General features: G+C 41.5%; 91 protein-coding genes and 4 pseudogenes (1 of these 95 running past the window's edge). 53 read left to right on the forward strand and 42 right to left on the reverse strand.

Annotated features, from left to right (window positions below; genetic code table 11):
- Positions 1-366: 366 nt before the first annotated feature.
- Positions 367-1,323 carry an extracellular solute-binding protein gene (locus tag V7L12_RS07580; RefSeq protein ID WP_335083527.1) on the reverse strand — a complete coding sequence of 319 codons (957 nt, stop codon included), beginning with the start codon at positions 1,321-1,323 and terminating at the stop codon, positions 367-369.
- A gap of 431 nt (positions 1,324-1,754) precedes the next feature.
- Positions 1,755-2,414, reverse strand: a complete 660-nt coding sequence (locus V7L12_RS07585) for an AMP-binding protein (RefSeq protein ID WP_335083529.1) — start codon at positions 2,412-2,414, stop codon at positions 1,755-1,757.
- A gap of 46 nt (positions 2,415-2,460) precedes the next feature.
- Here V7L12_RS07585 and V7L12_RS07590 point away from each other — a divergent pair, with 46 nt between their 5' ends.
- Genes V7L12_RS07590 through V7L12_RS07600 form a run of 3 tightly spaced genes read left to right on the forward strand, consistent with a single transcriptional unit; the run spans position 2,461 to position 4,095 of the window.
- Entirely contained in the window at positions 2,461-3,558 is a 1,098-nt protein-coding gene (locus V7L12_RS07590; RefSeq protein WP_335083531.1) for a Gfo/Idh/MocA family protein, read from the forward strand.
- Positions 3,559-3,565: 7 nt separating this feature from the next.
- On the forward strand, positions 3,566-3,811 hold the full coding sequence (locus tag V7L12_RS07595; RefSeq protein WP_335083533.1) for an HNH endonuclease: 246 nt from the start codon (positions 3,566-3,568) through the stop codon (positions 3,809-3,811).
- A gap of 38 nt (positions 3,812-3,849) precedes the next feature.
- A complete protein-coding gene (locus tag V7L12_RS07600; RefSeq protein ID WP_335083535.1) occupies positions 3,850-4,095 on the forward strand; it encodes a hypothetical protein in 246 nt (81 codons plus the stop codon).
- A 449-nt stretch (positions 4,096-4,544) separates the two neighbouring features.
- Here V7L12_RS07600 and V7L12_RS07605 read toward each other — a convergent pair whose 3' ends face one another.
- On the reverse strand, positions 4,545-7,286 hold the full coding sequence (locus tag V7L12_RS07605) for a DUF3536 domain-containing protein (RefSeq protein ID WP_335083537.1): 2,742 nt from the start codon (positions 7,284-7,286) through the stop codon (positions 4,545-4,547).
- A 574-nt stretch (positions 7,287-7,860) separates the two neighbouring features.
- Between V7L12_RS07605 and cax the strand changes: the two genes are divergently transcribed.
- Complete coding sequence (gene cax, locus V7L12_RS07610; protein ID WP_335083539.1) at positions 7,861-8,958, forward strand: calcium/proton exchanger; 1,098 nt, start codon at positions 7,861-7,863, stop codon at positions 8,956-8,958.
- Positions 8,959-9,006: 48 nt separating this feature from the next.
- Here the strand turns inward: cax and V7L12_RS07615 are convergent, their stop codons facing one another.
- Positions 9,007-9,132, reverse strand: coding sequence for a hypothetical protein (locus tag V7L12_RS07615; RefSeq protein ID WP_335083541.1), 126 nt, complete (start codon positions 9,130-9,132; stop codon positions 9,007-9,009).
- A 445-nt stretch (positions 9,133-9,577) separates the two neighbouring features.
- A complete protein-coding gene (locus V7L12_RS07620) occupies positions 9,578-9,703 on the reverse strand; it encodes a hypothetical protein (protein WP_335083543.1) in 126 nt (41 codons plus the stop codon).
- Between the two features lie 99 nt (positions 9,704-9,802).
- Here V7L12_RS07620 and V7L12_RS07625 point away from each other — a divergent pair, with 99 nt between their 5' ends.
- Positions 9,803-10,141 carry a hypothetical protein gene (locus V7L12_RS07625; RefSeq protein WP_335083545.1) on the forward strand — a complete coding sequence of 113 codons (339 nt, stop codon included), beginning with the start codon at positions 9,803-9,805 and terminating at the stop codon, positions 10,139-10,141.
- A gap of 456 nt (positions 10,142-10,597) precedes the next feature.
- On the opposite strand, the gene V7L12_RS07630 is transcribed toward V7L12_RS07625, so the two are convergent.
- Complete coding sequence (locus V7L12_RS07630; protein ID WP_335083547.1) at positions 10,598-11,563, reverse strand: acyltransferase family protein; 966 nt, start codon at positions 11,561-11,563, stop codon at positions 10,598-10,600.
- Positions 11,564-12,067: 504 nt separating this feature from the next.
- Here V7L12_RS07630 and V7L12_RS07635 point away from each other — a divergent pair.
- Together V7L12_RS07635 and V7L12_RS07640 are read left to right on the forward strand one after the other, a co-directional pair.
- Positions 12,068-15,112, forward strand: coding sequence for a DUF4347 domain-containing protein (locus V7L12_RS07635; protein WP_335083549.1), 3,045 nt, complete (start codon positions 12,068-12,070; stop codon positions 15,110-15,112).
- 387 nt (positions 15,113-15,499) lie between these two features.
- On the forward strand, positions 15,500-16,642 hold the full coding sequence (locus V7L12_RS07640; protein ID WP_335083551.1) for a serine/threonine-protein kinase: 1,143 nt from the start codon (positions 15,500-15,502) through the stop codon (positions 16,640-16,642).
- 300 nt (positions 16,643-16,942) lie between these two features.
- Here the strand turns inward: V7L12_RS07640 and gndA are convergent.
- Positions 16,943-18,364: pseudogene (gene gndA / locus V7L12_RS07645) on the reverse strand (NADP-dependent phosphogluconate dehydrogenase); the annotation flags it as partial.
- Positions 18,365-18,579: 215 nt separating this feature from the next.
- Between gndA and V7L12_RS07650 the strand changes: the two are divergent.
- A complete protein-coding gene (locus V7L12_RS07650) occupies positions 18,580-19,317 on the forward strand; it encodes a Ycf66 family protein (RefSeq protein WP_335083553.1) in 738 nt (245 codons plus the stop codon).
- A 52-nt stretch (positions 19,318-19,369) separates the two neighbouring features.
- Here V7L12_RS07650 and V7L12_RS07655 read toward each other — a convergent pair whose 3' ends face one another.
- Together V7L12_RS07655 and V7L12_RS07660 are read right to left on the reverse strand one after the other, a co-directional pair.
- On the reverse strand, positions 19,370-19,681 hold the full coding sequence (locus V7L12_RS07655) for a hypothetical protein (protein WP_442947874.1): 312 nt from the start codon (positions 19,679-19,681) through the stop codon (positions 19,370-19,372).
- A 101-nt stretch (positions 19,682-19,782) separates the two neighbouring features.
- Positions 19,783-20,001, reverse strand: coding sequence for a hypothetical protein (locus V7L12_RS07660; RefSeq protein WP_335083555.1), 219 nt, complete (start codon positions 19,999-20,001; stop codon positions 19,783-19,785).
- A gap of 79 nt (positions 20,002-20,080) precedes the next feature.
- Between V7L12_RS07660 and V7L12_RS07665 the strand changes: the two genes are divergently transcribed.
- Entirely contained in the window at positions 20,081-20,338 is a 258-nt protein-coding gene (locus V7L12_RS07665; protein ID WP_335083884.1) for a type II toxin-antitoxin system ParD family antitoxin, read from the forward strand.
- Positions 20,339-20,374: 36 nt separating this feature from the next.
- Here V7L12_RS07665 and V7L12_RS07670 read toward each other — a convergent pair whose 3' ends face one another.
- From V7L12_RS07670 to V7L12_RS07680, 3 genes are all read right to left on the reverse strand, one after another.
- Entirely contained in the window at positions 20,375-20,968 is a 594-nt protein-coding gene (locus V7L12_RS07670) for a TPR end-of-group domain-containing protein (protein WP_335083557.1), read from the reverse strand.
- A 305-nt stretch (positions 20,969-21,273) separates the two neighbouring features.
- A complete protein-coding gene (locus V7L12_RS07675) occupies positions 21,274-22,299 on the reverse strand; it encodes a GGDEF domain-containing protein (protein WP_335083559.1) in 1,026 nt (341 codons plus the stop codon).
- A gap of 883 nt (positions 22,300-23,182) precedes the next feature.
- Complete coding sequence (locus V7L12_RS07680) at positions 23,183-23,422, reverse strand: heavy-metal-associated domain-containing protein (RefSeq protein ID WP_335083886.1); 240 nt, start codon at positions 23,420-23,422, stop codon at positions 23,183-23,185.
- Between the two features lie 347 nt (positions 23,423-23,769).
- On the opposite strand from V7L12_RS07680, the gene alaS reads away from it, so the two are divergent.
- The 7 genes from alaS to V7L12_RS07715 all read left to right on the forward strand — a co-directional run bounded on the left by alaS (position 23,770) and on the right by V7L12_RS07715 (position 32,156).
- Positions 23,770-26,412 (forward strand): alanine--tRNA ligase, encoded by a 2,643-nt coding sequence (gene alaS, locus V7L12_RS07685; protein WP_335083562.1) that lies wholly within the window; start codon positions 23,770-23,772, stop codon positions 26,410-26,412.
- Between the two features lie 292 nt (positions 26,413-26,704).
- A complete protein-coding gene (trpB, locus tag V7L12_RS07690; RefSeq protein ID WP_335083564.1) occupies positions 26,705-27,940 on the forward strand; it encodes a tryptophan synthase subunit beta in 1,236 nt (411 codons plus the stop codon).
- A gap of 31 nt (positions 27,941-27,971) precedes the next feature.
- A complete protein-coding gene (locus V7L12_RS07695) occupies positions 27,972-29,129 on the forward strand; it encodes a class I SAM-dependent methyltransferase (protein ID WP_335083566.1) in 1,158 nt (385 codons plus the stop codon).
- Positions 29,130-29,228: 99 nt separating this feature from the next.
- Positions 29,229-29,516 carry a hypothetical protein gene (locus V7L12_RS07700; protein ID WP_335083568.1) on the forward strand — a complete coding sequence of 96 codons (288 nt, stop codon included), beginning with the start codon at positions 29,229-29,231 and terminating at the stop codon, positions 29,514-29,516.
- Between the two features lie 429 nt (positions 29,517-29,945).
- Positions 29,946-30,476: a CAP domain-containing protein gene (locus V7L12_RS07705; RefSeq protein WP_335083570.1), complete on the forward strand. Its 531-nt coding sequence runs from the start codon at positions 29,946-29,948 to the stop codon at positions 30,474-30,476.
- 411 nt (positions 30,477-30,887) lie between these two features.
- On the forward strand, positions 30,888-31,436 hold the full coding sequence (locus V7L12_RS07710; RefSeq protein WP_335083573.1) for a CAP domain-containing protein: 549 nt from the start codon (positions 30,888-30,890) through the stop codon (positions 31,434-31,436).
- A 90-nt stretch (positions 31,437-31,526) separates the two neighbouring features.
- Complete coding sequence (locus tag V7L12_RS07715) at positions 31,527-32,156, forward strand: ribonuclease D (protein ID WP_335083575.1); 630 nt, start codon at positions 31,527-31,529, stop codon at positions 32,154-32,156.
- Positions 32,157-32,789: 633 nt separating this feature from the next.
- Here the strand turns inward: V7L12_RS07715 and V7L12_RS07720 are convergent.
- A pseudogene (locus V7L12_RS07720) lies at positions 32,790-33,236 on the reverse strand (rhodanese-like domain-containing protein); the annotation flags it as partial.
- Positions 33,237-34,445: 1,209 nt separating this feature from the next.
- Between V7L12_RS07720 and V7L12_RS07725 the strand changes: the two are divergent.
- Positions 34,446-35,165: a response regulator transcription factor gene (locus V7L12_RS07725; protein ID WP_334818851.1), complete on the forward strand. Its 720-nt coding sequence runs from the start codon at positions 34,446-34,448 to the stop codon at positions 35,163-35,165.
- A gap of 113 nt (positions 35,166-35,278) precedes the next feature.
- Here the strand turns inward: V7L12_RS07725 and pdxA are convergent, their stop codons facing one another.
- Positions 35,279-36,373: a 4-hydroxythreonine-4-phosphate dehydrogenase PdxA gene (gene pdxA / locus V7L12_RS07730; protein ID WP_335083577.1), complete on the reverse strand. Its 1,095-nt coding sequence runs from the start codon at positions 36,371-36,373 to the stop codon at positions 35,279-35,281.
- 204 nt (positions 36,374-36,577) lie between these two features.
- Here pdxA and petM point away from each other — a divergent pair, with 204 nt between their 5' ends.
- The 6 genes from petM (at position 36,578) to V7L12_RS07760 (ending at position 41,361) form a co-directional block, all read left to right on the forward strand.
- On the forward strand, positions 36,578-36,682 hold the full coding sequence (gene petM, locus V7L12_RS07735; protein ID WP_118167852.1) for a cytochrome b6-f complex subunit PetM: 105 nt from the start codon (positions 36,578-36,580) through the stop codon (positions 36,680-36,682).
- Between the two features lie 225 nt (positions 36,683-36,907).
- Entirely contained in the window at positions 36,908-37,906 is a 999-nt protein-coding gene (locus tag V7L12_RS07740) for an SDR family oxidoreductase (RefSeq protein WP_335083579.1), read from the forward strand.
- A gap of 130 nt (positions 37,907-38,036) precedes the next feature.
- Positions 38,037-38,954 carry an NAD(+) kinase gene (locus tag V7L12_RS07745; RefSeq protein WP_335083581.1) on the forward strand — a complete coding sequence of 306 codons (918 nt, stop codon included), beginning with the start codon at positions 38,037-38,039 and terminating at the stop codon, positions 38,952-38,954.
- Positions 38,955-39,277: 323 nt separating this feature from the next.
- Positions 39,278-39,964, forward strand: coding sequence for a response regulator transcription factor NblR (gene nblR, locus V7L12_RS07750; protein ID WP_334818820.1), 687 nt, complete (start codon positions 39,278-39,280; stop codon positions 39,962-39,964).
- A 152-nt stretch (positions 39,965-40,116) separates the two neighbouring features.
- Positions 40,117-40,623: a DUF192 domain-containing protein gene (locus V7L12_RS07755; RefSeq protein ID WP_335083583.1), complete on the forward strand. Its 507-nt coding sequence runs from the start codon at positions 40,117-40,119 to the stop codon at positions 40,621-40,623.
- 510 nt (positions 40,624-41,133) lie between these two features.
- Complete coding sequence (locus V7L12_RS07760; RefSeq protein ID WP_292719964.1) at positions 41,134-41,361, forward strand: DUF2949 domain-containing protein; 228 nt, start codon at positions 41,134-41,136, stop codon at positions 41,359-41,361.
- A gap of 365 nt (positions 41,362-41,726) precedes the next feature.
- Here the strand turns inward: V7L12_RS07760 and V7L12_RS07765 are convergent, their stop codons facing one another.
- The 4 genes from V7L12_RS07765 to leuS form a co-directional block, all read right to left on the reverse strand.
- On the reverse strand, positions 41,727-42,881 hold the full coding sequence (locus V7L12_RS07765) for a pyridoxal-phosphate-dependent aminotransferase family protein (RefSeq protein ID WP_335083585.1): 1,155 nt from the start codon (positions 42,879-42,881) through the stop codon (positions 41,727-41,729).
- A 1,300-nt stretch (positions 42,882-44,181) separates the two neighbouring features.
- Positions 44,182-44,433, reverse strand: coding sequence for a DUF5615 family PIN-like protein (locus V7L12_RS07770; protein WP_335083587.1), 252 nt, complete (start codon positions 44,431-44,433; stop codon positions 44,182-44,184).
- A 3-nt stretch (positions 44,434-44,436) separates the two neighbouring features.
- The gene (locus tag V7L12_RS07775) at positions 44,437-44,763 is read right to left on the reverse strand and encodes a DUF433 domain-containing protein (RefSeq protein WP_335083589.1); all 327 of its coding nucleotides are present in this window, start codon (positions 44,761-44,763) and stop codon (positions 44,437-44,439) included.
- Positions 44,764-44,937: 174 nt separating this feature from the next.
- Positions 44,938-47,559, reverse strand: coding sequence for a leucine--tRNA ligase (leuS, locus tag V7L12_RS07780; RefSeq protein WP_335083591.1), 2,622 nt, complete (start codon positions 47,557-47,559; stop codon positions 44,938-44,940).
- A 192-nt stretch (positions 47,560-47,751) separates the two neighbouring features.
- Between leuS and V7L12_RS07785 the strand changes: the two genes are divergently transcribed.
- A complete protein-coding gene (locus V7L12_RS07785; protein WP_335083593.1) occupies positions 47,752-48,207 on the forward strand; it encodes a gamma-glutamylcyclotransferase family protein in 456 nt (151 codons plus the stop codon).
- A 16-nt stretch (positions 48,208-48,223) separates the two neighbouring features.
- Here the strand turns inward: V7L12_RS07785 and V7L12_RS07790 are convergent, their stop codons facing one another.
- Positions 48,224-48,838 carry an anti-sigma factor family protein gene (locus V7L12_RS07790; RefSeq protein ID WP_335083595.1) on the reverse strand — a complete coding sequence of 205 codons (615 nt, stop codon included), beginning with the start codon at positions 48,836-48,838 and terminating at the stop codon, positions 48,224-48,226.
- 157 nt (positions 48,839-48,995) lie between these two features.
- On the reverse strand, positions 48,996-49,652 hold the full coding sequence (locus V7L12_RS07795) for a sigma-70 family RNA polymerase sigma factor (RefSeq protein ID WP_094352725.1): 657 nt from the start codon (positions 49,650-49,652) through the stop codon (positions 48,996-48,998).
- Positions 49,653-50,449: 797 nt separating this feature from the next.
- Here V7L12_RS07795 and V7L12_RS07800 point away from each other — a divergent pair.
- The gene (locus V7L12_RS07800; RefSeq protein WP_442947875.1) at positions 50,450-51,403 is read left to right on the forward strand and encodes a L,D-transpeptidase; all 954 of its coding nucleotides are present in this window, start codon (positions 50,450-50,452) and stop codon (positions 51,401-51,403) included.
- Positions 51,404-51,472: 69 nt separating this feature from the next.
- Here V7L12_RS07800 and V7L12_RS07805 read toward each other — a convergent pair whose 3' ends face one another.
- The 8 genes from V7L12_RS07805 to V7L12_RS07840 all read right to left on the reverse strand — a co-directional run bounded on the left by V7L12_RS07805 (position 51,473) and on the right by V7L12_RS07840 (position 60,787).
- Entirely contained in the window at positions 51,473-52,012 is a 540-nt protein-coding gene (locus V7L12_RS07805; RefSeq protein ID WP_190909652.1) for a late competence development ComFB family protein, read from the reverse strand.
- A 121-nt stretch (positions 52,013-52,133) separates the two neighbouring features.
- Complete coding sequence (locus V7L12_RS07810; RefSeq protein WP_335083600.1) at positions 52,134-53,069, reverse strand: M23 family metallopeptidase; 936 nt, start codon at positions 53,067-53,069, stop codon at positions 52,134-52,136.
- Positions 53,070-53,590: 521 nt separating this feature from the next.
- The gene (locus tag V7L12_RS07815) at positions 53,591-54,289 is read right to left on the reverse strand and encodes a DevA family ABC transporter ATP-binding protein (RefSeq protein WP_335083602.1); all 699 of its coding nucleotides are present in this window, start codon (positions 54,287-54,289) and stop codon (positions 53,591-53,593) included.
- Between the two features lie 88 nt (positions 54,290-54,377).
- Positions 54,378-55,550 carry an ABC transporter permease DevC gene (gene devC / locus V7L12_RS07820; protein ID WP_335083604.1) on the reverse strand — a complete coding sequence of 391 codons (1,173 nt, stop codon included), beginning with the start codon at positions 55,548-55,550 and terminating at the stop codon, positions 54,378-54,380.
- A 97-nt stretch (positions 55,551-55,647) separates the two neighbouring features.
- The gene (locus V7L12_RS07825; RefSeq protein ID WP_442947878.1) at positions 55,648-56,844 is read right to left on the reverse strand and encodes an ABC exporter membrane fusion protein; all 1,197 of its coding nucleotides are present in this window, start codon (positions 56,842-56,844) and stop codon (positions 55,648-55,650) included.
- Positions 56,845-57,535: 691 nt separating this feature from the next.
- A complete protein-coding gene (locus tag V7L12_RS07830; RefSeq protein ID WP_335083608.1) occupies positions 57,536-58,234 on the reverse strand; it encodes a DevA family ABC transporter ATP-binding protein in 699 nt (232 codons plus the stop codon).
- A gap of 67 nt (positions 58,235-58,301) precedes the next feature.
- Positions 58,302-59,477: an ABC transporter permease DevC gene (gene devC, locus V7L12_RS07835; RefSeq protein WP_335083610.1), complete on the reverse strand. Its 1,176-nt coding sequence runs from the start codon at positions 59,475-59,477 to the stop codon at positions 58,302-58,304.
- Entirely contained in the window at positions 59,474-60,787 is a 1,314-nt protein-coding gene (locus V7L12_RS07840) for an HlyD family efflux transporter periplasmic adaptor subunit (protein WP_335083611.1), read from the reverse strand. The genes devC (V7L12_RS07835) and V7L12_RS07840 overlap by 4 nt, the downstream gene beginning before the upstream one ends.
- Positions 60,788-61,206: 419 nt before the next feature.
- On the opposite strand from V7L12_RS07840, the gene V7L12_RS07845 reads away from it, so the two are divergent.
- Complete coding sequence (locus tag V7L12_RS07845; protein WP_335083612.1) at positions 61,207-61,821, forward strand: TetR/AcrR family transcriptional regulator; 615 nt, start codon at positions 61,207-61,209, stop codon at positions 61,819-61,821.
- Positions 61,822-61,980 carry a hypothetical protein gene (locus tag V7L12_RS07850; protein ID WP_334818784.1) on the forward strand — a complete coding sequence of 53 codons (159 nt, stop codon included), beginning with the start codon at positions 61,822-61,824 and terminating at the stop codon, positions 61,978-61,980.
- On the opposite strand, the gene infC is transcribed toward V7L12_RS07850, so the two are convergent.
- Entirely contained in the window at positions 61,981-62,472 is a 492-nt protein-coding gene (infC, locus tag V7L12_RS07855) for a translation initiation factor IF-3 (RefSeq protein ID WP_334927146.1), read from the reverse strand.
- A gap of 238 nt (positions 62,473-62,710) precedes the next feature.
- Between infC and V7L12_RS07860 the strand changes: the two genes are divergently transcribed.
- From V7L12_RS07860 to V7L12_RS07890, 7 genes are all read left to right on the forward strand, one after another.
- Positions 62,711-64,051 (forward strand): DEAD/DEAH box helicase, encoded by a 1,341-nt coding sequence (locus V7L12_RS07860; RefSeq protein WP_335083614.1) that lies wholly within the window; start codon positions 62,711-62,713, stop codon positions 64,049-64,051.
- 421 nt (positions 64,052-64,472) lie between these two features.
- Positions 64,473-66,125 (forward strand): adenylate/guanylate cyclase domain-containing protein, encoded by a 1,653-nt coding sequence (locus tag V7L12_RS07865; protein WP_335083616.1) that lies wholly within the window; start codon positions 64,473-64,475, stop codon positions 66,123-66,125.
- Positions 66,126-66,151: 26 nt separating this feature from the next.
- The gene (locus tag V7L12_RS07870; RefSeq protein WP_335083619.1) at positions 66,152-66,814 is read left to right on the forward strand and encodes a glycosyltransferase family 2 protein; all 663 of its coding nucleotides are present in this window, start codon (positions 66,152-66,154) and stop codon (positions 66,812-66,814) included.
- Between the two features lie 29 nt (positions 66,815-66,843).
- A complete protein-coding gene (locus V7L12_RS07875) occupies positions 66,844-67,476 on the forward strand; it encodes a hypothetical protein (RefSeq protein WP_335083621.1) in 633 nt (210 codons plus the stop codon).
- 44 nt (positions 67,477-67,520) lie between these two features.
- Positions 67,521-68,261 carry a hypothetical protein gene (locus tag V7L12_RS07880; protein WP_335083623.1) on the forward strand — a complete coding sequence of 247 codons (741 nt, stop codon included), beginning with the start codon at positions 67,521-67,523 and terminating at the stop codon, positions 68,259-68,261.
- Positions 68,262-68,545: 284 nt separating this feature from the next.
- The gene (locus V7L12_RS07885; RefSeq protein WP_335083625.1) at positions 68,546-69,913 is read left to right on the forward strand and encodes an NAD-dependent succinate-semialdehyde dehydrogenase; all 1,368 of its coding nucleotides are present in this window, start codon (positions 68,546-68,548) and stop codon (positions 69,911-69,913) included.
- A 117-nt stretch (positions 69,914-70,030) separates the two neighbouring features.
- Positions 70,031-71,674, forward strand: a complete 1,644-nt coding sequence (locus V7L12_RS07890; RefSeq protein WP_292859977.1) for an acetolactate synthase large subunit — start codon at positions 70,031-70,033, stop codon at positions 71,672-71,674.
- A gap of 139 nt (positions 71,675-71,813) precedes the next feature.
- Here the strand turns inward: V7L12_RS07890 and V7L12_RS07895 are convergent, their stop codons facing one another.
- Both V7L12_RS07895 and V7L12_RS07900 read right to left on the reverse strand, forming a co-directional pair.
- Positions 71,814-72,077 carry a hypothetical protein gene (locus V7L12_RS07895; protein ID WP_442947876.1) on the reverse strand — a complete coding sequence of 88 codons (264 nt, stop codon included), beginning with the start codon at positions 72,075-72,077 and terminating at the stop codon, positions 71,814-71,816.
- A gap of 79 nt (positions 72,078-72,156) precedes the next feature.
- Positions 72,157-72,393, reverse strand: coding sequence for a hypothetical protein (locus V7L12_RS07900; protein WP_335083628.1), 237 nt, complete (start codon positions 72,391-72,393; stop codon positions 72,157-72,159).
- Between the two features lie 215 nt (positions 72,394-72,608).
- On the opposite strand from V7L12_RS07900, the gene V7L12_RS07905 reads away from it, so the two are divergent.
- The 3 genes from V7L12_RS07905 (at position 72,609) to V7L12_RS07915 (ending at position 76,747) form a co-directional block, all read left to right on the forward strand.
- Positions 72,609-73,721: an ATP-binding protein gene (locus V7L12_RS07905; protein WP_335083630.1), complete on the forward strand. Its 1,113-nt coding sequence runs from the start codon at positions 72,609-72,611 to the stop codon at positions 73,719-73,721.
- A 2-nt stretch (positions 73,722-73,723) separates the two neighbouring features.
- On the forward strand, positions 73,724-73,915 hold the full coding sequence (locus V7L12_RS07910; RefSeq protein WP_335083632.1) for a hypothetical protein: 192 nt from the start codon (positions 73,724-73,726) through the stop codon (positions 73,913-73,915).
- 84 nt (positions 73,916-73,999) lie between these two features.
- The gene (locus V7L12_RS07915; RefSeq protein ID WP_335083634.1) at positions 74,000-76,747 is read left to right on the forward strand and encodes an AAA family ATPase; all 2,748 of its coding nucleotides are present in this window, start codon (positions 74,000-74,002) and stop codon (positions 76,745-76,747) included.
- 32 nt (positions 76,748-76,779) lie between these two features.
- On the opposite strand, the gene V7L12_RS07920 is transcribed toward V7L12_RS07915, so the two are convergent.
- On the reverse strand, positions 76,780-77,094 hold the full coding sequence (locus tag V7L12_RS07920; RefSeq protein WP_322691125.1) for a hypothetical protein: 315 nt from the start codon (positions 77,092-77,094) through the stop codon (positions 76,780-76,782).
- Positions 77,095-77,596: 502 nt separating this feature from the next.
- On the opposite strand from V7L12_RS07920, the gene V7L12_RS07925 reads away from it, so the two are divergent.
- Positions 77,597-78,679, forward strand: a complete 1,083-nt coding sequence (locus tag V7L12_RS07925; RefSeq protein WP_335083637.1) for a class I fructose-bisphosphate aldolase — start codon at positions 77,597-77,599, stop codon at positions 78,677-78,679.
- Positions 78,680-78,807: 128 nt separating this feature from the next.
- On the opposite strand, the gene V7L12_RS07930 is transcribed toward V7L12_RS07925, so the two are convergent.
- Entirely contained in the window at positions 78,808-79,476 is a 669-nt protein-coding gene (locus tag V7L12_RS07930; protein WP_335083639.1) for a ribonuclease T2 family protein, read from the reverse strand.
- Positions 79,477-79,820: 344 nt separating this feature from the next.
- Between V7L12_RS07930 and V7L12_RS07935 the strand changes: the two genes are divergently transcribed.
- Complete coding sequence (locus V7L12_RS07935; protein ID WP_335083641.1) at positions 79,821-80,987, forward strand: pyridoxal phosphate-dependent aminotransferase; 1,167 nt, start codon at positions 79,821-79,823, stop codon at positions 80,985-80,987.
- 350 nt (positions 80,988-81,337) lie between these two features.
- Here V7L12_RS07935 and V7L12_RS07940 read toward each other — a convergent pair whose 3' ends face one another.
- The gene (locus V7L12_RS07940; RefSeq protein WP_335083643.1) at positions 81,338-81,904 is read right to left on the reverse strand and encodes a Uma2 family endonuclease; all 567 of its coding nucleotides are present in this window, start codon (positions 81,902-81,904) and stop codon (positions 81,338-81,340) included.
- Between the two features lie 81 nt (positions 81,905-81,985).
- Positions 81,986-83,155, reverse strand: a complete 1,170-nt coding sequence (locus V7L12_RS07945; RefSeq protein WP_335083645.1) for a tetratricopeptide repeat protein — start codon at positions 83,153-83,155, stop codon at positions 81,986-81,988.
- 428 nt (positions 83,156-83,583) lie between these two features.
- Between V7L12_RS07945 and V7L12_RS07950 the strand changes: the two genes are divergently transcribed.
- From V7L12_RS07950 to V7L12_RS07995, 10 genes are all read left to right on the forward strand, one after another.
- Positions 83,584-84,864, forward strand: coding sequence for a proton extrusion protein PcxA (locus V7L12_RS07950; protein ID WP_335083647.1), 1,281 nt, complete (start codon positions 83,584-83,586; stop codon positions 84,862-84,864).
- Between the two features lie 151 nt (positions 84,865-85,015).
- Positions 85,016-85,492, forward strand: coding sequence for a hypothetical protein (locus V7L12_RS07955; protein ID WP_335083649.1), 477 nt, complete (start codon positions 85,016-85,018; stop codon positions 85,490-85,492).
- Between the two features lie 266 nt (positions 85,493-85,758).
- Positions 85,759-86,628, forward strand: coding sequence for a polyphosphate kinase 2 family protein (locus tag V7L12_RS07960; protein ID WP_335083651.1), 870 nt, complete (start codon positions 85,759-85,761; stop codon positions 86,626-86,628).
- Between the two features lie 444 nt (positions 86,629-87,072).
- Positions 87,073-87,444, forward strand: coding sequence for a response regulator (locus tag V7L12_RS07965; RefSeq protein WP_335083653.1), 372 nt, complete (start codon positions 87,073-87,075; stop codon positions 87,442-87,444).
- Positions 87,445-87,531: 87 nt separating this feature from the next.
- On the forward strand, positions 87,532-88,128 hold the full coding sequence (locus V7L12_RS07970; protein WP_335083655.1) for a tRNA-(ms[2]io[6]A)-hydroxylase: 597 nt from the start codon (positions 87,532-87,534) through the stop codon (positions 88,126-88,128).
- Between the two features lie 18 nt (positions 88,129-88,146).
- Complete coding sequence (locus tag V7L12_RS07975; protein ID WP_334818742.1) at positions 88,147-88,551, forward strand: VOC family protein; 405 nt, start codon at positions 88,147-88,149, stop codon at positions 88,549-88,551.
- Positions 88,552-88,586: 35 nt separating this feature from the next.
- Positions 88,587-89,792, forward strand: coding sequence for a precorrin-6y C5,15-methyltransferase (decarboxylating) subunit CbiE (gene cbiE, locus V7L12_RS07980; protein WP_335083657.1), 1,206 nt, complete (start codon positions 88,587-88,589; stop codon positions 89,790-89,792).
- A gap of 355 nt (positions 89,793-90,147) precedes the next feature.
- Positions 90,148-95,763 carry an ATP-binding sensor histidine kinase gene (locus V7L12_RS07985; protein ID WP_335083659.1) on the forward strand — a complete coding sequence of 1,872 codons (5,616 nt, stop codon included), beginning with the start codon at positions 90,148-90,150 and terminating at the stop codon, positions 95,761-95,763.
- 207 nt (positions 95,764-95,970) lie between these two features.
- Complete coding sequence (rpaB, locus tag V7L12_RS07990) at positions 95,971-96,720, forward strand: response regulator transcription factor RpaB (protein WP_335083661.1); 750 nt, start codon at positions 95,971-95,973, stop codon at positions 96,718-96,720.
- Positions 96,713-97,393 (forward strand): SDR family oxidoreductase, encoded by a 681-nt coding sequence (locus V7L12_RS07995; RefSeq protein ID WP_334818734.1) that lies wholly within the window; start codon positions 96,713-96,715, stop codon positions 97,391-97,393. Before rpaB ends, V7L12_RS07995 begins: the two co-directional genes overlap by 8 nt.
- A 7-nt stretch (positions 97,394-97,400) precedes the next feature.
- Here the strand turns inward: V7L12_RS07995 and V7L12_RS08000 are convergent, their stop codons facing one another.
- From V7L12_RS08000 to V7L12_RS08025, 6 genes and pseudogenes are all read right to left on the reverse strand, one after another.
- The gene (locus V7L12_RS08000; RefSeq protein ID WP_335083663.1) at positions 97,401-97,811 is read right to left on the reverse strand and encodes a hypothetical protein; all 411 of its coding nucleotides are present in this window, start codon (positions 97,809-97,811) and stop codon (positions 97,401-97,403) included.
- Positions 97,812-98,173: 362 nt separating this feature from the next.
- Positions 98,174-99,727 carry a flavin-containing monooxygenase gene (locus tag V7L12_RS08005; protein ID WP_335083665.1) on the reverse strand — a complete coding sequence of 518 codons (1,554 nt, stop codon included), beginning with the start codon at positions 99,725-99,727 and terminating at the stop codon, positions 98,174-98,176.
- A 16-nt stretch (positions 99,728-99,743) separates the two neighbouring features.
- Entirely contained in the window at positions 99,744-101,384 is a 1,641-nt protein-coding gene (locus V7L12_RS08010) for a tryptophan halogenase family protein (protein ID WP_335083667.1), read from the reverse strand.
- Positions 101,385-101,439: 55 nt separating this feature from the next.
- Positions 101,440-102,153, reverse strand: a complete 714-nt coding sequence (locus V7L12_RS08015; protein ID WP_335083670.1) for a hypothetical protein — start codon at positions 102,151-102,153, stop codon at positions 101,440-101,442.
- 530 nt (positions 102,154-102,683) lie between these two features.
- Positions 102,684-102,857 (reverse strand): annotated as a pseudogene (locus tag V7L12_RS08020) (hypothetical protein); the annotation flags it as partial.
- Between the two features lie 361 nt (positions 102,858-103,218).
- Positions 103,219-109,035: an alpha-2-macroglobulin family protein gene (locus V7L12_RS08025; protein WP_335083674.1), complete on the reverse strand. Its 5,817-nt coding sequence runs from the start codon at positions 109,033-109,035 to the stop codon at positions 103,219-103,221.
- 329 nt (positions 109,036-109,364) lie between these two features.
- Between V7L12_RS08025 and pbpC the strand changes: the two genes are divergently transcribed.
- Positions 109,365-111,680: a penicillin-binding protein 1C gene (gene pbpC, locus V7L12_RS08030; RefSeq protein WP_335083676.1), complete on the forward strand. Its 2,316-nt coding sequence runs from the start codon at positions 109,365-109,367 to the stop codon at positions 111,678-111,680.
- 197 nt (positions 111,681-111,877) lie between these two features.
- Here pbpC and V7L12_RS08035 read toward each other — a convergent pair whose 3' ends face one another.
- Entirely contained in the window at positions 111,878-112,816 is a 939-nt protein-coding gene (locus V7L12_RS08035) for an NmrA family NAD(P)-binding protein (RefSeq protein ID WP_335083678.1), read from the reverse strand.
- Between the two features lie 292 nt (positions 112,817-113,108).
- On the opposite strand from V7L12_RS08035, the gene V7L12_RS08040 reads away from it, so the two are divergent.
- The 3 genes and pseudogenes from V7L12_RS08040 to V7L12_RS08050 form a co-directional block, all read left to right on the forward strand.
- Positions 113,109-113,879 (forward strand): red chlorophyll catabolite reductase, encoded by a 771-nt coding sequence (locus V7L12_RS08040; RefSeq protein ID WP_335083680.1) that lies wholly within the window; start codon positions 113,109-113,111, stop codon positions 113,877-113,879.
- Between the two features lie 120 nt (positions 113,880-113,999).
- Positions 114,000-114,172, forward strand: a pseudogene (locus V7L12_RS08045) (nitrilase-related carbon-nitrogen hydrolase); the annotation flags it as partial.
- A gap of 74 nt (positions 114,173-114,246) precedes the next feature.
- Positions 114,247-115,343: the 5' portion of an aldehyde dehydrogenase family protein gene (locus V7L12_RS08050; protein WP_335083681.1), read on the forward strand. The gene runs 322 nt beyond the window's last position; the window shows 1,097 of its 1,419 coding nt (coding positions 1-1,097); its start codon is at positions 114,247-114,249; its stop codon lies off the right edge, out of view.

The raw sequence follows: 115,343 nt of genomic DNA on the forward strand, positions 1-115,343 counted from the left end.
ATTGACTTTTTTGCACAAGCACTGCTGGCTAATTCTAATAATTATCTGTCTCGGCCATCACTGCTTCCTAAATATTAGACCTGAATCCTTACCAAATGATTTAGAAATGCTGTATTTTTAAACCTACTTTTCGCTTATACAGTATTCTTCGATTTTCTAACTGTGGCGTTCATCGCTCAATACAATTCAGTCAAAAAAAATTGTAGGTTAGGTTAAGCAAAGCGCAACCCAACAAAGCCGCGGAAATTTTAGGTCTACGTTCCTCAAACGCCACTTTTTAAAGAGCGGGAACGCTAAAAGCGAACAAGTCGGGAAACCGCAAGGGCGCAGGGCTGCCCCAATCTACACAGTTTAAGGTTTTTGGTACTAACCCAAGCGTATTGGTTCATCGCTCACTTGAACTTTTTGCTGTTTGGCAGCAGTCAACTTTCTCTGCAAGGCAAAAGCTACACTCACAGCAAGTAAAATTCCACCAACCCCCTGAGGTTCGGGAACTGACTTCGGACTATTAAATCCATACTTTGCTAGTATTTTTTGTCCAGTTGGTGAAAGGATATAATCAGCTAGTTTTGAACCTCCAGGATTCGCATCCTTAAGTACTGTCAAACCATAGTCAGCTTGGGTTTTTAAGCTATCTGGCAATTCTACTATCTGTAAACTTGGTGAAATTTGTTGGGCAGATAAAGCACTGGTGTAATAGACTAAATAGATGTCTGCTTTGTTGATATCTTGCAGATAGTAGACTATGCTGCCCCCCGGACTATTCCTCTCTGGCGGCAATGTTCCTGATAATATTACGGCTTTACCATTCAGTTGGGCAAAGCTGCCTGGATGAATTTGTTCAGCTTTGCGAAGTACTTCGACCCCGTAATCTCCCAAGGGATCGCTTACAGGTTTGGAAATACCCAATTTAACGTCGGGATCGAGAAACTTATCAAGCAGATTCTCTGTGGTGAGTGACACTTCAGGTGTGGCGATCGCATAGATAGGATTTCTGGCAAACGTTTTGACTTCCCCACTTAAGTTATTTTGATTTAGTGCAAGGGCATTACCTAAATCCGCACTGGCAAAGACATCTGCCTTTTCCCCTGTTAACAATCTATCTTTCAATGAACCAGAGGAAGCAAATTCTGTTTTGACAGAAATCCCATATTCCTGGGTAAAAGCACTAGCAACTTCCGAAAGCCCACCCCTCAAGCTACCAGCAGCATATAAAGTCACCTCAGTCGGTGCAGCCAGTGTGGCTGCTAAAGTCTGTTTTGTAAAGGTAAGATTGACAACTAATGCAGTCAGCGAAGCGGCAAGCAAATACTTTTTGATCATTTTTTAATCGCCCATAAGTAAGGAAAAAATTACTTTCTCGTTTTTGGTAAGCTAAAACACATATTTATTGCATAGTCACTCGTGAGGTATGTTGACTGCTGACAGTTGACAGTCAAGAGTCAACACTCAACAGCCAACACGACCATATATGATTTAAAAAATGTGGAACAGCTTAACTAATGCTTAAACAGTCCTCGATCTGAGCGTTTAAACTTTATGAATTATTCAACAGTTTTTATGACGTATGTTTTTATACAAGGTGGTGTTTTCGATTGAAGTTATAATACCAACATTGTTGGATAAAATCAATTCAACTACGTAATTAAACGCTGACTTTATCAAAACTTTAAATAAAAAGTTTTTTATCTTGATGAGATTACGCACATGACAACACTTCAGGAGTAACTACGACAGTGGTGCTTTTGCGATGCCTACGGCGAGCGCACTCTGCTCTGAAAGCGTCTCGAAAAGCCTGCGGTAGACATCGCAGACCAGCTAATGTCCAAGCATACCACCTGTGCTTGATGCTGGGGCAACTTCTGCACCAGTTGGTGCTGAGTCAATAGCACAGATAACTGGGTGTCTTGCAAGATAAACTCTAGGCGTTCTTGGGGATAGGTTGGATCTAAAGGTACGTAAGCCCCCCCAGCCTTGAGGATACTTAGTAGTGCAACTATCATTTCCAGAGAGCGCTCTAAGTATATGCCTACCAGCACCTCTGGTTCAACACCTAAAGCCTGTAAGTGATGTGCTAGCTGATTTGCTCTAGCGTTCAATTCCTTGTAGGTCAAGTATTGGTTATCAAAAACTACCGCGATCGCATCAGGCGATCGCTCTACTTGCGCCTCAAACAACTGATGAATACACTTATCTTGAGGATAGCTGATCTTTGTGTCGTTCCAGTCGAACAGTAGTTGATGCTGTTTTGCCTTGGTCAAAATTGGTAAATCTGTTAATCTTTGGTTGGGATTGGCGACAATACCTTCTAGTAAGGTTTGGAAATGCCCCACCATTCGGCTAATCGTAGCGGCGTCAAATAGGTCTGTCTTGTACTCAAAGGATGCCTTCAAACCCTCTGGTGTATCCGCCACAGCCAAAACAAAGAATAAGTTGCATAAATATGGGGATAAGAATTATATGATTGGAGTTGCGATCGCAGGCACTGGATTTGGTCAAAAAGTCCACATACCTGGATTCCAAGCACATCCTCGCACTGAGGTAGTTGCTGTTTATCACCGAGATATAAATAAAGCCAAAGCTATAGCAGAATCCCATAATATTTGTCACGCTTACGACTCACTTGCAGATATTGTGGCATTACCAGAAGTGCAAGCCGTCAGCATTTCAACACCGCCCTTTTTGCACTATGAAATGGCAAAAACAGTATTGCAAGCTGGAAAACATTTATTACTAGAAAAACCGACAACTTTAAATGTATTTGAAGCGAAAGAACTTTATCAGTTAGCTAAAGTAAAAAGCGTGATTGCAACTGTAGACTTTGAATTTCGCTTTGTACCAGCATGGCAATTGTTTGCAGAATTATTGTCAGAAAACAATGTGGGTGAGTTACGCCTAATTAAAATTGATTGGTTAGGTTCTTCTCGTGCTGATGTTTCACGCCCTTGGAATTGGTATTCTGATAAAGAGAAAGGAGGCGGTGCATTGGGATCTTTGGGTTCTCACGCCTTCGATTATATTCACTGGTTATTCGGACCAGTGCGTAGATTAAACGCCTATCTGAATACTGCTATTCCTACACGAATTGACCCGATTAGCGGGGAATCTAAGGCAGTGAATACAGATGACAACTGTATATTAACCCTGGAATTAGCCAATGGTACACCTTGCCAACTTTCTATCAGTGCGGTTGTTCATGCACCGAGAACCCATTGGGTAGAAGTGTATGGCGATCGCGGTACATTAATTGTGGGCAGTGAAAATCAAAAAGATTATATACATGGTTTTCGTGTTTGGGGTTCCCAGTCAGGTAAACCTCTAACAGAAATAGAAATACCGAATCGATTAATTTTTCCCAAAAATTATGCTGATGGCCGCATTTCGGCATTTATTCGTGTAGTAGACCAATGGGTGCAAGGAATTGATCGCAATCAGGAAATTACACCATCGCTACGCGAAGGAATTTATTCTCAGTTGTTGATGGATTTATCTCATGAATCGCATCAAAAAGCAAGTTGGGTAGACGTACCCAGTTTGGAAGAATTTCTTAGTAACTAGAAAACAAATGAGCAAAACTCCCCGCATTCGTATCCCACCGGAAGTAAAAAAATATGTTTTTCAACGCGACCAATATCAATGCCGATGCTGCGGTAAAACTAATGTAGAAACTAATCTCAGTATCGATCATATCATTCCCCTGGCTCGTGGTGGTCAAAATGATATCAGCAATCTCCAAACTCTCTGTTTTACCTGTAATCAGCAGAAAACAGATAATATCGATCCACGTTTCCGGCGATATTTTCAGCTTTAGGTTACGATGGTATAAGCTATTAGTTTCTCCTCATTTCTATGCCTGAAAATCACAATAGCAATTCCCGAAGATTTCCCAACATTAAAACTACGATTTTCTACCTCTTTACTGTCATAGCTATTTTAGTAGTAGCCTTTCCCTGGTTATATGAGATTAAAACTAAAGCTGGGATCGATATATCACCTGGACGCCATGCAGGAACATTTTTTGAAAAACATACCCGTGGACTCTTCAAGTGTGAGTGGCTTTATCCCTACCATTGCGATCGCTCTCATCTTAAGTAAAGGAAATTATAGCGGTTCTCGTTTACGTGAGGTACACCCGTAGGGGCACGGCAGTGCCCATTGGTGTCAACTTAACGTGAAACCCTCTTGGTGAGAACGTTTTGCCCTCACCCCCAGCCCCTCTCCTATCCGTGAGAGGGGAGCCAGAGATTCAATTCCCCTTCTCCCTTGGGAGAAGGGGTTAGGGGATGAGGGCATGATGTGTAAAACACCTACCCAATATAGCGGTAGGGGTGCAAGGCCTTGCGCCCCTACAACAGATGTGGTTCAAATACATGAAAACTGCTGTAAGTTGACACGTATGGGCACTGCCGTGCCCCTACACTCGTGATGTAATGTTGTACTGCATCTGAATGGGGACCGCTATCAAAAGAAAAGAGGATAATTATCCCCTTTTCTCTGTGTGAAATTTTTACCCCAACTAATCCACCACTGTACAGTCCCTACATCTATCCCAACTGATTTGAGATCGAACTGACATCAACGGCTAATTTTTTACCCAACTTGAGCAACTGAAGACACTGATTATCTCCTTCATTACCAAGGCTAGTAATACACACTGGCGCTATCTGACTTTGCAGACAACTAAAGTATAGTTCCTGCGATCGCTGTAGGGAAATATCAATATTTAGTTGATCCCCGACATCAATCAATCGTTCCAATAGTTGGATATCTGCATTAAAACTACCATTGGCATCGTGCAACAGTTGCCAGAGCGATCGCGCAATTAACTGTTCTAACATCTGCTTACCGTCAGGAATATTCAGCCGACAACGCAGATGTTTTGCTTCAGTAGCGATCGCTTCTAATTCTAAGATGTGATTCCAACTCTTTTGGGGATCGGCAATCTCTTGCTCAAGCGATCGTAATATCATCAGACAGCGATGCCCTAAGGCAATATCTGCTGCTACCTGCAATTCTTGCGGTACTGCGATTTCATCTCGATGAAACGCCATCAGCACACCATAATTATCGCGGTAGGCTTGGGTATACAACTGCCCTAAACGTGCCAGTGTTTCCTGACTCAGCAGCCCCATAATCCGATGACGTTCTTCAGCAAATAGATTTTGCAAGCTGAAAGCTTCTTTTCCAAATAGCTGTGTCATCGCCGAAATAGTATGAGCCGCACTAGCTTGTTTTAGTGCCCCAAACAGCTTTTCTTTTAATTGGCTGTAGTCACGCCGCCCAGTAAATTGTTGAATGCCACAATGGAAATCCCAGCCTCCCAAATGCAAAACTGCAAATACCAAATGCTCACTTTCCCAAGTAATCTCTGATACCAGCTTTAAATTTCCCACAGCCAGAGTTAACGATCCCATGCGTTGCAGTTGGTAATCTAGCTCATTGGCAGCGTAGCAATAAACCCGCTTATGGTAACGCTGAGACTGTTTGTCAGCAGCATCTTTTCTCGGTAGGGAATTGTGCGTCTCTGCTGGTTTCTGATTGGTAAATAGGGAAGTAATGGCGTAATGGGCTGCAACTTGCTTAAAGCCAAGTTGGGCAGTTAACACGAGTTGCCGATAAATTTCGGCACCGTGTTTGAACTGATCCACATTACTGGGGGCTAAACCAAGATGTTTGACGAAGCCTTTTTCCAACTGCACACCGGCCACTTCCCCTGCCAATTCCAAAGCACGGGCGGCGTAGCGCAGAATTTGTGTCCCCTCTGGACGAGAAATTTCTTCAAAAAACCAACCGCAACTAGTGAACATCAACAAAGCGTGACGCTGCATTTCTAACAGGCGGAGTGCGTCTACTTGTTCGGCTGCGGTTAGTTTGTGGGTTTGATGACGGGCGAGGAAACGGTTGACATTGGTAGCAGAGCGATCGCGCATAACTTGGATATATTCATCCCGCGCTAGCCAGGGATCGCGAAATAACTGTCTACCATGTTCCTCATAAACCTTAGTTAGCTGATCCCGCAGCCAATTTAGGGCATCCCGCAAAGGACGACGCCATTTCTGATGCCAAACTGAGCCTTCCCCACCGCAACCACAGTCATCCTCCCATCTGCCGACACCGTGGGCGCAACTCCAGGCTGTGACTGACTTTAATTCCACTTCCCAACCAGGAGAATTTAAGCTCAGGTAATGGGCGAAGTTCGTCACCATCCAACCCTGTTGAGGAAACTCTTTAGTAAAGGCGTAGGCTAAAGTTTTCTCTGTTCCCTTTTTGTGGTGTCCAAAGGTTTCCCCATCCGTCGCCACCGAAATCAACTGTGCTGGACGATGATCCCCACGCACTGCTGAACCGATACGTCCGGCAAAGCGACTGGAATTATAAACGACATCACTAAAACCCATATCCCGCGATATCGGCCCATCGTAGAAGAAGATATCAATGTAGGGTAATTCTTTTGTACTACCATCTTTGGGGCTTGTAGCGATCGCCTCCGGCGGGGCGTAGCCCATCGCACTTAGAGGTGAAGATGAAGTGTCTAGTGTCGGCTGCAAATAGCAACGATAGGGACGGGTGGAATCAATCTGACTACCACCGACTTCAATCCATTCAGGATTGGGATGAGCTTCAGTGGGGAGGGGACGGCAACGCAGCGCTTGAGACGGTGCCAGGACAATGAAGCGAATACCCTCAGCAACAAGAGCTTCTAGGGTGGCGTAGTCTACAGCAGTTTCTGCTAGCCACATCCCTTCGGGATCACGTCCAAAGCGGGAGCGGAAGTCTTCTTTACCCCAGCGAATTTGGGTATATTTGTCGCGCTCGTTCGCCAGAGGCATGATGATGTGATTGTATACTTGCGCGATCGCATTGCCGTGACCATGCAAGCGTTGGCTACTCTTGGCATCCGCCTCTAAAATTCGCTGATAAACTTCCACATCGTAGCGTTCTAGCCACGACATCAGCGTTGGGCCAATATTAAAACTGAAATACTCGTAATTATTGACGATCCCCACCACTTCGCCTTGGTCATTTAAGACTCTGGCAAAGGCATTTGGACGATAGCATTCCCAATGAATCCGCTCATTCCAATCATGGAAAGGTGCAGCGCTCGGTTGGCGTTCAATTGCGTCCAGATAAGGGTTTTCCCTTGGTGGCTGGTAAAAATGACCATGCACCGTCACATAAACACCATTAGCCTTTCTTAGGGGATCGGTTTCTTTGGTGTTATTGGGATCTGAATGTAATATTAACGTTGAGCCAGAGCTAGCTGGCATTTGGGCAGCAGAAGTCATGTATATTTATCCAAAACAAAAAACTTGCAGTTGCACCATAATTGTGCGTAAACCTTTCTCCAATAGTTTGAACACAAAATCCGGTATAAACAACAACTATGGAATCCAACTAAATTTTTGACAAAGCTGTTTTATTGTAGTGGCAAATCTGCGTTATCGCACAGCGCAAAGTCCGTTGGGCGGCTCTGCCGACTTAAAGGAACTTTGCAAGACAGCCCTTTACCTGAAGGCTCAAAGTAATTAGCCATTGAACAAGGCCTCAGATTAGGGGTTTTCTCTTCTTGGGCGCCAATCAAAATTTAATTGTCTTTTAATATATTAAACCCCATTTTTGGTGTAATATTTTGGCTCAAATTCATACTTTTGCAACAAAAGATTACAGTAACTGATTATATCGCAATCTAATTTTACATACACAGTAGTGAACTGAAAACAGTAAAATTTCTGAATTGCTGTACAAGCGGTTGAGAGTATCATGTCGGAGTGCTGAGTGAAAGTGATTGTTGATTCAACACTCCAAATTTAAAATTTAGGATTGCTCGCTGTGAATGATACCCTCTACCCAAAACAACAAATGTCAACCAAAAACATTATTCTTTTTGCTTTACTACTGTTTATCCCAGTTTCTCTAGCAGCTCACTTTCTGGAATGGGGAGAATTGATAGTTTTCATTACAGCTGGATTAGCAATTCTGCCCTTAGCAGCTTGGATGGGTACAGCCACAGAAGAAATTGCTGTCGTAGTCGGGCCATCATTGGGGGGCTTGTTAAACGCCACTTTTGGCAATGCTACAGAACTAATCATCGCCCTAGTGGCGCTGAACGCTGGGTTAATAGATGTAGTCAAAGCTAGTATTACGGGATCGATTATTAGCAACTTACTACTGGTGATGGGTTTTTCCATGCTTTTGGGAGGACTGCGCTACAAAGAACAGACATTTGAGCCAATTGTGGCGCGGGTGAATGCTGCTTCGATGAATTTGGCGGTGATTGCCATTTTGATGCCAACGGCAATGAACTATACCTCTGAAGGAATTAATGAACAAACACTGCAAAATCTTTCTATTGCTGTTGCTGTAGTATTAATCTTGGTTTATGCCCTAACACTGCTATTTTCGATGAAAACTCACTCCTATCTTTATGATGTGGGTGTAGCGGAGGCAGAAGCAGAAGTTGAGGAAATATCTCATGGTAAACCAAATATGGCTTTATGGGTTGGCGTGCTGCTAGTATGTACCTTGCTAGTGGCAATTGAATCAGAAATGTTGGTCGATTCTCTGGAAGTGGCTACATCTCAGCTAGGTTTGACGGCGCTGTTTACAGGGGTAATTTTGGTTCCCATCGTCGGTAACGCGGCTGAACACGCCACAGCAGTCACCGTGGCGATGAAAGATAAGATGGATCTTTCCCTGTCGGTAGCTGTGGGATCGAGTATGCAGATTGCTCTATTTGTTGCACCCGTGTTAGTGATAGCAGGGCGGGTATTGGGCCAACCAATGGATTTGGATTTCAAACCCTTTGAATTAGTCGCTGTAGTTGTGTCAGTGTTAATTGCCAACAGTATTAGTTCCGATGGTAAATCCAATTGGCTGGAAGGTACTTTGTTATTAGCTGCTTATACAGTGTTGGGATTCGCCTTCTACTTTCATCCAGTTATGGAAGGTATGGGGTAACTAGCAGTGCATAGGCATAGCCCATTGTAGACATCACACTTGATGATTTTAGATTTTAGGATTGCTGAGAATTGCAGATTTAAAACAAGCGATCGCTTTTTCTAAATTGTTCTCAGCTACTTGGATAATACCTAAATTATTATCTGTATATGCATATTTATGGTGAATTGTCAATGCCTGTTTTTAAGCCAGAACAGCTTAGTTAGTTTGTCCTTGATTGACCGTAATTACCCCCAACTGATACCAAGCGGGATATTCGGCGATCGCTTTTGTAAATTGTAGTTGTTTTTCTAAAGCCAATGCTTACTGGTAAAGCTTTTCTCCAAGGGGGATGAGGGGGATTTTGCTCTTTTATTCCCGCTTGTCATACTAGATCGATAATCAGTATTTTTATTGTTGCTGACTAGTTGTATTTTGCATATTTTCCATACAGGTGAGTTCTTTAAATTACTGAAAACGTATGGCAATAAGCATTAACAACCTCAGCAATTCATCATATACCAAGCAGGGTCCTCCCATTGTCTTGGACAACGATATAAGCTTTTCAGGGGGTACAAACTACCAGGGCGGCTATATCGAGTTCAGTCTGAACACCTTGACCTTATTCGACAATCTGACGCTAATCACCGATGCAAGCCCTTCTACCGTCAACAGTCAAATTTCCATCTTTGGTGATACAGTTTAAATCGGCAATGGGACTCAAGCAGTAGTAGTCGGCAGCGTAGACGCGACGTTCAACGGTCAAAACGGCCAAAAGCTGCGGATCAACTTATCCAACGATTTCCAGAACGGCAATTTTGATATCGGCTCGCCTGGGAGTACCACCATACCAAGCTGGACTAGCGTGAACCAGCAGATAAAATTCGGTATCGATACCATCGCTAGCTTGCCAACGCCCATCGACACGACTATTCCGGCAAATGCGACTAACGGCGATAAAAATACTGCCGCAAACCCTGGCAGTATGACAACAGTCCTCGATTCCACTCAGAACGATGGATCTGGCAATTCCGTCAACTTGACGAGTTCAGGAGTACAAGCATTAGTTGTATATCAAGACTTGAAACAAGAGATAGTAGAAGTCAAAATTCACCGAAAACCTCGGAGAGATTTGGAGCCAGCCAAAGATTTTCAATTGAGACTATTCGGATTTTTACCATCAAATTCGATTAAGAAATTCTGAAATTTTTACGTGCAGCGTGTTGGGACTAGCTTAGTAATTCAATCAGGGGAGTGCATTAAATCACAGACTAATGAGCAATCATCAACTTCAGATATATCAACCAACACAGCATCAGATACTACTGAGCTTACTGAGAGCTAATTTAATAGAGAAAGTGTAGTTATTTGTTGTTCATTACTGATTTAATCAACGTTCCAGAGTGCATTGCTGCCAAGAATTTATTATGCCTAAACGTAAATCCTAGAAGACGAATACTTCACCATCACAAGAAGAAGCTGCGCCAACTCAGCCAGCTATTTTGCGTGTTGTCAAGCAAGAAGATACTGCCACTGACTCTAATAATCCTGTACAATCCCAATCAGCATCAACTGATGAGAGTGAACCTGATTAGTAATAAAAAATCGTCTTTTACTAGATAGGTCTAATCAAAATAAGTTTTCCGTCTATCAACATCCTTTAATTGTGTTGTTTTCTAATTTTTTTACGTAAAGCAATTACTGGCTTCTCTAAACAAAAAAAACCTATTCCTGAAAGAAATATAGAAGTTAATAGCATTACCAATATCCACTTAAAATTCCAGTGTATCTCTAATTGCTCAAACTCAAAAATAACTAAATAATGAGATAAAAATAATCCGTAAGATAGATTACCAAAAAAATCATCTAAATATGTCCTTTTAATTTTTATTAACAGATGTATAGACATAATTCCTAATACTAATCCTGTTAAAACTTCTCTATTAAAGGGTAATATCAAACGGGAATCTAAAAAAGTTGCTGCTAATAATAAGCAAGAAAAAATTAATGTAAACTTGACTGGCTGATTTGTCTTAATATTATTATTTTTATATAAAAAGCTACCGCAAATAAAGATAAATATTGTTCCAAATATTAATCTATAACCAAAATAATCTGTGTGAATAATTCCCAAATAAGCCATCAAAAAAATTATATAGGATAACCAAAAAAAAATCTTTTCTAACTTATATATTAATATAAATGGAATCAATATATAAAAACATCCTTCAAGACCTAGCGACCATGCTGGAGGAATAATCATAAATTTCTCTCCTACCCAAGGAATCATATAAAATCCCATAGGTATTATCAAAAGATTTTGTAATAATCCAATTTGTGAAGGTTGACTGAGATAATGTGAGTTTAATCCAAAATTATAATAAATAATTAAAACTGTTATTATGTTAAATAAATACTGCGGATAGATTCTAAAAATCCTATCAAGATAGAACCAAGCAATTTTTTTAGGATCAAAATAATTTTTATATATCAAGGCTGTCATTACATATCCACTTATAATCAAGAATGATATTACAGCTATCACTCCGGGGTTTAAGCCGTTTATAAGCACTCCTGCATGACTTATGGCAACAAAGATTGATAACAAGAAACGATAGATTCCCATTGTTATTCCTTTTATTTGAGAAAATATGACGGTAAAGCTCGTTTCCGTTCTTTATTACTGTGTGTATCTGCGTAGATGCGAAGCGGCTTGCCGAAGGCATCGCTTCTTCAATTGCCTCTTTTGGGATAGCTGTTTCTAAGGCTTTGAGTACCGTACCTGATTCAACTACAGGTGAGATCAGTGAGAATTCTTGAAGTTGCATTCAAGCTCAGTCTACTTGAGTAATAACCCTCAGTTTATCTGGTTTTTGCTTTAACCGAACCTTATTGCTGTATTAAGTCTGGCTACGCCTACGCATAATCTTAATACACATCATTATTCTTACTCCATATATTCAGTACATTGATTAAATTTATACCTATATTCAATGCATGTTTAAGTATAATTATTTTAAGTGTAATCACTGCTACATGGAGGTAATATTCTTTTAATTTTACACGGTTATCATCTGTGTATGATGTAGTTATGATGTTGTCTTCTGTTTTCTTCCTGGAGATAAACACAATGTCTTTTGAGCTTCCCCAGTTGGGTACGTCTTCTACTGATGTGCTGTCTAAAAACAGCCTTGCGCCTGTCTTGGACGAAGGCAGTTTGACAACTTCTTTAACAGGACTGGGACGATCCAACCAATCTCTCTTGTTTGTCGATAAATCGGTGACAGACTATCAGCAGTTGCTGGCAGGTGTAACTCCGGGCACAGAGATCCATGTACTTGAACCGGGGCAGGATGGTGTTACCCAGATTACTAACACCCTGCTAGGGCGGCAAAACATCGCCAGTTTGCATATCGTTTCCCACGGGGAAGCGGGGGGAGTGGATTTTGGTAGCAGCGCCCTTAACTCGATCGATCTACCTCAGTACGCAGCCCAGTTAAAGACCTGGAGCAAAGCACTGACCAACGATGCAGATATTTTGTTCTATGGCTGTAACGTTGCTCAAGGCCAACTCGGTCAGACTTTTGTCCAAAACATCAGTCAGGTTACGGGAGCCGATGTTGCCGCCTCCGATAATTTGACAGGTAACAGTTCTCTAGGTGGTGACTGGAATTTGGAAGTTGCGACAGGAGCAATTGAAACTTCCCCAATTTTCAGTACTGATGTTCTAAACAGCTATAAAGGAACGTTGGCGGATGTCCCTACTCTCACTGTCGGCGCTACATCTCTTAACTACACCGAAAACGCCGCTGCTGGCTTGGTTGCCCCTAACTTGACCGTAACTGGCTCAGACGGTATCGACGGAGCCAGAGTCTCTATTGGCACTAACTTTGATATCAACGATCAACTTGGCTTTGCAGGGCAAAGCGGGACCAGCAGTACGATTAACGGCTTGACCTGGAGTTACAACACCACTACGGGCATTCTATCCCTCGTGGGTGCTGGATCTGCTGCGACTTATCAGGCGGTACTGCGGCAAGTAACCTACAGCAATACCAGTGAGAATCCCACAACGGGCGATCGCGCCATCCAGTTTGCCTTGGGCACAAACCTAGCAAACCCCGATAATGGTCATTTCTACGAATTCGTTAATGCAGGTAGTCCCATTTCCTGGACAGCCGCTCGCGATGCAGCAGCGGCTCGTAACTACTTTGGACTCCAAGGCTATTTAGTGACTGTCACATCTGCGGCTGAAAGCAGCTTTGTCTCCAGCAAGCTTCAAGGGGAGGGCTGGTTGGGAGCCAGCGACGCGGCGGTAGAAGGCGAATGGCGCTGGGTCACGGGTCCTGAAGTTGGTCAGCAATTTTGGCAGGGACTCGGCCAGAATGGCTCTCCAGTGGGTGGAGGATATAACAACTGGAATTCTCTAGAGCCAAACAATTCAAACGATGAAGATTATGGTCAATTTTTGCTGGACGGGAAGTGGAATGACCTACGGAACAACGCTGGTTCTATTTCCGGTTATGTTGTTGAATATGGTGGGCTTGCAGGCGATCCAACTCTGCAACTGACTGGCAATGCCACTGTCACCGTTACCGCAGTTAACGATGCTCCAACGATCGCTGCTCCCGCTAGCGTCACTGTCGTAGAAGACAGCACCACTGCCATCACAGACATCACCTTTGCTGATGTCGATGCCGGTTCTGACAGCGTCACCGCCACCTTTAGCGCGGCGGCAGGTACCCTGGCTGCCGTTGGGAGCGGCGGAGTCACCGTAGGCGGCACATCCAGTAACCTCACCCTGAACGGTACGATCGCCAACCTCAACGCTTTCATTGCAGCCAGCAAACTCACCTACCAAACGGTATTGAACTCCAACACCGCCGTTAATCTGGGAGTTAGTATCAACGATAACGGCAACACACCTGCGCCCAGCCTCACTACCACGAAGAACATCGCGATCAACATTACTCCTGTCAACGATGCCCCTAGCTTGACTGGCAATGCAACACTGGCAGCTGTGACACAAAACGCCACCAACCCCAGCGGTAGTACCATCACCAGCTTATTTGGCAATTTGTTTACTGACCCTGATACAAGTGCCAGTCTGAGTGGGTTGGCGATCGTTGGTAATACTGCCAACACCACTACAGAAGGAAAATGGCAATACTCAATTGACGGCACTACGTGGGCAAACGTCGGTACTGTTGCCGATGATGGCACCGCTCTGGCGCTCTCTGCTAGCACACTGGTGCGTTTTGTCCCAGCAATTGGCTATAAGGGCACTCCCTCTGGCTTAATAGTACGCGCCCTTGATAACTCCTATAGTGGTGGGTTTACGAATAGCACCACACTTGTTACGGTCAACACGACGACCAATGGTAGCACAACGGCGATCGCTGCTACAACCGTTGCCCTCAATACCAGTGTGACCCAGAGCTTGCCCAATATACTGTGGCGCAACAAGGCAAGCGGAGAGAATACCATCTGGGGGCTGAATGGCTTCTCCGTGCAAAGCAACAACTTGATTACCCAAGTGGCTGATCAAAACTGGCAGATTGCAGGTACAGCCGACTTCAACGGCGACGGCAAATCTGATATCCTCTGGCGCAACAAGGCAAGCGGAGAGAATACCATCTGGGGGCTGAATGGCTTCTCCGTGCAAAGCAACAACTTGATTACCCAAGTGGCTGATCAAAACTGGCAGATTGCAGGTACAGCCGACTTCAACGGCGACGGCAAATCTGATATCCTCTGGCGCAACAAGGCAAGCGGAGAGAATACCATCTGGGGGCTGAATGGCTTCTCCGTGCAAAGCAACAACTTGATTACCCAAGTGGCTGAGCAAGACTGGCAGATTGCAGGTACAGCCGACTTCAACGGCGACGGCAAATCTGATATCCTCTGGCGCAACAAGGCAAGCGGACAAAACACCATTTGGGAAATGAATGGCTTCTCTGTGCAAAGCAACAACTTGATTACCCAAGTGGCTGAGCAAGACTGGCAGATTGCAGGTACAGCCGACTTCAACGGCGACAGCAAATCTGATATCCTCTGGCGCAACAAGGCAACCGGACAGAATACCATCTGGGGGATGAATGGCTTTTCTGTGCAAAGCAACAACTTGATTACCCAGGTAGCTGATCAAAACTGGCAGATTGCAGGTAGGGCTTGACTTCAACGGCGACAGCGAACCTGATATTGTGCTTTTACCCCTAGAACACCGATTCAGTAATCAGAATTAAGTAGGGCTTGCTGAATAAAAGTGTAATCTAGTCCAGATAAGGGGTTGAAGCTTTTTTCTCCCAAAAAAGTGCAAGGCTATAATCTTTAGAGTCTCAAAACCCTTGCACTTTCCATTTGATTTTTGTTTTCGGAGAGTGACAAAAGTGGGATAGTGTACTATGATTCATATTTTTAGATTCTTTTAGTTAATCGTTCCTTCACCCGCTTTTACCCCTTCTGCGTGACACAAATCCAAAATTTAAAATCCAAAATCTATTGATTACACCCTTTTGCCTGGGACAGGGGAAAATATAGAGATATAAGAGCGATCGCCTGTATGAGCTACTGCCTTAATCCTCATTGTCCCAAGCCTGAAAATCCTGATGATGTAAAGTTTTGCCGGACTTGCGGTACTAAGTTACTCCTCAAAGAACGTTACCGTGCTATCAAACCAATCGGACAAGGTGGTTTTGGCAAAACCTTCTTAGCTGTGGATGAGGATAAACCCTCAAAACCACGCTGCGTAATTAAGCAATTTTATCCCCAATCCCAAGGCACTAACACGCTTGCCAAAGCCGTAGAGTTATTTAACCAAGAAGCAGTGCAGTTAGATGAATTGGGCAAACATCCCCAAATTCCCGAACTCCTGGCATATTTTACCCAAGAAAATCGACAGTATCTTGTACAAGAATTTATCGACGGGCAAAACTTAGCCCAGGAGTTAGCACATAGAGGTGCTTTTAGTGAAACACAAATCTGGCAACTATTAAACGATTTATTGTCAGTTTTGCAATTTTGTCACGCCAAACACGTAATTCACCGCGATATTAAGCCAGAAAATATTATTCGTGAGAGCGATGCCGAACGCAAACTAGTATTAGTAGATTTTGGTGCTGCTAAATCTGCCACTGGCGCTGCCTTAAATAAAACTGGTACTAGCATTGGTAGTCCAGAATATGTTGCCCCTGAACAAATGAGAGGTAGGGCTATTTTCGCCAGCGATATTTACAGTTTGGGTGCGACTTGTATTAATTTATTAACAGTGCGATCGCCCTTCGATTCTTATGATACCAACAACGATACTTGGGTATGGCAGCAATACTTGCAAACTACTGTCAGTAATGAGTTGAGCCGTATTCTCAACAAGATGCTAGAAAGTATTCCAATTCGGCGTTATCAAACTGTAGACGAAGTTCTCAAAGACTTAAATAAATACTTGCCAGTAGCATCAAAGCCAGCGATTGCACCAAAACCTATCCCTCAATCACCAGCAAATTCTTCACCCGCTTTTGTATCGAAATCTCCTAGTCAACTTGAGAAAGAATTAGAAGAAATGAAAACCCAATTTATGGGTAACAGCAAACCTCAACCAAATAAAATACAGCCACAAAACCCAACACCTCAGCCTTCTAATAAAAGCAAAATAGATGAAGAATTAGAAGAATTAAAAGCCAAATATCTTGGTAATAACAACTCTTAATATTAAGGTAGTGAGAAGGACATAAGCTGTTATATATTTAAGAAAGCACATTTAGACAGCAGAGGGGCAGAGGAACAATAAAGAAAGATTGATACCTTTTCTCTAAAAGGAAAAATATGCAAGTTAAATGTGTATTAGTTTAACAATTAACAGTGATAACTGAACAAAAAAAGTGGCTCTTACAGAGCCACTTTAAAATTTACAATTTAAAACTCTCTAAACACTTGGAGATGTTGTAGGTGTTGTAGGTGTAGTTGGTTCTGTAGCTTGCAGCTCTCTTGGTGTGGAAGTTTGCACTGATGCTTCAGAAATCGGCGTCCATTCGGTGTGGAAGGCTCCGGGCTTATCAAGTCGCTCGTAGGTGTGCGCTCCGAAGTAGTCGCGTTGAGCTTGAGTGAGGTTTTGGGGCAAGCGATCGCGTCGATAGCTGTCAAAATAATCTAATGACGCACTGAATGCTGGCACTGGAATTCCCAGTTTTGCTGCTGTTGCCAACACTTCGCGCCAAGCTGTTTGTCTGTCCAGAATCGTCTGCTTGAATTCTGGGGCTAATAGCAGGTTAGGTGGCGCTGGATTTTCGTTAAATGCCTTCTTAATCTTGTTCAAAAATCCAGCACGAATAATACAGCCACCCTTCCAAATCCGCGCCATTTCACCTAAATTCAAGTTAAAATTATAGGTTTTTGAAGCTGTAGCTAGCAGTGCCATGCCCTGAGCATAAGAACAGATTTTCGAGCAATACAGGGCATCTCGCACCATATTGATAAAGGCTTTGGTATCTCCCTCATACTTGCCAGAAGGGCCTGTGAGTATCTTGGATGCTGCTACCCGCTCTTTTTTGAAGGAAGACATGATCCGGGCGTTCACAGCTGCAATGATTGTCGGTACAGCAACTCCCAAATCCATTGCAGTTTGCACTGTCCAGCGTCCAGTTCCCTTTTGCCCTGCGGCATCAACAATCAAATCGACTAAGGGTAGATTTGTTTCTGGGTCAATGTAGGGGAAAATCTTTGCTGTAATTTCAATCAAAAACGAATTGAGTTCGTCGGTAGTGTTCCACTCGGTAAAAACTTCGTGTAGCTGATTATGGTCTAGTCCAGCAACATTTTTCAGCAAGTCGTAGGCTTCTGCAATCAGCTGCATATCGCCGTACTCAATGCCGTTGTGTACCATTTTGACGTAGTGACCGGCGCCACCAGGACCGCAATAGGTTACGCAAGGACCATCATCTACTTGGGCAGCAATTTTATTAAAAATTGGCGAGAGATACTCGTAGGAGCTTTCTGTACCTCCTGGCATGAGTGAGGGGCCATTTAGCGCACCTTCTTCACCACCGCTGACACCCATCCCGATAAACCGAAGTCCAGCCGGTTCTAATTCTTGAGTGCGTCGTTCTGTATCTTCAAACCAAGAGTTGCCACCGTCGATAATGATATCGCCTTCATTTAGCAAAGGTCGGAGTTGAGAAATCACCGCATCTACTGGCTTACCAGCTTGCACCATCACTAGAATTTTGCGGGGACGTTCCAATAAGGCAACGAATTCTTCTAGAGTAAAGGCGGCTTTGACGTTCCGTCCTGGCGCACGCTGCGCCATAAACGCATCCGTTTTTTCTCGGGAGCGGTTATAAACTGCAATTGGGAAGCCATTGCGCTCTACGTTTAGAGCGATGTTCTCACCCATAACGGCTAATCCAATCACACCAAAGCTTTGTAGTGTCATAAAAAATTTCTGGCTAACTCTTGCAGATCCTTTTACTTTAAGGGTAGTCCGATATTTTCCCTTCTCCCCTAAAGAAGACCTTAAGACTTGAATAAAGGGCAAAAATCCACAACTAACATGGATAATTAATTTTAAATTGTATCTAAATCAACAATTAACTTGCAAAATTTGCAAAATTGAAATAGTCAAAGGACGCAGTAAGGAGTAACCAAATAATGCTGGCATTTGTCCTAGCTTTGGTAGTGGGTCTTGGTAGTTTAGCCATTTATATAGCAGCTTTCTTTTTTCCAGAAATCCACCACAAGAATGACTTTATTTGGAGTGGCGTAGGATTATTCTACGGTTTAGTTTTATGGGTGTTTGCACCACGCATTACTGGGGGTTTGTTGCTAGGCCATGTGGCTAGTGTGGCTCTTTTAGTTTGGTTTGGCTGGCAAACTCTATCATTACGTCGCCAACTGACCCCCCAGCCACAACAAACCCAAGTACCCAGTCCTGAGACGGTGAAAACTGGCATTCAGGAACAGGTAAATAAGTTATCCCTTCAGGAACGGCTGGGCCAGTTGCAAAAAGGTCTTGGTAGCACGTTCAGTGGCGTGAAAGACAAGGTACAACAAACTGGGAGTAAAAAAACACCCACAACCCCCAAACCTGAAAATATTACCTCTGTAATAGCAGAGAAACCTACTGTTGAGATTATCGACAAAACTACTGCCATACCAGAAAAACCAGCAGAGGCGACAGTTACTACTGACACCAAAGCCAAAACCGAGAGTGTACCGGAAGCGATTCCACCACATCCCCCATCTCCTGAGTTGGTGGAAGCAGCGCAACCAGATTTTGAAATTGAGGATAAGCAACCGATTACCGTAGAAGAAATTGCGCCGGATGCGGTACTCGCTCCTCCAGCGGAAACGCCACCGGAACAAATACCGCCGAATCAAGGTAGTTAAATTCTGTGAAACCCAACGTTACCTAATATAATGTTGGGTTTCACTATTTCCATCAGGCTATTTTAGGGCTAATTTCAAACGCTAATTCAGAACGATAGAAGCACACATCAAACGCTAAAAAGAAATTCATGTGTCCTAAAATCAATGGGGCATTTCTATCTCTTGTCCAAGCAAAAGCTAGCTCTACTGTCGGAAATTGCTCAATATTTGCCATCAACACCAATGCTCTCGCCTCAAACCTAGCCAAATTACCACCCAATGGAACAGAGAGTCTTTGACGTTCCCAAACTGCTCCCAGCCTTAAACCAATTTCGTAGGGCAATACGTTGACACTAGAACCAGTATCTAGCAAGCCTGATACCACTTACAGAACGATTCTGATAAGTGAGAATTAGCGGTAGATAAGGCAGCGTACTTAATGCACCGAGTTCTGGGTTTACCTCAGTAAATGCAAATCTAACTTTATCAACCATGTGTTGCCGCTTTTTCTTCTGCTAATGCCTTTGCTAAAACAGCAGCAGCTTCAAAAGAATCATATAAGCCAAGACTTGCTACTTTGTCCTGAGCATCCAATGGGACTAAACTTGATTCCTTCAACAATTCAGCTGCCAGGAAATGCATTAGTAAGAGTTTATCAGTGTGGGATAATTCTTTAAGCAGCGGTATGAGTTCGGTAAGAAGCATAAGTTAAGACTTTAATGAATTTAGATAAATTTTAGAGCATAGTTTGAGCAAGGCTCTTAATTAACTAGGGATAAAAATGATGAACATCCAACTTCAAGCAGAATACGAGCAATTTATACAAACCCGAATTGCTACAGGTAGATATGAAAATGCTGAAGATGTAATTGCTAAAGCATTGAAACTGCTGGAAGAATGGGAGAAGGGTTATCAGGAATGGGAAGAAGAAACACAGAAAAAAATAGCTGTTGGACTTGCTTCTATTGAACGTGGAGACGTAGTAGATGGTGAAGTGGTGATGGCGCGACTGTCAGATAAATTAGATATGGATAACTTTTAATTGGAAGTCCATCACCTGTGAATATAATCTACTCATTTAACCTTGTAGTAATGCCTGAAATCTTGCATGGTCTCGAATACTATCAAAATCAGGGTTAAATTTTGCTTCCCTACGACATCGACGAGGACTGAGATTAATTGCTTGTTCTAGGTTTTCAATGGCTAAATCAACATCACTTTGTAAGGCGAAATAGCAAGCTTTGCCGTAATGACCGCTCTCATCATTAGTTTGTAGTTCTACAGCTTTTTCTTGGTTAGCTTGTTGCTCAAAATATGTGGCTAGCAATTTATGGGTTTCACGAAATCGCGTTCTGTCCTCATTACAAAATGAAAAACGAAAAACATTACGAGCTACATCATCCAGCCGATAGTGATCTTGAACAAACTCAACAAAATCGCACTTTGTTAGCCAATCAAAACAGTCGATAGTTGCATGAACACCACTTTCAAAATCTATTCCTTGCTTTTGCATCTTTAGTTGTTTGATCAGGGTAGTTTTACCAACTCCCCCGAACCCATAAACCTGAAACAGAAGTGGGTTAGACTCTGGAAATTCCAGTGCTTTTGTAAATTTAGCGAGAAAATCCTGCGCTTGCTTACGAGAAATGTAGTAAGGTATTGGAGTTGTCATTTGGTAATGGAAATACTTGGGCAAATGTATAGATTTTAGCGACTCCTATTTTAATTCAACACCTCAAATAGCCTATTTCAAGGAATTATATAAAAATTAGATTGAACCATTGTAATTTTTAATACTAAATCTGAGCCTTTGAGAGCAACTGGCGATCGCACTACTCATTAGCCATAAAAAATTGCGACCGAAACATAGCCTAGTAAAGCAATCTCAGTCTTGACAAGATTACTTTTACTTGCGGCAGTAGCACAATGAGGTTTTAAAAGAGTTTTAGTTTAAATTGACACGTATACCTCCCACTTTCACGAAGAAACAGCTTTTAAATGTGAGCCATGATGAGATAAATAGTTCGAGTTAATCACCCGATTACGCCCAGAAGTTTTAGCCTGTAATAGACATTGATCGGCACGATACAGCAGACTCTCTCCTTTCTCATCATCTTCAGCTTGCAGAGAGGCTGTACCCAGGCTAATGGTGATATTAATTGTCAGTTTATTGTTGAGTGCAAATGGTTTGTCACTGACTACGCGATTGAGACGACGGGCTACTAATAGTGCTTCGTCATCGGTAGTGTTAGCTAGAAGAATTACAAATTCTTCGCCACCATAGCGGAATGCTGTATCTTGACAGCGCAGATTGTGGCGCAAACGCTGACATAATACTTGCAAAATGCGATCGCCTACTAAATGCCCGTGAGTATCGTTAACTTTCTTAAAATGATCTACATCCAGAATAATCAAACTCAGGGAAGTTTTTTGAGTCCTGGCTCTTTGAATTTGTCTGGGCAAGTCCCATTCTAAAGCACGACGATTATTTAATTCTGTCAACGAATCTGCTAAGGCGATCGCAGATAACATATCATTTGTCCGAATCAAATCTCGGTATTTTTGTGCTTTCCGTAAACCAACTGTCAATTGAGCAAGTATTAGTCCATGATTGGCAGTCAACTCTGCCAAGCTATAGTCTGTTTTTTCTTCAATAAGATGCCAAATATATGCATCGGCTCCTTGCTTTAGGGCCGCAGCACTCATCTCCAATTCCCTGTGCCAACCCTTATTTCTATCAGTCAGCTGCTGGGAACGATCCTCGAAGAGAATACAGTATATCCACGATAGTTTTGTCTGATCTTTCAACCAACCGCAGAGTTCCATACTGTTATCCAGGCTAGCCTGCACCAGGATTATATCGGGGGGTGTTGTTTTAATCCGCGACACTGCTTGATCCAAATTGTCTATAACTTCTACACTAAAAGCAGTCGCATAACGGATCTGATCTGGAAGTGTGGCGATAAAATTATTTTTTCCAAAGATCAGAATAGAAATATTCATTGCTTTATTTTTTATCCTATTTAAATTTTAAATAAATTCACTTGGGTAACTACTGCTCTTGTTCTCTAATACTAAATATGATTTTCTAGGCTTAATTATATTTTTTTACATCTTGTTTTTTGAGCATCGATTAGATAGTAAACTTCCAAATTTAATCTCATCTTAAGACTTTATATTTACTACTACAGTTTCGGAAATATTCCTTGCTAACAACTAATGTCTTCTTTACAGTTTATTTTTAAAACAGTAAAAATACTGAATATTATTTAAATGTATAAAAACTATTGCTGTGGTTTCTTAAGTACTATTTACCTGATGGAATTACCGAAATAAATAGTTTGTAATAACCATTGCATTAGGCAGCTAATTTTATTCGCAGATAGAAAAATAAAGAAAGTATAATTTTTTCTCATTGAATTATTAAATCAAAATTTTTGTTATATAATTAAAAATGTCATTTTCTATAAAGTTTTTAAACCTTTCTCTTTATAAACTAGTCTTTTATTAAATATTAAAAAAGCATTTAGATTGTATACAAAATATACAGTACAACTATATACTGCGATGTACAGTAGCTTTTTGGGGCTTCCCTACTCTCTAAAGAAAGACATAAATTGTTGGTTAAAAATTTATAATTTATGTGAAATTCAACAAAATAATAATGCGTTAGCATGAAAAATAAAATATTTCTGCCTACACTTTATCTGGATTTGTCTATTTACTTAATTCACGTCTTTTTTATTTGCTGTAGCATCATAAATTTGGAAAACAAAGCTAAATAAAAAAATATGTCAAAACCTGCCCCTAATTTGGGGAAATTATTTCTATTCCGCCCTTCTACAGGCGGAAAATATAAAAAATTTTGTTAGCGTCGCCTGAGATATTAAAGTCTAAACTTCTTCTGTGAAAAGCTGGAATCCGATCGATAACCTTCTACAGCGTAACCAGCAGTAACAATTACCTGTTTGATTGACTCCTCAGAAGCTTCGGACTCCACCGTGACAGTTTTAGCGTTAATATTAACATCCACTTTGGTCTCAGGTTCCATAACGTGGATAAACTCAGTAATTATTTCTGCACATCCCTTACAAGCAATATTTGATACTTTCAGCTTTAGTGCTATTTGTTACCTCGGTATGGAAATTTTAAAGTATTTCTTAATGATTAATTTTAAGGATCGAAATACGATGTCTACAGACGGTCACTGACTTGCACTGAGCGCAGTCGAAGTAGCTTTGTCGCTGGCGCAGCCTAAGAAGAGAAGTGCGGGCTACGCCTACACGCATCTTGCCAGAGTCGGATTATGTTGTAAAAGCGTCCTATAAATGCATTTTGCTCACCCACTGGCAGAATTCGCTGGCAGGAATATGAAACAAAATGCAAGAATATATAAAGCTATTTATGAAAAAACACCTACCTAGTGCCGCTACGCCTAAGTCGAAAGTCTAAAGTCTAAAGTTAAAAACACCTATGTCTTCAAATTCCCAATACCTAAGCGGTAACGAAATTCGCAACATATTTCTTGACTTCTTTGCTCAACGGGAACACCAAATTCTCCCAAGTGCCTCCCTCGTGCCAGAAGACCCAACTGTACTGCTGACGATCGCGGGGATGCTACCATTTAAGCCAATATTCTTGGGGCAGCGCACACCAGAATTTAAACGGGCTACGACTTCGCAAAAGTGTATCCGCACCAACGACATTGAGAATGTCGGACGCACCAAACGGCATCACACCTTTTTTGAGATGCTGGGCAATTTCAGCTTTGGTGATTATTTTAAAGAACAAGCGATCGCTTGGGGTTGGGAAATCTCCACACAAGTCTTTGACTTCTCCCCCCAAAATCTCGTCGTCAGCGTTTTTGAAGATGATGATGAAGCCTTTGGGATTTGGCGCGATCAAATTGGTGTGCCGGTAGCGAGAATTAAGCGCTTGGGCGAAGATGATAACTTTTGGGTATCTGGCCCGACTGGCCCTTGTGGCCCTTGTTCCGAAATTTATTACGACTTCCATCCAGAACGCGGTGACGAAAATATAGATTTAGAAGACGATTCCCGGTTCATCGAGTTTTACAACCTCGTCTTCATGCAATATAACCGGGATGCATCTGGCAATTTAACGCCGCTGCAAAACAAGAACATCGACACCGGCATGGGTTTGGAGAGAATGGCGCAAATCCTCCAAAAAGTACCCAATAACTACGAAACTGACCTAATTTTCCCAATTATCCAAACAGCCGCGCAAATTGCTGGGATTGACTACCACAGCAGCGATGAAAAAACCAAAGTCTCTCTGAAAGTCATTGGTGATCATGTTCGTTCTGTTGTCCACATGATTGCCGATGAAATTCGTGCTTCCAATGTCGGACGGGGTTATGTGCTGCGGCGGTTAATTCGGCGGGTGGTGCGTCATGGGCGACTAATTGGGATTTCTGGCGAATTTACTACCCAACTTGCCGAAACTGCGATCGCTCTTTCGGAATCAGCTTACCCCAATGTACGCCAACGGGAAGCCGCAATTAAAGCTGAGTTGCAACGGGAAGAATCCAATTTCCTCAGAACTCTGGATAGAGGCGAAAAACTCCTAGAAGAAATTATCCAAGAGGTGAAACAGCGAGGGGAAACTCAAATTAGCGGTGAAAGTGCATTTACCCTCTATGACACCTACGGATTTCCCCTGGAACTTACTCAAGAAGTTGCCGAGGAAAATAATCTGACAGTTGATGAAGCGGGATTCAATATCGAAATGCAAAAACAGGTGGAACGTGCTAAAGCAGCACATGAAACCATCGATTTAACTGTGCAAGGTTCCCTCGACAAATTAGCAGAACACATCCACGCCACCGAATTTATCGGATATACCCAACCTGCCGCAACTGCGAAAGTCGAAGCGATTTTGGTAGAAGGTGTTTCCCAAGAAGAAGCAGAAGCGGGGACAGAAGTGCAAATTGTCCTTGACAAAACGCCATTTTATGCTGAATCCGGTGGACAAATCGGCGATCGCGGTTATATCTCTGGTGATGGTATCGTTGTTCGGGTAGAAGACATGAAGAAAGAATCTGATTTCTTTGTTCACTTCGGAGGCATCGAACGCGGTACATTGCGTGTAGGCGATCGCGTCACCGCCCAAATCGATCCGGCTTGTCGCCGTCGCGCCCAAGCTAACCATACCGCAACGCACCTATTGCAAGCGGCGTTGAAGAAAATTGTAGATGAGGGCATATCTCAAGCAGGTTCTCTGGTTTCTTTTGATAGGTTGCGCTTCGACTTCAACTGTCCTCGCGCGTTGACAGCAGAGGAAGTCCAACAAATTGAGGAACAGGTGAACACTTGGATTGCTGAGGCTCATGCAGCAAAGGTGGAAGTATTACCTTTAACAGAGGCGAAAGCTAGGGGTGCTGTTGCCATGTTCGGGGAAAAATACGGCGAGGAAGTGCGGGTAATTGACTTTCCTAGCGTTTCAATGGAACTATGCGGTGGGACTCACGTAAGTAATACTGCTGAAATTGGTGTGTTCAAGATTATCTCAGAAGCTGGCGTAGCTTCTGGGGTACGGCGGATTGAAGCTGTTTCGGGGCCAGCAATATTAGATTATCTCAACCTGCGGGATAAAGTAGTTAAAGATTTGAGCGATCGCTTTAAAGTGAAACCTGAAGAATTACCAGACAGAATCACAAGTCTGCAAAGCGAACTGAGAAATAGCCAGAAAGAATTAGAAACCTTAAAGGTACAGCTAGCGATCGCTAAATCTGACAGCTTGCTACAAACAGCCCAAACCGTAGGCGATCAGAAAATTATTGTCGCCCAATTAGAAGATGTCGATCCAGAATCATTGAAAACCGCAGCCGAACGCTTGTTGCAAAAAATTGGTAACGGTGCAGTGGTACTGGGTTCTGTTCCCGAAGAGGGAAAAGTGAGTATAGTTGCAGCTTTTAGTCCAGAAGTGAACAAAAAAGGTTTGCAAGCTGGTAAATTTGTGGGTGCGATCGCGAAAATTTGCGGCGGTGGCGGCGGTGGAAGACCGAACTTAGCTCAAGCCGGCGGACGCGATGCAAGTAAATTACCAGATGCGTTGGGACAAGCGGAAAATGAATTAAAGTCCGCTTTGGGTTAATCTCTTCCTGACTTTTCGCGTCATGTGGAAAAGAAGAGGGCGAAACCTAATCCCATTCCCGACGCGGGAAGAAAAAAACTACAGTGTACTCACAAGTTTCTTGACCTGCAATGCCATTGTTTCGGCTGACAATGCCATTACTCTCGTTCCCATGTTCTGCATGAGAATAAGAAAAGCCTCACCAAGCTAAGTTTTTACGACTAGTATTCTCCCATTCCCAATTCCCCATTCCCCAGATATGCTTCAGACTTTTCTATAATAATTAAGTCATTCACGTCATCAAAAACAGCCTGTGACTACCACTCCCCTATCTCCAAGTTCAACTGCTCAGGTTCCAGATACGCTAGGCCGCTTCGGACGCTTTGGCGGTAAGTATGTACCTGAAACGCTCATGCCTGCCCTTGCTGAATTAGAAACAGCTTATCAACAGTACCGCAATGACCCTGGTTTTCAAGCAGAACTACAGCAGTTGTTACGAGACTATGTAGGACGTGCGACACCATTGTATTTTGCTGAACGCCTGACCGCTCATTATGCCCGACCCGATCGCACCGGGCCACAAATTTATTTAAAACGTGAAGATTTAAATCATACTGGCGCTCACAAAATCAATAATGCCCTTGGTCAGGTATTGTTGGCAAAACGCATGGGTAAGCAGCGGATTATTGCCGAAACGGGTGCTGGACAACATGGAGTTGCTACAGCCACAGTTTGCGCTCGTTTTGGGCTGGAATGCGTAATTTACATGGGTGTTCAGGACATGGAACGCCAAGCTTTGAATGTTTTTAGAATGCGGCTGATGGGGGCAGAAGTGCGGCCGGTAGAGGCGGGAACCGGAACTTTGAAGGATGCTACTTCCGAAGCAATCCGAGATTGGGTGACAAATGTGGAAACGACTCACTACATCCTGGGTTCGGTAGCAGGGCCTCATCCTTACCCAATGATGGTACGTGATTTCCATGCAGTAATCGGCGAAGAAACCCGCGCCCAAGCAATAGAAAAGTGGGGTGGATTACCTGATATTCTCTTGGCTTGTGTAGGTGGTGGTTCCAATGCAATGGGACTATTCTATGAGTTTATCAATGAGTCTTCTATACGCTTCATTGGGATTGAGGCAGCCGGGGAAGGTGTCAATACCGAAAAACACGCAGCTACGTTGACAAAAGGACGAATTGGTGTATTGCACGGAGCCATGAGCTACCTACTGCAAGATGAAGATGGACAAATCATTGAGGCACACTCAATTAGTGCGGGGTTAGATTATCCCGGCGTGGGGCCAGAACATAGCTATTTAAAGGATACTGGTCGCGCTGAATATTATAGTGTGACGGATGCAGAGGCTTTGGCGGCATTTCAGCGATTATCGAAATTAGAGGGGATTATCCCGGCATTGGAAACAGCCCATGCGATCGCTTATCTCGAAACCCTCTGTCCTCAACTAACCGATAGTCCTCGGATTGTAATTAACTGCTCTGGACGTGGTGATAAAGATGTACAAACGGCAGCCAAATTATTATATCCAGCGTAAATCTACATAAAATATTTGGGATAAAACAATAATGGATCGACAATTCCAACACCCAATGTTACCGCAACCCACTCACGACGAGTTGGCACGCCAAAGCTTTGTGCAAAGTATGAAAATGCACATTTTCAAGAATATCCTTCCTGGTAATAAGGAAGTTTATGAAAAACTAGCCAAGCCGAAGTTTGAACAAGAACATCAGCGTCCTCCCCAGAATCGTTATGAAATTCGGGAAGTAATGCAGCACGAACCCTACTATCGCTGGACTAGTGCCCTGAAGCGCATCAACCAAGAAATGTTATGGGATGCTGTAAATGCCAACGTTGACAGACAACTGCCAGAGCTGATAGAGCGTGCCAAAGATAAGGGCGGTGAACTGGGTACTCTAACCCTCGATCCAAATTTTCAAATACCTACTTATCAAAAGGCTGTAGACATTCACTGTATGCCCGGAGGATATCACAGTGAATTTACTGCTGATGATGTCGCAGCCGGTGCAACCTACGATCGCGGCGCTTACGTTTATGGACTAGGTTGGTTGGGGCCGCTCAACGATGATCTGGGGCTATCTATAGTCCAAAACTACCTTTTAGCAGAGTTTCCCAACTTTCGACCGAAAAAAATCCTTGATATGGGATGTTCTATTGGCAATAGCACATTACCTTATGTCGATGGTTTCCCAGATGCAGAAGTCCATGCCATAGATATAGGTGCATCTATACTGCGTTATGCTCATGCAAGAGCCGAAGCCTTGGAAAAACGGGTACACTTCTCTCAGCAAAATGCCGAACACACTAACTTCCCCGATGAATCATTTGACTTAGTGGTTTCTCATATTTTGTTGCATGAAATTCCCCCGTCATCTGTGCGTAAAGTTATGCAAGAGTCTTATCGTCTACTGGCTCCCGGTGGGATGATGATTCATCTAGAAGCACCCTTATATCATCACATGGATGTTTATAGACAGTTTATTTCTGATTGGGAAACTGCTAACAACAACGAACCTTTCTGGAGTGCTGTACGCGATTTAGATTTGGTGCCGCTAGTTACTGAGGCTGGTTTTGCAGCAGATAAGACATTTGAGAAATTTGTCCCCAATGGGGCATGGAAAGCAAAAGAAACTAATGGTATGTTCCAAAATCAGAACTCAGCCACCCAAGGCACTTGGTTTGCGGTTACTGCAACAAAGTAAGCTGAGGAAGTGATAGCAATTCGTAATTGAGAAAGTCAGATTTTATCTGGCTTTCCTCGTTTTGTATGTCTAGTCTTATTTTTGGAGAATTGGTAGTAGATGACAAAAATAGCCAAGGGTAAACGACCTGTTTACTTAGAAAATCCCCAAACTGATAAATTGTTAGCGATCGTTATGGCTTTGACTGGTAAGGTGTCCGTGCTGCATGAGCGGCTAGACACCATTGAACGGTTGCTAGAGGTGAAAGGTATTTTATCGGCTACTGAGATTGAAGCTTACGAGCCGGATGCCAAAGTAACCAAGGAACGGGAACAGTGGCGTGCAGAATATATTGCACGGGTGTTGCGCGTGGTACAGGAAGAGTTAGAAACTCTCAAACCAAGCTAGTTGAAATCACGTAGACATTTCACTGAATAAATCTAGCCTATTTATTTTCCACATTCCGTATCTTTAACTATCACAATCGGTTTTTACTGATTTACTGTATATATACTAAGTTATTGAATATACCTAAAAACAGTAAAGTAACTGAATTTTAAAGGTGAATAAGCATAATATAAAACTAAAATTTATAAAAAATTTAGTAATTACACTACTATATGACAGCTAAGTGCGGAATATGGATACAAATAATCATACTAATAGTAGAAGACGATAATTGATTAAATAGCACTATTTTTGTGTAAAATAATGAATTTAAACGTTTACTGGTAGTTTTTGAACAAAAAAGCTTACAAATAGAGCTATATAGACCTATAAGCAATTTGTCACATTGATATTAGTTGGTTACATTGTCTAAAACTTTACTTCTAGCAAATGATTAAGCCAATAATTTACAGCGTTGCTTTAGGCACTATGATTCTCAGTAGTGGAGCGATCGCTACTCCTGTAACAAATCCAGCTTTCACGCCGATGAATTTAGATGTATCAAATGATACTGTACAAATTGCAGCATCTAGCATCGACACTGCTGCTCTAGAACAGTCGATTTTTAACCAAATTAATAACTACAGAATTTCCCAAGGGCTATCAGCACTGACTCGTAATGCTGCCATCGATAATCAAGTGAGGATTCACAGTCAGAACATGGCTAATGGTACTGTTGCTTTTGGACATACTGGATTTTCAGAACGTGTTAAAGCAACCCGTATTTCTTACAAAGCAGCTGGTGAAAATGTCGCTTACAACCAGGGATATAGCGATCCTGCCACAATAGCTGTTCAAGGCTGGCTCAAAAGTCCAGGGCATCTTGCCAATATCAGAGGTAATTATAATCTGACGGGGATTGGTGTTGCCAAAAACAGTCAAGGCGCAATCTACTTCACACAAATATTCATTCGCTCATAAGTTTGACGCAATGTGCAATTTAATATTCTGACCTCACTTCCATTCTTCTCTGCGGTAAAGAGAAAGGCTTTGAAAGCAAGGGGCTGAGAAATGAAGTTTGAGTAAAAATTGCACGCAGCGTTAAATTTAAGAAAATTTAGGTTTTTTCTGAAATTTCCCAGACTTCAACCTGTGAGCAAAGCTTTTGCGAGATATTTCATGAAAATTTTAAATTATCAGTAAAATTAACCGTGATTTTCATGAAGCTGACCTATTGAAATACTGACAATTGCAAATGATTGTTTGTGTTACTTGTAAAGGATATAGCCAAATTGCCGAAATTCATCATTACTTAACAGTATTGTGGTATATAATCTCGGAACAATAAGGTAGAGTAGAAGTCTTATATCTCTACACATTACGCAATTCTCCATGTTCCGACAAACTGCTTTTGGCATCGCTTTAAGTGCGCTTGTCCTTGCTAGTGGATTAACGACTGCTCCGATACCAAATCATACTTCTACGAATACATCCACCCGTAATAAGCTGTTGTCGCTTTTTTCTAGTCAGGTTGCAATATCGACTCCTACTTTTAAAACTACTGAGTTAGAAAAATCAGTATTTGACCAAATTAATCGATATCGGGTTTCTAAAGGGCTGCCAAAGTTGACCTTAAATGTAAATTTAACTCGACAGGCAAGAATTCATAGTCAAAATATGGCTAAAGGCAAAACCCCATTTAGCCATCAGGGATTTGAAGGGCGAGTCAAAGCTATCCCGATTCGCTACAACAGTGCAGCGGAAAATGTTGCTTTTAATCGGGGATATAGCAACCCCGTAGAGGAAGCTGTTACTGGTTGGATCAAAAGTCCCGGACACCTAAAGAATCTTAAAGGAAATTATAACCTGACTGGAATTGGCGTTGCTACTAATAACCAAGGCGAAGTCTACCTGACACAGATGTTTTTTCGCACTAGGTAGATTTAATTTCTGATTTTTTTGCACAATAATAATGTAGTGTCTGACAAGACTTTTTTTCTGCTGGACACTGCTATTATTTTTGAAGAATTGATGACATTACCAGATTTTCAGGTGAGCGATCGCGACCTCAGTGACGCAGCCCTTAGCCAGTATTTAGAATCTACAACGATCGCAGTTGATACAGAAACGATGGGATTGTTGCCGTTGCGCGATCGCTTGTGTCTCGTCCAGCTGTGCAATCTTGAAGGGAAAGTGACTGCAATCCGCATAGCCAAGGGACAAGCTGACGCTCCCAACTTAAAAAAACTCTTGGAAGCAGTCAATGTTGTGAAAGTGTTTCACTTTGCTCGATTTGACTTGGCCACTTTGAGAGCCAATCTGGGTATTCAGGTAGGGCCGATTTTTTGCACCAAAATTGCCAGTAAATTAGCCCGTACTTACACAAATCGCCACGGACTCAAAGACGTGGTACAAGAGTTAGAACAAGTGGAACTAGATAAAAGCTCTCAAAGTTCTGATTGGGGTAACGCCCTTAGCTTATCTGAAGCTCAACTATCTTATGCTGCCAATGATGTGCGCTACTTACTTAGTGTACAGCAAAAGTTAATACAAATGCTCAAACGAGAAGAACGCTGGCAAATTGCTCAAGAATGTTTTGAATTTCTACCAACGATAGTTTCTTTAGATTTATTGCAATTTAAGGATTTGTTTGAACACTGATCAAACCGTAAACCTATTGCAAAAGTTATTGATCTAGAGGACAAATATCAGTATACAGAATATTCTGTCTTCTGATCGGAGCTTCGGAGTCTCTGGCTCCATTTGGGAATTGTGACTTTTCTGCTGATCAAAAATCGAGATTAGACCTCTTGGAAAATTTTCTAACACCCCACCCCTAACCTCTCTTCACTATCAAAGAGGAGATTTGACGTTAGTTAAAGGCAGAGTGGGGTTCTTATGCTTGATTTATACAAGAGGTCTATTCGCTAATTTTCTAAGTTATTTTTTGCCTAAGAGCCAACATTGGAATCATTCAGTGTCTCTTGGAGTTTTAGATTCACTAATGCCTTCTTTGACATTACTGGCTCCCTCTTGAATGCCTTCTTTGACATTACTGGCTCCCTCTTGAATGCCTTCTTTGACATTACTGGCTTCCTCTTGAATGCCTTCTTTGACATTACTGGCTTGCTCTTGAATGCCTTCCTTGAGATTACTGGTTCCCTCTTGAATGCCTTCTTTGACATTACTGGCTTGCTCTTGAATGCCTTCCTTGAGATTACTGGCTCCCTCTTGAATGTTTTCTTTGAGCTTACTGGCTCCCTTTTTAATAGTTTCCGTCGCGCTAGGTCCTCCCTTTGGCTGATTTTCTTGGTGATTTTTTAGCCGATCTACAACATTGTACTCATCTGCACCTGCGGCAGTTTTTGATTCAACAATCCCTTCTGTTGGGCCACCGATCGTCTTCCATGCGCCAAGACCACCTTTAAGTTGGGAGACATGCTCAAATCCATTAGAGCGCAGTTGTTGTACGGCTTGGGCAGTTTCTTGTTCGTTGGCACCGTAAAGGTAAATGTCACGGCTCTTATCTAAAGAAGCTACTGCACGCTCTACCAATTCATCTGCGGGCATTGGCATTGCTCCCATAATGTGACCTTCGTTGTAGGTCGGGCGATCGCGCACATCCAAGATTGTAAAAGCTGGTTCACCCCATTCCAGACGAGTCTTTAGGACATGAGCATCAGTTTGTGCTTCTATTGGTGGTTGTGGGGGAATGATGCCGCCGACTAAATTATTAACCATAATTTTTCATTACTGACGATAATAATAGCAATTTAGCGAACTGAAGATATTTAATTGATCTTTCTCTGGTATGAATATCCTCAAACTCTCTCCTCAGATAGACTGAGTAGTTTCCAGAAATTCTACCAATTAATCCATTGTAAATAACGCCATTTGAGAGTATAACCATATTTCTTTTGAAATCTAATTCAATATATTTAAAGTTGAGATTTTTGATATTTTAGTCATTTAGATATTTTTAATTTTACTAAATTCCTCATAAATCGAGAAAAACATTAGTTTAAAATGAAGAATATTTAGCGATAAATATAGTAATTGATACCTTTTTAATATCAGCGTAGGCGTAGCCCGCCGCAGGCATCGCTAATAATGTCTCCTCAATCTCCTGCGACGCTTGTAGAGTTATATACAGCAGATTATAAGTTTGTAAGGTACACAAGCTAAATCTGTTAACCAGATATAAAGGGTGTTTTACTTCTGTTAGCGCAGCGGGGCGTAGCCAATTCTAAATTCTGCTGTCAGCAGCACTATTGAGGCAAGCTACCAGCAATTTATTGACATCATACATATTGCTAGAGCAATTCTTTTTGCTGTTGCTTTTGTCTGTTAAAGCTGGTTTTGCTGCCCTATATACCTTCTGGGGATGCTTTGGGTCCTTGGCTTGTCATAGTCTCAGGCTGAAACTTGTAGTATAGTATATGCTTAAGAGGGCAGCTATATGTAAATGCACCAGGGTAGATTTTCGTAGACCTTCTTCAAGAGAAGAAACCTATTGGTTATAGTACAGTCGAGTAAGTAGGAGTTGAGAATCTAGATTGGCTGATAAGTTAGTTTGTGAGCCTTTTTAGAGACCTAATTAATCAGGGAGTGCGTTACTCTTTTAAAGTTGTAGCAATTGCCGTCGCTTCTGGATGTGTCTTTTGACTATTTGCGGATACGGAAATGGGTTTTAATTACACTTATCCAAAATGTAAAAGCTTGATATTATACAATACAAATTTCAAATTATGCAAAAATCATGCGATAATTATAAATTTTATCGGCATGAGAATGGCTGAGGTTGTTATAAGCTTCATGGAAATTAAATGTACACAAGTACTACAGTAGCGATAGTACTCAGCAAAGACGCGCCTAAATAAACTCTCAATAGAAACACGTAAAGTAAAACTGGTGCAACAGCAAATCGCCCAATCTACAATAGACAGCATTATGGTTATGGTTACTGCTACTACTCCCAAAATTATGATCGTTGATGACGACTTCGGCGTCCGAAATCTCGTCTATCGTTTTTTAAGTCGGAAATATCAAATAGAGTCGGCAGCAGATGGTAGGACTGCCTTATCGTTGTTTGAACAATTCAACCCAGCTTTAGTAATTCTGGATTGGAATTTGCCGGATGTTACTGGTTATAGCCTTTGCCAAGAAATGCAGAGTCGTACTAATGTTTTAGTACTGATACTAACTAGTAGGACTGACGAGGCTGATAAAATTAAAATCTTAAGCGCAGGTGCTGATGATTTCATGACTAAGCCATTTAGTCTTGCAGAAGTTGAAGTTAGAGTAGAAGCTCTTTTGAGGCGGATACGCTACATCAATCCCTCCCCAACACAACGTATCGTTTTCAAGCAGCTAGTAATTAATCCAGAGGGCCGGGAGGTAACACTTAACGATAAAACTCTTGCCTTAACAGCGCTGGAATTTAATATCTTACATTTTTTGGCAAGTCATCCTAATCAGGCTTGGAGTCGTCCACAGCTAATCCAACAAATTTGGGGTTGCGACTACGTAGGAGATGGCCGGGTGGTTGATGTGCATATTGGTCAGCTTCGCAAAAAGATGGAAGTCGATCCCAGCATACCGGAGTTTATTAAAACTGTGCGAGGCTATGGTTACAAGTTTGAAGCGCCCGACGAGAATACTAGTTTTTAAAGCTATCACAGAGGTGCAACAACACTGAAAGAAGAAAGAAATGCTTAACTTAACCATATTCAGAACTGATTTGGTCGTGTCTTGACGATTTTAAGCAAAGCTACACTTAAAGACTATTCATTATTTTTCTTAGCCAATCTTTGACTAACCAACTCAGCCGCTAAATGTATAGCTGCTTTCATACTCGTAGCATCAGCAATTCCCTTACCCGCAATATCAAATGCTGTTCCGTGATCTGGTGAAGTCCGAACGAAAGGAAGACCAATAGAAGTATTAACTGCCCGATCAAATGCCATCAGCTTCACAGGAATTAAGCCTTGGTCGTGGTAAAGTGCCAAGTAGCCATCAGCAGGATTTTCTACTAAAGAATTTCCATACCAAGCTTGACCAGGTTTAACCCACATTGTATCTGGCGGTATTGGCCCATCTAGTTGCAATTGTGGTCGGTTTTGCCGCTCTTGCTCTAACCAGGGAATTAACCAATCTTGTTCTTCATGTCCAAGTTGTCCCTGTTCGCCACTGTGAGGATTTAACCCGGCGATCGCAATTCTCCCTCTATATATACCAAAATCTTTCTCCAAGCACTCCACCAGCAAATCCAGTTTTTGTGTCAACAACTGCGGTGTCAACACATCGGCTACTTGACGTAGGGGAATATGTGTGGTTGCTAGTATTGCGCGGAGTGTCCAACCAGTATGAGGCGATCGCGCTACGAATAACATCCCAAAACGGTCAACACCTGATTTTTGTGCCAAAAGTTCCGTTTGCCCTGGATAATTATAGCCTGCGGCTTTCCAAGCAGATTTAGCGATCGGCCCTGTGACAATAGCATCAAATTTACCAGCCAGTGTTTGAGTGATCGCATATTCCATATATGCAAAACTAGCCGCACCACTAGCTGCATTACCTATTCCTGAAATAATTTGATCTTTAATTTTTCCATCCAACTGCACATCGCTGACTGACAACTCATCTGGACTTGCCAAAGCTACTAAATTCTCAGTTAAATTCAGTTTGTGATAAATCTGTGCGAGCAAATCTCCGTTACCCACTACTGTAACGTCATATTTTTTACGAATTTCTGGATCAGCTAAAGCTTTCAAAATCACCTCCGGCCCAATCCCCGCCGGATCTCCCAGCGTCAGCGCCAAACGCGGACAATTTTCTTTTACAAAACTTATTAAACTACCTTGATTATTTTGATACATAAAATCTCTTCATAATTATTAGCATTAAATTTTCTGAATCTAGCGATCTCTCTTCTCCCAACAGTAGGGATTGCCCCCCAAGCCAGTAGGGATTACCTGCTAAACTAGTTTAAAATTATTTACACAGGTCTAATCCTAGCAACTATTGAAAAGCTTCTAGTAGACCTAGTTTACACACCACTTTGCATAAGGAGAATCATACTAATGGGCGGCGAACTTTTGAATGCAGCTCTATTGTCTTTCGGTTTAATCTTCGTGGGCTGGGGCTTAGGCGCGTTGTTACTGAAAATTCAGGGCACAGAAGAATAATTAAGTGCTGAGTGCTGAGTTAGGAGTTAAAAGTTATTATTCTCCCTATTCCCCACTCCCTTTTTCATCGAAATGAGAAAAAAGCTTGTCCGTTAACCGGACAGCTATTTTTTCATGAGTCTATCCAAATAAATTGATTTTCTGAGAAAAGATGTAAACTTTTGTTTGCATAGGTTATTCTGATAACATTCTTTTCATAAAACATTAAAATTTATTACAACCCTCATGACATTATTAATCGTCGGTGCCACTGGCACCTTAGGAAGACAAGTGGCTCGTCGTGCTATCGATGATGGATATAAAGTACGCTGTCTTGTCCGCAGCAGTAAAAAAGCAGCTTTTCTTAAAGAATGGGGTGCAGAACTTGTCCCCGGAAATTTACGTTACCCCGATACCCTAACGGAAGCATTAGAAGGTGTAACCCAAGTTATTGATGCCTCAACATCTCGCCCTACAGATTCACTGAGTATCAAACAAGTGGACTGGGAAGGCAAAGTAGCATTGATTCAAGCAGCAAAAGCAGCAGGTGTCGAGCGTTTTATCTTCTTTTCAATTTTAGATGCTGATAAATACCCAGAAGTGCCGCTAATGGAAATTAAGCGGTGTACAGAACTATTCTTGGCTGAGTCAGGCTTGAATTATACTATCTTGCGGCTAGCTGGGTTTATGCAAGGTTTAATCGGTCAGTATGGGATTCCCATTTTGGAAGGACAGCCAGTTTGGGTAACAGGTAATTCTTCTCCCATCGCCTATATGGACACTCAGGACATTGCTAAGTTTGCAATCCGAGCATTGAGTGTACCAGAAACGGAAAACCAAGCTTTTCCTGTAGTCGGTACTCGTGCATGGAGTGCAGAAGAAATTATCAACCTGTGCGAACGCTTATCTGGAAAAGATGCCAGAGTAACGCGGATGCCAATAAACTTACTGCGTGCTGTGCGGGGTATTATGCGATTCTTTCAGTGGGGATGGAACGTAGCAGACAGACTGGCATTTACAGAAGTATTGGCTAGTGGTAAACAGTTAAATGCTTCAATGGATGAAGTATACACAGTGTTTGGTTTAGATCCGCAACAAACCACAACCCTAGAAAGCTATCTACAAGAGTACTTCAGCCGAATAATGAAGAAACTCAAAGAGGTTGACTACCAAAAAAATAAAAATAAAAAGCAGAAACCTAAAAAAACTCCTTTTAAACAATCTTCAAAAGCCAACAGTCAATAGTCATTACAAAACAGACATGAGTCGTAAAACTCTAGACTCTGGATATTTGACTCTAGATTAATGACTACATGACCAAAAATGTGTAACGATTACATAATACAGAGCATCGCCTAAAATTGGATATTTGAGTGTGCCGAAAGCAGGCATTATCTACAATGACGTTAAACCGATAGCGGGCCGTGTCGCTATTGAGTTGAAAGACAAGCTAACCGCAGCCGGTTGGAATGTATGTATCACATCCAGTATTGGTGGTATACTGGGCTACCCTAACCCGGAGAGTCCTGTGTGCCACACCCCCATTGACGGTCTGACACCCCCTGGTTTTGACTCAGATATGGAGTTTGCAGTGGTATTAGGGGGAGACGGCACTGTTTTAGCAGCGTCTCGTCAAGTAGCACCCTGTGGTATTCCACTGCTAACAGTGAATACCGGCCACATGGGATTTTTGACAGAAACTTTCCTGAATCAATTGCCCCAAGCACTAGAACAGGCGATGGCGGGTAAGTATGAAATTGAAGAACGAGCCATGCTCACCGTTAAAGTGTTTCGGCGAGATTCAGTGCTGTGGGAAGCTCTGTGCTTGAATGAAATGGTGCTGCACCGGGAACCTTTGACCTCTATGTGCCATTTTGAAATTGCCATAGGGCGTCATGCGCCAGTAGATATTGCGGCGGATGGTGTAATTGTTTCTACGCCTACTGGTTCTACAGCTTACTCGTTGAGTGCTGGTGGGCCAGTGGTGACTCCTGGCGTACCTGCTTTACAGCTAGTACCCATTTGTCCCCATTCCTTAGCTTCTAGAGCATTGGTATTTCCAGATACTGAATCGGTGAATATCTACCCAGTCAATATCCCTCGGCTGGTAATGGTAGTAGATGGGAATGGAGGGTGCTATATCTTACCAGAAGATCGAGTATATATGGAGCGATCGCAATATAGTGCCAGATTTATTCGCCTACAACCGCCTGAATTTTTCCGAATTTTGCGAGAAAAATTAGGTTGGGGTTTGCCACATATAGCTAAACCAACTTCGGTAGAATTGCCGTAAGCATTGGGCATTGGGCATTGGGCATTGGTTATTAATTCTTTTCCCTCATCGCCCTCATCAACCTATTCTCCATGCCCTATGCCCCATGCCCCATTTGCTGATTTCCTTCCAAAATTACTGGTATGGAGATGGAATTTGGAGTTAGTTATTAAGATTGCATCGGAGAATTCGATAGCTGACACCTGAACGTGCTAAAACATCCTTAGCAGCGCGTCAAATCAGGATTGCTACATCACTAAAAGCTCGTAATTGCACTTTATAACTGATGTAAAGATTTTCTCTGGAATATCTTTACAATCCCGAATCCAATATCCCAAATTGTTATGACAGTTGCTCAAAGTCCTTGTGTTTTGGTGATTGAAACCGATGAGAGCCTAGCAAATCAGCTTTCTTGCGATTTGCAAGAAGCCGGTTATGAATCAATTTTGGCTCATGATGCAACGAGTGGTTTACAACATTGTCGCGATCGCCAGCCTGCTTTAATTGTTTTAGACCGGATGCTAGCAGGAGAATCAGGACTCTCATTGTGCAAAAATATGAGAAGCACTGGTATGCGATCGCCTGTATTGATTTTAATGGCAAGGGATACAGTTGATGATCGTGTAGCTTGTATAGAAGCTGGAGCGGATGATTACATCCTCAAACCTTACCGCTCTGAAGACTTTTTGAAGTTGATTCGCCTCTACTTAAAACCCGATGTGGATACCACGGAGCAATTACGCTTTGGGGATTTAATTTTAGACATAGCAACTCGCCGTGCCATACATAACGGGCGACCAATTGACCTGACAATGAAGGAATTTGAACTATTAAAATTCTTAATGGAACATCCCCGTGAAGTGTTAACCCGTGAACAAATTCTAGAAAATGTTTGGGGTTACGACTTTCTGGGTGAATCGAATGTGATTGAAGTGTACATCCGTTACTTGCGGTTAAAAATCGAAGATGAAGGTCAAAAGCGCCTCATTCAAACAGTGCGAGGCGTAGGGTACGTTTTAAGAGAATCCTAGTATACTGTAGCGGGAGTTTGCCTATCTCCTTGCCTCATTCCCAGTTTCAGATGGGAATGCTTTCTTTTGGTGTTGCTACCTCCCACCCAAGGGGTTTTTCTGCCTACAACACTGTAAAATTGAAGTCTAAATTAACAAAATTAAAAAGCTATATGACTCGTCGGCTAAGTTTGCTCTCGATAGTGCTGAGTATTTTTCTGATGGGTTGTTCTGTGCCAACAACAGCTAAATCTCCCAGCCTCATCTCTGGTTCTGAAACTTCAGCACCAGAGAGTTTAGGTCAAAAACTACCAATTTCTGCTAAAGCTATTGTGCCTAATGGTACAACGATTCAATTAGAGGTAGCGCAGACGCCACAACAGCAAGCGATGGGGTTGATGTATCGACCAGCTTTGCCAGATGACCGGGGGATGCTATTTGGGTTCCCTTCAGCACAACCAGTTAGTTTCTGGATGAAGAATGTACCTGTACCCCTGGACATGGTATTTCTACATAAAGGTATAGTTAAATATATTCAAGTTGCTGCACCTCCTTGTGCAAGTGAGCCTTGTCCTACCTATGGCCCAAATACACCAATTGATAAGGTGATTGAACTTCGTTCTGGAAGAGCTGCCGAATTGAAGTTGAAAGTGGGCGATATTCTCAAAATAGAGTTTTGAAACTCCGGTGCTTTGCGGGGATAAAAACTTGGGTAATTACTCGGTTGAGAGCCTATACGGTCGAAATATATGTTGTTTCTGTAAAAAATGTCACTTTATGTGGTCAAACAGCACTTGTAACGCTACTATTTAAAAACTGTGGTAATAATGTAAAATTCTACTGTCTCAAACCTGAAATCGCAGTCTTCAGGTTTGGTCTCAAAAATATTCCCTTGGGCGCAAGTGTAAATAGTCGCCAATAAGAGAGTATAGGCTATGGAATCTTTATTACTACCTGTGTAATTAAATAAAAGACAAAGGTAAATAAGATGAAGCCAATTTAATTAAGTAAAAATACTGCTTAATAAGCTAGCAGATGATTTGTATGAGAATTTTTATTTCTCAGACCTTCTATGGGAAGCCTCTGTTGAAGGCAGATTAACAAAAACTGTGCTGGGGTGTATGGCCGATAACGGCACAGTGACAGATGAAATACTGGCTACTGTCTACCAAGTAATGATGAACTGATATATGACAATACATTCTGCACAAGGAGGTGAGATACAGATGTCACCATCAAAATATTCTCGACTGATTAATTTTTTGCAAGAAGATTTGGCAATTTCTACAGCATCACTAGCGGTGGCGCTTCGGCATCGGGAGCAAGACCCAGGCCCTTTGGCAATGATTCTTTGGCAATATGGGTTAATTACTCTAGAGCAATTAGAACAAATTTATGATTGGCTAGAGACGGCGTAGATTATACCAATTTTGGATTGTAGTTTTTAGACTTTGGTTTAAAAGTTTCTACCAAATGCATATTAGCAGAATCTCAAAGAATACTATTGATGCCAATTTTGTATGATACTAAGTTGATGCCAATTTTGTATGATACTAAGTTGCCAAAGTTAGTCTTGTTTGGTGTCAAAGATATAGTACGACTTTCTTCAAAGCAAATAATACTATCTAGGGCAACTTGGTGTCATTTAGGAAGATTGAGGTATGTCACATCAACTCTACCTGATGCAAAGATTGATATATAGCTCTCTTGACTGACGGTTTTTACTGTATATATAAATTAAAAGAGCGAGTTGATAATTTAACTCGCTGTTTTGATTTATTACTCAGGACTGACTAAACACTTTAACTGCTGCTGCTATACCAGAACCAGGGGTGAAATCTTCGTAGCCAAGTTCTGTTAGGGTAACTTCTAAGGATGCTATACAGCTAAGAATATCGCGATCGCTCACAAAACCCAAATGACCAATACGGAAAATTTTATTGCTCAAATGATCTTGACCACCAGCGAGGGCAATATCAAAGCGTTTTTTCATCAATGACCGAATTTTATCCGGTTCAATTCCTTGTGGTGCTACAGCTGTAATCGCCGGACTAGCGGAATTATCTGCTGCAAGCAGGGGTAAATTTAACCCTTTAATGGCGGCGCGGGTAGCATTTTTGAGCCGTTCATGTCGAGCAAATATTGATTCTAAGCCTTCTTCTTTCATGATTCGTAACGTGGTGTGTAACGCTACGATCAAGTTCACAGGCGGAGTAAATGGAGTTGTATTTTTGGCTGTGGCTTTACGATATTTGCCTAAGTCCAAATAATATTTCGGTAGCTTCGCAGTTTTATAAGCTTCCCAAGCTTTGGGACTGACAGAAACAAAACCCAATCCTGGTGGAATCATATAACCTTTTTGGGAACCAGAGGCGACTATATCCAAACCCCAAGCATCCACAGGTAGATTGAACGCACCCAAGCTCGTGACGGCATCAACGATAATTAAAGCTTCACCGTGTTCTTTAACGTGGCGGTTGATGGTTTCTAGGTCATTCAACACACCCGTCGAGGTTTCACTGTGGGTAATGATTACAGCTTTAATTTGCTTTTGAGTATCTGCTTGGAGTTTTTCGGCAAATACTGCGGGGTCTAAGGGTTTTCCCCATTCCACCTTAACTTCTTCTACATTCAAACCGTAGGCTTGACCAACTTCTACCCAGCGTTCGCCAAATTTACCATTAGAGCCAACTAAAATGCGATCGCCTGGAGAGAGAAAATTAATTATTCCCGCTTCTACAGCACCCGTACCACTGACATTCAGCATCAGCACATCACTTTGAGTTTGGTGCAGCCACTTGAGGTTTTCTGTCACCTCTGCCAATATGTTGCTAAATTCACTAGTACGGTGCCCAATCGGATGCTTGGCTAATGCCAGTAAGGCAGTTTCTGGCACCGGTGTAGGGCCTGGAATCATCAGCATCAGCTTATCGTTCATGTGTCTATCCTAAAAGTCAAATAAAAGTCAAAATTGTGGGAAGTTGGTTAAGTCTGATAGTAAATCCTAGATATTCATCTACAAATTCTACTCAGATCGTCACCAGCCTTGTTGTATATTTTCCAAATTCATAGGAAAAGTATCGTGGGAGTTAATGATCGGTCAGCTTGACCTTTGCAATTTATACCAGACTCCAACTCAGATCAAACCTTTGTTCCAGGCAATCTTACCACACACCTAGACGCCAGGTTAAGGTGTCTGCTCGTAGGCGAACGGCTATTTTAGCCAAGGATGAAACATCTATGTAGATGAAGCATAGGTACAATAAATTCTTAAATCTACCCATAATCCACCTCAGTTGTTTTTATAGAAAAACGCAAAATCGTTTTGAATATCGCGGTAATTGTCGGTGAAAAAGTTGTGTTTTGCTTCCACGAAAGAAGTAACCCCCTACACTATACGGAAGACTTGGATGTCACCGTTTGCTAAGAGATAGAAGATACCCAACCCAAACTTTTCAATCTATTTGGGTCAAAGATTTGTTCTTGGGTTGCCATTCTCTAAAAAATACCTTCATCTATGATTTATTTGAGTCAAAATCGCTTCGATAGCAATATCCAAGCCTTTTCTGGATTATTTGATAGCGACTAATTTAATGCAGAAGTTGAGATATCTATGCTACTAATTGCTGCACTTTTAGATACTGCACTTAGTGCTAGGGGATGCCGACGGCGGGCGCTAATAAACTATAAGTTTTTATACTATACTTACAAAATTGCTACAATCGTGCTTAGTCTCCTTAGTTACTATTCACGGTGAGTCGTTTTTAACTAGTGTTCAGTTCATAAACTGTCACTCACTAGATCCCCGGTCTTCTTGCAAAAGAGATATTCTTAGTTAGTGCAAGGAGTGATACCATTTCACCACATGTTTGTTACAAGTTATCCTCGTAATACTTCCTCCTCAGGGAGTGTTGCAGATTTCAAATGTTGCATCAAACGAGTGAGTTGGTATAAGCTTTTACGGAAAAGCGCTTGGGTGAGCAAAACTCTCAAGCGCTTTTTTGTGTATAAATAAAACAGTCCAACTCTCTGGACGATCAGATAGATGTTTTTAAATACACATACACCAGAGAGGTCAACTACTGATAAAAAAGTTGTTGCAACATATACTTGACGACTTTAGCATTTGCGCGTTCCACCAAAACTTTTTTAAGTGACTGGACGTACCACACGAATTAGTTTTCCTTGCAACGGTTCTTCTGCTGCCACAATCTCATCTATCCGTGCTGCAAATGTTATCAATTACGATTGTTCGTGCAAACAATAATACCGAAGTGGTTAGAATCACGACGACCCGAACGGATAAAATCAACTCTGTTGATAGTTAATATTGAGCGTTCTTGACTTATGGCAAATGCTAGCACTTCCTCATCAGCTATACCTTGGTCTGCATTTTCTGCTTCTTGAACTGTCAAAACATCATGTCCCAAAGCCCGTAAGAATTCCACAATTGGAAATAGAAACTGCTCATCTGCATAAAATCGTGCCATCGATTAGGCAACTTCATTACGCTCAATTGCCAATTCGATTTCATTGAGATGAGCTTCTGCATATACCCAAGCATTAGCTAAATCTGTAACTGTAATGGTTGGATAGCTCGTCAAAAGGTCAGCATCACTATATCCAAGATGACGAGCTTCCACAAGTACCCAAACGGTAATACGAGTTTTAGCGATGCGAGGCTCTCCACCACAGACTCTAGGAGTTTTTTCAATTCCTTGCCAATTGTTACCAAGACTTTGAGCAAGTAAATATATAGCCTGCAATTTTTCATCGGAAGTGAGAGTAAGAAGTTGTTGTTTTAACTCTTTGAGTGTCACAGATGTAAATCCTCTGATGTTTTGTCAGGCTACATTTACAATTTTATCGATTCTAAATACAACATTTCATTAATTCGTAGCGAATTATCTGCGCCCCTACCCTGCAAAAAGGCGAAGCGCATCTGCGTTTAAATTTAAACCCTCAATTCGCCACAATTTTATGCAAAGCTGTACTTAGGTAACTACAAAATTCACCAACTTTCCAGGCACTACAATTACCTTTTTAATCTCTTTACCTTCGATGTAACGCTGGGCAATTTCTGATTCACGGGCATATTTCTCCAACGCGGCTTTATCTGCTTGTGCTGGTACTTGAATTGAGCCGCGAGTTTTACCCATAACTTGAATCACTAAAGTGATTTCATCAGCTACCAAAGCAGCCGGGTCAAATGATGGCCAAGTTTGAGTGTGAACTGAATCACTTTCACCCAATAAATGCCACAATTCATCAGCAATATGTGGTGCAAATGGTGCTAGTAAAACCACCAAAGTCCGAATACCTTCTGCGTAAATTGATGAACTTTTGCCGTCAGCATCAGTTAAGGCATTACTCAATTTCATCAATTCTGAAATAGCTGTGTTGAATTGATATTCGTTTTCTACGTCTTCTGTCACCGCTTGAATAGCCGTATGAATTGCCCGCCGCAACTCCTTTTCTGCTTTAGTTAAATCAGAGAGTTGAGCTTTTTTACGGGATACCCCAGCCGCAATATAATCTGTCACCAAACGCCAAACCCGATTTAAAAAGCGGAATTGTCCTTCCACATCGGCTTCATCCCATTCCAAATCTTTTTCTGGCGGCGCTTTGAACAAGATAAACATCCGCGCTGTATCTACACCGTATTTGGAAATTACATCTTCTGGCGCTACACCGTTGCCCTTTGATTTAGACATGGTGGCATAGAGACGTTGCAACGGTTCACCTGTCTGGGGGTCACGCGGATCAGCTGAATTTACCAGATTAGAAGGAATCCATTTATCTTTACCACCCTTATTAGGATTTAGGTAAGTTAAACCCTGCACCATACCTTGAGTTAACAAGCGTTGGAAAGGTTCATCAAAATTTAACAAGCCTCTGTCCCGCAGAACCTTAGTAAAGAAGCGCGAATACAACAAATGTAAAATCGCGTGTTCAATCCCACCCACATACTGATCGACTGGCATCCAGTCATTGATTTTACCAGAATCGAAAACCTGTTGTTCATTCTTAGCGTCAGGGAAGCGCAAAAAATACCACGAGGAATCAATAAAAGTATCCATCGTGTCAGTTTCACGCTTTGCCAGAGTGCCACAAGTCGGACAAGGTACATTTACCCAGCTTGACAACTGAGTCAAAGGTGAACCGCCACGTCCAGTAAATTCCACCTCTTCCGGTAACTGTACGGGTAAATCTTTGGCAGGTACAGGAACTATCCCACAGTTGGGACAGTGAATTACAGGTATCGGTGCGCCCCAGTAACGCTGCCGCGAAATCAACCAATCCCGCAAGCGATATTGCACCCGCACTTTACCAAAACCTTGTTGTTCAGCGTATTGAATTATTGCTTGTTTAGCATCTGTGGAAGTCATACCAGTAAAAGCCCCAGAATTAATTAAAATTCCTGGTTCAGTGTATGCCTGGTTGTATTCAATTTGAATGAGTTGTGTGACTTCATCAATCTCTGATGTTGGCGTTAAGTCAAAACCTTCAACATCATCTGGGGAAACGATGACAAAATCAACTGGCAAATCGTAATTTTTGGCAAACTTAAAATCCCGGATATCGTGTGCTGGTACACCCATAACTGCTCCAGTACCATACTCATACAGTACATAGTCAGCAATCCAAATCGGCACTTCTTCCCCTGTAAATGGGTTAATTGCCTTACCACCTGTGGGGATACCCCGCTTCGGTTTATCTTCAGAGGTCCGTTCCAACTCACTTTGATGGGAGACTTCTTTAATAAAGGCTTCTACCGCCGCTTGTTGTTCTTTTGTAGTGACGCGCTTTGTTAAGGGATGTTCTGGTGCTAACACTAGGTAGCTGACACCATAAACTGTATCTGGGCGTGTGGTGTACACTCCGATTTTTTCATCTATCCCAATGATGGGAAATTCTAAGTAAGCGCCTGTAGATTTGCCAATCCAGTTTGCCTGCATCGATTTGACGCGTTCCGGCCAACCTGTCAATTGATGCAAGTCATTGAGTAATTCTTCGGCATAGTCGGTAATCTTGAAAAACCACTGGCGTAATAATTTGCGCTCAACTATTGCCCCACTCCGCCAAGAACGTCCTTCATTATCAACTTGCTCATTTGCTAGTACAGTTTGATCGATAGGATCCCAGTTTACTGCTGCTTCTTTTTGATAAGCTAACCCTGCTTGCAAAAACTGCAAGAAAATCCATTGTGTCCACTTGTAATAATCTGGTGAACAGGTAGCAAGTTCGCATTCCCAATCAATGGATAAACCAAGACGCTGCAATTGTTGCCGCATCTGAGCCATATTCTGATAAGTCCACTTTGCTGGTGCTACACCACGGTCAATGGCAGCGTTTTCTGCTGGCAAGCCAAAGGCATCCCAACCCATTGGGTGTATTACCCGATACCCTTGCATTCGCTTGAGGCGGGCAATCACATCAGTAATCGTATAATTACGGACGTGACCCATGTGTAGGCTACCTGATGGATAAGGGAACATGGAAAGAGCGTAGAATTTTGGCTTGTTGCTAACTGTCGGTGTCTTATCTAAGCCAAGTTCTACCCATGTTTTTTGCCATTTTTCCTCAATTGCTGCTGGGTTATATCGGGAATCCACCAAAAATTCTCCTACTGGGTCTAAGTCTATTTACTATGTCAACCACCTATGTCAACATAGCAGGTTAATCTAAATATTGTAGGTCAACTACTCATAGATTTATATATATATCAGTGCGCTTGAGGAGCAGCCTGATTATGCTCAAACTGCGACCCTTTCAGATATCACAAGAGTTATTTGATGAAGGTTTAAATGGTTGAATCAAATATAAAGTTTTCTGATTTGGTGAGGGTTTTTGTCTACGGCACGCTCAAACCAGGTGAAGCTAACTATAAAAGATACTGTAGTGGCAAAGTAGTTGATGTCAAAATAGCTCTTGTACAAGGCAAATTATTTGCTCTGCCAATGGGCTACCCAGCGATGACGCTAGGGGATAGCCAAGTTTACGGATATTTACTCTCTTTTTCCAACCCAAAGATTTTAAATGAGCTAGATGTGCTGGAAGATTACCAGCCCAATAGACAAACGCCAGAAAACCTCTATAATCGACAAATTATCGAGGTTTATGAGCCACAGTGGCTCTCTCTGGGTTGGGCTTGGGTTTATTTAATGACTTTAGAGAAAGTTGATCAATTAGGAGGCTTCCTCCAACCTGGGGGCTGGTGGAGCGGCTGTGGTTTAACCCCAAAGTACAGTTATGATCTGTAAACTGTTAACTTTGCGATTAGTTTATGTCCTGTTTCGGGTCATGTCGTTGCGGCTGTACCTGATAAATTGAATTTTCTGGAGAGGCTACTGCTGCTTTCGGAATTTCAATTACCGGGTTATTTAGTCCCACCATCAGCGGCGAAGGGGGAACTATAGACGCTGAGGACGTTTGTATAGGTTCTCTTTGTGGTCGTTGTGCCAGTTGCGGCACCATCGAACCACCACCTACTAAGCTAGATACTGCACCGATCGCGCAAGCGGCAACGGCCGCCGCTCCCACCATCCAGTTTGAACGGGAGCGGCAGCGCAAACGTGTCAAAACTTGTTGAACTGTTTCTTCTGGCGACTGTTGGGCTGCTGGCACTGGGAGCGTCCGCAAGCCTTGGCGCAGCTTTAACAATCGGGCATACAAACATTGAACTGAGGCATCATTTGCCAGCCATTCTTCTACTTGCTTGCGTTCGGTGGCTGTGACTTCACCATCGAGATAAGCACTCAATAACTCGAAGCGATCGCGCTTCACCATATCCATAAGACCCGTTGATTCATTGGTATGCTTGGCCATTCCATCTGACAAATCTTGAGAAAGTTGCAAAGGAGAACGGTCGTAAAACTGAGAATCAGTAGTCATCTTAACATTATTACCAATTCATACACGGGTAAACTGGGCGGGAATTTCCGGAAAATTAGCCAATTTTCCTGCTAAAGGCAGAAACTATCTATGTCTTTCTAGTAATTCTTAATCTATGCTTAAATTATACCCAATGCCAGAGGCAAGATACTGTAAATTAGGAGTCTAGATAATTCTGCAAGTGGGCTTGCAACCTCGATCTAGCTCTGGCTATTCTTGACTTCACAGTTCCTAGAGAAACTCCAGTGATTTCGGCAATTTCTTCATAAGCCATGCCTTCGATTTCTCTAAGGACAATGGTAGTACGAAAAACTTCTGGTAAATCCGCGATCGCTTCCCGCAATTGCTCGTAAAACTCTCTAGTTGTCAGTTCTTCCTCAGGACCTGGGGTATCGCCAGCGATTTCCCAATCCATCTCGCCGTCCTCTAAGGAACGGGGAGCATCCAGTGACAAAGGACTCATAACCCGCTTGCGTTTCCGTAACTCGTCGTAAAACAAGTTCGTGGCAATGCGGCTTAACCAGCCCCGAAATTTAGCAGGCTCTTGTAATCGGTTAATATTCCGATACACTCGAATCCAAACTTCTTGAGCCAAATCGGCTCTGTCGGGCCAATCTGGAGCCAAGTGGTATAGAACTCGATCGACCTGACTTTGATAGCGGCGTAATAGTTCCGCAAAAGCAGCACGATCTGGTCGCAGTCCGGCTTGACAGCGCAAAATTAAATCGTGGTTAGGGAGTTTGTCAACTTGCACTGATGCTTCTGGATACTTTGCATCAACCGTTGACCAGGATACAGTAATCGATTGACTCATAGATCGTACTGGCTCTAAATCATCCCTATCTATTAGACCTGCTAATGAGACAGAAGTTCCATGCTCAGGTGACGGATTTATGACTGGAACACTGAAGCAGACAATTTTGGATACATTTATAGCAATAAGCAGAGCCACTTTTCCTTATACTGCTCCCATAGTCGCCTAAGACCCATCAACGAACAAAGGCGCGACACTATGCACATTTTAGTACTTTTAGCAACTGGGTATATACGCTTGATCAAAATAATTAAATTTGGCTATAAAAATGAAGATAAAATTTTGTAATTCTAACTTCTTGATACCTTTAAAATTCGGGTAATAATTTCTGGAAGTTAGGTTGCTGTGGTTGCTAAGATGGTGATTTAATTTTTTGATTTCGTTACCAGAATAGTTGCGGATTGTTCTGGTTGTGGCCCGAAGGCAGCACTAGAGTTATGTTGCTCTGGTACGCGAACTTGAAAAAAGAAATTGAGGGAAAATGTAATTGTGACCGCTAGCAATAGTTTTTCAAACATGGTTTTTCATCCACCTACACCATTAATGATTGATTGCTACATTTCAAGAGTTCCACCAAAAAGTCCGAGGAGAGGCTTACGATCCTCAGAACTTTTGAGGAATGAGGTTGCTCACTTGGAATTTTGCCGCTGGGACAATTTGCATAGTCTTAGTTTGCCCAGAGGTGTTGGCAGATTTACAGCAGAAATGATAAGTATTGATAAATTTTTGATAATCGGATGATGAACTCATCCAATTGCTCGGCTGGATATGTCAGGGATAAACAATAGGCGATGGCAATGGTAAGAAACGAATCTGTAGGGCGTATGGTAATGCTGCTTTGTTTTGGCACAGCATTTTTATCCTTAGCTGTCCATTGGCGCATTAGTACGGCGGAACGGCAGTATGAGAAGTCTGCATCTACTTCGATGCGGCGAGATTCTACCCGAACCAATCTTAAGGGAAGCCGGCCAGAGGGAGTCTACAAGAATCTTTCCCAAGTGAGTTTGGGGGAAATTGCGCTGGGTGGATCTGTGCCACTTGATGAAGTTACCCAAGGCTCGACTGCCCAGAGGACGTTTACACCAAAGTCCTCTGCTATTAAACCTAAAACTAAATCAAAAATAATTAAGAAGAATCTAGCTAAAACAACTACTCGTAGGGCTTCTCTCAAGCCTTCTACGATTAAGCCTCAAACTAAGCCCCAAATTATTAAGAATAATGTAGCTAAAGCAAGCGACCTACCAACTCAGACGCGGCTGGTGGCGCAAGTAGAAAGACAAAATCCAGTTGCGGATAGTTGGCCAAAAGGTCTGTGGTCTAAGGCTTCAGCCCAACAAATACCATCTAGTAGGCTGGCCAATGTCAAGACGCAAGTGGTGGTTGATTTAAGTGATCGCCGTACTTATGTATACGCAGGAGATGAGGTGATAGCTAGCTACCCGATTGCTGTCGGCAAGAAAGGTTGGGAAACGCCTACAGGTTCTTTCCAGGTGATCCACATGCGACACTATCCAATCTGGCGTCACCCGATTACTGGCAAAGTATTTGAGGCTGGTACGGATAGTCCCTTGGGAGATAGATGGATTGGTTTTTGGTCAGATGGACGGAATGAAATTGGCTTTCATGGTACGCCGGATATTGACCTGGTAGGAACGGCTGTATCGCACGGCTGCTTAAGAATGCGTAATTCTGATGTCCGATTGTTATATGAGCAAGTGAGTTTAGGGACAACAGTGTTAGTACGTGATTAATTAGTTAAGAGTCATTAGTCCTTTGTCATTTGTTTTAGACAAAGGACAAAGGACTAATGACTCTTAAAATTATAATTTTTGCTCAAAGTTAGGTGCGTATGTTTGGAGTAAAGCACTAACTTGGCGTACAACCTCATTACCAGTATTTTTACCCAAGGCTTGACGTTCTGGGAAGAAATTGGGTCGATCGAGGTAACGGTTAATCGCCTCACTTATTTGTTGAGAAATTAAGTCTTGCAGTTGTGCCTGAGCTGTTTGGCGCTGGAAGTTAGCACCCTCTTCTGTAGTAGCATACAAAGGTGGTAGACGGTTGAGAGCGTAAGCGGCAATATCCCCGACATCTAAAGAACTTTCGCTGGTGGCTTCAATTTCTGCGACTCGTGCGATCGCTTCTGTCAGCACCAATTCTTCCATAACGTTAATGAATTGTTTGCGAGGTACCGCCACTACCTCACCAGTCAATAGCGCACCCATTAGCCGATCCAACGCCATATACTCTTCAATTGAGAGTTCCGAGGCGTTATCACAGATTCTACCGACTTCTGCTTCCATTGCTGGTGTCAAATAACCATCCTGGAGAGCTTGTTCTACAATTTTTTCGATACTCATAACGCTTATCATCATTTATGTTAGCCAAGCAAGGTAGGGACGGTATCAATCCAATTTATTTTGCCTAATTATCAGCAAAAAATACACAAATTATGCAAAGACAAGATCAATTCTGCCTCTACTAGTTAACGACCTTAGTTCGCCAAGGTGTTGGATCAACAGATTGTCCGTTGACATACAGACCCCAGTGTAAATGTGGCCCCGTGGCTGCACCTGTTGAACCTACCGCACCAATTAGTTGACCAGCTTTTACAAAATCACCTTCTTTAACGTTAATACGACTTAGGTGCATGAAAATACTAGTTACTCCTTGACCGTGGTCAATGCCAACTACGTTACCGTGTATCCGAAACCCTTGGGATACCCTACCTACCAAAGCAACTCGCCCAGCGGCTGGGGCAATTACTGGTGAACCGGCAGCACCAGCGTAGTCGAGACCACGATGATAGTAGTCTTTTGCAAATGTACCATTATAGTAGCGACGTACACCATAGTTTGTACTCATCCGCCCTGCATTTGGCTTCAGAAATACTCCATTCCAATACTTTTCTGGTGTTTGTAGCGCCTTAAATGCTGCCACACGCTTCAGCTCATACTCTGTGGCATCCACTCCGGCTTTGCCAGGTGGCAAAGTAATACGTTGTACGAGGAATTTGCGATTAAGCACATTCACTGCCAAGTTTTTAACTTGACCATCCCCTGCAACCCGAAGTGTTCTAGTTCCAGCTTTTTCTAATGGAGTTGTGGGAACAAATGCCCGATACTGATTGGGTGCAATTTCAAAGGCTGGGTATGTATTCTTACCACTAGCTACTGTTGGATTTGTACGATTCTCTGGATTATCTAGATTAATCTCCACCGAGAGTGTATCCCCTAATTTAGGATTAGTTGGAATCACCTTTACTTGCAAAGCATCTACAGGCAATGCCAAGGCGATCGGGAGAACAGCAAATATTCCCTTTAACACATTTATTGCATGACAATTGACTGTCAAAGTTTTGACATCAAAATCGAGCAACTTTTTGTTTGAACTACTAGCACTATTCTCAATAATCATAAAACTACAAAAAATTCCTTGCTTGTATTGGAAAATAGATTAGCTTATTATCGCTAGTGTTTCCTGTTTGAAGCCAATGTTGTTGACAACCATAAATTTTTGGAAATTCTCCAGGTACTTATGGATTGCAAGGGCAAATCATTTTATCTGTAATTTTAGGAAATTGGTCTTAACTCTAATAACCAAGGTGTATGACATTGACAATGAGCATAAAATTTAACTGTGATTGCATAAATAATACTTGAAGGAAATCTTGTAATCAACTGGACACTTTTTCGACTGGACACTAATATCACATTGTTAGGTTAAAATCGGTATGGGGAAATTACTTAAACTAGGTAAGTAAGTCAGTGAGGATATATTAAACTATAGGACTAGTGGTAAATATTTTAAAATTTGTTGATAATAAGGCTTTAGTTGCCAAAAAACTATGATATTAAGGCAGAAATGTGAATGTGCCACGCCACACTTCAGATTTACTTTATAAATCAACTCTGAATGAAGGAATACGCTAATTAACTTTAGGCTAATAGTATTACTTTTGACTTGAGTTTGCCATCTTCCATCTGAACTATGCGATCGGCAATGTCTAGGATGCGGTTGTCATGAGTAACCATCAAAATGGTACAGCCTTGTTCTTTTGCTAGTTTTTGCATGAGATTGACTACATCTCGTCCCGATTGACTGTCAAGGGCGGCGGTGGGTTCATCCGCGAGGATTATTTGAGGATAACTGACTAAAGCACGAGCGATCGCTACTCGTTGTTTTTGTCCCCCAGACAGTTTATCAGGGTAATAATGCAAATGATTTCCTAATCCTACTTGCTCTAACATTTGGGCTGACCTAGCTTGCATTTTTTTTAACCCAAGATGTTTGTGCAATTCTAAAGCCATTTTGACGTTTTGGAGTGCCGTTAAACTACCATGCAAGTTATGTCCTTGGAAAATATAACCGTTATGGCGTCGTGCTTGCACTAGTTCTTCAGCACTAGCACCACAAAGTTCTCGTTCCAACACCTGCAAACTACCAGATTGGGCAGAACGCAACCCACCCACTAAGGTCAACAAGGTAGTCTTTCCAGAAGCAGAGGGCCCAGTCATGATAATAATTTCACCAGCGTTAATCTCTAAGTTGATATTACATAAAACTTGCTTGCGGAGTGAGCCGTGACCAAAGTGGTGGTCGAGATTCTGGATGGAGATGACGAGTTTGTTAATCATAAGTAGGTCGATTACTCGTGATGACTGTCATTTGTGCTTAGTCATTAGTTCTTTGTAGTAACAAATGACTAATGACAAAGGACTAGTTTCAGAACATATCAGCGGGATCGGTGGCTTGGAGTTTGCGGGTGGCGATCGCACCGGAAATTGTACACATAATGATGGTCAGTACTAACACCTGCAATGCCCGAATCGCAGTCATGTACATGGGCAAATTTGTAGCACTGCGAGTCAGTTGATAAAGTGCTAAGGACACTCCCAATCCAGGGAAGAAGCCCAGTGCTGCTAAAATCAACGATTCTTCAAGCACCACACCTAGCAAGTAGTAATTGCGATATCCCATTGCTTTGAAGGTGGCGTATTCTCGAACGTGGGCATTAACATCGTTAGAGAGGACTTGATAGACGATGATCACGCCCACCACAAACCCCATCGATACACCCAGGCTGAAAATAAACCCAATTGGGGAATTTGTTCTCCAAAAGTTATTTTCAAATTCAATAAATTCGGCGTGGGTTAATACTCTAACATCATCTCTGAGGTAGGCTTTGAGCATTGCTGCTACTTTTTTCGGTTCATAACCTGGTTTTAGAAGAATCAAACCTAGACTGACACTGCTGGACTGTCGCCCAGAAAATAGCCGCAAAAAATTTTGATCGCTGGTAATCAGGTTGCCATCAAAGCCAAAAGAAGCCCCGACTTGGAATAAGCCACTAATGGTAATTGTGCGCCGTTCTATTTCGGTAGTCAGGCTTTTACCTTGGTCAATTTGAGCGATCGCTTTTTGATAATCTCCTCTTGCACCACGATCGAACAAGACGGTATCCGGCATTTTGATCGCTTGCAATTGCTTGTTAACATCTGGTAAATCAAAGGCTGGTTTGTCTGGGTTAAAGCCGATAACTAACACCCCTGTCTCACGGTGTGTTTGGGGATTCTTCCAGATTGTGTTGTTGAAATACATTGGTTCCGCCGACTTCACCCCTGGTATATCCATTGCTTGGTAAAGTCGCCGCCGAGAAAATGTAGACAAGCTTGCTAAGTTACGGGCTTGGGGACTGGTTAAAACAATGTCTGCTTGCAAACTGCGATGTAGTCTGGTGTTACTGTCATACAGCGCAGTTTGAAAGCCTAGCTGCATGAACATCAGAAGATCCGCAAAGGCAATGCCTGATAATGCCACTAAAAGACGGCTTTTTTCATGATTCAGTTGCAGCCATCCTAGAGGTGTTCGCCGTTGCAGTTGTTTGAACAATCCCATAATTAGTTACTGGGGGAGGGGGAGCAGGGAAGCAGAGGGCAGGGAGCAGAGAGCAGGGGGAAAATTCCTTTCCTCTGCACCCTGCCCCATGCCCTTTTCACAATTCAATTACTGCCTTAACTTGCATATTGGTTAAGGTGGCGGCTTTTTGGCTGGAAGCTTCATCTAGTCGGATGTGGACTTCTACTACTCTGTTGTCGATATTGCTGACAGGATCTGTGTTAATCACATTCTGTCGTCGTACTTGCAAGCCTTTGCGATCTACGATTCCCTGCAATTCAATCGGGAGGTTATCACCAAAGATTCGCACTTGCTGCCGTGAATGCACTTTGCTGATATCGCTTTCATAGACTTCGGCGATGACATACATCTGGCTGGTTTGTCCAATATCTGCAATGCCATCATTTGATACTAATTCCCCAGGATGGGTATGGATCTCAAATACCTGTCCATTTTGGGGCGATCGCACTACAGCTTGTTCGAGATTAACTTTTGCCAGATTCATGGCTGCTACGGCACGATTGACTTCTGCTTGAGCAGATTCTACATCCACTCCGCGCACTTCAGCGATTTCATCGAGTGTTGCTGTGGCTTGTTTAACTTGTTGCTGACTAGTTGATTGGGTACGATTTAACTGTGCCTGGGCTTCTTGCAAGCTTTTTTGGGCGGTTTCCAAGTTTAAACGCTTACTATCCCGTTGGGAAGCGGAAATTGCGCCTTGTTGATATAGTTGCTGATAGCGTTCGTCTTCTGCTTGGGCGTTACGCACTTCGGCTTGAAATCGCTCAATTGTCGCTGCTTGGGCATTAATATCACCTTGTCGTTGGGCTTCTAGGCGGGCGATCGCAGCTTTTTGGGCGGCAATTTCACCGCGTTTAGCACCTGCTTGGGTACGGTTTAGGTTTGCCTGAGCTACTTTCACTTGTTCTTGCGCCTCTTTGAATGCTGCTTGAAGGCGATCGCGGCTGTTCAAAATTGCGATCGCTTGTCCTACTTTTACCCTATCCCCTTCGTTCACCAACAACTTTTCTACCCGACTTCCTTCCGCAGACACCGCAGCAGAGAGTTTAATGACCTTTCCCTGTGGTTCGAGTCGCCCTAAAGCTGTTACCGTTTTTAACTGTGGTAATTGTGTTACTGGTATTTGTGCTTCTGGATTTGCATAATTTTGCCAGCGTTTTACTATATAAAAACTTATTCCGCCAACCAATAAAGATGCAATTATACCTATAGCAACGGATGGACGCAGAATAGACTTAGGGAACGTTCTGTACCCTAGCTTTGAGTTTCGCACCATAGATTACCTCTTAACTAGTGGCGCAGAAAAAAGAACAGATTAGGCTTTTCTCCGTACTTGTTTGCTAATTCCTACTTCTTGAGTCAGTTATTGTTTATTTATCACTTCCAAGTCCATAACAAGATTGTAAATCGTTGACATTTTACTTAGATAAGGTCATTTAGATGGATAGGAAAATAACAAATCCTTCTAGTGATTGAGAAGTTGATTTTCCTAGTAACCTACCTTAGGTTTATGAAAGCACTCAGGTATAGTAAAGGGTTTCAAAAATACGGGTTGTAACAGCGCCAACAATCAGAATCAAATTAAGTAAATAAAATAAGTCTTTTTTTTCAAAATTATGAATAATTTTAATCAATGTCAACCTTTTATGATTAAGTTTATGTAACAAGTAGATCCGATCTATAATAGTAAATCTAAAAAAATAATTCTACTTATCTAAAAGTTAGAATTATTTCCACTTAGAAAGGATGATATTTTTATCGGATACTTTTAAAAATTAAAGAATATTTAAAATTTATCGTTTTTATACAATGCGGAGTAGTAAACTTAATCTTAAATCGGCGGTTATAAACTTATTAGGCATTTCCCAAAAATAATGTATAGACGTAGCATTGCTACGTCTATACAAGGATTATGAATAACGTATATTTAATTTCATTAGATATCTATTGGAAGACCTAACAGCTTAACTGACTGCAACAACAGCACGGTCATTTACTAACTTGCCATCTTCCATATAGACAATGCGATCGGCAATATCTAGAATGCGGTTGTCATGAGTAACCAAGAGAATAGTACAATCCTGCTCTTTAGCTAGTTTTTGCATCAGGTTGACCACATCTCGTCCCGATTTACTGTCAAGGGCGGCAGTAGGTTCATCTGCTAAGACTATTTTAGGACGACCAACCAATGCACGAGCGATCGCTACCCGTTGTTTTTGTCCCCCAGATAAATCATCAGGATAATAATTCAGGCGATCTCCTAATCCTACCTCCTCTAATATTTGGGCTGACCGAGTTTTCATTTCTGGCGGTGAAATATTATTATGTACTTCCAAGCCCATTCTGACGTTCTGGAGTGCTGTCAGGCTACCGTGCAAATTGTGCGCTTGGAAAATATAACCGTTACTGCGTCGCGCTTGGGTAAGTTGGGCTTTGTTAGCGCCACACAGTTCTTGTTCCAATATCTGCAAACTGCCAGATTGGGCAGAACGCAAGCCGCCGACTAAGGTGAGAAGTGTAGTTTTACCAGAACCAGAAGGCCCAGTCATGATAATAATTTCGCCAGCGTTAATATCCAAGTTGATATCAAAGAGAACTTGCTTGCGGAGTCCACCATGACCGAAGTAGTGGTCGAGATTTTTAACAGAGATGACAGAAGGCATACCAATTTTAAATTTTAGATTGTAAATTGTTAATTATCCCTATGCCCCATTTTCGATGCTCCATTTTCTAAAACATATCTGCGGGGTCGGCGGACTGTAATTTACGGGTGGCGATCGCACCAGAAATTATGCACATAATCATAGTCAGTGTTAATACCGTCAAGGCCCGTGCTACGGTCATGTAAACTGGCAAATTGGTGGCATTACGAGTTAAATGATAAAGTCCTAAAGGTGCGATCGCTCCTGGAATAAAACCTAAAATTGCCAAAATTATCGCCTCTTCAAACACCACACCTAATAAATAGAGATTGTTATACCCCATTGCTTTGAAAGTGGCGTATTCTTTGATATGGGAATTCACATCTGTAGAAAGAACTTGATAGACGATAATCACGCCCACCAAAAACCCCATTGTGACACCCAGGCTGAAGATAAATCCAATCGCTGTATTTGTTTGCCAGTAATTTATTTCAAATTCGAGAAATTCTGCTTTGGTTAAAACTTTAACATCATTATCTAAATGAGATTGTAAAGCTGTTTTCATCTGTTTTGGGTCATAGCCTGGTTGCAGCTGCACCAAACCGAGACTGACACTGCTGGCTTCTTGTCTGGGAAATAGTCGCAGAAAGTTCTGGTCGCTGGTAATTAAAGTACCATCGGCTATGAAGGAAGCCCCGACTGAAAATAAGCCGCTAACAGTAATTGTCCGCCGTTCTATTTCGGTTGTAACAGGTTTACCTTGGTCAATTTTGGCGAGTACTTCGTTGTAATCTCCTCTAGAGGCGCGATCGAACAGAACAGTATCTGGTAACTTAATAGCATCTATCTGGCGATTCACATCCGCTAAGTTCAACACTTGTTGATCGGGATTGAACCCCATAACTAATATTGTCGTTTTCTGATGTGTTTGGGGATTTTTCCAATCAACAATGTTGACATACATTCCTTCTGCCGACTTTACACCTGGTACATCCATTGCTTGATACAACCGCCGCCGCGTAAAACTAGACATATATGCTAGGTTACGTGCTTGGGGGCTGATCACAAACATATCAGCCTGCATACTGCGATGCAGCATTGTGTTACTTTCAAACAGGGCATTCTGAAACCCTAGCTGCATGAACATCAAAACATCGGCAAAGGCAATACCTGACAATGCCACCAAAAGACGACCTTTTTCATGACTCAGTTGCAGCCATCCTAAAGGCGTTCGCCGCCGCAGTTGCTGGATAAATCCAATCACAGTTCAATTACCGCCTTGACTTGTAAATTAGTTAAGTTAGAAGCATTTTGGCTGGATAGTTTATTTAGTTGCACATGCACTTCCACTACTCTGGCATCAATATTGCTAGAGGGGTCAGCATTGATCAGATTTTGCCGCTTTACCTGCATACCAATCCAATCCACTCTTCCCCCTAATTGATTGTGGAGGGAATCACTGCTTACCAGCACCGGTTGTCCCGGACGCACTCTCTTGATATCACTTTGGTAGACTTCTACTACTGCATACATCTGGTCGGTTTGACCTAGAGCCACAATTCCTTCATTGCCAACAGTTTCTCCGGCTCGTGTATTAATCTCCAAAATTCGACCGGCTTTAGGAGCCACAACGTATGCCTCTGCCAGTTCTGCTCTAATTTTCTCCACGGTGGCTTGAGCACTGTCTATCTCTGCCTGTGCATTTGCTATATCTGTGGGACGAACTTCAGTGGTTTGATTTAGGTTAGCTTTTGCTTCGTTAATCTGCTGTTGCAAGCTGGCGAGGGTTTGATCCTGGTTGGCTTTTGCTTCATTAAGCTGCTGTTGTAGGGTCGCTACAGTTCTTGTCTGGGTGGCTTGACTTTCAATTAAGGCTTGAGTAGAAGTTTCGGCGCTTAGGCGTCTTTTATCAACTTCTTCGCTAGAAATTGCTCCTGCTTTATATAAAGTCTCGTAGCGCTGTACGTCAGCTTGGGCATTACCTTTCTCGGCTGCTACGCGAGCCACTGTTGCTTGCAAGCTGCGTTGTTGCCCAAGGAGTTCTGCTTCTAGACGATTTATAGTGGCTTGCTGAGTTTTAATGTTTCCTTCTAGTTCTACTTGTACACGATTCACCGTAGCTTGACGCGCTCCAATTTCTCCCTGTTTAGCTCCAGCTTTTACCTGGTTAAGGCGGGATTTGGCAACTTGAACTTGTTTTTGTGCTTCACTTAAAGTAGCTTGTAGGCGAGCGCGGTTGTCCATAATCGCAACTACTTGCCCAGCTTTGACGCGATCGCCTTCTTTCACCAATAGTTGCTCCACCCGATTTCCTTCACCATTTGAAGAAGGCGCTGACAGTTTTATTACCTCTCCCTTTGGTTCCAACCGCCCTAATGCTGTTACTGTTTTTACCACAGGCTGAACTGCTACTGGTGCTTTTTGCTTTTCATTAGTAGTTGCAGCTTGAAGCTTCATCACTGTATAAACACTGATTCCACCTATTGCTAGAGATGCAATTATTGCAAGTAAAAGAGGCGATCGCAAAAGATTCTGAGAAGACCTTAAACCCTCTGAATTCCTGTTTTGCTCCATACTATTTTCCCCTGACCACCAGTAGCAACTTGTACTAAACTGTACAGTTAAATTTATGCTAAACTAAACGGACTAGTTTAGTCAACATGATATAACTAAACTTGTCAATCATGTTTGCTCGGCATTATGCAGCTGAATGCTATTCCCTATTGGGATTGATTGTCTACTACAAGAAAGTAGAACAGAGGAAAGCTGACAATAGAGGCTTTTGAGCTTTATCGAAGGGTAAGTAAGTTGGCACAATTAAACCAAACTATGTGAAGAAAGATAAACTACACTAAAACCCTCTTTCCTCCTGCCTCCTACCTTATTCCAACGACAAATTTTTCCGCCGACCTACTTATGTTTATTTTCGCCATTTTGTACTGGGTATTTTGCAGCATCTATTAATATTGTTTATAAGAAAGGATGATTAATAAATGGTACGCATCAAAGCTGACGAAGTTGATCGAGACAATTCCGTTGATAAAGTGGAGCAAATTCTGCAAGGGGCAATGCAAGAATTCCTTCAACATGGCTATGCTGGTACAAGTATGGATCGGGTAGCACTAGCAGCAGGTGTTTCTAAAGCGACAGTCTACAGCCACTTTCAAGATAAAGAAGGACTTTTTAAAGTACTGTTAGAGCAACTGACAAGTAAAAAGAATAGCTCCATTTTTGGCACAGAACCGATTCAGGGAGAACCAGCCACCATACTGCGCCAGGTAGCAACCAAAGCATTAGATCAGATGCTTAACGACAAAGAACATAGTGCATTTATGCGAGTACTAATTGGGGAATCTGGGCGTTTTCCTGAGTTAGCTCAAATTTGTATTCAGGCAATGATTAAGCCAGTAGCAGAAACTCTCACTCACTACTTGGCGGCTCCAGAATTAAAGATACCTGACCCAGAGGCGACAGCAAGAATTCTCTTAGGAGCATTGGTGCATTTTCATATTACTCAAAATGTGATGCATGGACAGGACATTGTACCAATGGAAAGCGATCGCCTGATTGATGCCTTGACACACCTAATTACTAAATGCGCCGATTGATTGGTTATATCCCGGCGCGTGGCGCTTGTTTGGTCGGAAAGTCAAATTCACCTTGAGCAACAGTTGACTGTTTTTTCCATAGAAGCTACAGTACTATCTCCGGCTTTTTTCGTTCCTTACAAGCTGCCACAAATACATCTTCGAGCGATCGCCAGATAACTAGGCAGGAATGACTTGAACAACTAGGGCGCGTTTATCCAGCGACTGGATTTTACCTACTTGACTGAGATCGTTTGCAATTCGGTCTAGCAGTTCTCCCGCTTTGTCACGATATTGATGTTCTCGGCCTCGTAAACGAATGGCAAACTTGACAGAATCGCCTTTACTTAACCACTCACCTGCTTGTTCGATGCGTAAATTGTAATCAGCCACACCCACGTTTAGACCGAATCGAACTTCCTTTACCGTGGGCCTAGCACTTTGGCTCTGACGTTTTTTCTTTTGATACTGAAGCTTGCCATAGTTGAGAATCTTCGCGATTGGAGCGTCTTTACCTTGAGAGACTACAACTAAGTCAAGCTCTAAGCTTTCGGCTAGCTGTAACGCCTCATTGGTGTCGATCAGGCCACGATTGTTATTCTCATGGTCAATCAAGAAGACGCTAGGTGACTTGATTTGTGAATTAATCAGTTGCTTTTGGATTGCGATAATGAATTTCTCCTATTTGTTCAATACTTTGCTTTACAAGCAGGTAATGCCAATTTAACACAACACTGAATCAGAGCAACTTTAACAACACAAAGGATAGCAATCTGTTAGAATGAACTACTGCGGCACTCGCTCTTCAGTCTTTGCGCTACTGCCCATCCAGCTTTTCAATGATTTTTTATCCGTCCGCCTAAGACTGACGCCTTCATTGGCGACAGGCCGATGTTATTTTTGGAGTCTTATGTCTTTTTCCGATCTCGGCTTGTCCAATGAAATTATCCGTGCTGTTACCGAACGAGGGTACACGGAACCCACGCCAATCCAGATGCAGTCCATTCCTGCTGTCTTGTCGGGTAGAGATTTATTAGCTGGAGCACAAACTGGCACTGGAAAGACCGCTAGTTTTACACTGCCGCTCTTGCATCGATTGTCGTCCAACAAGAGCAAAAGTACGCTTAATGGATACCCACCAATCCGGGCGTTGATTCTCACTCCGACTCGCGAACTCGCTGCACAAGTGGAAGAAAGCGTGCGCGAGTACGGCAAGTACTTAAATCTCAACTCGATGATGATGTTTGGCGGAGTCAGTATTAATCTACAAAAACAGCGTTTGAGGGGTCGAGTGGATATTTTGGTCGCTACTCCAGGGCGACTGTTAGACCACGTACAGCAGGGTACGCTGAACCTATCGCAGATTGAGGTTTTGGTGCTGGATGAAGCCGATCGGATGCTGGACATGGGTTTTATTAATGATATCCGCCGCATCCTCTCACTCTTGCCCAAACAGCGGCAGAATTTGCTATTTTTCGCTACTTTCTCAGACAAAATTAAGGCACTGGCCGCTGGACTGCTCAATAACCCAACGATGATTGAAGTGGCACGCCGCAACATTACTGCGGACACGATCGCACAGAAAGTTTACCAGGTTGACCGTGACAAGAAACGCCAATTACTGGCTCATCTGATTCGGCGAGATAATTGGTATCAAGTGCTAGTGTTCACTCGCACTAAGTATGGTGCTGACCGTTTGGTGAAGCAGTTGGGCGAAGACCGCATTCAAGCATTGGCAATCCACGGTAATAAGAGCCAGCCGGTGCGTACCAACGCTCTGGCAAAGTTCAAAAATGGCAGCTTACAGGTATTGGTGGCGACAGATATTGCTGCTAGAGGTCTTGACATCAGCGAACTGCCCCATGTTGTTAACTTTGATTTGCCCAATGTACCAGAAGATTATGTTCATCGCATTGGTCGCACCGGTCGCGCTGGCGCATCAGGTGAAGCCATATCGCTGGTATGCGTCGATGAATACCCTCTATTGAAAGATATCGAAAAATTGATCGAGCAGCGTTTGCCGAGGGAAGTAATCGCTGGCTTTGGGCCTAATCTCGACATTGAGCCAGAAGCGATCCCAAATGGACGGCAACACAGAGCCAAGCCTGGAGGTGATAAGCGTCCGACTCGTACTCCTAAACCGTTACCACAGACATCGGCTAAACGTAAAGCAGCGCCACCTGCCACCAATGGTGAGAAACCTGGCGCTCGTTCATCTGGATCGCGCCGTTCTGCTAAACGCGATCGCTGATATTCGTTAGCTGTTCAATAGATTGATTTTTCACGGGTTCTGGAAAACCTCACTTCCATTCCTCTGGCCTACAAATTTTCGCTATATACACAAGTCTTTATAGAGTTGTGCCAGAGACTTTTCATCCTCCCAACCCCTTCTGATATTAAGTCCGGTTAATTACTTATGATTACCGAATCTGTGCAAAAATCCCAAAAGCCTCTTTCCCCCAGCAAGAACTGCGGTCTAAATGATAAGTCTTTAGCCAGACACGATATGAACTGAAACTCTAGCAAAATTGCCTCATTCAATGTAATATCTGTCACATACAATTGTCAGAATGCAGTTAACAGTGTCATAAAGAAAAGGTGAAGGTTAACCTGTAGGGTATAACTTACCTTAGAGTTGCTTGACCTCTAGCTTCGATGGATCTATCACACTCATGACTGAACTCACGCTACGCCTACAAGAGGGAGATACCGAGACAACGATCGCAGTTGACCAAGATATATTTACAATTGGTCGTTTGCCGGAATGTAACCTGTACTTACCTTTTGGTGGAGTATCTCGCAACCATGCTCGCCTAGTAAAAACGGCTGATGGTGTGTGGACTATTGAGGATCTGGGCAGCAAAAACGGGACGCAAGTCAATAAATATCTGGTTAACTATCCTCAAGAGTTACATCACGGCGATATCGTTTGGCTGGGCAATATTAGCCTGGTTGTACTGCTCACAACCCCTGTTTCTCAACCGACACCTGAGTATCCTGGAATTTCGGACATTAATGAGCAAAGAACAATCCTTCATAATGTTGAACAATTACAACAGCAATGGATTGCAGCTGATAGCAAAGATGGCAACATCAATAATAAGGACAAAACTATTGCCCGTCTCAAAGACTTAGTGGACATAGCGAAAAATCTTTGTGCAGCCGCGTCTATAGAAGAGATTTTTTCTCAGGTGCAGCAAGTAGTTTTTCGTTACCTTGATAGTATCGATCGCTTGGCATTATTAATTGATGTCAATGGTTGCGGCCAGTTGGAATTAATGAATGCTGCCACTAGAAACGTTTCCCAACACAAACATCTCCCCTCTGATGGTAGTTGGATTAGTCGTAGTATCTGTCAAAAGGTATTTGAGGAAAAAGTCGTCATTCAAACCGGTGATACTCATCAGGATGAACGGTTTGCTAGCGAACAGAGTATTTTAGTCAAAGGCATTCGTAGCGCGATGGCAGTGCCTTTATGGGATGAAAATAAAGTTGTGGGCGTACTGTATGCCGATGCCAATTTTTCTTCTTACCATTGGGCAAATGAAGGTGAAGAAGAATTGAGCTTTTTTTCAGCTTTAGCAAACCTTGTAGCTTCTAGTGTGCAGCGTTGGCTATTAGTAGAGAAACTCAAAACTGAAGAGATGATTCGTCACCGACTAGAACGTTATCATTCTCCAGCAGTTGTACAGCAGTTGATATCTGTAGGCGGATTACCGGGTGGTCGTTTAGCTCCCGCCGAGAGCGAAATCAGTATTTTGTTTGCTGATTTAGTTGGCTTTACGGCAATTTCTGAAAGGTTAACACCAACTGCGATCGCTCAACTATTAAATAATTTATTTGAAGAAATGCTAAAAGAAGTGTTTGGTTGCGGCGGCACTTTAGATAAATATATTGGCGATTGCATTATGGCATTTTTTGGCGCTCCAGAACCGCAAGCAGATCATGCCGATCGCGCTGTTACTGCTGCCAAGGGAATGCTCACTCGTCTCGAACATCTTAATGCCAATGGTTTTTGGCACGAACCCCTGCAATTACGTATTGCGATTAATAGCGGTAAAGCAGTGGTGGGAGATGTCGGTAGTTCCCAAAGGGTAGATTATACGGCATTAGGCGCGACGATTAATCTTGCTGCTCGGATGGAAGGAGTTTGTCCCCCTAGCGAATGCGTGATTAGTGAAGCCACCCATACAATGCTTTCACAACCCTCAGACTTCCAAGAAATGGGAGATTATCGTTTCAAAGGTATTGAGCGATTAGTTAAAATTTATCAGACGAAATTGCAACCAGTGCCAACAATCATTGCTCCAATCATTAATCTTTAGGGATTGGGCATTGAGCATAATGAAGAATGGGAATAATCACCAATTATGAATTACGAATTATAGTTTTAGATATCGATGATAATTGTGCAGGTGCTAGTGGATACCTACAAATTCAAAATATCTATCTAAATAACATCATTATTCTCATTCAGGAATATTGTATTTATTTTTATGGACATGTTGTTGAAAAGCAATGTAAAAACTTTTTTGCAAAATGTACTTGCCTCTCAGGAGCTTTTTCGTTAATCAAATATTCTGCATTTCAAGAATGTTTAGCGGCTTTTTCTCAAATACCAAAAAATGACGATGTGAATGCTATTAGTTGCCTTGAAATTGGAGAAGACCGTTACTTAACTACACTTTTAATTAGTAGGGTATACAACATTAGATATGTTCCAAATGCAATTGCTAAAACATTTTTACCAGAGACAATTAGTTCTTATATCACACAACAAAAACGATGGTTTCAGTCAACATTATATAATCAAATGGAGTTGCTATTTTTTCATAGCCCTTCTTTTGTAAAACCATTAAAACGGGGGTTTATTCAGTGGATAATTACATTTTTCCAATTTATTTATTGTTTACTAAACATTGCTACAATCTCTGTAATTATATCACAAGCTCAGTTTTTTAATAATTTTTTCCGCCGATTTGTATTGCTCTCGGAGTTTTGTTATATTCAGTAATTTTCAGTTTTTAAGTTATGAATAGTTCCATGAAACGAACTTATTTATGGATAATGTTTAATTTTTTAGTTTTGACTTTCGCTTTATACTATGGAATACTTGGTGGGATTATAAAATTTATACAGGAAGAGATTGACAAAAACTTAATTAGTTATATGACGTTATTGTTAATTATTTTTAGAACTCTCTTTGAAGTATATATTATATTAAAATTTTCTCATCCGAGGGAGTGGCTGAAACTATTTTCCGGATTTATCCTCTATCGCTTTTTTTGTGGGCTTTCTCCACTAATTATCTTGTATACTTTTGCAAATGTAGATAATCGTTCTTGGGGAACTCGTGGAATTAGTGATGAGAATCAAGGAATAAATCAAAAAGATGGATCTTTTTGGCAAGATTTGCCTTTTTTTAAAGGAAATTCTCAATGGAAAGCGGCTCAAACATCAGTTTTGATCGGTGGATTTTCTAAAAAGTTAATATTTATGTCCGCGTTCTTTTTTGTTAATTTACTTTTTATCCTTTTCATGTCAAATCCAGAAACGCAAGATATTGGATTTTTTATTTGTATTCTAATTCTTTCATTTGCCTTACTACCTCAGTGTTTTGTATCTTCTCTTTATTATGCTGGTCTTTGCTTTGTTCCCTTACCAAAGAAGAAGTAGCGATACACAAACAGCTGAAAATATTTCTGTACCAATTTCAAATTATGATTTCTCTATCTGATATATTAGATAAGTTAAGGACTGTATTACTAATAACAAAATTATTCACACAAACAACTAGTAAATATTTTGCAATTGTAGTAATAGTAGTTTTTTTAGATACATTCTTTTTCTCACATGAATACGGTTACACTTCCAGGATTTTAAAAAACAGCGATTATGTTTTAAAAACAAACCAAAATTCTCAGCTAAAATATAGTTATAAAGATTTTTTATTAGCACTTTGCCGAAGAGAAATAGGACAAGAAAATCCACCTAATAATATTGAGAACCGATTGGGTTTTATAGGTAAATACCAATTTGGAGAAGCTTTACTCAAAGACCTTGGTTATTACGATACTCCTAATCCTTATCTTGGTGGAGAAAATGGTGTAGATAAGAATTATTGGCGTGGTACATGGAAAGGAAAAAATGCAATTAATAGTAAGCAAGATTTCCTAAATAATAAAAACAATGTACAAGAAAAAGCTATTCAAGAGGCTTTTCGATATAAGTGGAGACTGATCGAAAATCAACTAAATGGACGTTCTATGAAAGAATTTATCGGACAACGACGAGAAAATGTAGTCATCACCACATCTGGAATTCTTGCAACTGCACATCTGTGTGGTGAAGGAGGAGTTATCAAGTTGCTGCTTAATAACCAAGTTTCTCAAGATGAAAATGGTACTTCTATTCTTGCTTACTTGAGAGAATTTGGCGGATTCCAAACACCTTTTGACTAGATAAATACGCAAGTAATTGCAAACGGCTTGACTCATAAGCATTTTTGCTTAGTTTAGTGCTATTTGGTCATTAGTCAATAGCAACTAACCACTGCCAAAAGACTGGTTTATAAATATAAATACTTAATTATTTTGTATATATTAGTTCAATTTTAATTGCAAATCTGTAATATCTAGCAACCATTTATTGAGTAAAAGACTAGAATTTGGGTGGTAGCTTCCAGAATTGATCTGTGTAACACTAGGAAGCCTAACGAAGCTATTTTTTAACGGGAGGTCAGGTAATGGCGATCGCTACCATTAATCCCGCCACTGGGGAGACGCTCAAAACCTTTGAGGCGCTCAATGATGAAGAGATTGTCGCTAAACTCGATTTAGCTAATCAGACTTTTGAACACTATCGTCAGACTAGTTTCTCTGAACGATCACACTGGCTGCAAAAAGCTGCTGATATTTTAGAGCAAGACAAAGCAGAATTTGCTAAGTTGATGACTCTAGAAATGGGTAAACCATTTAAAGCAGCGATCGCGGAAGTCGAAAAATGCGCCGTTGTCTGTCGCTACTATGCCGAACACGCCCCTGGTTTTCTAGCTGATGTCAGTATAAAAACTGATGCCAACCAGAGTTTTGTACGTTATCAACCAATGGGTGCGATTCTCGCAGTGATGCCGTGGAATTTCCCTTTCTGGCAAGTTTTCCGCTTTGCTGCACCAGCGCTAATGGCGGGAAATGTCGGCTTACTCAAACACGCTTCCAACGTGCCCCAGTGCGCCTTAGCAATTGAAGATATTATCCGACGGGCAGGTTTTCCTGAAGGTGCGTTTCAAACTCTATTAATAGGCGCTGCCAAAGTTGCTGATTTAATGGCTGATGACCGCGTAAAAGCTGCTACCTTGACCGGAAGCGAACCAGCCGGCGCATCCCTCGCTGTTGCTGCTGCTAAACAAATCAAAAAAACAGTTTTGGAATTAGGAGGAAGTGACCCATTTATTGTGTTAGAAAGTGCTGACTTAGAGACAGCAGTTGTCACAGCTACTACAGCGCGGATGTTAAATAACGGGCAATCATGTATTGCAGCAAAACGTTTTATTGTGGCAAATGCGATCGCAGACAAATTTGAAAAATTGCTTTTAGAAAAATTTGAGGCGCTGAAAATAGGCGATCCCATGCAACCAGATACCGATTTAGGCCCCCTGGCAACACCTGGTATTCTCCAGGATTTAGATCAACAAGTGCAAGCTGCTACAAAAAGTGGTGGTAAAGTCCTCATCGGTGGACATCCTTTATCAGATCGTCCTGGAAACTTTTATCCGCCAACGATTATCATAGATATCCCGCCTGAAGCAGCAATTGCCAAAGAAGAATTCTTTGGCCCGGTAGCCTTGTTATTTCGGGTTCCAGATATCGATGCTGCCATTAAACTCGCTAATGACAGCCCCTTTGGCTTAGGTGCAAGTGCTTGGACAACCAATAAACAAGAGAGCGATCGCTTAGTTGAGGAAATCGAAGCTGGTGCCGTGTTTATCAACAGTATGGTCAAATCCGATCCTCGGTTGCCCTTTGGTGGCATCAAGCGTTCTGGATATGGCAGAGAATTGAGTATCCAAGGTATACATGAGTTTGTCAATGTTAAAACTGTGTGGGTTAAATGATTAGTCATTAGTCATTAGTCATTGGTCATTGGTCATTAGCCAAAAAAATGACAAATGATTAATGACGAAGGACAAATGACAAAGGACAAATGACTAAAGAAATAGTTAGGAAATAAAATGAATACAGCAGAGTTATTGGTGCAGTGCCTAGAAAATGAAGGAGTGCAATACATTTTTGGACTTCCTGGTGAAGAAAACCTTCACGTTTTGGAAGCGTTAAAACATTCTTCGATTAAATTTATTACGACTCGTCATGAACAGGGTGCAGCATTCATGGCCGATGTCTATGGGCGCTTAACAGGAAAAGCCGGAGTGTGTCTTTCTACTCTTGGCCCTGGGGCAACAAACTTGATGACTGGAGTAGCAGATGCTAACCTTGATGGTGCGCCTTTAGTGGCGATTACCGGTCAAGTGGGAACAGATAGAATGCATATTGAATCCCATCAATATTTAGATTTGGTGGCAATGTTTGCACCTGTTACCAAGTGGAATAAGCAGATTGTGCGACCGAGTATTACACCAGAAGTAGTACGGAAAGCATTTAAGCGATCGCAATCCGAAAAACCTGGTGCAGTTCACATCGATTTGCCAGAAAATATTGCTGCCATGCCCGTCGAAGGCAAACCTTTGCGTAAGGATAATAGCGAAAAAACTTATGCATCTTTTGCTAGCATTCGGGCAGCAGCAGCCGCAATTTGCCAAGCAGTTAACCCATTAATTTTAGTCGGAAATGGGGCAATTCGCGCTCATGCAAGTGATGCCGTAACGCAATTTGCCACCCTGATGAATATACCTGTTGTCAATACTTTCATGGGTAAAGGCGTGATTCCCTACACCCATCACTTAGCTTTGTGGGCAGTGGGATTACAGCAAAGAGATTTCATTACCTGTGGGTTTGATAACACAGATTTAGTAATTGCGATCGGCTATGATTTGATTGAGTTTTCTCCCAAGAAATGGAATCGCAATGGTGAAATTCCCATTGTGCATATTGGGGTAAGTCCGGCAGAAATTGATAGTAGTTATATTCCTAACGCCGAAGTCGTGGGAGATATTTCAGATTCCCTCTATGAAATCTTAAAATTAGCAGACAGACAAGGTAAACCCGATCCCTTTGGCATCAGCTTAAGGTCAGATATTCGGGCTGATTACGAACAGTATGCCCATGATGACGGATTTCCGATTAAGCCGCAAAAGTTAATTTATGACTTACGCCAAGTCATGGGACCAGATGATATCGTCATCTCTGATGTTGGCGCACATAAAATGTGGATGGCTCGTCATTATCATTGCCATAGTCCCAATACTTGCATAATTTCCAACGGCTTTGCAGCTATGGGTATTGCCATTCCTGGCGCTTTAGCAGCAAAACTGGTTCATCCCAAGCGCAAAGTCGTTGCTGTCACAGGCGATGGCGGCTTTATGATGAATTCTCAAGAATTAGAAACAGCCTTGCGTGTTGGTACGCCTTTTGTCACCATAATTTTCAATGATGGTGGCTATGGCTTAATTGAGTGGAAGCAAGAAAATCAATTTGGCAAAGGAAACTCAGCCTTTGTGCATTTTAGCAATCCTGATTTTGTCAAATTAGCGGAAAGTATGGGTTTAAAAGGCTACCGAGTTGAATCAGCTTTAGATTTGATTCCCACTTTGAAAGAAGCCCTCGCTCAAGATGTGCCCGCCGTGATAGATTGTCCCGTAGATTATCGGGAGAATCACCGCTTCAGTCAAAAAGCTGGCGAGTTGACTTGTGCGTTGTAAAAATTACAGACGCGATTAATCGCGTCTGTACAAGAGTTAGGAGTAATTTATTCTTAACTCCTTATTAATTTCCACTCCTTTAACGTTTTGGTAGGGTGCGTTACGCCAAAGGCTAACGCACTGCTTTACTTCATTTCATTTATAGAGATATTTCTTCTCCTTCTTTGCGTCCTTTGCGTCCTTTGCGGTTCGTTAAAAAAACTACGAGTATCAAAGACTCATCCACGAGTATCAAAGACTCGTTCACGAGTATCAAAGACTCATTCACGAGTATCAAAGACTCGTCCGCGAGTATTAAAGACTCATTCACGAGTATCAAAGACTCGTCAGCGAGTATTAAAGACTCGTCAGCGAGTATTAAAGACTCGTCCACGAGTATCAAAGACTCGTCCACGAGTATCAAAGACTCGTCCGCGAGTATTAAAGACTCATTTACAATAAATTAGAAGTTATTGATTCTAACTCATCACTGATTTTTACTCTTACTTAATCGTCTTCTGGTTGGAATTTGTGCTTTCCTGCTTTTGGGCAATATTTTTTACTGCTTCGCATTGCCTTTTGTCAATATCTGACTTAATGATGAGTCCCTTAGTATTGAGCGCTATTTCAACTTGGTATTGACCATTCACCATATTAATCGCAGCGTAAGTTACTGTACCAAACATCATCACTCCGCAAAGTGATAAGGTAATTTGCAGAATTCCCAATTCTCGTTTCATTTTTAAAGCCTTTAATTCCTTACATTCCCATTACAACTTGGTGCTGGCTGAGAACGGAGTTGAGAAATAGTCATCCATTAGACGAGTTATTAGTTGATTATCGTTAAGTTCAGGATGACTCTAATTTAGTAGAGTGCAAGAGGCGATCGCTCAACAGCAAGGCTATTTAGCTAGTATAAAAACCTGATATACTCACAGCAGATTCTCCATGAGGAATGATGGCGCGCTCGCTCCGAGTAGCCCCAGAGCATATTGAAAAAGTCAAGTCAGCACCTCAGCGTAACGGCTATCCCAGCCAACAGTCCTTGGCTACTGATATAGGATTTTCTCTATCCACAGTCAAAAACTTTCTCACTGGTAAACCTGTTGACTATCTAAATTTTGTAGAACTTAGCAAAAAACTGGGGTTAGAGTGGCAAGACATTGCATACAAAGAACCAGAAACTCAACCGCCAAAACCTCAGCCAACTAACGGGGAAGCATCACCCTTCATCACTGGCGCACCCATCACCCAGCCGCGTTACTTTTTTGGGCGCGACAAAGAATTAAAACGTCTCTTCAACTTGCTCAAACGCCATCCCCTGCAAAACTCCGCCATTATCGGCAAAAAGCGTAGCGGTAAAACATCCCTGCTGCACTACCTCAAAAATATCACCACCACCCCAGCAGAACAGCTGCGTCCTGAGCAAAAATCTGACTGGCTACCGCATCCAGAAAATTACTGTTGGATTTTTGTAGACTTGCAAGACGCACGAATGCAAAGCCGAGAAGGTTTACTAAAGTACATCCTAGAATCTCTCAAGATACAAGTGCCTACACCTTGCGATTTAGATCGTTTCATGGAGATAGTCAGTGATAATTTGCATTTTCCCACAGTCATCTTATTGGATGAAATTAGTGTTGGCTTGCAACGCTGTCCAGAATTAGATGATGGCTTTTGGGAAAGTTTGCGGTCTTTGGCGACTAACCATACAGGGGGGAATCTAGCATTTGTCTTGGCTACCCCCGAATCACCGATTGACATGGCGCACAACACAGGACACAGTTCACCCTTTTTCAATATTTTCGGCTACACCGCACATCTGGGAGCATTGACTGAGATAGAAGCACGGGAATTGATAGCGAGTTCGCCCATTCCCTTCACTGACGAAGATGTAGAGTGGATTTTGACAGAAAGTCGCTGCTGGTCATTGTTGTTGCAAATCCTGTGTAGAGAAAGATTATTTAACTTAGAAGAAGGAGAAAATAATGATAATTGGCGTGAGGAAGGATTACGACAAATGAAACCATTTGCTGATTTATTAGTAGATTCAGAAGTAGCAGAGTAACTATGAAAGCACACCGAATTGAAACAAAGTTAACTAAAAACGAAACCTTGATTCTTGAGGATTTACTGTTTCAGGCAGGCGAAGCAGTAGAAATTCTAATCTTAGAACGTTTTTCCCAACCTTCAGAGTCTAACCCTTATCCTTTACAAGGAAAGGTTATTCATTATGATGAACCAATAGAGCCTGTTCCATAGAGGATTGGGAAGTGCTGTAATAACTGCGTTTGCAATGACAAGAATATCTTCAATATCTCTACTATTAACCTAAGCAGGCAAATTATGCCTTCTCAAAACCCACCCACTAATTACGCTGAAATCTACACCTATGCACCTAAACCACACTCAAATTTGATCGTAGGTGGTTTGCAACTATTGTTTTGGCTATTTTTTCGTCCTGTAGCTTGGGATCACTACAGAGAACATATTAGAGATGAGATTAATTCTTTAGCAGACTTAAACAAACCATCTGTATGGCAGCCAGTGCTACAAGGGTATTTAATTGTACCTCTCTGGGCTAATTTTATCCTTGGTTTAATATTTTGGGCATTAGGTCAGCCATTACCAAATATTTTGTCTATTGTGGCCTCAAGCTTAGGATGTTGTATAGCGTTAAGCGTGGCGTTAGGCGTGGTGTTAGGCGTGGCGTTAGGCGTGGCGTTTGGCGTGGCGTTTGGCGTGGCGTTAGGCGTGGCGTTTGGCGTGGCGTTTGGCGTGGCGTTTGGCGTGGCGTTTGGCGTGGCGTTTGGCGTGGCGTTTGGCGTGGCGTTTGGCGGCGTGGCGTCAGGCGTGGCGTTTGGCGTGGCGTTTGGCGTGGCGTTTGGCGTGGCGTTTGGCGTGGCGTTTGGCGTGGCGTTTGGCGGCGTGGCGTCAGGCGTGGCGTTTGGCGTGGCGTTTGGCGTGGCGTTTGGCGTGGCGTTTGGCGTGGCGTTTGGCGTGGCGTTTGGCGTGGCGTTTGGCGTGGCGTTTGGCGTGGCGTCAGGCGTGGTGTCAGGCGTGGCGTTAGGCGTGGCGTCAGGCGTGGCGTTAGGCGTGGCGTTTGGCGTGGTGTTAGGCGTGACAGAAAAAATTGATGATGAATATTTTAATGGACTGATGGCAGTAGGCTTGTTCTTCGTTATACCAGGAGGTCTAGGCTTTGGTGTAGCTAGTGGTCTGGTACATGGTGTAGGGTTAGGCGTTGCGTATGGTGTTACTTTTACTGTGCTGTTCTTTCTAGGTATCACTATCAACTTATGGCGACCAATAGTTTTATACCCATCACTCCAATTATGGAATTTAGCACTTTATCGGTTAGAAAAAAACCGCATCAACCAGCCTTCTATTTTTTTAAGATTGTCTAATATATTTCCTTATCGAATTAATCAAAGGCACAACAATGAAACATTTCTAGAGTCCATATTACCTTTGCCTTCTCAACAAATTGAGAGAAGTACCGATGAGTATTCAAGTTCATTACGCTATCATTCAGCCTTTTGGGATCAATTTCAACGCATACCTTTATATAACTTAGATAAATACTTACTTTTAGTCATAGAACATAACCCAAGCGAGGATGAAGCTGCCATTGATTATCTCAATGAAAGTCCCCAAAAGTGGGTTGTTCAAATTTGCAAAAATGCACTGAGTCTAAGAAAATGTGGTGATGTAGAAGTTATACGTCAGCTTTATCGCACCATAGAACTTAATGAATTAGGGAACTCAATTGATTCTGTCCTACGCATCTTTACTCGCATCAGTCAGGATGTAGACGCAGCATTAGAACAAAAAAGTAATTACAACCAACGTCTAGTTCTCAATGCTGTAGCAGAGCGTTTAGATCAACAATTAGAAAACTTTAATCACAGTAACAACAAATACGCTTCGTTCTTTTATCCCTTTGCAAAAAGATGGCTTGAAATAATAAACAACAAAACAGAAGAACTGGCTAAGATTACTGAACTAAGTCAAGAGATTGACTCACCTTACATCATCGGCGTACCCCTCACATTAGAGCAAGAAATTTTCACGGGGCGTGATGACATCGGCTTACGCATTGAGCAACTACTTTTAGATCGCCGTCGCCCACCTCTGCTACTATATGGTCAGCGACGCATGGGTAAAACTTCCCTCCTCAACAACATCGGAAAATTACTACCCAATTCCATCATCCCGATGTTTGTAGATTTGCAAGGCGCACCTTCATCAGCCAGTGACCATGCAGGTTTTCTCTACAACCTGGCTAGAGAGATGGAGAAGTCAGCAAAAAAGCAAGGTTTAACTTTACCGTCCCTAGCCCGCGAAGTGCTAAAATCTGACCCCTTCACCTATTTCGATGAATGGCTAGATAAAGTAGAACAGGCTCTAGAACAAAATACCGCCTTACTAGCGCTAGATGAATTCGAGGTGCTAGACAACGCCATATCCAAAGGTCGCTTTGATGAACAAGATGTTTTGGGTATGCTGCGTCACCTCATCCAACACCGTCCCCGCTTCAAGGTGTTACTGGCTGGCTCTCATACTATCGAAGAATATCAGCGCTGGGCTAGTTATCTCATTAATGTCCAAGTAGTGCATATCTCCTACCTCAAAGAAGCGGAAGCACGACAATTAATTGAACGTCCCGTCAAAGATTTTACCCTCCGCTATGAACCCAACGCTGTTGAGCGAGTGCTAAAACTCACCCGTTGTCACCCGTTCTTAGTACAACTACTCTGCGCGGAAATTATTGTCCTTAAGAATGAACAAGACCCTTCTATCCGGCGATTGGCAACTTTCGCGGATGTGGAAACCGCGATACCAGAAGCTTTGCAAAGTGGTGGTTTTTTCTTTGCTGATATTCAAAACAATCAAGTAGACGCTACTGGACAAGCTATTCTACGTTTTATCGCCGCTCAAGGGGAAGGGTCTATAGTTAGCCGCCAAACTTTATTGCAACAGTTTCCTAATGCTGATATTACTCTCAAATTGCTGTTGCAACGTGAGTTAATTGAGGAAGTTGACGACGGCTATAGCTTCCAGGTGGAGTTGATTCGCCGCTGGTTTATTTAAATCATGTCTAATAAGTTAACTTCTGACAAATACTATTTGTGCTGACGTAATTGCTCTACTATATAGTCTTCTAGTTCTTGTTTTTCTCTGTTACTAGCATTTCGTTGATAAGTTCTTCCAGTTTCTTGAATAAACCTACGTTTCTCGCTGGGTGAAGATTTGAGTTTACCTCCAGTTCCTTGCAGCTTTTGCTGTAATTCTTCCCAAGTCTTTTCACCCACACTTTCACCTAGTTTGACCAGTGCCTTTGGGAGTAACATTTTTGCCTCTCGTTGAAAATCTTCTTCTGTCTCAAGGGAAGCTAAATCTATATTGCTGAAGTCGATATCGATTTGAAACTTACTCATAAAATTGTATTTATTCTGTTCAAAATTATTACCACAATTGGGGGAAGATGGATTTTCAATTTTCAGCTACGATCCCAATATAGTATGATTGTACTGTTTGAAGTTGATAACTGAGTTGAAAACATTAGACCTCTTGCATAAGTTGAATAAACCCCCCTTTATCCCCCCGATATATTGGGGGGAAACTTGAAATCTTGCCCCCTCCCCTTGACAAGGGGAGGGTTGGGGAGGGGTGATTCAAGGATTTTTGCAAGAGGTCTATTAATTCCGAAAGTTGATTGAATACTTCCGGTAGTATAGCCCTACTTAATCATTCACAACAAGATTCCCGACTTCTTAAAAGTTAGTAGGGAATCTGAGCCTTTTGATTTTCACTTATACAATAAGATTGCTATATCTTCAGAAAGAAGACATATCACTAATCTCTGTACAACCAAGTTAGCAATATTAGAAATGCTATCTTAAAGGCAAGGTCATTTGCTCAAACTTTGAGGATAATACTATGACTACAACGCTAAAAGAGGCTAATTCTATTGAGTCATTGCTAGGTAAAGAGGCAGAAGACCTACTTACCCACAAAGCAAAAGTTTCTCGTGATTTAATACATTTGCCGGGCCCTGACTTTGTAGATCGAATCTGGCTTAACAGCGATCGCAATCCTCAAGTATTGCGTAATCTCCAGTTACTTTATTCTACTGGTCGTCTGGCAAACACAGGTTATCTCTCGATTTTACCGGTAGACCAAGGGATTGAACACTCAGCTGGCGCGTCTTTTGCGCCCAACCCGATTTACTTCGATCCAGAAAATCTTATCAAATTAGCGATCGCCGCAGGTTGCAATGCTGTTGCTACCACTTTGGGAACGTTAGGTATAGTTTCGCGCAAATATGCCCACAAAATTCCCTTTATTGCCAAAATCAATCACAACGAATTGCTGACTTTCCCTAATCAATTTGACCAGGTATTGTTTGCTGATGTCGAACAAGCTTGGAATTTAGGGGCCGCGGCGGTAGGTGCGACAATTTACTTTGGTTCAGAGCAGTCTACCAGACAAATCCAAGAAATCAGCAAAGCTTTTAAACGCGCCCATGAACTCGGTTTAGTGACAATTCTCTGGTGTTATCTGCGGAATAACGCTTTTAAACAAGATAAAGATTACCACGTTGCGGCTGACCTCACCGGACAGGCGAATCATTTGGGTGTAACCATTGAAGCCGACATTATTAAACAAAAGTTACCCGAAAATAACAATGGTTACGGAGGAGTTGCTAAAGCCACTGGTAAGAGTTACGGCAAAACTGATGAGCGCGTTTACACGGAATTAACAACTGATCACCCAATTGATTTAACTCGTTACCAAGTACTAAATTGCTATTCTGGGCGTGTGGGGTTGATTAATTCTGGTGGCGCGACTGGTAAAAATGATTTCGCCGAAGCAATACGCACCGCCGTAATCAACAAACGCGCTGGTGGTTCAGGATTAATTTCTGGGCGAAAGACCTTCCAACGTCCCTTTGAGGAAGGTGTAAAACTGTTTCACACCATTCAGGATGTTTACTTGTCGCCAGATGTGACGATAGCTTAGGGATTGGGGAAGGTGGGGCCCCCTCTGGGGATAAGGGGTAATGGGGACTGGGGAGGTAGGAGTTAGCAGTTATAACAATTATTTCCCCAATGCCCAATGCCCCATGCCCAATGCCCAATGCCCCATTACTATCTAACGTTTCTCAATAAGAAATCAGGCTGACCACAACTTTTTTGCGATCGCTTCAAAATTTCGGCGCTACAAATACCAGGTTCACCGTTTTTGGAATAACAAAAGAAGACTTCTTGTAAAAATCTTCCTGAACCAGAACAAAAAGGTGCTACACCATCAGCAGTAATTTGATTATTCGCACTCACAAATGAATTTTTAAAATTTGTAATTGTGGTACGCACGGGTTGATTAGGGCGATTATAAGCTGCGGGAATAGCGATCGCATCTTTTAACTTTTTACTCAATGCCAAGTATTCCGCAGGAGTTTTCCCCGAACAAGTACCATGTTTTTCCCATTCATGATCGGGAAGTTTCGCGCTAGGAAACAAATTAGGAAACCGTCGTTTTACTTCCGACGGTAACTTTTGTGTGGAACAATTAGCAGGATAACCAGTTTGGTACTGCGGCCACAAACCATGTAGTACAAAACCAAGTTTCCTTCCAGAACCGCACTGCTGTGGGTCACTGGTACCATTTTTTGCACAATAATCTGGCGACCAAGAGAGTGTCAGTACATAAAAATCAAATTTACCCGGAGTACCGCGATTTTGAGCAATGGCAGCATTAGGTATAAAAATACCAGTAATTAGTAGAGAAGATGCAATTAAAAGTTTCTTAATCTGCATAAAAACAGTTAGTTTCCACTAAAAATAAAGTTATATACGATACATTCTTAAGAGTCAATAATCAAACTGCTTCGCAGAGTCATTAGTCATTAGTTACTCTCCCCTGCTCCCTAGACCTCTTGCATAAATCAAAAATAAAGAACCGCACCCCGCATTTGCTGACGTAAACGCTCCCCTCCCCGATGCTTTGGGGAGGGGTGTTAGGGACTTTTGCAAGAGGTTTCCTCATCTCCTCATTCCCCAGTTCCCGATCCCCAATCCCCAATGAATTCAGAAAAAGCAAATCTTGGTAGGGATTCTGGGATATCCTTAGATAAGTGAAAGATTTGCCAAAAATAGTAAGAATGAAGCTGGCAGCAAGAGTAAGTCAGGTAACACCTTCATTAACCTTAGCGATCGCAGCCAAGGCTAAGGCACTGAAGGTGGAAGGAATAGATGTTTGTAGTTTTAGCGCTGGAGAACCAGATTTTGATACCCCGGCGCATATTAAAGCCGCAGCAGTAAAAGCTTTGGATGAAGGCAAAACCAAGTATGGTGCAGCAGCCGGAGAACCAAAGTTAAGGGAAGCGATCGCCCACAAGCTTAAAATTGACAACAGTCTTGATTACAAGTCAGAGAATGTGATTGTCACCAATGGCGGAAAGCATTCTCTGTACAACTTAATCGTGGCATTGATCGATGCAGGTGATGAGGTAATTATCCCTGCACCCTACTGGCTAAGTTATCCCGAAATGGTGACTTTGGTCGGCGGGGTTCCAGTAATTGTCCCTACAGATGCAACGACGGGTTATAAAATTACTCCCGAACAACTCCGTAAAGCAATCACGCCGAAGACGAAGTTATTTATCCTCAACTCCCCATCTAATCCCACAGGGATGGTTTACACGCCAGATGAAATCAAAGCACTGGCGCAGGTAGTAGTTGATGCAGATATCTTTGTTGTCTCTGATGAGATTTACGAAAAAATTCTCTACGACGGTGCAGAACATATCAGCATCGGTTCTCTAGGGAAGGAAATTTTTGACCGCACTTTGATTAGTAATGGGTTTGCGAAGGCTTATTCCATGACTGGGTGGCGTATCGGTTATTTAGCGGGGCCCGTGGAAATCATTAAAGCAGCGAGTACCATCCAAGGGCATAGTACATCTAACGTGTGTACCTTTGCCCAATATGGTGCGATCGCGGCACTACAAAGTCCTCAAGATTGTGTCGAAGAAATGCGCCAAGCCTTCGCCAAACGCCGACAGGTAATGCTAGACAGACTCAACGCCATTCCCGGATTGAGTACCGCAAAACCAGATGGCGCTTTTTATCTGTTCCCTGATATCAGCAAAACCGGTCTAAAATCTCTAGAATTTTGTGACGCTTTACTGGAAGAACATCAAGTTGCAGTCATTCCCGGAATTGCTTTTGGCGCTGATGACAACATTCGCCTTTCCTACGCCACAGATATGGCGACTATTGAAAAGGGAATGGATAGATTAGAGAAATTTGTTAAGTCGCGTATTTAGTCAGTTGTCACTTGTACTGAGCGACTTGTGCCGAGCGTTCGCGTAGCGTCTCGTAGAGAAGCCGAGGTAAGCCGAAGTATTTGTCATTTGTGAGGAGAATTTACCAACTCTCCAACTTTTTAACTCCACCTTTTCGACTCAGAAGGGGTGGAGTTCATTTTTAAACCTGAAGTTCCGAGTTCCGAAGCTGAAGTTTCGTGTTCCGAAGCTGAAGTTTCGTGTTCTGAAGCTGAAGTTTCGTGTTCTGAAGCTCAAATTTCATGTTCCGAAGCTCAAATTTCGTGTTCTGAAGCTGAAGTTTCGTGTTCTGAACTTGAAATTCCGTGTTCTGAAGCTCAAGTTCCGCGTATTCACACAAACAACCACGCTACAGTGCAAACAAAATTTGGTAACAGAGGTGAAGAGAGGTCATCTGTTGCGAATAATGTTGCCACTAATTTCAGAACTGCTTTTTCTCGGCGATACACCTCAACCTGTTGTAATTGCCAGTTCAAAATCCAATATTCTTGAACTCCTCTAGAAGCATATAATTTTAGCTTGATTTGGCGATCGCGTCGCTCATTTTGGACTCCAGGGGAAAGTACTTCTACAACCAGTTCTGGCGCTCCCGTTAAATGTCCTTCTTGGTCAAGTAAAATGGCGAGGCGTTCTTTACTTACCCAAACCACATCGGGAATAACGTTATCTGCATCACTAAAAATAATTCCTGGTGTTGGGACAGCCTCACCAAGACTTGTTGAGAGTGACCAAGTTCTTAATTCTCCACAAATATTTGCTATAGCTTTTTGATGTCCCCAATGCGGTGCCCTAGTCACAAACAATTCCCCATCAATAATTTCGTAGCGATTACCGTTATCTGGCAATAACTCTAAGTCTGCACTTGTCCAACGTATCCGTTCATCAATGGTTTGGCTCATCGAAACCTCTAAAATATTGATACTAATATCCTAATGTCATTTGTCATTTGTCATTTGTTATTATCCTCCATGCCCAATGCCCTACATCAACTCCATCTCCTCCAACCCTTGGCGTAGTCTCTTCGCCTCTTGGGGATTATACCTTTCGTGAAGGGCGATCGCTTTTTTAAAAGCTGCTAAACTATCTTGATGATTGCCAATTTTCAGCAACACTACCCCTAAATTTTGATATGCTTCGGCATAGTTGGGATTTAAGGTGATTGCATGTTGATAATATACGATCGCATCTGTAAATAAACCCAAAGCCTTAAATGTCATCGCCAAATTATAATGTCCAAAAACAAAAGTAGGGTCAATTTTCAAAGCTGTGGCATAAGCAGTTTTCGCACCGTTGAAATCTCCTGCTGCTTTGAGTAAGTTACCCAAGTTGTTGTATGCTCCTAGTTTAAGCATGGGATAAATTGGCAATTTGATGGCAGCTTGATAGTGAGAAATCGCCTGTGGGGATTTTTGCAACCGACTGTAAGCTATTCCTAAATGATAGTGGAGTTCATATAAAATATCGTAGTTATCTTCAGCAACCGTGATTCCTCGTCTTAGTAAATCCATACCTTGAGAAATTTTCCCAGTTTGTACATACAATGCCCCTAATTTACTGCAAACATAGGGGTCATCAGGATGAGTTGCGAGAAACCCTTCCATCGCCGTAGCGGCTTTGGCATATTTGTTATTTTGAGCGATCGCACTTTTTTGATATCCTGTGTGTACAAGTGCCACCCCTGGTAAATAACCTACTTGCCAGTGGGGTTCTCTGGCTAAAATTTCTGACACACTATCATCTACCAAGGCATGGTAAGGACGGTCAAAACGAATGTCTGGATGATTGCGAAATAGCCTGGAAACCAGAGAATATGGGGATTGTTCTGCACCAACTTCCTGGCGGACGAGGTTGATGAGCAGGTATTCATCTCTAGCGATCGCCTCTCGTAACTGCGGTACAATTGCAGGAGTCAGAGTTTCATCAGCATCTAATACCAAAATCCAATCACCAGTGACATATTTTAGAGCTGCATTGCGGGCAGCACTGAAATCATTACACCATTTAAAATGATGGACTTTTGCACCGAGTTGTTGGGCAATATTGGGAGTGCGATCAATTGAGCCTGTATCCAAGACTATCATTTCATCCACTACTTTTCTCACACTGCTCAGGCATTTAGGCAGTGTTGCTGCTTCGTTTTTCACAATCATGCATAGACTCAAACTCATAATTTAAAACTTGGGAGTGGGGAGTAGTGAATAGAGGGATAAGGGAGATGAGAAAGCAACATCTTTACTTCCTATTCTCTTTAACAGTGATAGACTTTGCATAGTGGAAGATTTGCCTCGATTATGAAATGTTACAATCAAGGCTTTTCTATAGAGCAGAAATACTAACAAATGGTATTAATTATGACAGTGTAATCGAGAAACTGGCAATATAAATAACCAGTGTAAATTTATGCTGATCCATCTGAGTTTACAGGTAATATAAAATTGCTAGCGTAGGCGTAGCCCGTCGTAGACATCGCATTAGGGAATATTACCTGAATCTCGATTGGACTAACTATTTAGCTGTTATTACCCATTTTTTATGATTATATAACTATAATACACATTATCTAAAAGTCATATATGTAATGAAAAACTCACTTACCAGAACAGCAGAATTACTCCGCCAAAATTTCCAAAAATATTTGCGATCGCTTAACCGTTGGTTTTCAGATACACCAGAAAGGGCACTTTTAGAAGCTTACCAAGCAGCTCAGAGAATTAAAAACATTGAGAACGAACATTTTGATCAGAAAAAAATATCTTTACAATCAGTAAAATATACTGAAAATGTCATGTCTTATTGGCAAGTATATCTTAATAAGAACCTAACTATTATTAAGATTAGGCTTGCGGAATTCCAGCTTAGTCGGGGAATTGTCAATATCTCTAATTCTGTTTTATTAGAAAAATTGAAGGTTATTGATGAAGTAGTAGAGAAGTATGCTATCAAAGATGAACTAATTAACAATACTCCATTAGTGTCAACTTATCAGCCTTTAAACATTAATAATAAGGAAATCAAAAAACAGCTAAATTCATCTAACATAAATGATCCTCAACTTAAGGCTCCTCAAAAAACTGGACTGCCTAAGAGTTCTCTTGGCAGAAGAATTAATAGAATTCAAGTAGATTTTGCACCGCAGACAGAAGAAGAGTTTGTCAGAAATTATCGCATTTCTAAAGGTAGAACAATAATTGCCCTGCGATTTTTAATAGTTATCATTATTGTACCGCTTTTAACTCAATATTTATCTAAAGAATTTTTAGTAACTCCAATACTAGAAAGAGTTAGAGGAGATAATACAACTAAAATATTCATCAATTCTGACATGGAAAAAGAAGCTCTCCATGAATTACATAATTTTCAAGAAGAACTGAGATTTGAATATTTTATTAATCAAGCACCACCACTTTCTTCAGAGTTAACACAAGAAAAAATCAAAAGTAAAGCAATTGAAATCTCTGAAGAATTTAGCAGAAAAAGTAATAGTAGTATTAGTAATGCTTTAGCTGATTTAATATCACTCTTTTCTTTTGGTATAGTTATCGCCATGAGCAAAAGAGAAATTATGATTCTTAAGTCTTTTATGGATACGATTGTCTCTGGTCTCAGCGATAGTGCCAAGGCTTTTTTAATTATTCTGTTTACAGATATATTTGTCGGATTTCACTCACCAGATGGGTGGGAAGTCCTTCTGGCGGGATTGGCAGAACATTTAGGTCTACCAACCAGTAGAAATGTAATCTTTTTATTTATTGCTACATTTCCTGTGATTTTAAACACTATCTTTAAATACTGGATATTCCGCTATCTCAGTCGTTTATCTCCATCAGCATTAGCTACATTAAAAGAGATGGACGAGTAATTTGTAATTATCCAACGCCCAAATTCACTTACTTTGAGTAAAGAATATATTTTTTACCATAAATCAATTAATTACAAATTACGAATTATTTTCACGCATTTGTCTTTTAATTCGCTAGGCTATGTATATCCTGGTTTTTGCGAAGTATACTATGGATTTTGAAAGCAAAACTAATGCCTCAACTCCTACAGACAACATAGAGTTTGCTCAACCAACTACTACCCGTAAGCCGTTGGAACTGCTGCGAGATACTGAGGCTTTGCTTCGTCGCCCAACTGTAGCGAAACTGTCGCCGATTTTGCCACCAAAACTGAGCAATAGATTCCAAGCAACCTCATCTTTGGCAGATGACTCCTTTAAGGAACTGGCAGAAATTGACCTAAATACTATTAGTGATTTTGAACTGCGTCCTGCACGAATTCTTGTTGGCTTGAGCCTAGTTGGTTTTGGCGCACTAATGATATTGCTGCTGCTGCTATACTTAAATACATTGCATCCAAAAACCAGTACAGTTGAGCAGATTCGGCAATACTGGTATCAATATATTTGGTTTGTCAGTTTAGGTGTCACAGGAATGTTTATCTTGGGTCGTGAAGCAATGCGTCCTATGCCAAAACGACGGAAGTAAGTAGGTGAGAATAAATCGAAGTAGATTAAGTAATGTAATAAATCTTGAGATTAGTTCGTAGTGAGGGCTTTAGCCCTGATTTGAGGACTATAGTCCTCTCTACGTTCACGCAGAGTGTCGCAGACAGACGCTACACGTAGCTTGCTTCCCCGAAGGGGTACACTACAAACTTTTAATTATTTACGCCGCTCTACTTAACTTAACTTTCAGGAATTAACACTTCAAAATATGCTTATCTATTAATTAGGTGCTAGGAGATTTTATACATGAATCATGATGCTTTCATTGTTCCACCAGGTTCAAAGATTTCTCTGAAAAAAAACTATGACCCAGCTTATAAAACTGATTTTCATCAGAAAACTGATGCTGCAACAAAATTACAGGTAGATATTGAACGACTAGCTAATTACCAAAATATTCTCTATGCTCAAAACACCTATGCTCTGTTAATTATTTTTCAAGCAATGGATGCTGCTGGCAAAGACAGCACTATTAAACATGTGACTTCTGGTGTTAATCCGCAGGGGTTTCAGGTGTTTAGTTTTAAGGGCCCCAGTGCGGAAGAATTAGACCATGACTACTTGTGGCGCTCAATGAAAGCTCTGCCAGAAAGAGGAAGAATTGGCATATTCAACCGTTCATACTATGAAGAAGCGCTAGTGGTGCGTGTCCATCCAGAAATGCTTCAGAAACAACAACTTCCTCACTTCCCTAATGGAAAAAAGATATGGAAACAGCGTTTTGAAGAAATCAATAACTTTGAAAAATATTTGGTTGATAATGGTGTAATCATTTTGAAGTTTTTTCTAAATGTCTCTAAGTCAGAGCAGAAAAAGCGCTTTTTAGCACGGATTAACTCTCCTGAAAAAAATTGGAAGTTTTCAGATAATGATGTCCGAGAACGAGCTTTTTGGGATAATTATATGAATGCCTATGAAGAGGTTTTTAATAATACTAGTACTAAATGGGCGCCGTGGTATATTATTCCTGCCGATCGCAAATGGTTTACCCGCCTGACCGTTGCCAATATCATCTGCACAAAATTAGAAGAACTAAATCTGCAATACCCAACAGTTAGTGAGGAACATAAGCAGCAACTTTTACAGGCGAAACGTATTCTAGAGCAGGAAGATTAACCTGTGAATTTGATAGGTAAAGGCAAAAAAATACTGAAGTAGTTCAGATAGACTGTATAATCTATGTAAATAAGGATAAAAAATTGTAACTTTATTAATGCTATTTGTAACTAAAGAAGTTACGTAGGCGTCAACATAGTTTAATGAGTCTTTGATACTCATTAATGAAGCTCAGAACTCCGTTAATGAGGCTTTGATACTCGTGAATGAGTCTTTGATACTCGTGAATGAGGCTTTGATACTCGTGGACGCAAATCAGAACTCCATTCCTTTGCCCATTAGTCAGCCGCAATACATTAATGTATTTTATTCTGAAACTCAAGGGCGAATTCTGCCCCGGTTTCATTTTGCACTAAATAATAATGGAAGCTGCCTTACTAAACATCACAACAGACACAATTATTGTAGAGGATTTGCATAACAGACATAGCGCCAGATATCGAGATGGTTTTTGGAGACAGCACTGAACTGCATCAGGTGTTAATTAACCTAGTAGTCAATGCTCGTGATGCTATGCCCAATGGTGGTAAAATCGCCAAAACCACACTGGAAATCTATAACTACAAGGTATTGACTGCCCAAAATGGGATTGAGGCCATTGCCCTGTACACTGAGTATAAAGATGAAATTAGGCTAGTGCTGATAGATATAATGATGCCGTTAATGGATGGGGAAACAGTCATCAGCACCTTGCAAATCATCAACCCAAAAGTGCAAATTAGTGCCATGAGTGGATTAGTTAGGGCTGAGGCATTACTAGAAACTACGGGTATTGGTATCCAAGGCTTTTTAGCGAAACCCTTCACCGCCGAGTAGTTATTGAACTTTGTCCAAACAATATTCCGTTAAAATCAATTTGCTACGATACTCAGTCAAATTTAAATTCTGGAGTTTTGTGACTCTGTGCTTACTCAGTTATCGACTATCAACGCCCTGAAACAGCCCACTAGTTCTGCTTGGGTTGAACAAGCGATCGCTAATTTAGACATTATCTTACTCGACCACTCCCACTGTGAGCGCAAAGCAGCAGGCGTGGCCTTGAATATGATGTTTCGCTACCCTTCTAATACTAAAATGGTTCGGGAGTTAACTGCGATCGCCCGCGAAGAACTAGAACACTTTGAGCTAGTTAACCAATGGTTAGAACGCCGGAATATTCCCCTAGCTCCCCTACCACCGCCTCCATACGGCGCTCTTTTAAAAGCTCAAGTACGCCCCAAAGAACCTGAGCGATTTCTGGATTCCTTACTAGTCACTGGTTTAATCGAAGCTCGCTCTCACGAACGCTTGGGACTATTAGCTGCTCACTGTCCAGAGCCAGAGTTAGCAAAATTTTATCGTGGGCTAATGGCATCCGAAGCGCGTCACTACGGTATATATTGGGTTTTAGCTGCTACTTATTTCGACAAAGAAATTGTCATGCAACGGCTTGATGAATTAGCAATTGTCGAAAGCCAGTTGCTGGCTACTTTGCACCCAGAACCTAGAATTCACAGTTAGTAGACTAACCCAACAGATATGAAGCTTCAGCTAACACACCTGAGACTGCTTGTCTCCAACTACAAAGATTCTTTTCTGTTCTACCGGGATCTGCTGAAATTTGATGTCGATTGGGGCGATGAAGATAGCGGATATGCTGAGTTTAATACCGGATATCTCAAGCTGGGTTTGTTCAAAAAAGAATTAATGGCTGAAGTAGTCCCAAGAATTGAACAGCCTTCGTACGTTGTCAATCGAGATAAAATTGTCTTGATTTTCGCAGTTGATAACGTAGATGAAGTCTATGAGCAAGTAAAGGCTCAGAATGCGATCGTTGTGACTCAACCACAAGATCGCCCAAGCTGGGGAATCCGCACAGCTCATTTGCGCGATCCTGATGGCAATCTGATCGAAATCTACAACAATCTAGGAATTGTGAGTTAAAAGTTCCTGCCAACAACGTTATGAAGTAATTAATCATGAAATGGCTTTCTATTGTTGGCATTGGGGAAGATGGATTACAGGGGTTAAGTGCGATCGCTCTTTCTTTACTCGCTCGAGCGAAAGTAATTGTGGGAGGCGATCGCCATTTATCGATGCTCCCTACAGATGACCAACGTGAGAAACTAGTCTGGACATCTCCCATTAGTGCTTCAGTAGAGGAAATCATTCAGCGTCGGGGTCAGTCAATCTGCGTACTCGCAAGCGGCGATCCGATGTGTTATGGCATTGGTGTCACCTTGATGCGGCGAATTCCTGTCTCTGAAATGATGATTATCCCCGCACCTTCAGCCTTCAGCCTCGCCTGTGCTAGGGTGGGATGGTCTTTAACTGAGGTGGAAACTTTGAGTTTGAATGGTCGTCCATCCTCCCTACTCCAGTCTTACATTTATCCGGGAGCGCGGCTGTTGATTTTGAGTGAGGGGAAAGATACACCAGCGCTCGTTGCTCAAATTTTGACAAATCGCGGCTATAGTGGCAGTAAAATCACTGTATTGGAGCGTATGGGCGGCGCTCATGAAACAATTGTGGAAGGTACGGCTGCATCCTGGAGTGAAACTGAAGTTGCAGTGTTGAATGCGATCGCAGTTGATTGTATTGCTGATGCTGGGGTTATCCCATTACCAAGATTACCAGGATTACCAGATAACGCCTACCACCACGATGGACAATTAACAAAGCGTGAAGTTAGGGCAATCACCCTTACAGCTTTGGCTCCCACACCGGGAGAATTATTGTGGGATATTGGCGCGGGTTGCGGCTCAATTTCAATTGAATGGATGCGGAGTAATGCTCGATGTCGAGCGATCGCGATCGAACAAAACTCCTCTAGACTACTGTATATTGCTGACAACGCCGCCACTCTTGGTACTCCAAATCTGCAAATCATTGAAGGTAAAGCGCCCCATGCCCTGAAAGATTTGCCAGCACCAGATGCTATTTTTATTGGTGGTGGGGTGACAGCAACGGGACTTTTTGATATTTGCTGGGAAGCATTGCGGCCGGGTGGGCGTTTAGTAGCGAATGTTGTCACGGTAGAGGGTGAGCAAACTTTATTTCAATGGCATGAACGAGTTGGTGGCAATTTAACTCGTATTGCCATTCAGCGGGCGGAACCTATTGGTAAATTTTTAGGTTGGCGAGCAATGGCGGCTGTGACGCAATGGGTAGTAGTGAAGTCTTAAAAATTGAATAGTTAAAGTTCTAAGTGCGTAGACGCTTCTCCTGTCGGAGACGCTACGCGAACGTCTTGTCGCAGACATCGCTTTTGTAATTTTGTATAACTTACGTAAATTCTTGCCTTGTTATACGCGGTATAGTTTGTAAAATGTATTTTGCTAAGACCATGAAGCATTATAAGTATATTCTCTACCTGTACATACAGCAAAATGAATATCTGCTATACCTACGATCTGCTGTAAATTGGTGATGAATACACTTAATTTTTAGCACATCACAAAATCGCCCTGCTCACTGATAGTAGTAACTCTCTTCTGGGTATACTAAACCAGAGAAAGAAAATTATCATAACTAGATGCAATGTTAATAGAATCAAACGAACTATTCCTAATACTTGGCTATCGCCTTGTTAAGCAATTATATTCAGGTAAAAAAACCTTAGTTTATCAAGCTATAAGAGAAAAAGATCAGCAATCAGTTATTTTAAAATTGATGCGTAATGAAGATCCTAGCTTTGCTGAAATTAATCAGTTTCATAATCAATACACCATTACCAAAAATCTTGATATCCTAGGCATAGTCAAACCAATTAGCCTAGAAAAATACGACAATAGATATATTATGGTAATGGAAGATTTTGGCAGTATTGCCCTTAATATCTGGCAGCAAGAAGAGCAGAAAAAAGGAAATAATTCTGTTTCCTTGAGTGAGTTTTTTGATATTGCCATTGAAATTAGTGCAACTTTGGAACAGCTACATCACCATCGCATCATTCACAAAGATATTAAACCTGCTAATATTTTAATTCATCCGATAACAGGTAAAACTAGGATCATCGATTTTAGTATTGCTACTCTATTACCAAAAGAAATTCAATTTCTCACAAATCCCAACGTCTTAGAAGGAACTCTAGCTTATATTTCCCCTGAACAAACAGGACGCATGAATCGAGGTATAGACTACCGTACCGACTTTTATTCCTTGGGTATCACCTTCTTTGAACTCCTGACAGGCCAGTTGCCCTTTAGTACCACTGAACCGATGGAGTTAGTCTACTCTCACATTGCCAAAGAACCGCCAAAAGCCAGCTATATTAACTCCAATATTCCCACAATTTTATCTGATATTATCAGCAAGCTGATGGCAAAAAATGCCGAAGACCGATATCAGAGTGCTCATGGACTCAGGTATGACTTGGAGAAATGTCAAAACCAATGGCAAGCGAAACAAAATATTACAGTCTTTGAATTAGGAAGTCGAGATATCTCAAATCATTTTGCCATTCCTGAAAAACTTTATGGTCGTCAAAGAGAGATTGAAATTCTACTCACTACTTTTGACCGGGTGACAAAGGGAAACACGGAAATGATTTTAGTCTCTGGTTACTCAGGTATTGGTAAAACTGCTGTGGTGAACGAAGTCCACAAACCCATTGCTAAACAGCGTAGTTACTTCATCAAAGGAAAATTTGACCAATTCCAACGTGATATCCCGTTGTCAGGATTGGTACAAGCTTTGCGGGATTTAATTGAGCAAATACTCTCCGAAACAGATGCCCAAATTCAACAGTGGAAAACCAAAATCTTATCGGCATTGAGTACACAATCTCAGGTAATCATTAATGTAATTCCTGAACTTGAAATAATTATTGGCAAACAACCTGTATCTGCTGAACTTACTGGTAGCGCAGCTCAAAATCGCTTCAATTTATTGTTCCAGAGATTTATCCAAGTGTTTTCTACTAAAGATCATCCTCTGGTCATCTTTTTAGATGATTTGCAATGGGCTGATACGGCTTCCTTGAAGTTTATTCAATTATTGATAGATGGAACTTCTTCTCGCTTTGCTAAAGATGCAGAGAATATATCTGAAAATAAAGGTAGTTTACTAATCATTAGTGCCTATAGGGATAATGAAGTTTCAAATCTACATCCGCTACATTTAACACTACAAGAAATTGCTAAGACAGGAGGAGTAATTAATACAATTAAACTCTTACCTTTAAGTCAGATTGATTTAAATCATCTAATTGCTGATACGCTGCGTTGCCCAGAATTCATTGCTGTGCCTCTGACTCAAATGGTGTTTTTCAAAACTAAAGGGAACCCCTTCTTTGCATCTCAATTTCTCAAGCTATTATACGATGACGGACTAATTGAATTAAATTTTGATGCTGGTCATTGGAAGTACGATATTACCAAAATTAAAACTTTATCTCTTACAGATGATGTAGTAGATTTTATGGGCATACAAATAGAAAAGTTGCCCCAAAATGTACAAAATGTATTAAAAATATCTGCTTGTATTGGTAATGAGTTTGACTTAAAAACATTGTCACTTGTTAATGAAAAATCTGTAATAGATACTGCATCTGACTTATGGCAAGCATTACTTGAAGGATTGATTATCCCTCATAAAGATGGTTATAATTTTGCGCCAGAAAATGATAGACAACTATTAAGCTTTTCAACTAGAGAATCAGAAAATTTATCAACGACTAATTCCCAACTACCCAGATATAAATTCGTACATGACAGAGTTCAGCAAGCAGCTTATTCTCTAATTCCCAAAGACCAAATCAAGCAAATGCACTTAAAAATTGGGCTGCTTCTCTTGAAGAATACTCCAGTTGCTGAACGGGAAGAAAATATTTTTGAACTTGTCAATCATTTCAATATTGCAGCTGAATTTATCACCCATCAAGCTAAACGTAATGAGTTAGCTGAAATGAGTCTAATTGCTGGACGTAAAGCTTTAGTATCAACAGCTTATTCTTCGGCACTTAAGTATTTAACTACTGGAATTGAGCTACTAGCAGATGATAGTTGGGATACTAAATATAATATCACCTTAGCTTTGTATAATACAGCAGCAGAAGCGGCATATCTCAGTGGTGACTTTGAATATACAGAAAAATGTGTCCAGGTTGTGTTAGTAAAAGCGAAAACTCCACTAGATCGAGTGAAAGCTTATGAAGTTGAAATACAGTCTTATGGTGCACAAGGGAAAGAACTAGAAGCTGTCCATATTGCAAAAACCTTTTTGAAAACTTTGGGAGTAGAGTTTCCTACAAATCCCAGCCAATCAGATATTCAGTTAGCAATAAAGACAACATCTGCAAAAATGGCTAATAGATCCATTCAAGACTTAATTGAACTGCCGGAAATTACAGAAGCGCAACCACTGATAATCATGCGTATTCTATCTAGTGTAATTGCTCTTGCTTATACAGTTGCGCCGGAATTATTAGTCTTTATTATTCTGAAACAGATCAATTTATCAATCAAATTTGGTAATTCTCCTTTGTCTGCTTTTGCGTATGTGATGTATGGAGTAATGTTGTGTGGAGTAATAGGAGACATTGATTCTGGATATAAATTTGGGAAACTAGCTGATAGTTTGTTGCCTAATTTCCAAACAAGAGAAATAACCGGCAAGGTTATGGAAACATTTAATCATCTTGTCAGACATTGGAAAGAGCATTTAAAGGAAACATTGAAACCTTTACTTGAGGCTTATACTACTAATCTTGAAGTAGGAGATATGGAATTTGCAGCTTATGCTCTTTATGGTTACTCTCAACATGCATACTTTACAGGACAAGAACTAAGAAAACTTAAACAAGATATAGAAATATATAGCAATACTATTAAGCAAATAAAGCAAGAAAGAGTATTTTATTGGAATGAAATATTTCGGCAGACAATCTTGAATCTTCTAGGAGATGTTGAAAAACCGCAGAGTTTAATTGGTGAAGTTTATGATGAGGATAACATGCTACCACTTCATCTGAAAGCTAAAGATGGAGGGGCACTTTTTTTCTTATATTTCTGCAAACTTCACCTATCTTATCTGCTGGCTGATTACTCTCAAGCTCTTAAAAACACAGTCATGGCAGAAAAGTACTTATCTGCTGTTATAGGTATGTTTGTGACTGCTCAATTTTATTTCTACGATTCATTGACCCATCTATCAGTATATTCTGATTTCAAGGAAGTTGAACAAAAAGAAGTCCTTTATAGAGTGACAGAAAATCAGAAAAAAATGCAAACTTGGGCAGATCAGGCTCCCATGAATCACTTGCATAAATTTTATTTAGTAGAGGCGGAACGGCATCGAGTTCTTGGTCAATATCTTGAAGCGATAGATAATTATGAATATGCTATTTCCCTTAGCAAAGAAAATGAGTACATTAACGAAGAAGCTCTTGCTTGTGAATTAGCTGCTAAATTTTATCTCGAATGGGGTAAACAAAGAATCGCCCAATTATACCTCACTGATGCCTACTATTGCTATGTTCGCTGGGGAGCATTAGCCAAAGTTTATGACTTGCAAAAACGCTATCCTCAATTACTTCTCCCCATGATTCAGCAAGAAGAACTTAGCTATTCTTACAGTGAAAAAAATCTATCTGAACTGAGCCTACACTTATCTACACTTAGCAATAAATCTACTCTGGTGACGAATGAAACTGTGATTGGCTCTAATAGTATTTCAGATATGTTAGATTTGGGAACTGTCATTAAAGCTTCTCAAGCAGTGTCTGGAGAGATTCAACTAGAGGCACTCATTTCTACTTTAATGGAAGTTCTTATGGAGAATGCAGGAGCTTCTAAATGTGTGCTGATATTGAGTGAAGCTAATAACTTAGACTTAACTGTTGCTGCAATTAGTTCTGGTTCAACTTTTAGAGATACTCACATAGATTTTTTATCTATTCCTTTAGAATCTAGCGATTGTGTTCCTATTTCTTTGATTAATTATGTCAAACGAACTCAAGAAATATTAGTAATTGATGATATTAAAGCAAAAGCTTATTTTACAGTAGATAGTTATATTAACCGTGAGGAACCAAAAAGCATATTATGTATTCCAATGCTTAATCAAGGCAAATTGCTAGGGCTGATTTATCTAGAAAATAATTTAACAACAGGAGCATTTACAAGCGCTCGCTTAGAAGTTCTCAAGCTCTTAACTATCCAAGCTGCAATTTCTTTAGAAAATGCCATTCTCTACAATAATTTGGCTGAAGCGAATGACCAATTGGAGGAATACAGTCATATACTAGAGGAAAGGGTGATAGTAAGAACAGCAGAACTTAACGAAAAAAATCAGCATCTGCAAGAAGCTCTAGAAGAATTACAAAGTACCCAAAGTCAATTAATTCAAAGTGAGAAAATGTCTTCATTAGGGCAAATGGTGGCGGGAATTGCCCATGAAATTAATAACCCCATCAATTTTATTCATGGTAATATTACTCACGCAAGTGACTATGTTCAACAATTGCTAGATTTGATTAATATTTATCAGCAACAATATCCCCATCTCTCAGCAATAGTGGAGCAAAAAAGTGAGGAAATAGATGTAGAATTCCTGACAGAAGACCTTCCAAAGGTGCTCGACTCTATGAAGGTGGGAAGTTCCCGTATCCGAAATATTATTCTGAGTTTACGTAATTTCTCTCGTCTAGATGAATCAGAAATGAAGCCTGTAAATATTCATGAAGGCATCGACAGTACCTTAATGATTTTGCAGCACCGACTCAAGGAAAAGAGCGAGCGCCCAGAAATTGAGGTCTTTAAAGAATACGCACAATTGCCGAATGTTATTTGCTATGCCGGTCAACTCAACCAAGTGTTTATGAATATTTTAAGTAATGCGATCGATGCTTTAGAGGACTACAACTATGGAGAAGATTCTCCCAGGAAAAATCCTCAGATTTGTATTCGTACTGAACTAGGACAAGTAAACACGTTGAAGATTCGGATTGCTGATAACGGTTATGGCATGACTGCACAGGTGCAGCAGAAAATATTTGATCCATTTTTTACCACTAAGGCAGTAGGAAGTGGTACGGGGTTGGGGTTGTCAATTAGCTATCAAGTGGTAGTGGACAAACACAAGGGTCAGTTAAGCTGCAAATCAACTCTGGGAGAGGGAACTGAGTTTGTGATTGAGATTCCAATGCAACAGTAAGACAAGCTACCGTTACTGAAAAATTTGGCGTTATTGAGTACAAATCTCTTTTTCGGGCAGATGCTCTAGTACAATAGGGGTATAGATGGCTTACAGCGATCGCTTCTTCATCATTCTCTAGAAGTAAAGATTGTTTTGCATTTTTGAGCCTTAATAAGCGGATAATGAAGGTTTAAGAGTTCTCGCCGTCGGGGAGGATTGAGAAACTTGTCAGGACATAAAGGAAAAATCCTGGTAGTAGACGATGAAGCCAGCATCCGCCGAATTTTGCAGACACGTCTTGAGATGATTGGCTACGATGTAGTAAAAGCAAAGGATGGCGAAGAAGCTTTGTTAGCTTTTCGTCGAGAAGCTCCAGACTTAATAGTTTTGGATGTGATGATGCCAAAACTGGATGGTTATGGTGTCTGTCAAGAAATACGGAAACAATCGGATGTACCAATTATCATGCTTACAGCTTTGGCAGATGTTGCAGAGCGAATCGCTGGACTGAATATAGGCGCTGATGACTATATGACGAAACCTTTCTCACCTAAAGAACTAGAAGCCCGAATTGCCTGTATACTTAGGCGACTTTTACAAAAAACCAGTGTCAATGTCATTGATAATTCTAGGCTAATCCATCTGGGCAATCTCAAAATCGATACAAGTAAGCGGCAAGTCTATAAAAATGAGCAGCACATTCGCCTGACAGGTGTGGAATTTAGCTTGCTAGAGTTATTGGTCAGTCATTCTGGAAAAGTTTTTTCCCGATTAGAAATCTTGCAGCAAATATGGGGCTTTGTACCAGAGATTCATGCAGATACTCGTGTAGTAGATGTGCATATCTCCCGATTGCGGACAAAAATAGAATCCGACCCAAACTTGCCAGAGTTGATTGTCACAGCAAGAGGTAGTGGTTATTTTTTCCCACGAATTATTTCTAAGAAAGCAGGAATAGCAGAAAAATATGACTAAGCTCATCTTAATTACAGGTATCAGCAAAGGTCTAGGTTATGCGATGACCGAGGGTTTTATTCAAGAGGGACATACTGTTATTGGTTGCGCTCGTTCATCAGATGCTATTGATAAAATACGCCAGAAGTTTAGTGCGCCCAACGATTTCACATCTGTAGATGTGGCAAATGAACAGCTTGTAAAAAAATGGGCACTAGACGTACTTCAACAATATGAACCGCCAGATATAGTGATTAATAATGCAGCAATTACTAATTACCCAGCACCTTTGTGGGAAATACCATCCGAAGAATTTTCCGATCTAATAGATATCAATATCAAAGGAGTAGTGAATATAATTCGCCATTTCGTACCAGCAATGGTAAAAAAGAAACGGGGTATTATTGTTAACTTTAGTTCTGGCTGGGGACGTTCGACTTCAGCCCAAGTTGCACCATACTGTGCTTCCAAGTGGGCAATAGAAGGATTAACTCGTTCTTTAGCACAAGAATTGCCGACTGGTATGGCAGCTATACCTCTCAATCCAGGGATTATTCATACAGATATGCTCTCTATTAGCTTTGGAGAAGAAGCTGCTAATTATACACCCGTGTCCGATTGGGTATTGAAAGCTGTGCCATTTATTCTCAAGTTAAAACCCAAAGATAACGGGATTCCCTTGACTATACATTAACCTTTTCTCAATTGCGATCGTTGCGATTAGGTGCCGACAGTTGAATCATCTCAGAAAAACGTGAATACTTAACCGCATCGGTAGGGGGATAATCCGCCGACACTGCAAGTAACCCAATTTTTATATCCCCAAAATAAATCACACCCCCAATACGTCCTTCAACTTGGAAAGCTCCATGAAATAAATTATACTTTGCAATGTAGATCAGGAAAAAGTCAGTAATCTTTATTGCTCTGCCAAACATCTGCTGACAAGTTTTTTGGAGGACAGCATCTACATATTCATTATAGGCAGGCTCACCCAAGTCAGTGAATTCCGGCTGATCCGCAAAATGATCCATATAAAATAACCAGATGCGGGACAAGTCTGCGTCATTCGTCAGTTTTTGCTTAAGTTCCTGCAATCGGTCGATTTTCATAGTGTGGATATTGAAGAGATGGGGCGAACAGACAGCACTGTTAAAAATCTACCACAGCGATCGCTCCAATACCTCATTTAGGATTGCTATATCTGCATCAAGTATCCAATCCAATTTGCTTTGCCAGTTTTGAGAAAAATCGGTGGCATCTTCTAGAGGAAAGAACTGCTTATTTTAATCTGATTGCATAAAAGGCTGGGGTGTGGAAGTAGTCCCACTTGGAGGGGCTGTGTTCAATCACACTCCCCTTTTTTTTCTTGGTCATTCACCATTTAGTCCTCAATTCATACCGCCATTATGCAACACCAAAAATTTAAAATACGGTTCGGTTGAGAACTTCACCAAACCGTATTAAGGAGATATCAACGAACGCTTGTTAACTCTACACTTGCCGCGATCGCAAAATCATTGAGAGATGGATGTTGTTTTTGTTTTGCTTGTAATTCCTCGCCCAAATGCTTGTAGGCAGATGGATCTATTGGCATGAGAAACTCCTCAAGCAAGTTCCCTGGTTGACGACGGCTACTCAGACCCATATCCTGAAGCAATTCATCAATGTAGTGGAATGTAAAAGGAATTAAACATGCTCCACTGACGAAAGCATAGGGTCTATCTTTCTTCCTCCATTCCAACTCTGCTTTTACATCCTCTAGCATCTGTTGCGGGGATGGTAAAGGTATACTTCCTTTGAAATACTCTGATAACCACCTAGCACCAATTTCTGCTGATAACTGGGCACAGAAAGTATAGTTATAACCAACAAAACCCATCTGTGGAACATGAGGGTGAATGAGATGGCGGTAAAGATGGATAGTGCCTTGCTCATCAAATACGTGCCTGTGGTACTTCTTTTCTAAAAAAGGGATATCCTGAAGAAAACCTGTGCCAAAGACAACAACATCTGTCTGTATTTTCTCGCCGTTATCCAATTCGACGCCACTAGCAAAAAACTTGTTGATCTTTGTCTTCACAGCACGAATTTTACCTGCGCGTACATATTCAAAAAAGCCTTTAGGTACCAAGCCGATACTACAACCAATCAATTTGTTCATCGGTTGTTTGGGTACCATTCCACAAGCATCAAGGGGAAACTGTAAGCGCAAGATAGTCTCATTTAGCCGCCAGAATGCCCACACCAATGGCTTCCCAAAACTATGCAGCCACTTTTCCCATCCTTGAAGTTTATGATAGGGCATCCAAATTTCTGCAAACCGAGTCAGAAAAATATACTTGATGTTCAACAGACCCAGAAAGAAGTTGGGAACTTTCCACAGGGCTTGACGGAAGACAAGGGTACATTCCTTGGCCTTGCTAGCTGCGAGATTCGCCAAATCGGTGGCTGATTTGCCAAAACCGACAACAACCACTCGCTTACCCTCAATTACAGAGCCGTCATTAAAGTCGTTAGTATGTATTACTTGACCTCCGGCGGCAATGAACTCTTCCATTCCCGGCAAGTTAGGAATGTAGGGAATATCACAAAGACCATTGCACACAATCACAAAGTCGAACTCGTAATTTTGTTTTCCGATCTCCTTACCATCTTCTTGAAAGCTAACACTAACTATCCATCCAGGAATATTTCCTGATTTGCGCTCCACTTTAGTTACTTTTGCACCGAACTGAATTTTTTCTGTGACACCAAAGTATTGGGCATAGGATTCAAGGTAAGCGCATATTTGCTCTCCTGAAGGCCATTCTGGATAAGAGGCAGGCATAGGAAAGTCTGAGAAAGCATAGGTGTCTCTGGGATTTTGAATCGACAGTCCTGGGTAAGTTCTCGACTTTTCCCAGACACCACCAAGTCCCTGCCGTTTCTCAAAAAATGTCACTTCGTAACCTTCCTCAAGAAACGTCTTTGCTGAGACTAATCCGCTGACTCCAGCCCCAATCACGCATATTTGTTTCACCGTCATCTTGGATTCTCCTAAATTATGAAATTAGTGTAGGAATCTGATATGAGCGATCGCTAACCCCACTCACATACTCCGACTGTTCTTGTGACTTGATTACATGAGTTAAGTATTCATATTGAGACGGTAAAGTTGAAGTTAGGTAATTGGCTCTTTCCCTAATTTCCACAAATGCAGCCTCGGCATTGTGATTTCCGATATGTTCTAAAATGGGAAGACTGTTTTCAGGCATGTAATTTAGCCCCAGCAACATTACCGAATAAGAGTAAGACTCGAAGCCGTGGTATTTCGGGTTGATAGTCTTATTGCTTGGCAGTCTATTTTTCCATAACCTTAATTTTTCCTGTAGTTCTTCTGGAACTTTGATATTGTTCTTAGTTGCTTTCCAAAACTCTGTGTCGGTGCGATCGCTAGCATAATAATGAAGTGTCAAAAATTCTCGCACACCATCTATGCAGTCAGCGACAACTTTGTTATAGCTGTGAATTAGCTCTTGATTGAAAGATTTGCTGGGAAAGTGGTTAACTAACTCTTCAATTCCATGTTGAATGAAGAAGATGCCAGTAGATTCTAGTGGTTCGACAAATCCACTGGAAAGGCCAATTGCTACACAGTTTTTCACCCATGAGTTTCTGTTACGTCCAATCCGCATCTTGATATGAGAGGCCTGACGATTATCAGCAGCGGCTCCCAAATGCTGGCGAAATTCCTGTTCTGCGTCCTCAGCAGAAATGAATGCACTAGAATAAACATACCCAGTACCATTTCTGCCATACAAAGGTATATTCCAGACCCAACCAGACGAAAGTGCAGTTGAGGTGGTGTAAGGGTTGATGCCATCCTTTTTGATATCAGTTGGTATCTGCATTGCAATCGCGCGATCGCACAACAGTGAATCTGAATAAGAAATGAATGGCTCACCAAGCGCTTTGTTGATCAAAAGACCACGGAAACCAGTACAGTCAATGAAAAGGTCGCCACTGAGAATGCCATGCTCTTTGGTTGTGAGACTATCTATGCTCCCATCCTCAGTTAACTTAATATCCACCACATCATCAACAATTTGCTTCACTCCCCTTTCCATTGCATAATCTTTCATGAATCTTGCGAGTAGATTCGCATCAAAATGATAGGCATAGGGGTACTGAATCTTTAACTTATCCAAGATATTTTTCTTGACGATATGCTCTTGGGAAAATTCATTTTGAACTTTGTGGTCGAAGACTTTACCATCTAAATATCTCGGCGATTGTTGACGATCGCACAGCCAGGGAATTAGAAAGCAAGCATAATCAAATGCTTCTTGGTCTTTCTTCATTTTTAGCCACCATTCAGAGATATCAAAGCCGTCAATTACCTCATATCTCTGGAAAGGATGGTAGAAGTGTTGCCCTTTTGCATTCCAGTTGACAAACTTAATTGCCATCTTATATGTGGCATTACACTTTGGCATCCATTCATATTCTTGTAACCCAAGAAAATCAAAGAATACCTTGATGGTACTAAAAGTTGCTTCTCCAACTCCAACTTTTGTGATGTTAGATGATTCCACCAGAGTGATTTTAATATTTCTATCTAGTGCTTTACTTAAATAAGCTGCCGTCATCCAACCGGCTGAACCACCACCAACAATTACAACATTTTGGATGTTCTGTGACATAGTTAAAGTTCCTCTTTCAGTATGTAAGTCAATTTCAAAAAGCTTGCTTAATAACTTATGCAGTTTTCAATTGCTGCTCAATTTGGTGGGTCTCAGCATATACCAAAAGCTCATTTGTAAATTGTGTGAAAACTGTAAATAAGTTCTCAACTAATTCAAAAGCTTCTTGTCGAGTTGCTTCTGATAGTTGAATATCTTGTAAAAATTGCTCTATTCCAGATGTACCCGTGATGTGACCAGTTTCAACATTTAGATGAAAATCTGCAAAATATCGGCATGGTTTTTGGGTAATGGCTTTAATTTCTTTACAAACCTCTGCCGTAGTTGAAAACATTATGTTACCCGTCGCTTCGAGAACTTCAATAACTATGATTTTCTGAATAGGAGTAGCGTTTGAAGTATATCGATATAGCTGATAGTTTAGCCAGCGAGCATTCTTAGTTTCTTCATTCCAAAGGAATTTTAATGCATCACTAAATTTTAATGATTTGTCAAGTTCTAGGTTTTTCAAATCTTCCAAAAACCACAACCAATGATGGTCATCTTCATAAGTATGCTTGTTAATTAATGCCTGAATTGGATCGGTTGTTGGTTCTACTCGCAAAAAATACTTATTAAGTTCTCCAAAATTCATAATAAAATGAGCAGCAGATGGTGCCCAAGCTAACCTTTGTCTAGGATTTATACTTTTGTTTTGCATAAAATTAAACAAGGGTAGTTGAGCATATTCTTGTTTTTTTTGTTCAATTAATGTTAGTACTTGTTGCATTTTAAATCGTACCAATTTTCAATGTTTAATATGAAAGCAAAATTAATTTTTTTGCTTTGTTGTAGCCAGGATAATCTGTCCCAGTTTTGGTTGTTAAATCCCCAAACTTTGGTTGATAGTCATTAGAGCAAAACCCAGTATTTTAATAACAAATTAGATATTATTTGTTAGATTACAGGGTTGGTAGATAATTAGTCTTTTAAGAGGTGATAAGTCGCATCTCTACATCAGGGTTTTAGGCTTATCTGAACTGTATTTTGTTATATCGTATTAAGGCTAGTGCTAAATTGTAACCAGCTAATTTACTGTTATTTGTTTTTACTTTAACTTCAATATCTCTATGTAATAAACGCAGCTTTTACTTAAGTAGACTTGTTAAGAAATGGTCTTACATGAGCGTTTCCTTTGCCCAGAAAAACCAAATCAGTTAGTTAAGCGTTCTACCGTAGCTAAGATTTGAAAGCAGACTCGTATATACTTGGAAAGATTTTTAGATTTGTTACAAATAAATATAGTATCAATAATTACTTTCAATACTTCAGTGTTACTGTAGACTCAATAGTATGCCCAAATTCTTCTGGTGCATATTGCAAATGTACTTGAGTACCAGACCAAGAAAATGTACCAAGAATCACAGAACGGACTAAGTAATCGAGGCTATAAACTCCTGGTTCTAGGTGGTCGGCATAGGCGATAATGCGATCGCCTACTCTTCTCTCAGTAGTAGTAGTGCGTAGGCGTAGCCCGTTGTAGACAATCGTAGATATTCTCCCGGAGCAAAGCCTCATCAGGCAAGCCTGGACTGTTAGCTGAATGACTTGCAGCCCACCTCCTCCACTTTGCTGCTTTCTCTTCTGGAGACAATATGCGTGAACGTTCAGGACGCAAAATCAGTACATCTCCCTGAACTTCTAAGCTGTAGAATGTCCCAGGTTGTAGTTTTCCCAACACCTCAGATGGTAAATACAAATCGCCATGTTCGTTGACTTTGAGAATATGTGTCACTGCCTCGATCTCCCATAGGCTTTGAACATTTATAGACTCCCTTTCTTACATCTTAAGTTGTCACGACTTATCTTCAACCACCAATGTAGATTCAGCAGTACGCCCAAATTCTTCTGGTGCATATTGCAAGTGAACTTGGGCACCAGGCCAAGAAAATGTACCAGGAGTAACAGAACGGACTAAGTAATGGAGGCTATAAACTCCTGGTTCTAGGTGGTCGGCGTAGGCGATAATGCGATCGCGGTAGATATTTCTAAAGCCAAGTTCCCAGCTATCGGCTTTTGCTTGTAATGCAGCGGTAGCAGTTTGAAAACTCGCATCCACCGCCTCAAAACCTGATGGTAAGGGATCTTTAATCACCAGATGATCCACAGGATGATCGGCGATGATTTCTAAACCAATATCAAACACCTGTCCAGAGGCTAAAGTCAAGGGTTTATCGAAAGCATAAAGACCTGTTTTTTGCAAAACTTTCTCTTTATTTACTTGACTAATTTCTCGTGTTATGCGTAGTCCGTTAAACCTGCCTGGTTGATTACCTTGCAAGCGATAATTATAAGCAACTAGATAGTGCAAAGTGCCATTACCTGATTTTTGCAGCGTTAAATCATTACGACCACGAGGTAATTTATTCATCGGTAGATTTAGCTGTAAGCTAGGATTTTGGTAGCCATTAAACTGATTTTCTCCTAACTTATTACCAGGTAATTCCACTGTGGCAACAAAATTAGGCAGTGTGGATTGCAGTTGGCTATATTCTAGTAAAGCTATTAAAGCTTGGGCATTATTATAGTTAGTTTGCCATGTACCATCGCGTCGCAGTGCCAAAAGACTCTGGAATAACTTATCTAGAACTTCTGGTTTACTTTGTTTGGCAATAAATAAGCGTAAAGCTTGCGCTTGCGTCGTGGTAGATGAACTCATCCATCCCCAACTGCTGGGTAAACTTACAACTGCTGTGCGGCCAGTTTCATAGATATTCTGTTGCAGCTTATTCACTAATTGTTGAGATTCATCTTGCCATTCTGGGAATTGAGATAAGTATCGTGCTAGTTTAATTTGAGTTACTACATCAAAGTTATTGTACTGTTCATAAATATCTGCGAGGAAAGTATTGCGTTTATCTCCCAATTCTGCTAAAGAGATTAAAGCATTAAGTTGCAGTTGTCTTTTACATAATAGTTGTTTGCAAAAATCGTATTCTCCAGGATTCGCCAGAACTTTTTGCAAATAAGTTTTCAGGCGAGACAGCATTCCAGAATCGACTAAACTAGGGAATACCTGACTGGCTTTAGCCAAAGATTCTCCTGTATAGGAAGAAACCCAAGGGTCAGATTTTTCTTGTCCGGGGAAAGCAGCAAAACCACCATCGGCTATTTGGAGTTTTTGTAATTTTTCAATTGCTTGATTAGCTTGTTGGCTAGGATTAAATTCTGCAAATGTCTGACCATATTTTTGGGCAATAGTTTGCAGATTTCCAGCAATTATTAACTGACTCGCCGCCGGTTCTGTAAATGGTAAATCATCATCTTCTAAAACTTGTTTTGCTGGTGCTTTAATTTCTGGAATCAAAGTACTCGCCAACTGAATATCTAAACCTCCCGCATCAGGGAAGGTATTTTTATCAACATTCAGGGGAATCTTCACCTGTTTGTCAGTGACACCAGATTCAACGACTTGTTCTGTAATTTCAATTGGCTTAATTTCCAAAGGTAATTCAAAAGCATCTGCGGCTGTACCATTTAGCTGAGTGGTAAAGCGAACTTTACCAACTCCCACACTATCCGCCACCATTGGAAAGCGATAAGCATGAGTCGCGGATTCAGCTTTGGTTTGCAAAAAAGTTGCTGTGGGGTTTTTATCAGCAAACTTCACCGTACCGCTAAGTTCGCCATTAATTGAGAGATTTCCTGTATTCCCAGTGTTGTTAGTTACAGATAAACCAGCGAGAATGCGATCGCCTGGACGGGCAAATTGTGGCAAGATGGCATTAGTGAGCAGTGGTTTGGTGGTGATAAACGTTGTATCCCCATTCCCGAAACGCAGATTTCCATCGGTAGCGACAGCCATCACTCGCCATGTAGTTAAGTCATCCGGGAGTTTAAAGGTTATCTGTGCATTCCCATTTGCATCAGTAAGGATAGAACCGTTGTAGTAAGCTAAGGCTTGAAAATCGGTGCGAGTGCGAGTATTGGCTGCACCAGTTGAGAAACCACCGCCATAACCCCAACCTTTGGGTTTCGCTACATTTTGTGGTTGTAATATAACATCTGGGCGATTATCACTAAAGCGGGTAGATATTGGCTGTTCTGCATAAACTGTATCTACCAAATCTGGCGGACGATAACCAGATAGTTGTAACACCGCCTCGTTTACCACCATGACTGTAAACTGTCCTTTGGTGGGGTTTCCTTGATTGTCCTTCAATTCTAGTTGTACTGTTTCCTCTGCACCAGGTTCTAATGATGCTTGTGCTGGTTTAACTTGCAGTTTTAAATACTTATCTTCTAAATTAACTTTAAAAGGTGTAAAACCAATCTTCACCAAGTTTTCTAAACTTCCCGCTTCCACTTGATTTATGGGTTTACCTTGTCTTACTAACACAGCTTCAATGGCTGCATTTGGTAGCATTTCTGGAGTGACTTGAAACTGAATTTGTGGTGCGCCTCCCTGAACTTTGATAATTTGCTGATAAAGGGGTTTATCTTTAATCACAGCAAAGTACAATTCTGCATCTGGATAGGGAGATTGAATTAAGGCAGTAGCAGTTTCACCAGGTTTGAATTCTTTTTTATCTAATTTAACTTCTAAAACATCTTCTTCTCTAGAACCCCAAAATACTGGATTTTCTCCAGTTGCCCAAATTTGTAAATCTGTGACACTTAATTCGCTTTTGGCATCGCTAAAATTAACTCTAATTCGATATGAAGCGGATTCCGGTGCTGTTAAATTTACCGATTGCGGATTACTCGCAGATATAATTTCTGCTTGTCCCACTGTTTTATATTCAACTTGATTTTTTGGTGTTCGGCTACCTTCTACCAATTGAGTGACGCTGCTATATTTAATCTGTTGTAATTCCAGACGCACCCCTTGACCTGTGATTGGTTTTCCTGTAGGGTCAGTAACAATCACTTCAATGGGAAAAGGTTTACCAGCATCAGCGATGAAATTACTTTTTAAGCCGATGAGGCGATTACTCGGTAAGGCGGTAAATGTTTGGGAATTAGCTACAGAAAGATTGGAAACATCTGCAACTTGCACATCCACCTGGTAAGTCATCGGATATGGTAAATCATTAGCCACATTCACAGTTTGACTACTTTTACCATTAGCATCTAGTTGGGCATTAGTTTGCAATACATCACTAAATATAGTAGGCGTTTCCTCTGGCCATAACCATTGCCTACCAAAAGTAAATCCTTCCCAACCTTTAGGAACGAAATCAGCCTGCTGACGAGTGATAAAATATTTTGCTTCTCCACCTTCCACAGGCGCACCAAATAAATAATTGCTTGCAGCATTAATATTCACTTTCTCGTCAATGTATGCAAATTCTTTATCTAAGTTGAGTTCGACTTTAAAATTGGGTGGCTTAAACTCAGCTACTCGAAATTCTCCAGAAATTTCTTGTCCATTTTTACCTTTCGCCTGGATTGTATAGTAGCCTAAGCGCTGAGTAGTTTTGATTGGTAGTTCCAGAGAAAAACTCCCAAATTCATTTGTGGTTTGTGTACCTAAGGTGGTTTTTTGTCCATCGGGATTTACCAAAGTTAATTGGTAAGCAGCATTTTTATCTTGCTGAATTACACCATTTTGCAAAAAGTCCGCGAAACCAGTTAACCAAGCTTTTTCGCCTGGTTGATATAACTGTCTATCTGAGAAAATTACCCCACGTGATTCTGGCTTACTATCTTGCCAACCTGCGTCAATACCATATCCATAAACACCACTATACTCTTCAGTTCTAGCGAAGGCCCAATCTTGATTTTCACGGGCAATTACTAATAACTGTGGTGATTTACTAGAGCTTTCATTCCCAGAATAACATTGCTGTAATCCTTGATGAACAATTCTAAAAATTCCATTGTCATCAGTTTTACCCGTTGCACAAGGTAAAGGTTGTGGACGAGATTTTACTTGTAATTTTGATTGATAAATTTCAACAGCAGCCGCTTTAACTGGCGAACCATCTGTAAGATGATTGACGCGAATTAACCCTGACTCAGGAAACCACTGAGTAAATACGCCCAAATTTGTCAATTCAACTAAGCCATAAGTCGTAGGTTCGCGCCACAGTTCCTTCCCATTCTCTTGATATTTATTAGTGCGGGCTTGGACTCCATAAGCTAACATTCCCGTAGTTGCACTTATTTTTTCTCGGAGAGGAACAGCAATATCAACTGATTGATTTTTTTTACCTGATACTTTAAAGCTTTGCCATTCAGAAGGTTGTGGTAATAAATCACTACTATTATTAAAATAAACTAAATCTGTCGGGTTAACTACTCGATAAGCTGCTTTATATTTAGATTCTGGCAGATTTCCTGTACTAATATTTAGCTGTAAATCTTTATCTGTGGGAAAAATATTCAAATCTGATGGTACCCAGATATCTCCAGCTAAATCTCCAGTATCATATTTAAGCGTGACGGGTTTACCCAAAGTCTGCCCAAATTTATCTTTGAGATTTCCGCCGATAGTAATTGTATAAGTCTTGGCAGGTTCTAGTGCATAAGGATTGATACCGATAATTTTATCTTCATCATTAACTTGCAGAATTCTCGAAATCTCTTTTTGTGCTGGATTAATGGTAATATTTTCTTTAGCTGAATCTGCTAACAAGATATTATTAAATTCTAGCTGTGGACTACCTTTAATAAATCTTCCAAAAGTTCCCCCTGCATCTGGCTGTCCGTAAAAGTTAATTTTCTGAAATGCCAAAGGCGAATAAGTTGCTAACTTAGTGGCAAATTCTTTCTCTGTAGGTAGATTGCCATAAGCAGGACGTATTCCTGGAGAAAATACCAAGCGATAACTAGTTGCTTTTTCAAGATTTTGCTGTGGGATGAGATTATAAATCCAATTGCGTGCTGAAGGGTCAAATTTTTCTAAAGTATCTTCTGCATTTTTTAATGGTTTTTCTTCTTTGTTTAACTCAACTTTAAAACCTATACCTTTATTTTTACCTACGGGAATTAACTGTAAATGTTCTTGTACAGAAGCTAAGTCCAATTCGACATTAGAAGTAAACTGTAACTTTTGTTGTAAATCAATTGGTTCAATATCAGCCTTCTCAATGGGATTGACACCGGGTAAATTAGTTAATTTAATAGATTCGGTGTTGATAGTCCAAGGTAAATCTTTGTCTAGGCGATGATTTTTTAAATCGGCTAAACCTGCTTTGAGAGTGACTTGAAATCTTGTCGCTATTGGTAATGCTTTATCAGCTTGAAATCCCACCATACGCGGTGTTAAAAAGCGAAATTGACCGGGTAAAGGCGGCCAAAGAGCAAATTTTTGTAATATTTTTTGCTGTTCTGGGCTATCAAGACTTTCAACTGGGATTAAAGCTTCTTTAAAACGGATGCGGATTTGGTTGAGGGGTTTTGCATCTCCAATGGGACTTATTTGTTCAATCCAATCTGGTAATTTTGGTGGTGTAAGTGGGGATACTGTTGGAAGTTGTTCTTTACTAGAATTGATGCCAAAAAAGTTACACCCTGCTATCCCTAATATAAATGTAAAAAGAAGGAGAAACTGTATTGTTCTCTTCCGACTTGAAGAACGCCTAATTTTTTTTAAGGAACTACCAAGAACGCTAATAACGCGATAGGTTATTTTATGCTGGAAGCGCAGTAAAACTCTGATAATCATCTTTATAGTAATTAAAAATAAAAAATTTACGAACTATAGCAAATAAAAATTTGCATTCTTTTATAGAGTGGGCAATCCCAAGACTAATAAAGGACGCAATACAACTAGTTATTTATACTTAAACAGTGGATGAAAAGTATGTTTATTTACATAGATAACTAATCTAGTGTTATTGTTCCAAAAATGACTACAATTCTTAACTATAAAGAAGTATTTAAATTTCGCAGAGTTAGTAAAAATTAATTATTAAGGATTTGAAATATTTACTGATGTAGATGTAATCGCTGCGTCAAGATTAAGGTAGGTTTTCTTGGACAGGGAATTCCCTGATGAAACTAATTTTACGATCGCTAACTCAACTTAAGCACATTAGTAAGGTTATCCTAGCTGTACTGCTAATCTGTCTGGTGATAGGCTTACTCCCTTATTTTGCGCCTATTCGGGCCGCAGAGATTGCCCAAAATCAGTTGGCAATGCAATTTAGCGATCGCAATGGTTTACCATTAGGAACACTACTCACCCGCGATCAAGAGCATACATCAGTAGTACCACTCAATCAGGTTTCGCCCCATTTTATCCATGCGATTTTAGCCGCCGAAGATGCCAGCTTTTACCATCACGGGGCGTTGGATATGAAAGCTATTATCCGCGCCAGCAAAGAAGCCATCCATGCCAAAAGAATTGTTTCCGGTGCTTCCACAATTACTATGCAGTTGGCGCGGATGTTAGATCCAGTGCCGCGCAGCTTCTCTGGTAAACTGAGTGAGATTTGGCTATCTTGGCGGTTAGCAGCAGGGATGAACAAAGATGAAATTCTTTCTGCATATATCAATCGGCTGCCAATGGGAGGGAATATATATGGTGTGGAAGCCGCCGCGCGGACTTATTTTTCCATCCCAGCTAATGAATTGAATCTTGCTCAAGCCAGTTTGTTGGCTGCTATTCCTAATAATCCCACATACTTTAATCCTTATGAGCATTGGGAACGGTTGAAGCAGCGACAAAAATACGTCCTTAATCGGATGGTACAGGAAAAGTATATTAGTGGAGCGATGGCTGCGCCAACGTCTGCGACGAACGCAGCCCGAACACATACTGAAAAGGTTGTGTTTCAGTCTCGCCAAGGGGGAATTATCGCTGCACCACACTTTTTATTTTGGTTAGCCAATCAGTTTGATAAGACGCAAACAGAAAAAAATTCCCCTATTCTCACGACTATAAATCGCCCTTTGCAGCAGTTTGTCGAAGCACAGGTACAGCAGGTAATTTCTTCCCTAGCCGCTAACAATGTCCATGATGCAGCTGCGTTGGTGATTGATAACCACACTGGTGAAGTTTTAGCTTATGTCGGTTCACCTGATTACTTTAATGAAGCCAAACTGGGACGCAATGATGGAGTGCAAGCACTACGTCAACCAGGTTCTACCCTTAAGCCTTTTGTCTATGAACTAGCTTTAGAAAAAAGTGTCATTCGCCCAAATACCATTTTGGCAGATGTACCCACCCATTATGCAATTCCCGGCGCGAAACTTTACAGCCCCACAGATTACACCGAAAGGTTTCTTGGCCCTGTGCGGGTGCGAATCGCTTTAGCAAATTCTTTAAATGTACCTGCAATAAAGGTGTTAGAAAAAGTCGGTGTGGAAACTTTCTTAGAACGACTGCATCAACTGGGATTTGAACACCTCAATCAAACTCCAGAACATTATGGTTTGGGTTTGACTCTAGGTAGTGGCGAAGTCAGCCTCTGGGAATTAGCCCGTGCTTACCTGACCATAGCACGACAAGGAAATGCTACGCCTTTAGTAAGCACATTTTCCAATTCCCCAATCCAAAATCCCAAATCTCAAATCCAAAAGCCGACAATATGGCAATTAATCACCAACATACTCAGTGACAGCTATGCTCGTGCAACAGCATTTGGTGTAGACTCGGTGTTAAATTTACCCTTTCCTGTTGCTGTTAAAACTGGCACTTCTTCCAATTTTCGTGATACTTGGACTGTTGGCTTCACGACAAATTACACCGTCGCTACTTGGGTAGGCAATTTTACCGGCGAACCAATGCGACAAGTTTCAGGTGTGACAGGTGCAGCACCCTTATGGAATCGAATTATGTTACATCTGCACGAACATCAAGAACCAGCAGGTTTTCCATCTCCAGAAGGTTTAGTGCAATTACCTGTTTGTGCAATTTCTGGATTACGACCCACCCCAGATTGTACCTCAGTCGTGCAGGAATATTTCTATCCTGAAGATAAAAGTAATTACGAACGTGAGAATCAATTCAATTTGCCACCAGAGTATGATGAATGGTTGGCAAAACAACAACAGTCAAATTTTACTTCTACCAATTTGAGAATTTTATCTCCGCATCATGGCGATTTATTCTTACTTTATCCTGGTGAAGAAACGAAGCAAAAACTCGAATTTAAGTTAGCGGGAAATAAATCTGTACTAGTCGAGTGGTGGTTAAATGGCGAAAAGTTAGATACAAACTCAGCTAATTCTTTATTTTGGAATTTGCGTCCTGGGAAGTGGACTTTGGAAGCGAGAAGCGGAGAAATGAGCGACAAAGTAAGTTTTCAGGTGGAGTTAGCTAATATTAAACCTACGCGTCGAGGATTTTCTATTAATACTAAGTAGAACCGTGTAAATATTTGTAGTTGGGATGAGGCAGGAGGCAGAAGGCAGGAGGGAAAAGGGTTTTAGCCTGATTTATTCTTCTTAACATCGTTGTGTTTTTTTTCACCTACTTAGTTACAACATCCAAGTAAAAAGTTTGAAACTTCCCCTTGTGAACTCCAAGCTTCACTCTTAAGGCAAACTTTCGCCACAGTGTACTAGTCCAATCGTAGACTCTCGTAGGTGAGTTCCGCGTTTGCCCAGTTGGTTTCTGCCAGAAATTCCCTAAATGTGGTCAGAAGTCCAGGAAATTCCTGTTCTCGTAAATACTGGACATCGGCTTGATAACCTTGTTTGCGATACCACTGAATCAAATCGAATAGTTCCTTTTGCAGCAGGAGTAAGAAAATCCAGGCGGGTGTCTCTTTGTGGATAACTTTCATCCCCTGCGCTTGGGAAAATGCCTCTGCCATCTCAAGAGGAGTCAACATATCGCCAGCTAACTCAATTTCTTGACCGATGTACTTGGTGGGATGTTTAATTACGTAGGCAGCAACGCGGCCCATGTCCTTGGTTGTAATTAGATGAAGGGGCTTGTTTGGCTGAATGGAAAATGGGAAACTACCTTTGAGGATGGAAGGTCGCGTGTACTTCTTCCAAAACTCCTCCATAAACAAGCAAGCTCGCAACATAGTAGTCGGTAAGCCAGCTGCTTTGAGAATTTTCTCTACTTGGTACTTTTGCTCAATGCGGGGGATTCCTGAATTCCTGTCTACCCCACCTGCGGAATTGTAGACAAAGTGTTTGATGTCAGCAAGTTTTGCAACTTGTGCAACTCGCTTTGCCCTCTCCACCTCTAGGGGGTCAATTTTAGGAGAGTCCGCAGAAGTAGCATGGCAATAAACAGCCGAAATCCCTGCAAAGGCTGCTATGAGAGAGGCTTCATCGTCGAGGTTAGCTTTTACCAGTTCAACTTTGGCATCGTTGAGCTTTGCAAGAGTTGGACGATTAAGGTTAATTTCTCTAGTAATGACTCGCAGGTTGGTAACTCCCTGTTCGAGAAATCCCTTGACGACATTTCCACCTGTGCCGCCAGTAACTCCGATGAGTAAGACTTTATCGGTGTTTGACTCTGTGCGAGCGGGGAAATTTGACATTCTCTGTTCTACCTGGAGTTCTTTATTTAAATTAAGTTTATCCAAAGACGGCAGAAGCAAACAATAATTGAAAAAGAATTCAGAATTCAGCAGCAAAGCCAAAGACGCTCTGCCTCCGGTCAGAATCAATGAGTGAGGGATTCAGACGCGCTACTCAATTGAGGCTTTAGACCCAAGTTTTCGGTAAGTTAACCTCAGAAAAACTCTGACAGAAGCTAGATGCTTGTGTTTTGTTTTGTTTTGACATTATGCTTTGTTTGTATTCGTTATCTCAAAAGGGTACATACAAACAGTGCTTGAGCAGCAACCTAATGTAGGCAGTACAACCTTATTTGAACAGTTATGGGGTTTGACAAACGAACTTTGCCAAAAACTAGAAGCTCGTTTTCAGTTACATCCAGACCCTTCTGTAGAAAATTTACAGCAATACAGCAGTCTTGATGGCAATATGAAGGGTTCACTCACCGCTTTTTCTGGGAAAGAAATTGACTGGCTAGTGCATTCGTGGCTAGGAAACCCTGAAAAATCAAACTTTAGCACTATGCGTCTCACCACTTGGTTGAAGTCGCATATTCAAGTTCCTCATTTGGCCTTTGAGTTTGGCACACTTCCAAATGGAAATATTTTATTTTATATAGATTACATTGCCCGAACTGAACTTTTAACCGATTTGGCATATCTCGATCGCTACTATGAACCAGTTAATCAAACATTCTTAAAGTTACAGTCAGATTCGCGGCTTAAGGTATTTACTAGCAAAAGTCTGTATATTCGCCTATTTCAATCGCCCGTTAGTCTTTGCTACACAGGCGCACCTACTTTTGAAACCCTGGAACTAACTCGCACACTTGCACACGAAACACTCGATCGCTGGTTAACTTGGGTAGATGCAGCTGAACCTGTGCCAGAAGATGCACGCGAGGCTTTAGCTAGTCGTGATTTAGCTCTCCGCCGCATCAGTGCTGAACGCGATCCAGGTAATAAATTTGCCGCACAGATGTTTGGCTCGGAATTGACAGATAGACTTGTGCGATCGCTCTGGGGTGGCGATCGCATTCTCTAAATTAGTCATTTGTCATTGGTCATTGGTCATTGGTTATGACTCTCAATTTTCCATGTCCACTAATTTAGAATCGGACTGCGCTTAAGCATCGCAAGTTACCTGTTATGTAATCAAACAAGCGATCGCCGCCGACCGTGGTTAAATAATTTACTTGCCCGCCAGCGGTTTGAACTATACACCGAAAGTTACTACCAATCACACTTTTACCCCGCTAATACTATGCTGGAAAGAGAAGTAGACTGCAAACACAGCAAATCACCATTGAGCGTTTAACCAACCTGGGGATAATTTAAATCGGGGAATGGGGATTGGGGATTAGGAATTGGAGATTAGGAAGTAATGACAAATGACAAATGACAAATGACAAATGACAAAACCAATAGAAGTCCGCAATCCCCGAACTGGCAAATTTGACTACGTAATTATCCCGCCACCTCCAAGGCTACTGGTACAACAATGTAAGCGCACGCGCAGGGCACAAGTTCGCTGGCAGCAGTTGGGCTTAGAGGGGAGAATTGAAGCCTTACAACAGTGGAAGAATGCGATATTATCTGGACGCGATCGCCTCACGGAAGCTTTGGTAAATGATACAGGAAGATTGTCAGCCTCGGTATTAGAAATAGATTCCTTCCTCTCCAGTATCAATCGCTGGTGTCGGTTAGCACCGGACTTGCTGCAAGAATCTGGAAAAAATACAGCCATTCCCTTTATTGCCTTGCAACAAACATCCGTTCCTTATCCCCTCGTTGGGGTAATTAGCCCGTGGAATTTTCCCCTGTCACTGTCTACTATTGATACCATTCCGGCATTGTTAGCAGGTTGTGCTGTCATTGTTAAACCCAGTGAAATCACTCCCCGTTTTGTAGCACCACTGATTACAGCACTCAATACCGTTCCTAAACTGCACGAGGTATTAACTTTTGTGGAAGGAGCAGGCGCAACCGGATCTGTTTTGATTGAAAATGTAGATTTGGTATGCTTTACAGGCAGTGTAGCGACGGGGAGAAAAGTTGCACAAGCGGCTGCAAAACAGTTTATTCCAGCTTTTTTGGAATTAGGAGGAAAAGATCCTGCGATCGTTTTAGAATCAGCCAACCTAGAATTAGCAACCTCAGCAATCTTGTGGGCTTCCGTTGCCAACACCGGACAGTCATACTTCTCAATTGAGCGAATTTACGTTGCAGACTCCATATTTGAAAAGTTTTACCATCAACTAGTAGCCAAAGCACATCGCCTTGAGCTAGCCTATCCCACAGTAGAAAGTGGAGAAATTGGCCCGATCATCGCCGAAAAACAAGCAGCCATTATTAGCGATCATCTTCTAGATGCAGTTGAAAAAGGAGCAGTAATTCACTGCGGCGGTGTAATAGAAGATTTTGGAGGGGGTTGGTGGTGTCGTCCAACAGTACTTACCCAAGTTAATCATTCCATGAAAGTCATGACTGAAGCGACTTTTGGCCCGAT

This window comes from Nostoc sp. (assembly GCF_036918245.1).
GTDB lineage: Bacteria > Cyanobacteriota > Cyanobacteriia > Cyanobacteriales > Nostocaceae > Nostoc.

Excerpts from the sequence above, each read along its gene's own strand:
- V7L12_RS07580 (WP_335083527.1), bottom strand. The coding sequence starts at position 1,323 with ATGATCAAAAAGTATTTGCTTGCCGCTTCGCTGACTGCATTAGTTGTC.
- V7L12_RS07590 (WP_335083531.1), top strand. The coding sequence starts at position 2,461 with ATGATTGGAGTTGCGATCGCAGGCACTGGATTTGGTCAAAAAGTCCAC.
- V7L12_RS07595 (WP_335083533.1), top strand. The coding sequence starts at position 3,566 with ATGAGCAAAACTCCCCGCATTCGTATCCCACCGGAAGTAAAAAAATAT.
- V7L12_RS07600 (WP_335083535.1), top strand. The coding sequence starts at position 3,850 with ATGCCTGAAAATCACAATAGCAATTCCCGAAGATTTCCCAACATTAAA.
- V7L12_RS07605 (WP_335083537.1), bottom strand. The coding sequence starts at position 7,286 with ATGACTTCTGCTGCCCAAATGCCAGCTAGCTCTGGCTCAACGTTAATA.
- cax (WP_335083539.1), top strand. The coding sequence starts at position 7,861 with ATGTCAACCAAAAACATTATTCTTTTTGCTTTACTACTGTTTATCCCA.
- V7L12_RS07630 (WP_335083547.1), bottom strand. The coding sequence starts at position 11,563 with ATGGGAATCTATCGTTTCTTGTTATCAATCTTTGTTGCCATAAGTCAT.
- V7L12_RS07635 (WP_335083549.1), top strand. The coding sequence starts at position 12,068 with ATGTCTTTTGAGCTTCCCCAGTTGGGTACGTCTTCTACTGATGTGCTG.
- V7L12_RS07640 (WP_335083551.1), top strand. The coding sequence starts at position 15,500 with ATGAGCTACTGCCTTAATCCTCATTGTCCCAAGCCTGAAAATCCTGAT.
- V7L12_RS07650 (WP_335083553.1), top strand. The coding sequence starts at position 18,580 with ATGCTGGCATTTGTCCTAGCTTTGGTAGTGGGTCTTGGTAGTTTAGCC.
- V7L12_RS07660 (WP_335083555.1), bottom strand. The coding sequence starts at position 20,001 with ATGCTTCTTACCGAACTCATACCGCTGCTTAAAGAATTATCCCACACT.
- V7L12_RS07665 (WP_335083884.1), top strand. The coding sequence starts at position 20,081 with ATGAACATCCAACTTCAAGCAGAATACGAGCAATTTATACAAACCCGA.
- V7L12_RS07670 (WP_335083557.1), bottom strand. The coding sequence starts at position 20,968 with ATGACAACTCCAATACCTTACTACATTTCTCGTAAGCAAGCGCAGGAT.
- V7L12_RS07675 (WP_335083559.1), bottom strand. The coding sequence starts at position 22,299 with ATGAATATTTCTATTCTGATCTTTGGAAAAAATAATTTTATCGCCACA.
- alaS (WP_335083562.1), top strand. The coding sequence starts at position 23,770 with ATGTCTTCAAATTCCCAATACCTAAGCGGTAACGAAATTCGCAACATA.
- V7L12_RS07695 (WP_335083566.1), top strand. The coding sequence starts at position 27,972 with ATGGATCGACAATTCCAACACCCAATGTTACCGCAACCCACTCACGAC.
- V7L12_RS07700 (WP_335083568.1), top strand. The coding sequence starts at position 29,229 with ATGACAAAAATAGCCAAGGGTAAACGACCTGTTTACTTAGAAAATCCC.
- V7L12_RS07705 (WP_335083570.1), top strand. The coding sequence starts at position 29,946 with ATGATTAAGCCAATAATTTACAGCGTTGCTTTAGGCACTATGATTCTC.
- V7L12_RS07710 (WP_335083573.1), top strand. The coding sequence starts at position 30,888 with ATGTTCCGACAAACTGCTTTTGGCATCGCTTTAAGTGCGCTTGTCCTT.
- V7L12_RS07715 (WP_335083575.1), top strand. The coding sequence starts at position 31,527 with ATGACATTACCAGATTTTCAGGTGAGCGATCGCGACCTCAGTGACGCA.
- V7L12_RS07725 (WP_334818851.1), top strand. The coding sequence starts at position 34,446 with ATGGTTATGGTTACTGCTACTACTCCCAAAATTATGATCGTTGATGAC.
- pdxA (WP_335083577.1), bottom strand. The coding sequence starts at position 36,373 with ATGTATCAAAATAATCAAGGTAGTTTAATAAGTTTTGTAAAAGAAAAT.
- petM (WP_118167852.1), top strand. The coding sequence starts at position 36,578 with ATGGGCGGCGAACTTTTGAATGCAGCTCTATTGTCTTTCGGTTTAATC.
- V7L12_RS07740 (WP_335083579.1), top strand. The coding sequence starts at position 36,908 with ATGACATTATTAATCGTCGGTGCCACTGGCACCTTAGGAAGACAAGTG.
- nblR (WP_334818820.1), top strand. The coding sequence starts at position 39,278 with ATGACAGTTGCTCAAAGTCCTTGTGTTTTGGTGATTGAAACCGATGAG.
- V7L12_RS07755 (WP_335083583.1), top strand. The coding sequence starts at position 40,117 with ATGACTCGTCGGCTAAGTTTGCTCTCGATAGTGCTGAGTATTTTTCTG.
- V7L12_RS07760 (WP_292719964.1), top strand. The coding sequence starts at position 41,134 with ATGACAATACATTCTGCACAAGGAGGTGAGATACAGATGTCACCATCA.
- V7L12_RS07765 (WP_335083585.1), bottom strand. The coding sequence starts at position 42,881 with ATGAACGATAAGCTGATGCTGATGATTCCAGGCCCTACACCGGTGCCA.
- V7L12_RS07770 (WP_335083587.1), bottom strand. The coding sequence starts at position 44,433 with ATGGCACGATTTTATGCAGATGAGCAGTTTCTATTTCCAATTGTGGAA.
- V7L12_RS07785 (WP_335083593.1), top strand. The coding sequence starts at position 47,752 with ATGGTTGAATCAAATATAAAGTTTTCTGATTTGGTGAGGGTTTTTGTC.
- V7L12_RS07790 (WP_335083595.1), bottom strand. The coding sequence starts at position 48,838 with ATGACTACTGATTCTCAGTTTTACGACCGTTCTCCTTTGCAACTTTCT.
- V7L12_RS07795 (WP_094352725.1), bottom strand. The coding sequence starts at position 49,652 with ATGAGTCAATCGATTACTGTATCCTGGTCAACGGTTGATGCAAAGTAT.
- V7L12_RS07800 (WP_442947875.1), top strand. The coding sequence starts at position 50,450 with ATGGTAAGAAACGAATCTGTAGGGCGTATGGTAATGCTGCTTTGTTTT.
- V7L12_RS07805 (WP_190909652.1), bottom strand. The coding sequence starts at position 52,012 with ATGAGTATCGAAAAAATTGTAGAACAAGCTCTCCAGGATGGTTATTTG.
- V7L12_RS07810 (WP_335083600.1), bottom strand. The coding sequence starts at position 53,069 with ATGATTATTGAGAATAGTGCTAGTAGTTCAAACAAAAAGTTGCTCGAT.
- V7L12_RS07815 (WP_335083602.1), bottom strand. The coding sequence starts at position 54,289 with ATGATTAACAAACTCGTCATCTCCATCCAGAATCTCGACCACCACTTT.
- devC (WP_335083604.1), bottom strand. The coding sequence starts at position 55,550 with ATGGGATTGTTCAAACAACTGCAACGGCGAACACCTCTAGGATGGCTG.
- V7L12_RS07830 (WP_335083608.1), bottom strand. The coding sequence starts at position 58,234 with ATGCCTTCTGTCATCTCTGTTAAAAATCTCGACCACTACTTCGGTCAT.
- V7L12_RS07840 (WP_335083611.1), bottom strand. The coding sequence starts at position 60,787 with ATGGAGCAAAACAGGAATTCAGAGGGTTTAAGGTCTTCTCAGAATCTT.
- V7L12_RS07845 (WP_335083612.1), top strand. The coding sequence starts at position 61,207 with ATGGTACGCATCAAAGCTGACGAAGTTGATCGAGACAATTCCGTTGAT.
- V7L12_RS07860 (WP_335083614.1), top strand. The coding sequence starts at position 62,711 with ATGTCTTTTTCCGATCTCGGCTTGTCCAATGAAATTATCCGTGCTGTT.
- V7L12_RS07865 (WP_335083616.1), top strand. The coding sequence starts at position 64,473 with ATGACTGAACTCACGCTACGCCTACAAGAGGGAGATACCGAGACAACG.
- V7L12_RS07870 (WP_335083619.1), top strand. The coding sequence starts at position 66,152 with ATGGGAATAATCACCAATTATGAATTACGAATTATAGTTTTAGATATC.
- V7L12_RS07875 (WP_335083621.1), top strand. The coding sequence starts at position 66,844 with ATGAAACGAACTTATTTATGGATAATGTTTAATTTTTTAGTTTTGACT.
- V7L12_RS07880 (WP_335083623.1), top strand. The coding sequence starts at position 67,521 with ATGATTTCTCTATCTGATATATTAGATAAGTTAAGGACTGTATTACTA.
- V7L12_RS07885 (WP_335083625.1), top strand. The coding sequence starts at position 68,546 with ATGGCGATCGCTACCATTAATCCCGCCACTGGGGAGACGCTCAAAACC.
- V7L12_RS07890 (WP_292859977.1), top strand. The coding sequence starts at position 70,031 with ATGAATACAGCAGAGTTATTGGTGCAGTGCCTAGAAAATGAAGGAGTG.
- V7L12_RS07900 (WP_335083628.1), bottom strand. The coding sequence starts at position 72,393 with ATGAAACGAGAATTGGGAATTCTGCAAATTACCTTATCACTTTGCGGA.
- V7L12_RS07905 (WP_335083630.1), top strand. The coding sequence starts at position 72,609 with ATGATGGCGCGCTCGCTCCGAGTAGCCCCAGAGCATATTGAAAAAGTC.
- V7L12_RS07910 (WP_335083632.1), top strand. The coding sequence starts at position 73,724 with ATGAAAGCACACCGAATTGAAACAAAGTTAACTAAAAACGAAACCTTG.
- V7L12_RS07915 (WP_335083634.1), top strand. The coding sequence starts at position 74,000 with ATGCCTTCTCAAAACCCACCCACTAATTACGCTGAAATCTACACCTAT.
- V7L12_RS07920 (WP_322691125.1), bottom strand. The coding sequence starts at position 77,094 with ATGAGTAAGTTTCAAATCGATATCGACTTCAGCAATATAGATTTAGCT.
- V7L12_RS07925 (WP_335083637.1), top strand. The coding sequence starts at position 77,597 with ATGACTACAACGCTAAAAGAGGCTAATTCTATTGAGTCATTGCTAGGT.
- V7L12_RS07930 (WP_335083639.1), bottom strand. The coding sequence starts at position 79,476 with ATGCAGATTAAGAAACTTTTAATTGCATCTTCTCTACTAATTACTGGT.
- V7L12_RS07935 (WP_335083641.1), top strand. The coding sequence starts at position 79,821 with ATGAAGCTGGCAGCAAGAGTAAGTCAGGTAACACCTTCATTAACCTTA.
- V7L12_RS07940 (WP_335083643.1), bottom strand. The coding sequence starts at position 81,904 with ATGAGCCAAACCATTGATGAACGGATACGTTGGACAAGTGCAGACTTA.
- V7L12_RS07945 (WP_335083645.1), bottom strand. The coding sequence starts at position 83,155 with ATGATTGTGAAAAACGAAGCAGCAACACTGCCTAAATGCCTGAGCAGT.
- V7L12_RS07950 (WP_335083647.1), top strand. The coding sequence starts at position 83,584 with ATGAAAAACTCACTTACCAGAACAGCAGAATTACTCCGCCAAAATTTC.
- V7L12_RS07955 (WP_335083649.1), top strand. The coding sequence starts at position 85,016 with ATGGATTTTGAAAGCAAAACTAATGCCTCAACTCCTACAGACAACATA.
- V7L12_RS07960 (WP_335083651.1), top strand. The coding sequence starts at position 85,759 with ATGAATCATGATGCTTTCATTGTTCCACCAGGTTCAAAGATTTCTCTG.
- V7L12_RS07965 (WP_335083653.1), top strand. The coding sequence starts at position 87,073 with ATGGTTTTTGGAGACAGCACTGAACTGCATCAGGTGTTAATTAACCTA.
- V7L12_RS07975 (WP_334818742.1), top strand. The coding sequence starts at position 88,147 with ATGAAGCTTCAGCTAACACACCTGAGACTGCTTGTCTCCAACTACAAA.
- cbiE (WP_335083657.1), top strand. The coding sequence starts at position 88,587 with ATGAAATGGCTTTCTATTGTTGGCATTGGGGAAGATGGATTACAGGGG.
- V7L12_RS07985 (WP_335083659.1), top strand. The coding sequence starts at position 90,148 with ATGTTAATAGAATCAAACGAACTATTCCTAATACTTGGCTATCGCCTT.
- V7L12_RS07995 (WP_334818734.1), top strand. The coding sequence starts at position 96,713 with ATGACTAAGCTCATCTTAATTACAGGTATCAGCAAAGGTCTAGGTTAT.
- V7L12_RS08000 (WP_335083663.1), bottom strand. The coding sequence starts at position 97,811 with ATGAAAATCGACCGATTGCAGGAACTTAAGCAAAAACTGACGAATGAC.
- V7L12_RS08005 (WP_335083665.1), bottom strand. The coding sequence starts at position 99,727 with ATGACGGTGAAACAAATATGCGTGATTGGGGCTGGAGTCAGCGGATTA.
- V7L12_RS08010 (WP_335083667.1), bottom strand. The coding sequence starts at position 101,384 with ATGTCACAGAACATCCAAAATGTTGTAATTGTTGGTGGTGGTTCAGCC.
- V7L12_RS08015 (WP_335083670.1), bottom strand. The coding sequence starts at position 102,153 with ATGCAACAAGTACTAACATTAATTGAACAAAAAAAACAAGAATATGCT.
- V7L12_RS08025 (WP_335083674.1), bottom strand. The coding sequence starts at position 109,035 with ATGATTATCAGAGTTTTACTGCGCTTCCAGCATAAAATAACCTATCGC.
- pbpC (WP_335083676.1), top strand. The coding sequence starts at position 109,365 with ATGAAACTAATTTTACGATCGCTAACTCAACTTAAGCACATTAGTAAG.
- V7L12_RS08035 (WP_335083678.1), bottom strand. The coding sequence starts at position 112,816 with ATGTCAAATTTCCCCGCTCGCACAGAGTCAAACACCGATAAAGTCTTA.